This window comes from Flexithrix dorotheae DSM 6795, from assembly GCF_000379765.1.
Lineage (GTDB): Bacteria > Bacteroidota > Bacteroidia > Cytophagales > Flammeovirgaceae > Flexithrix > Flexithrix dorotheae.
On sequence record NZ_KB903441.1, the window covers coordinates 1 to 115,343 of the forward strand.

General features: G+C 35.6%; 81 protein-coding genes and 1 pseudogene (1 of these 82 running past the window's edge). 41 read left to right on the forward strand and 41 right to left on the reverse strand.

Features of this window, described 5'->3' with window-relative positions; genetic code table 11:
* The 4 genes and pseudogenes from A3EM_RS42425 to rpsO all read right to left on the reverse strand — a co-directional run.
* A pseudogene (locus A3EM_RS42425) lies at nt 1-286 on the reverse strand (IS4 family transposase); the annotation flags it as partial.
* A 206-nt stretch (nt 287-492) separates the two neighbouring features.
* Complete coding sequence (locus tag A3EM_RS0114340; protein WP_020528911.1) at nt 493-1,356, reverse strand: sigma-70 family RNA polymerase sigma factor; 864 nt, start codon at nt 1,354-1,356, stop codon at nt 493-495.
* A gap of 323 nt (nt 1,357-1,679) precedes the next feature.
* Nucleotides 1,680-3,830: a polyribonucleotide nucleotidyltransferase gene (pnp, locus tag A3EM_RS0114345; RefSeq protein ID WP_020528912.1), complete on the reverse strand. Its 2,151-nt coding sequence runs from the start codon at nt 3,828-3,830 to the stop codon at nt 1,680-1,682.
* 502 nt (nt 3,831-4,332) lie between these two features.
* The gene (rpsO, locus tag A3EM_RS0114350; RefSeq protein WP_020528913.1) at nt 4,333-4,608 is read right to left on the reverse strand and encodes a 30S ribosomal protein S15; all 276 of its coding nucleotides are present in this window, start codon (nt 4,606-4,608) and stop codon (nt 4,333-4,335) included.
* Between the two features lie 289 nt (nt 4,609-4,897).
* On the opposite strand from rpsO, the gene A3EM_RS0114355 reads away from it, so the two are divergent.
* Nucleotides 4,898-7,552, forward strand: a complete 2,655-nt coding sequence (locus tag A3EM_RS0114355) for a PAS domain-containing sensor histidine kinase (RefSeq protein WP_169513364.1) — start codon at nt 4,898-4,900, stop codon at nt 7,550-7,552.
* Between the two features lie 107 nt (nt 7,553-7,659).
* Complete coding sequence (locus A3EM_RS42430; protein ID WP_020528916.1) at nt 7,660-8,223, forward strand: redoxin domain-containing protein; 564 nt, start codon at nt 7,660-7,662, stop codon at nt 8,221-8,223.
* A gap of 57 nt (nt 8,224-8,280) precedes the next feature.
* On the opposite strand, the gene A3EM_RS0114370 is transcribed toward A3EM_RS42430, so the two are convergent.
* Both A3EM_RS0114370 and A3EM_RS0114375 read right to left on the reverse strand, forming a co-directional pair.
* Complete coding sequence (locus A3EM_RS0114370; RefSeq protein ID WP_020528917.1) at nt 8,281-8,793, reverse strand: DinB family protein; 513 nt, start codon at nt 8,791-8,793, stop codon at nt 8,281-8,283.
* Between the two features lie 10 nt (nt 8,794-8,803).
* Nucleotides 8,804-9,460, reverse strand: coding sequence for a pyridoxamine 5'-phosphate oxidase family protein (locus A3EM_RS0114375; RefSeq protein ID WP_020528918.1), 657 nt, complete (start codon nt 9,458-9,460; stop codon nt 8,804-8,806).
* A gap of 101 nt (nt 9,461-9,561) precedes the next feature.
* Between A3EM_RS0114375 and A3EM_RS0114380 the strand changes: the two genes are divergently transcribed.
* Nucleotides 9,562-11,022: an aminotransferase-like domain-containing protein gene (locus A3EM_RS0114380; protein WP_020528919.1), complete on the forward strand. Its 1,461-nt coding sequence runs from the start codon at nt 9,562-9,564 to the stop codon at nt 11,020-11,022.
* A 155-nt stretch (nt 11,023-11,177) separates the two neighbouring features.
* Nucleotides 11,178-12,389, forward strand: coding sequence for a T9SS type A sorting domain-containing protein (locus A3EM_RS45850; RefSeq protein WP_020528920.1), 1,212 nt, complete (start codon nt 11,178-11,180; stop codon nt 12,387-12,389).
* Between the two features lie 59 nt (nt 12,390-12,448).
* Here the strand turns inward: A3EM_RS45850 and A3EM_RS0114390 are convergent, their stop codons facing one another.
* On the reverse strand, nt 12,449-15,157 hold the full coding sequence (locus A3EM_RS0114390) for a S9 family peptidase (RefSeq protein ID WP_245576509.1): 2,709 nt from the start codon (nt 15,155-15,157) through the stop codon (nt 12,449-12,451).
* 241 nt (nt 15,158-15,398) lie between these two features.
* On the opposite strand from A3EM_RS0114390, the gene A3EM_RS42440 reads away from it, so the two are divergent.
* Nucleotides 15,399-17,708 carry a glycoside hydrolase family 2 protein gene (locus A3EM_RS42440; RefSeq protein WP_020528923.1) on the forward strand — a complete coding sequence of 770 codons (2,310 nt, stop codon included), beginning with the start codon at nt 15,399-15,401 and terminating at the stop codon, nt 17,706-17,708.
* 145 nt (nt 17,709-17,853) lie between these two features.
* Here A3EM_RS42440 and A3EM_RS0114405 read toward each other — a convergent pair whose 3' ends face one another.
* Nucleotides 17,854-18,585, reverse strand: coding sequence for an RDD family protein (locus A3EM_RS0114405; protein ID WP_020528924.1), 732 nt, complete (start codon nt 18,583-18,585; stop codon nt 17,854-17,856).
* Between the two features lie 111 nt (nt 18,586-18,696).
* Here A3EM_RS0114405 and A3EM_RS48450 point away from each other — a divergent pair, with 111 nt between their 5' ends.
* Genes A3EM_RS48450 through A3EM_RS0114430 form a run of 5 tightly spaced genes read left to right on the forward strand, consistent with a single transcriptional unit; the run spans nt 18,697 to nt 25,034 of the window.
* Nucleotides 18,697-20,532 (forward strand): stage II sporulation protein M, encoded by a 1,836-nt coding sequence (locus tag A3EM_RS48450; protein WP_020528925.1) that lies wholly within the window; start codon nt 18,697-18,699, stop codon nt 20,530-20,532.
* Between the two features lie 27 nt (nt 20,533-20,559).
* Entirely contained in the window at nt 20,560-21,330 is a 771-nt protein-coding gene (locus A3EM_RS0114415) for a hypothetical protein (protein WP_157637893.1), read from the forward strand.
* Entirely contained in the window at nt 21,323-22,612 is a 1,290-nt protein-coding gene (locus A3EM_RS0114420; RefSeq protein WP_020528927.1) for a DUF4350 domain-containing protein, read from the forward strand. Before A3EM_RS0114415 ends, A3EM_RS0114420 begins: the two co-directional genes overlap by 8 nt.
* Nucleotides 22,613-22,647: 35 nt before the next feature.
* Nucleotides 22,648-23,703, forward strand: a complete 1,056-nt coding sequence (locus A3EM_RS0114425) for an AAA family ATPase (protein WP_020528928.1) — start codon at nt 22,648-22,650, stop codon at nt 23,701-23,703.
* Entirely contained in the window at nt 23,700-25,034 is a 1,335-nt protein-coding gene (locus tag A3EM_RS0114430; protein ID WP_020528929.1) for a DUF58 domain-containing protein, read from the forward strand. Before A3EM_RS0114425 ends, A3EM_RS0114430 begins: the two co-directional genes overlap by 4 nt.
* 58 nt (nt 25,035-25,092) lie before the next feature.
* On the opposite strand, the gene A3EM_RS0114435 is transcribed toward A3EM_RS0114430, so the two are convergent.
* Both A3EM_RS0114435 and A3EM_RS0114440 read right to left on the reverse strand, forming a co-directional pair.
* Complete coding sequence (locus A3EM_RS0114435) at nt 25,093-26,187, reverse strand: T9SS type A sorting domain-containing protein (protein ID WP_083925236.1); 1,095 nt, start codon at nt 26,185-26,187, stop codon at nt 25,093-25,095.
* Between the two features lie 188 nt (nt 26,188-26,375).
* Nucleotides 26,376-27,248, reverse strand: coding sequence for an aldo/keto reductase (locus tag A3EM_RS0114440; protein ID WP_020528931.1), 873 nt, complete (start codon nt 27,246-27,248; stop codon nt 26,376-26,378).
* A gap of 590 nt (nt 27,249-27,838) precedes the next feature.
* Here A3EM_RS0114440 and A3EM_RS47545 point away from each other — a divergent pair.
* From A3EM_RS47545 to A3EM_RS0114460, 4 genes are all read left to right on the forward strand, one after another.
* Nucleotides 27,839-28,012: a hypothetical protein gene (locus tag A3EM_RS47545; protein WP_020528932.1), complete on the forward strand. Its 174-nt coding sequence runs from the start codon at nt 27,839-27,841 to the stop codon at nt 28,010-28,012.
* Nucleotides 28,013-28,104: 92 nt separating this feature from the next.
* Complete coding sequence (locus A3EM_RS0114450) at nt 28,105-28,698, forward strand: DUF4136 domain-containing protein (RefSeq protein WP_020528933.1); 594 nt, start codon at nt 28,105-28,107, stop codon at nt 28,696-28,698.
* 31 nt (nt 28,699-28,729) lie between these two features.
* The gene (locus A3EM_RS0114455) at nt 28,730-29,443 is read left to right on the forward strand and encodes a superoxide dismutase family protein (RefSeq protein WP_020528934.1); all 714 of its coding nucleotides are present in this window, start codon (nt 28,730-28,732) and stop codon (nt 29,441-29,443) included.
* 118 nt (nt 29,444-29,561) lie between these two features.
* Nucleotides 29,562-30,281, forward strand: a complete 720-nt coding sequence (locus tag A3EM_RS0114460) for a flavodoxin family protein (RefSeq protein ID WP_044238552.1) — start codon at nt 29,562-29,564, stop codon at nt 30,279-30,281.
* An 8-nt stretch (nt 30,282-30,289) separates the two neighbouring features.
* Here the strand turns inward: A3EM_RS0114460 and A3EM_RS0114465 are convergent, their stop codons facing one another.
* Both A3EM_RS0114465 and A3EM_RS0114470 read right to left on the reverse strand, forming a co-directional pair.
* Complete coding sequence (locus tag A3EM_RS0114465) at nt 30,290-30,928, reverse strand: FISUMP domain-containing protein (protein ID WP_020528936.1); 639 nt, start codon at nt 30,926-30,928, stop codon at nt 30,290-30,292.
* 4 nt (nt 30,929-30,932) lie between these two features.
* Entirely contained in the window at nt 30,933-31,853 is a 921-nt protein-coding gene (locus A3EM_RS0114470) for a Ppx/GppA phosphatase family protein (RefSeq protein WP_020528937.1), read from the reverse strand.
* A 157-nt stretch (nt 31,854-32,010) separates the two neighbouring features.
* Here A3EM_RS0114470 and A3EM_RS0114475 point away from each other — a divergent pair, with 157 nt between their 5' ends.
* The 3 genes from A3EM_RS0114475 to lpcA all read left to right on the forward strand — a co-directional run bounded on the left by A3EM_RS0114475 (nt 32,011) and on the right by lpcA (nt 35,842).
* Nucleotides 32,011-32,907: a diacylglycerol/lipid kinase family protein gene (locus tag A3EM_RS0114475; RefSeq protein ID WP_020528938.1), complete on the forward strand. Its 897-nt coding sequence runs from the start codon at nt 32,011-32,013 to the stop codon at nt 32,905-32,907.
* A gap of 530 nt (nt 32,908-33,437) precedes the next feature.
* The gene (locus A3EM_RS0114485; protein ID WP_020528940.1) at nt 33,438-35,144 is read left to right on the forward strand and encodes an amidohydrolase; all 1,707 of its coding nucleotides are present in this window, start codon (nt 33,438-33,440) and stop codon (nt 35,142-35,144) included.
* A 113-nt stretch (nt 35,145-35,257) separates the two neighbouring features.
* Nucleotides 35,258-35,842: a D-sedoheptulose 7-phosphate isomerase gene (lpcA, locus tag A3EM_RS0114490; protein WP_020528941.1), complete on the forward strand. Its 585-nt coding sequence runs from the start codon at nt 35,258-35,260 to the stop codon at nt 35,840-35,842.
* Nucleotides 35,843-36,211: 369 nt separating this feature from the next.
* Here the strand turns inward: lpcA and A3EM_RS0114495 are convergent, their stop codons facing one another.
* The 3 genes from A3EM_RS0114495 to A3EM_RS0114505 all read right to left on the reverse strand — a co-directional run bounded on the left by A3EM_RS0114495 (nt 36,212) and on the right by A3EM_RS0114505 (nt 39,151).
* Nucleotides 36,212-36,991 carry a dienelactone hydrolase family protein gene (locus tag A3EM_RS0114495; RefSeq protein WP_245576510.1) on the reverse strand — a complete coding sequence of 260 codons (780 nt, stop codon included), beginning with the start codon at nt 36,989-36,991 and terminating at the stop codon, nt 36,212-36,214.
* 111 nt (nt 36,992-37,102) lie between these two features.
* Nucleotides 37,103-38,122 carry a zinc-binding alcohol dehydrogenase family protein gene (locus tag A3EM_RS0114500; RefSeq protein ID WP_020528943.1) on the reverse strand — a complete coding sequence of 340 codons (1,020 nt, stop codon included), beginning with the start codon at nt 38,120-38,122 and terminating at the stop codon, nt 37,103-37,105.
* A 12-nt stretch (nt 38,123-38,134) separates the two neighbouring features.
* A complete protein-coding gene (locus tag A3EM_RS0114505) occupies nt 38,135-39,151 on the reverse strand; it encodes an aldo/keto reductase (protein ID WP_020528944.1) in 1,017 nt (338 codons plus the stop codon).
* Nucleotides 39,152-39,296: 145 nt separating this feature from the next.
* Between A3EM_RS0114505 and A3EM_RS0114510 the strand changes: the two genes are divergently transcribed.
* From A3EM_RS0114510 to A3EM_RS0114525, 4 genes are all read left to right on the forward strand, one after another.
* A complete protein-coding gene (locus A3EM_RS0114510; RefSeq protein ID WP_020528945.1) occupies nt 39,297-40,307 on the forward strand; it encodes a bestrophin family protein in 1,011 nt (336 codons plus the stop codon).
* Between the two features lie 495 nt (nt 40,308-40,802).
* The gene (gene ppk1 / locus A3EM_RS0114515; RefSeq protein ID WP_020528946.1) at nt 40,803-42,923 is read left to right on the forward strand and encodes a polyphosphate kinase 1; all 2,121 of its coding nucleotides are present in this window, start codon (nt 40,803-40,805) and stop codon (nt 42,921-42,923) included.
* A gap of 343 nt (nt 42,924-43,266) precedes the next feature.
* Nucleotides 43,267-43,842: a YqgE/AlgH family protein gene (locus A3EM_RS0114520; protein WP_020528947.1), complete on the forward strand. Its 576-nt coding sequence runs from the start codon at nt 43,267-43,269 to the stop codon at nt 43,840-43,842.
* A 43-nt stretch (nt 43,843-43,885) separates the two neighbouring features.
* Nucleotides 43,886-46,054: a DUF349 domain-containing protein gene (locus A3EM_RS0114525; RefSeq protein ID WP_020528948.1), complete on the forward strand. Its 2,169-nt coding sequence runs from the start codon at nt 43,886-43,888 to the stop codon at nt 46,052-46,054.
* 89 nt (nt 46,055-46,143) lie between these two features.
* Here the strand turns inward: A3EM_RS0114525 and A3EM_RS0114530 are convergent, their stop codons facing one another.
* From A3EM_RS0114530 to A3EM_RS42455, 12 genes are all read right to left on the reverse strand, one after another.
* Nucleotides 46,144-50,667 carry a malectin domain-containing carbohydrate-binding protein gene (locus A3EM_RS0114530; protein WP_020528949.1) on the reverse strand — a complete coding sequence of 1,508 codons (4,524 nt, stop codon included), beginning with the start codon at nt 50,665-50,667 and terminating at the stop codon, nt 46,144-46,146.
* A gap of 490 nt (nt 50,668-51,157) precedes the next feature.
* A complete protein-coding gene (locus tag A3EM_RS0114535) occupies nt 51,158-55,123 on the reverse strand; it encodes a choice-of-anchor D domain-containing protein (RefSeq protein WP_020528950.1) in 3,966 nt (1,321 codons plus the stop codon).
* 499 nt (nt 55,124-55,622) lie between these two features.
* On the reverse strand, nt 55,623-56,612 hold the full coding sequence (locus tag A3EM_RS0114545; RefSeq protein WP_020528952.1) for a lysylphosphatidylglycerol synthase transmembrane domain-containing protein: 990 nt from the start codon (nt 56,610-56,612) through the stop codon (nt 55,623-55,625).
* Nucleotides 56,613-56,646: 34 nt separating this feature from the next.
* Nucleotides 56,647-57,594, reverse strand: coding sequence for a glycosyltransferase family 2 protein (locus tag A3EM_RS0114550; RefSeq protein ID WP_020528953.1), 948 nt, complete (start codon nt 57,592-57,594; stop codon nt 56,647-56,649).
* A gap of 21 nt (nt 57,595-57,615) precedes the next feature.
* Nucleotides 57,616-58,968 carry an NAD(P)/FAD-dependent oxidoreductase gene (locus A3EM_RS0114555; RefSeq protein ID WP_020528954.1) on the reverse strand — a complete coding sequence of 451 codons (1,353 nt, stop codon included), beginning with the start codon at nt 58,966-58,968 and terminating at the stop codon, nt 57,616-57,618.
* A 293-nt stretch (nt 58,969-59,261) separates the two neighbouring features.
* A complete protein-coding gene (locus A3EM_RS0114560; protein WP_020528955.1) occupies nt 59,262-60,101 on the reverse strand; it encodes a glycosyltransferase family 2 protein in 840 nt (279 codons plus the stop codon).
* 76 nt (nt 60,102-60,177) lie between these two features.
* Nucleotides 60,178-61,302: a hypothetical protein gene (locus A3EM_RS0114565; RefSeq protein ID WP_020528956.1), complete on the reverse strand. Its 1,125-nt coding sequence runs from the start codon at nt 61,300-61,302 to the stop codon at nt 60,178-60,180.
* Nucleotides 61,303-61,387: 85 nt separating this feature from the next.
* Nucleotides 61,388-62,599: an O-antigen ligase family protein gene (locus A3EM_RS42450; RefSeq protein WP_157637895.1), complete on the reverse strand. Its 1,212-nt coding sequence runs from the start codon at nt 62,597-62,599 to the stop codon at nt 61,388-61,390.
* A gap of 155 nt (nt 62,600-62,754) precedes the next feature.
* Nucleotides 62,755-64,314: a lipopolysaccharide biosynthesis protein gene (locus A3EM_RS0114575; protein WP_020528958.1), complete on the reverse strand. Its 1,560-nt coding sequence runs from the start codon at nt 64,312-64,314 to the stop codon at nt 62,755-62,757.
* A 66-nt stretch (nt 64,315-64,380) separates the two neighbouring features.
* A complete protein-coding gene (locus A3EM_RS0114580; protein WP_020528959.1) occupies nt 64,381-65,511 on the reverse strand; it encodes a glycosyltransferase family 4 protein in 1,131 nt (376 codons plus the stop codon).
* A 194-nt stretch (nt 65,512-65,705) separates the two neighbouring features.
* The gene (locus tag A3EM_RS0114585) at nt 65,706-68,105 is read right to left on the reverse strand and encodes a GumC family protein (protein ID WP_020528960.1); all 2,400 of its coding nucleotides are present in this window, start codon (nt 68,103-68,105) and stop codon (nt 65,706-65,708) included.
* Between the two features lie 121 nt (nt 68,106-68,226).
* Nucleotides 68,227-69,015, reverse strand: coding sequence for a polysaccharide biosynthesis/export family protein (locus A3EM_RS42455; RefSeq protein WP_020528961.1), 789 nt, complete (start codon nt 69,013-69,015; stop codon nt 68,227-68,229).
* Nucleotides 69,016-69,589: 574 nt separating this feature from the next.
* Between A3EM_RS42455 and A3EM_RS0114600 the strand changes: the two genes are divergently transcribed.
* Nucleotides 69,590-71,242 carry an arylsulfatase gene (locus A3EM_RS0114600; protein WP_020528963.1) on the forward strand — a complete coding sequence of 551 codons (1,653 nt, stop codon included), beginning with the start codon at nt 69,590-69,592 and terminating at the stop codon, nt 71,240-71,242.
* A 25-nt stretch (nt 71,243-71,267) separates the two neighbouring features.
* Here the strand turns inward: A3EM_RS0114600 and A3EM_RS42460 are convergent, their stop codons facing one another.
* The 4 genes from A3EM_RS42460 to porW all read right to left on the reverse strand — a co-directional run bounded on the left by A3EM_RS42460 (nt 71,268) and on the right by porW (nt 77,673).
* Nucleotides 71,268-72,224, reverse strand: a complete 957-nt coding sequence (locus tag A3EM_RS42460) for a DUF4178 domain-containing protein (protein ID WP_020528964.1) — start codon at nt 72,222-72,224, stop codon at nt 71,268-71,270.
* A 148-nt stretch (nt 72,225-72,372) separates the two neighbouring features.
* Complete coding sequence (locus A3EM_RS0114610) at nt 72,373-72,702, reverse strand: phage holin family protein (protein WP_020528965.1); 330 nt, start codon at nt 72,700-72,702, stop codon at nt 72,373-72,375.
* 242 nt (nt 72,703-72,944) lie between these two features.
* Nucleotides 72,945-75,314 carry a transglycosylase domain-containing protein gene (locus A3EM_RS0114615; protein ID WP_020528966.1) on the reverse strand — a complete coding sequence of 790 codons (2,370 nt, stop codon included), beginning with the start codon at nt 75,312-75,314 and terminating at the stop codon, nt 72,945-72,947.
* 121 nt (nt 75,315-75,435) lie between these two features.
* Nucleotides 75,436-77,673: a type IX secretion system periplasmic lipoprotein PorW/SprE gene (porW, locus tag A3EM_RS0114620; RefSeq protein WP_020528967.1), complete on the reverse strand. Its 2,238-nt coding sequence runs from the start codon at nt 77,671-77,673 to the stop codon at nt 75,436-75,438.
* Between the two features lie 454 nt (nt 77,674-78,127).
* Between porW and A3EM_RS0114625 the strand changes: the two genes are divergently transcribed.
* From A3EM_RS0114625 to atpG, 10 genes are all read left to right on the forward strand, one after another.
* Nucleotides 78,128-78,988: a M23 family metallopeptidase gene (locus A3EM_RS0114625; protein WP_020528968.1), complete on the forward strand. Its 861-nt coding sequence runs from the start codon at nt 78,128-78,130 to the stop codon at nt 78,986-78,988.
* 114 nt (nt 78,989-79,102) lie between these two features.
* Nucleotides 79,103-79,558, forward strand: coding sequence for a bactofilin family protein (locus A3EM_RS0114630; RefSeq protein WP_020528969.1), 456 nt, complete (start codon nt 79,103-79,105; stop codon nt 79,556-79,558).
* 7 nt (nt 79,559-79,565) lie between these two features.
* Nucleotides 79,566-79,739: an AtpZ/AtpI family protein gene (locus A3EM_RS46915; RefSeq protein ID WP_281169822.1), complete on the forward strand. Its 174-nt coding sequence runs from the start codon at nt 79,566-79,568 to the stop codon at nt 79,737-79,739.
* 86 nt (nt 79,740-79,825) lie between these two features.
* Nucleotides 79,826-80,212: a hypothetical protein gene (locus A3EM_RS0114645; RefSeq protein WP_020528971.1), complete on the forward strand. Its 387-nt coding sequence runs from the start codon at nt 79,826-79,828 to the stop codon at nt 80,210-80,212.
* Between the two features lie 119 nt (nt 80,213-80,331).
* Nucleotides 80,332-81,411 carry a F0F1 ATP synthase subunit A gene (atpB, locus tag A3EM_RS0114650; RefSeq protein ID WP_026210301.1) on the forward strand — a complete coding sequence of 360 codons (1,080 nt, stop codon included), beginning with the start codon at nt 80,332-80,334 and terminating at the stop codon, nt 81,409-81,411.
* A gap of 44 nt (nt 81,412-81,455) precedes the next feature.
* The gene (atpE, locus tag A3EM_RS0114655; RefSeq protein ID WP_020528973.1) at nt 81,456-81,716 is read left to right on the forward strand and encodes an ATP synthase F0 subunit C; all 261 of its coding nucleotides are present in this window, start codon (nt 81,456-81,458) and stop codon (nt 81,714-81,716) included.
* Between the two features lie 136 nt (nt 81,717-81,852).
* Nucleotides 81,853-82,338 (forward strand): F0F1 ATP synthase subunit B, encoded by a 486-nt coding sequence (gene atpF / locus A3EM_RS0114660; RefSeq protein WP_020528974.1) that lies wholly within the window; start codon nt 81,853-81,855, stop codon nt 82,336-82,338.
* Nucleotides 82,339-82,394: 56 nt separating this feature from the next.
* Nucleotides 82,395-82,934 (forward strand): ATP synthase F1 subunit delta, encoded by a 540-nt coding sequence (atpH, locus tag A3EM_RS0114665; protein WP_020528975.1) that lies wholly within the window; start codon nt 82,395-82,397, stop codon nt 82,932-82,934.
* A 34-nt stretch (nt 82,935-82,968) separates the two neighbouring features.
* Nucleotides 82,969-84,549 (forward strand): F0F1 ATP synthase subunit alpha, encoded by a 1,581-nt coding sequence (gene atpA, locus A3EM_RS0114670; protein WP_020528976.1) that lies wholly within the window; start codon nt 82,969-82,971, stop codon nt 84,547-84,549.
* Between the two features lie 65 nt (nt 84,550-84,614).
* Nucleotides 84,615-85,502, forward strand: coding sequence for an ATP synthase F1 subunit gamma (atpG, locus tag A3EM_RS0114675; protein ID WP_020528977.1), 888 nt, complete (start codon nt 84,615-84,617; stop codon nt 85,500-85,502).
* Nucleotides 85,503-85,839: 337 nt separating this feature from the next.
* Here atpG and A3EM_RS0114680 read toward each other — a convergent pair whose 3' ends face one another.
* A complete protein-coding gene (locus A3EM_RS0114680; RefSeq protein ID WP_020528978.1) occupies nt 85,840-86,508 on the reverse strand; it encodes a hypothetical protein in 669 nt (222 codons plus the stop codon).
* Between the two features lie 447 nt (nt 86,509-86,955).
* On the opposite strand from A3EM_RS0114680, the gene A3EM_RS0114685 reads away from it, so the two are divergent.
* The 3 genes from A3EM_RS0114685 to A3EM_RS0114695 all read left to right on the forward strand — a co-directional run bounded on the left by A3EM_RS0114685 (nt 86,956) and on the right by A3EM_RS0114695 (nt 90,720).
* The gene (locus A3EM_RS0114685; RefSeq protein WP_157637896.1) at nt 86,956-87,363 is read left to right on the forward strand and encodes a hypothetical protein; all 408 of its coding nucleotides are present in this window, start codon (nt 86,956-86,958) and stop codon (nt 87,361-87,363) included.
* A gap of 320 nt (nt 87,364-87,683) precedes the next feature.
* The gene (locus A3EM_RS0114690; protein ID WP_020528980.1) at nt 87,684-89,192 is read left to right on the forward strand and encodes a hypothetical protein; all 1,509 of its coding nucleotides are present in this window, start codon (nt 87,684-87,686) and stop codon (nt 89,190-89,192) included.
* Nucleotides 89,185-90,720: a PQQ-binding-like beta-propeller repeat protein gene (locus tag A3EM_RS0114695; RefSeq protein WP_020528981.1), complete on the forward strand. Its 1,536-nt coding sequence runs from the start codon at nt 89,185-89,187 to the stop codon at nt 90,718-90,720. Before A3EM_RS0114690 ends, A3EM_RS0114695 begins: the two co-directional genes overlap by 8 nt.
* Nucleotides 90,721-90,787: 67 nt before the next feature.
* Here the strand turns inward: A3EM_RS0114695 and A3EM_RS0114700 are convergent, their stop codons facing one another.
* From A3EM_RS0114700 to A3EM_RS42470, 4 genes are all read right to left on the reverse strand, one after another.
* The gene (locus A3EM_RS0114700) at nt 90,788-92,377 is read right to left on the reverse strand and encodes a SusD/RagB family nutrient-binding outer membrane lipoprotein (RefSeq protein ID WP_026210302.1); all 1,590 of its coding nucleotides are present in this window, start codon (nt 92,375-92,377) and stop codon (nt 90,788-90,790) included.
* Between the two features lie 18 nt (nt 92,378-92,395).
* A complete protein-coding gene (locus A3EM_RS0114705) occupies nt 92,396-95,920 on the reverse strand; it encodes a SusC/RagA family TonB-linked outer membrane protein (RefSeq protein WP_020528983.1) in 3,525 nt (1,174 codons plus the stop codon).
* A gap of 226 nt (nt 95,921-96,146) precedes the next feature.
* Nucleotides 96,147-97,235 carry a FecR family protein gene (locus tag A3EM_RS45855; RefSeq protein ID WP_020528984.1) on the reverse strand — a complete coding sequence of 363 codons (1,089 nt, stop codon included), beginning with the start codon at nt 97,233-97,235 and terminating at the stop codon, nt 96,147-96,149.
* A gap of 172 nt (nt 97,236-97,407) precedes the next feature.
* Nucleotides 97,408-97,995 (reverse strand): RNA polymerase sigma factor, encoded by a 588-nt coding sequence (locus A3EM_RS42470; protein WP_020528985.1) that lies wholly within the window; start codon nt 97,993-97,995, stop codon nt 97,408-97,410.
* A gap of 373 nt (nt 97,996-98,368) precedes the next feature.
* Between A3EM_RS42470 and A3EM_RS0114720 the strand changes: the two genes are divergently transcribed.
* The 3 genes from A3EM_RS0114720 to A3EM_RS0114730 are packed head-to-tail and all read left to right on the forward strand — an operon-like array spanning nt 98,369 to nt 104,111.
* Nucleotides 98,369-101,719 (forward strand): VCBS repeat-containing protein, encoded by a 3,351-nt coding sequence (locus A3EM_RS0114720; protein WP_020528986.1) that lies wholly within the window; start codon nt 98,369-98,371, stop codon nt 101,717-101,719.
* A 51-nt stretch (nt 101,720-101,770) separates the two neighbouring features.
* Complete coding sequence (locus A3EM_RS0114725) at nt 101,771-102,856, forward strand: family 20 glycosylhydrolase (protein WP_020528987.1); 1,086 nt, start codon at nt 101,771-101,773, stop codon at nt 102,854-102,856.
* A 40-nt stretch (nt 102,857-102,896) separates the two neighbouring features.
* A complete protein-coding gene (locus A3EM_RS0114730; RefSeq protein WP_044238532.1) occupies nt 102,897-104,111 on the forward strand; it encodes a heparan-alpha-glucosaminide N-acetyltransferase domain-containing protein in 1,215 nt (404 codons plus the stop codon).
* A 160-nt stretch (nt 104,112-104,271) separates the two neighbouring features.
* On the opposite strand, the gene A3EM_RS0114740 is transcribed toward A3EM_RS0114730, so the two are convergent.
* From A3EM_RS0114740 to folB, 3 genes are read right to left on the reverse strand one after another with little or no spacing between them, the layout of a single operon-like run.
* Nucleotides 104,272-104,664: a hypothetical protein gene (locus A3EM_RS0114740; protein WP_020528991.1), complete on the reverse strand. Its 393-nt coding sequence runs from the start codon at nt 104,662-104,664 to the stop codon at nt 104,272-104,274.
* A 6-nt stretch (nt 104,665-104,670) separates the two neighbouring features.
* The gene (gene nspC / locus A3EM_RS0114745) at nt 104,671-105,813 is read right to left on the reverse strand and encodes a carboxynorspermidine decarboxylase (protein WP_020528992.1); all 1,143 of its coding nucleotides are present in this window, start codon (nt 105,811-105,813) and stop codon (nt 104,671-104,673) included.
* A gap of 50 nt (nt 105,814-105,863) precedes the next feature.
* Nucleotides 105,864-106,229, reverse strand: coding sequence for a dihydroneopterin aldolase (gene folB, locus A3EM_RS0114750; RefSeq protein ID WP_020528993.1), 366 nt, complete (start codon nt 106,227-106,229; stop codon nt 105,864-105,866).
* A 709-nt stretch (nt 106,230-106,938) separates the two neighbouring features.
* On the opposite strand from folB, the gene A3EM_RS0114755 reads away from it, so the two are divergent.
* Nucleotides 106,939-107,718, forward strand: coding sequence for a hypothetical protein (locus tag A3EM_RS0114755; protein WP_020528994.1), 780 nt, complete (start codon nt 106,939-106,941; stop codon nt 107,716-107,718).
* A gap of 359 nt (nt 107,719-108,077) precedes the next feature.
* Here the strand turns inward: A3EM_RS0114755 and A3EM_RS0114760 are convergent, their stop codons facing one another.
* Nucleotides 108,078-109,463, reverse strand: a complete 1,386-nt coding sequence (locus A3EM_RS0114760; RefSeq protein WP_020528995.1) for a sodium-dependent transporter — start codon at nt 109,461-109,463, stop codon at nt 108,078-108,080.
* A gap of 894 nt (nt 109,464-110,357) precedes the next feature.
* Between A3EM_RS0114760 and A3EM_RS0114765 the strand changes: the two genes are divergently transcribed.
* Complete coding sequence (locus tag A3EM_RS0114765; protein ID WP_020528996.1) at nt 110,358-111,878, forward strand: OmpA family protein; 1,521 nt, start codon at nt 110,358-110,360, stop codon at nt 111,876-111,878.
* 190 nt (nt 111,879-112,068) lie between these two features.
* Here A3EM_RS0114765 and A3EM_RS0114770 read toward each other — a convergent pair whose 3' ends face one another.
* A complete protein-coding gene (locus A3EM_RS0114770; RefSeq protein ID WP_020528997.1) occupies nt 112,069-113,409 on the reverse strand; it encodes a hypothetical protein in 1,341 nt (446 codons plus the stop codon).
* A 206-nt stretch (nt 113,410-113,615) separates the two neighbouring features.
* Between A3EM_RS0114770 and A3EM_RS0114775 the strand changes: the two genes are divergently transcribed.
* Nucleotides 113,616-115,343 carry the 5' portion of a sialate O-acetylesterase gene (locus A3EM_RS0114775; protein WP_020528998.1) on the forward strand. The gene runs 150 nt beyond the window's last position, so 1,728 of the gene's 1,878 nt are visible here — the first part of the coding sequence; it begins with the start codon at nt 113,616-113,618; its stop codon lies beyond the right edge, outside the window.

The window sequence follows — 115,343 nt, forward strand, 5'->3', positions numbered from 1 at the left end:
TCTTGGAAAGCCGCTCGGAAATCGAACTTCTTCTTACCGATTCGGATTCATCTAAATCGAAAAGAGTTTTAAAAACAGAATCGTTAAAGGTATCTTCTAAGGTTCTTTGACTAAGTTTTTCATTTTCCAGGATGGCATAAAGCAAAAGATAAAACACTTTTCTCCCATGTAGGACTTTTGAATAATAATCAACTTTGGTGGTAGTGGAAAGATGAGTAAGCAGTGCTTCGGGAATAAAGTCTAATAATTGGTCAGCCGATATTGTGTGGTCTTTAAAAACTGTCATAGTATTTTATTTATCCCAATTTAAAATACTAATAAAACAACCGTTTCTACAATTTAGTTAGACCAATCATCAATTAGTATACAGATTTTTATCTCCCCCTTTTTAAGAAAAATGACTCCTTGAAAATAAAAAAAGTCGGAAGAAAAATCTTCCGACCTTGACTGGAATAAATTCCGGCTTTCTTTCATTTTAATGTAAAGTTTTTATCATCCAAGATATGGTTTTAATGCTTTGCTTCGGGAAGTATGGCGAAGCCTTCTAATTGCTTTTTCTTTAATTTGTCTTACTCTTTCTCTTGTCAGATTAAACTTCTCCCCTATTTCCTCCAATGTCATGGAATGTTCTCCATTGAGCCCAAAATAGAGCGTAATTACATCTGCTTCTCTTTTAGTAAGGGAAGACAACGCCCTGTAAACTTCTCTTCGAAGAGAATCATTCATCAGTTCGGTATCAGGATTTACTTCATCACCATTCTGAAGTACATCATATAAGTTATTTTCTTCACCCTGACTAAAAGGAGCATCCATAGAAACATGCCGGCCGGAAATTTTCATGGTATCAACCACTTCATTGGTGGTTACTTCAAGCACTTCAGCCAGCTCATCTGGAGAAGGTTCCCGCTCAAATCGTTGTTCCAGATCGGAAAAAGTTTTGGAAATCTTATTTAAAGACCCTACTCTGTTTAAGGGAAGTCTTACAATTCTGGATTGTTCTGCAAGTGCTTGTAAAATAGATTGGCGAATCCACCAAACTGCATAAGAAATGAATTTGAAACCTCTTGTTTCATCAAACCTTTGAGCGGCTTTTATTAGTCCCAGATTACCCTCATTGATTAAATCTCCAAGGGAAAGTCCCTGGTTTTGATATTGCTTAGCCACTGATACCACAAACCTTAAGTTGGCTTTGGTTAATTTTTCAAGGGCCAGCGGATCGCCATCTCGTATTCTTTTAGCTAATTCAACTTCCTCTTCTGGGGATAAAAGGTCAACCTTACCAATTTCCTGTAAATATTTATCAAGAGACTGGCTTTCACGGTTTGTGATTTGCTTACTAATTTTAAGTTGCCTCATTTGTTACGACCTTTAAGTTTATTTAATATTTAAACATAGGCAGCCTGGCAATAGTTCAGGACACCAAGCTTCAAACAGGCAGAGTATTAACAGAAATACGAAATTTAATTTTGCTTATAAAATAGTAGTAGTTTATTAATTTTAAAAAAATACTGTAAGCTTATATAACTAAAATATAAGCTTACTTTATTTAGAGTAATGATTTTTATTAATACTCAATCTGTTTATTCATTTTCATACTTACTTTTTAGATCGCTTATTGAGAGCAATTCTCGTTAGTAAGTCTATAAATTTATTATCATTTCTCCAGATTACCTTACTTTTTACCGATTTTTTCTTGGCTTTTCAACAAAACCCTCCGGCTTGGGTAATAAAACCTTTCTCGATAATCTGAATTTTCCTGATCGTTTGTCAATCTCTGTTAACTTCACTTTCACTTCCTCTCCTACTTCCATTACGCCATCCATAGATTCCAGTCTTTCCCAGGTAATTTCAGAAATATGAAGCAAACCTTCCTTGCCTTTCATAAATTCGATAAATGCACCGAATTGGGTAATTGATTTCACTATACCAGTGTAAACCTCTCCTACTTCAGGAATAGCAATTATGGCTTTTATTCTTCCTAAAGCATCATTCATGGCATCAGCATCAGTAGCAAACACGTTCACTAATCCACATTTTTCTACTTCTTCAATTACTATAGTAGTTCCTGTTTCCTTCTGTATTTCCTGAACGATTTTACCACCTGGCCCGATCACCGCACCAATCATATCTTTCTCTATTTCCAAAGTAACCGATCTTGGGGCATGAGGTTTATAATCTGCATTAGGTTCTGAAATGGTTTTATTCATTTCTCCCAGGATATGTAACCTTCCTTTTTTCGCCTGCTCTAAAGCTTCTTCCAATACATCATAGGAAAGTCCATCAATTTTGATATCCATCTGACAAGCGGTGATACCATCTTTTGTACCGGTCACTTTAAAATCCATGTCACCAAGATGATCTTCATCACCCAAAATATCAGAAAGAATAGCATATTTCTTAGTTTCCGGGTCAGAGATCATACCCATAGCTATTCCAGAAACCGGGCTTTTTATTTTTATACCAGCATCCATAAGTGCCAGCGAACCCGCACAAACAGTGGCCATTGATGAAGAACCATTTGATTCCAGAATATCGGAAACTACCCTGATGGTGTAAGGATTCACAGTTACATCAGTAGGAATTACTTTTGATAATGCTCTGAAAGCCAGGTTACCATGTCCAACTTCCCTTCTTCCGGGTCCTCTGTTTGGTCTTACTTCTCCAGTTGAAAAGGCAGGGAAATTATAATGTAGAATAAATTTGTTTGTACCATTAAACATGGCTCTGTCAATCATTTGTTCATCCAACTTTGTTCCTAAAGTTACTGAAGTTAATGATTGGGTTTCTCCCCTTGTAAACACCGCTGAACCATGAGCGGAAGGCAAATAATCTACCTCTGACCAAATCGGTCTGATCTCATCCAACTGCCTGCCATCTAATCTCACTTTTGTATCTAAAACCAGGTTTCTGGCAGCTTTTTTCTCTGCAGCTTTCAGATATCTGGCAATCTGATCAGTATCTAACTCATGCTCTTCTGGCAATGAGTCTAAATATTCCTCTTTTACTGCCTTAAATGCTTCAGATCTATCAGTTTTATTATTATGGGAAGCTTTAGCTACATTTAAGAACTTCTCATAAACGGCTTCGAAAATTGAAGCTTTTAATTCTTCATCTTCTTCCGGACCTACAAACTCTCTCTTTTCAACAGAACCAACTTCTTCCATTAATTCCATTTGTACCTGACATTGTACCTTGATGGCCTCATGCGCTACTTTAATTGCTTCAAGCATTTCAGCTTCTGAACACTCATCCATTTCGCCTTCCACCATCATGATATTATCAGCTGTTCCTGCTACAATAAGGTCAAGTGAAGCTTCCTCAAGTACAGCAGGAGTTGGGTTTACTACGTAGTCTTCACCATGTTTTACAACCCTTACCTCAGAGATTGGACCTCCAAAAGGGATTTTGGAAACAGCCAGAGCGGCTGAAGCAGCCAGTGCAGCTAAACAATCGGGTAAAGCTTCAGGGTCAGCCGAAATTAAGAATATATTGACCTGAGTTTCATTATGGTAATTATCAGGAAAAAGAGGCCTTAAAGCCCTGTCTACTAACCTACTGATTAATATTTCATGGTCGCTTAATCGTCCTTCTCTTTTAAGAAAGCCCCCCGGTATTCTTCCGGCCGCTGCAAATTTCTCCTGATAATCTACCGAAAGAGGTAAAAAATCAGCACCTTCTCTTGGCTCTTCATATCCTACTACAGTTGCCAATAGCATTGTATCACCAAGCCTAACCACTACAGATCCATCGGCTTGTTTGGCTAATTTCCCAGTTTCTATGGAAATAACTCTGCCATCAGGCAGATTAATTTTCTTGTTTACTATTTTCATTATTATTATTTATTGCTGTATTTCTTCTCCTGTTGGAAAAGTTTCTAATTTATCAATTTCAAATTGAATAATAGCATTTCCCAATATTTTTTTTGGCAGCCTGTTTTATCTGGCATTTTGACTTCCCTACAGAAGTTTAGCGATAAAGAACAAGATAATAATTCTTATTTAACTGCCTAAAATTTAATGGTTTGTACTATCAGGGCATTCAAAGAAGTGACGAAGCACAAATGACATTTCATCAATCTAATTTATTTCTTTTTTCCGCTTTTAACTCTATGATGAAGTTTGTACTGAACCCTTTAAGAAACATGCTGAACTTTTAACATGCTTCTGTTTTTATTGTAAACAGGAAAAAATCAGTCTGTTTACAAATTGAATTAATAGGAATACAAATAGGGAATCCCGGTAAGAATTCCCTATCAATTAATTTCTACGAATTGAAATTTCTGAAAAACGAAGCTTTGGAAGGATATTCATATTTCAATAGCTTATCCTTAAATTATTTTCTTATTCCAAGCTCCTTAATAATAGCTCTATATCTTAGAATATCTTTATCCTGAAGGTAATGTAATAACTTCCTTCTCTTACCTACCAGTTTTAATAACCCTAATCTTGTTGAATTATCTTTTTTATTCGACTTTAGATGTTCTGTAAGGTGGTTGATTCTATGTGTAAATAAAGCAATCTGAGACTCTGCTGAACCAGAATCATTAGCAGCTTTATTGAAACCATGCTTTTCAAAAATCTCCGCTTTCTTTTCTTTTTCGAGATACATATTAGTCCAATACTAATTAATAAAATATTATTTCTTTGCTTTCTAAAATTAAATACCCGCAAAGGTATCATTTCTATTATTATTATCAAAGCAATTATCAAATATAAAGGATAGAATATAGTAAGAAACATGAGAATGTTTTTTTATCCTTTAATTCCATTTTAAAATATCCCCCTGTTTTTACCCATAAATCTTTTTTGAAACCTTGAAATATAAATTTAAATTGTTGGTTTTCAACTAGGTTTAACCCATAAACCGACTTATTTTTTGGGCCTAAAGTACTTTGTTTGTGAGTCTTACAGAATTTAACTACATCATCGGGAAGTCTAACACTATTTTTATACTATTAAATAAAAATGGTCAGCTTTTAAATACTGATCGAAAGTGGGAAGAGAAGTTTGGTTTTTCCAACAATTATGCTGAAGGGAAACCATTGACAGAATTTGTTAAGGAAAAAGAATTACTCAAGTCTTTTTTTAAAACCTTCGATTTTTCTGCCAACTCCTCCTATAGATTTACACTCACCTTCATTAAAAAAAATACAGCGCAAATAAACCTGGAATTAACTTTAAACCCTGACCCGGAAGAATGTCAGTTTATTGGCCTGATAAATCCTGTCCCTGAAACATATGGAGCAGAACCGAAACAAGAATCTTTTGAAAAAAAATTGGAGCAAAAAACTACCGAGCTCATCCAAACAAAAGAACTTCTTGAAAAGGAAAGATTCCTGTTATGGTCTGGTATAAATAAAATGGAAGATCCCATTATGTTTAAAAATACCAAAAGTGAAATTACAGGTTGCAACCAGGCCTTTGCCCGTTTATTGGGCAGGGAAATGGAAGAAATCATTGGAAAAACAGACTTTGACCTTTTCCCAAAAGAAATTGCTACCCTTTACCAGAACGGGGATCAAAAAACATTAACGTCCGGAAAATCTCAAAGGCAGGAAGAATGGCAGAAAAACAAGGATGGAGAAATGGTGTTGTTTGATGTCGTGAAAACCCCTTTACTTGATAACGAAGGGAATACAATAGGCATTGTGGGAATTGGCAGAGATATTACCAAACGAAAGACTGCTGAAAAAGAGCTAAAAAGTGCAAAAGAGATACTCCAGAATGTGTTGAACACCATTCCTGTTGGGGTATTCTGGAAAGACAGAAATTCTGTTTACTTGGGAGGAAACCTGACCTGTGCCAATTATGCCGGCCTAAAAAGTCCTGAAGAAATTCCAGGTAAAACAGATTATGATTTCCCCTGGGTGAAAAGTGAAGCCCCCTTATATCAGGAAGGAGACAAGTGGGTGATGGAAAATGATGTCGCTAAGTTAAATTTTGAAGAGGGAATGACTTTGGAAAATGGAGAAAAGCTGTGGTTACGCACAAGTAAAATTCCTTTAAAAAATGAGCATAACGAGGTATACGGAGTGCTTGGGGTTTTTGAGGATATAACCAGCTGGAAAATTACATCTGAATCTTTACAACTTTCTGAGGATAAGTTCAGGATGTTGGCAGACAACGTGCCTGGTGTAATTTATTTGCGCAAATATGACAAGGACAGGACGCTAACCTATCTTAATTCCAGAGTAGAGGAACTCACAGGCTATCCAAAAGAACACTTTTTGGAAAGTAAGATCAGCTTTTCAACATTGTACCACCCAGAAGATAAAGAAGGCATTGTAGAAACAGTGGAAAAACAGTTATCCTCCACCGGAAAATTTCAGCTTGAGTACAGATTAAAACACAAGAATGGTCATTGGGTTTGGGTTGAAGAAATAGGGGCATCGATCAAAAAAGATGGCAAAATTTTGTATCTGGAAGGCTTTATTTCCGATATTTCTTTTCGAAAACAAGCGGAAAGGGAACTGAGCAAGCTGGCATTAATCGCTTCAGAAACGAATAATGGTATTATTATCAGTGATCAGGATGAAAAAATTGAATGGGTAAATGAAGGGTTCGTCAGATTAACAGAATATTCCTTAAAGGAGGTAATTGGAAAGAAACCCGAAGAAATATTACAAGGTCCCGATTCAGATAAAAAAGCTGTTGAAAAAATCAAGACGGCTATTCAAAAACAAGAAGCCGTTAAAGTGGAGCTAGTGAACTATTCCAAATCTGGAAAAAAATACTGGTTTGAGATTTCAATACAGCCCATATTTGATCAAAATCAAAACCTCATACAATTATTTGCCATACTGAATGACATTACAATCAGAAAAAATCAGGAAGAATCCATAAAAAGACACATTGAAGGCCTGAAGAAAACAAATCAGGAATTGGACAATTTTGTGTACAGGGTTTCCCATGATTTAAGAGCTCCAATAGCCTCTTCCTTAGGATTAATTACCCTTGCCAGGGATGAAAAAAGTATCGACCAGATTCAGGTTTATCTGGATTTGCAGGAAAAAAGTCTGGTCCGGCTGGATGAATTTATACGTGATATTTTAAATTATTCGAGAAATTCACGAATAGAGCTCCATGAAGAGGAAATTGATTTTAATGCGCTTATTGAGGAAACCTTTCAAAACTTCCACTATCTGGAAGAGGCAAAAGAAATAGAAAAGATATTGGAAATTCAACAGCCTGATGTCTTTTACTCTGACAAGAGACGATTAACTGTAATTCTTAACAACCTCATTTCCAACGCAATTCGGTTTTCAAACCACTATTATAAAAACTCATGGATAAAAGTTTCTATAAGTACCGATGCCCAAAATGCCAAAATAGAAATTTCAGACAATGGCATTGGGATTAAAGCCGAACATCTCAGCAAAATATTTGAGATGTTTTACAGAGCCACAGAAGTGAAAAATGGTTCTGGATTAGGGCTTTATATTGTAAAAGAATCGGTGGAAAAGCTTTCTGGGGAAATTACCGTTCAATCGGATGGAAATAATGGAACTAAGTTCACCATTACAATTCCCAATATCAAAACCAAACAAATGTGAAGAATGGAATTTTTTGATTTAAATTCTTCTTTTGGTTTTACTGTTTTGAAAATTACATACTTGAAGAAAATCAAAAACCTTTATTTCAACCAAAAAAATAATTAGCTATGAAATTAGTATCCGGTCAACAAGCAATCGATTTTGAAGCCAAAGATATCCATGGAAACCACATTAATTTAAATAATCTTAAGGGAGAAAAAATATTACTTTCCTTTTTCAGAAGCACGGCCTGTCCTTTTTGTAATTTAAGGATTTATCAACTGAAAAGTCTTTATCCGAAAGTGAAGGACAACCTTAAAATGGTTTTCATTTTTGAATCCAAGAAAGATGCACTTTTGAGAAGTCCGTTACATGGTGAACTTCCAATGCCTTTGATAAGTGATTTTGAAAAAGATTTACACAAAAGTTATGGAATAGAGTTTTCACTGATCAAAACCTTAACCAGCTCATTTAATCCTAAATTCAAAGAGCATATGAAAGTGGCAAAAGAACTAGGGATGGATTTTAAAACCAAAGAAAAGGGTACTTCAAACACCTTAATGCCGGCTGACTTTCTAATTGATGAGCACTTCAACATTGTACATGCTCACTATGGGAAAGCAGTTAACGAGCATATTGATATGGAAATCATCAAAGATTTTGCCGGACAAAATAATTCGCTGGCAGCTTAATAGAAGTATAAAAACGAATAAAAAGGTTTGGGAAAATAAGAGCTTCCCAAACCTTTTTTATTGGATAATCGGCAGATATCTTTCCTTTACCACATTAAAATGATGTTTTTGATGACCGGCCATGGTAAGACCCAAAGCCTTTACCGTAATTTCAATTCCATTACAAACCCCACTCCTTTCTAAAACCTGCTCATTAAAATTTCTGAATAAAATAATATTGGATTTTCTATTCAACACAAATTCCTGATGTAAATCTTCAAAAGTCATTTTCTCTCCATCGGCATTTTCATTGAAGAAATTTTCATCGAAACCGGGAATTTCTGTTTTGTCATTTCGGGCAAATCTCAATGCACGATAAGCCATAATTCTTTCCGTATCAATGATATGCCTCAAAACTTCCTTAATGGTCCATTTTCCCGGTGCATATCTTTTCCCATCCAGTTGTTTAAAAGTAACTTCCTCAAAATTTTCAAACGCTTCCAAAGACTTTTCAAGGGCAACTACCACATTAGTTTCAGCAACCTGTTTGATATACCGGTCAAAAAATTTGGGCATTGGGCTTAATTCCATTGTATTTCTTTTAGATGTTTAATAATGTCTTTACTGAAGATGGAACTTCCACAATTCCGGGAAGTTCAGGGTCACTTAGTGGCCGTTTATAATTGTTGTAAGTTGGTACCACTCCGGCCCAGTATGGTAATTCATAATCTTCTTTATCGTCAACTGGAGGCCCCATTCTTACTTTTGCCGAAGCTGTTTCTATTTTTATTGCCAGTACTTTAGTTACCTGCAATTCCTTTTCATTTGGCTGGCGGATTTCTTCCCATCTCCCCGGAAGCATTTGTTCCATCACCTTAAACAAAGCCTCATTCTTTTCATCAAAATTGGTAATTTCCCTGGCTTTTCCAAATACTACCACCGATCTGTAATTTACCGAATGGTGCATGGCCGATCTGGCCAAAACCAACCCGTCCAGATGAGTGACACAAACACAAGCCTCACCACCTTTTTCCAATACCTCCAGCATCCTGCTTTTATTCGACCCATGTATAATTATTTCATCTCCCATTCTGGCATAAGCAGTGGGAATAATAAAGGGTTGTTCGTTCATAACAAAACTGATATGACATAGAAATCCACTATCAAGAATTTCAAAAACTTTATCCTTTTCATAAACTGCTCGCTTAGCTCCCCTCACAACTTTATTTTTGCTGTTTTTCTCAAATATCTGTTCCATAAAGCAACTTTTTATTTATTCATATCAAAAATTTCTGTACAAATAAATACATTTACCGGACTATATATTTCATCCACTTTTTAAATCTCTGGTAGTCCGGTATGCTTCCATTCAAATCTCTGATTGAAATTGATAAAAACAATTCAAAACCTATCTATCTTCAAATTGTAAATCAGTTTATAGATTTAATCAGGCAGGGTATTTTAAAACCAGGGACAAAATTGCCCGGTTCCAGGAAATTATCGGATATCCTGGGTATACACCGGAAAACCGTAATTGCAGCCTTCGATGAATTGTATGCTCAAAGCTGGCTGGAGGTCATTCCCCACAGGGGTACTTTTGTCAACCAACATTTACCTGAAACCAAAACAACTTCCCTGATAAAAGGGAAAAAACCTTTTCAAATTCCTGAAAAACCGGGTTACCCATTTGATTTAAATACAATTCTTACCACACCATTTACCCCAAAAAATAACCTTTTGGAAATAAATGAAGGTTACCCGGATGTAAGAATTGCCCCATTAAAAGAACTGGCAGCAAATTACAGAGCTGCACTTCATCGTAAGCCGCTTAACAAACACTTATATTATCTGGATTGCAGGGGAAATGAGGAATTAAGAATTATTTTGAGCGATTACCTCAATAACACCAGAGGTTTAAGCACTACTTCCGACAATATTCTGCTTACAAATGGAAGTATCATGGCTATTTATTTAGCTATACAATCACTTGTGAAAAACGGAGATAAGGTCATCGTAGGAGAAACGAACTACCGCTCGGCAAACATTGCCTTCCAACTGGCCGGAGCAATCATACAGAAAGTTAAAGTGGATGAAGAGGGTATTGTAGTGGAGGAAATTGAAAAAATTTGCCAAAAACATCCCATCAGGATGATTTATGTAACCCCGCATCACCATCATCCTACCACTGTAACTTTAAAAGCTGAAAGAAGAATGAAACTGCTGCAGTTAGCAGAAAAATATGGTTTCATCATTTTAGAAGATGATTATGATTATGATTTTCACTATGACCATAATCCCTTGCTACCTCTGGCTAGTGCAGATAAGTACGGAATGGTAATTTATACCGGGTCACTATGCAAAACTATTGCGCCGGCCATTCGGGTAGGATATATGGTGGGTCCGAAAGTCATAATTGATGAGATTGCCATGTTCCGAAGATTTATCGACAGGCAAGGTGACCACATGTTGGAACTGGCCATTGCCCAGCTATTTAAAGAAGGAATTATTCAAAGGCATTTAAAAAAAGCATTGAAACTATTTCACCAAAGAAGAGATAATTTTGCTAAACTTTTAGTGGAAAAGATGGGAGATAAAGTCCAATTTAAATTACCAGAAGGTGGTATGGCCATTTGGACTATTTTTGATAAAGCTTATCCCTTAAATCTTCTCATTGAAAAAGCTTATCACAAAGGGCTTTATATTCCTCCATATCGACATTTTTCTCCAGATGAAAAAGATTTAAATGCCACCAGATTAGGATTTGCTTCTTTAAACCAGGAAGAAATGGAGCAGATTTTTGAGATTTTGAGCAGCATATAGATATGTATGTTTTGGCTAAAAATTCACCTTGAATTGGATTTTTATTATAATAATTTTGCTTATTCCAATACCTAATCACCTCAACCAGAAGAGGAAATTATCCTCCAACTTCTAACGATTATCATTTATGATAAACTAAAAACACAAATACAGCTATGAAAAATTATTTACTCATCATTCTTCAGACATTTCTTCTGTGCCATAACACCACTTTTAATTCAATATTTGCACAATGTACTGCAACAAGTTCGGGTAACTGGTCCAGCCCTTCCACCTGGACAAGCTGTGGTGGAGGCATTCCAACCTCTTCGGATGATGTAATAATTGATGGGTATACGGTATCAATTGGTTCTGGAATTACTGCGGAGGCAAATTCTATAAGTATTCAAAATGCAAGTTCCACTTTAAATTCAGCAGCAACAAGCGTTCTCAATGTTCAAAATTCATTTGATCTGAAAAATGGCCCTCAAACAGTAAACATTCTTGGAGATATAAATGCTAATACAATGACCTTCACAGGAGGTAACCATCAGTTTACAGTATCAAACGGAGGAAGTGTGGATATCACCAACGATTTTGATTTAGGAAGTGCCACAGTAAATGTGAACCCTGGTGGGGTAATGAATATTGGGGGGGATTTTAACCTTTCCGGTTCACCAAATGTTACTATTGATGGCGGTATGTATGTATCTAATACAATTGATTTTCCTTATGAAATATACATTAATGGATCAGGAAATGTAGGAGCTGGCGCGCTTTCTTGTCCTGGGTATTTGGGGGATTGCACCTCTTTGGTAAATGCTAACCTCACCTTGCCTGTAGAATTATATTACTTCAAAGGAGAAAATCTGGGAAATAGAAATATTATCCAATGGGCCACTATTCAGGAGAAAAACAATGATTATTTTCTACTTGAAAAATCCACCGATGGGTATTCATTTAAGGAAATTGCAAAAATATCAGGTCAGGGAACAAGTTACCAAATCAATAAATATGAATTTACTGATGTAAATCCTTCGGAAGGTCAAAATTATTACAGATTAAAACAGGTTGACCTGGATAAATACTTTAGTTATTCAGAAGTAATCAATATTACCCAGAGACCAACATTAGGATTTAAAACCACAATTTACCCAAATCCAGTAAATCAGGATGAAAATCTTATGATCAATTATTTTGGAAATGCCCCGGGAACCGTTGCCGTTCAAATACTTGATTTGAGTGGTAAAGCCGTTTACTTTAAACAAAATTTAATTGAAAAAGGTAATAATATTTTAGAGGTTGATCTTTCCAAACTTGCCCTCAGGAAAGGGATGTATATCATAAACACAAATGGGATTTCTCATCAGAAAGTTTTGATTGATTAGTCATTTAGCTAAAAAAAGGCAGAACCCTATCATTATGTGGTCCTGCCTTTTTTCCATAATTAATCCAGGACAACCCGAAAACCTACGTTTTTGGGTTCGGGGTTTACCTCATCATCTGCAGGGTCCACATAGTCATAGGCGCTATAACCATAAGTACCTCCCTCTCCTGAAAGTTCAGCAACATTCCCCCCGATATCAAAAAGCTCTGCTTCTCCAATTTCCACAGGTTTAAAACTTCCCACTTCTTTCACCAAAAGGCTTTTCGTTTCCTCAACCTTCTTTTTAAATTCAGGGACTTCAGCTTTGGTAATTTTGTAGCCAGCCCAAAAATTTAGAGAATTTTCTGAGTCCCCTGTTTTCAGTGCTTGCTGATGCAAAGCCTTAGCCTCTTTTTTATTGGGTAAGCGATAAGTATTTCCTGTTTTTCCACTTAGCCATGTCACATAGGCATTGGCTTTCCCCAGGCTTATCCCTTTCACAGGATAATTTTCCTGACCATCAGGAAAGCTAAAATCTGCCTCAAATGCAGCATATTGCGCATTGGTAATTTCAAACTTCCCTATTGAAATAGAATCTTTTTTTATGGCTACCACCTCAGGGATTAATACTCCATTTTCCAATTTTCCCACCCTGCCTTCATTAATTGCAGCTTTTTCCTTTTTTAACAAAAGAGCCAAAGGACTATCCTCTTTTAAGGTCTTGTTTTCCTCCTCAAATGATTTAAAAAGGTATTGATCGAACCATGCAATTTCTTCCTTCATTTTCCGCAACTGATGGGTTATTTTTTGCAAGCCATGTGGTTGGTCGGGAAACCAAAGAAATCTCACTGGAGCATTTTTACTTTGTTGCAAAGCCCTGTAATATTCCCACCCCTGATCTCTGGGCACTGCTCTATCTTCGCTACCATGAAAAATAATGGTGGGTGTTTTTACCTTTTCCAACTCAAACAAAGGCGATTTTTCAATATAAACTTCATTATAGAACTTCCCATTTACATCATCCCAGGGAGTTCCTCCAAAATAACTCTGATCGAAGGAAACCCCAAACTGACAAGTGCCAAAATCAGAAGTCCAATTGACATCCCCTGCCCCTGGTGCAGCCACTTTAAACATATCAGGATACCGTACTGTAAGCATCGTAGTTAAAATCGCCCCATTCGACCAGCCCATTACACCCATTTGAGATTTATCAATCATTCCTTTCTTGTCTAGTGCCTCTATTCCTTTTAGAATATCTTCCAGTTCCAAATCGTAGTAATGTCCTTTAATGGATTCCACGAATTTCAAACCGTGGTTGGAAGAGCCATGGTAATTTGGCTTTAGCACAAATGCTCCTTTTTGAGAAAAAATCTGAGGATATGTAGACCACCTTTCACTCCACATGTCTAAATCCACTCCGGATGGCCCCCCATGAATAGAAAGTACCAGAGGATACTTTTTCCCTTTCTCGTAATTTTCCGGATAAATTAACAGGCCATTTACCGCTTCATTATTATATCCTTTCCATTCAAGGATTTCATATTGGGCAATTGGTTTCTCTTTTAATTTTTTGTTGAGAGAAGTAAACTCTTTTTGGTTTTCGAACTGAAGTTTACTTCCATTTTTCACTATATCAATCACCAGGTATTCGGGAAGTTTTCCTGCTGTAGAATGATAAATGATGGCTTTTTTGGCATCTTCCGAAACACTCATAATGGCAGTGTGCTCATCCATTTCCCCTTCAAGTAAAATATTAGATTTTGTCCAGCTTTTTCCACCAGATTTGCTATAAAACACCAGTTTATTGGTAGCGCCATTTGCCATAGAACCAATAAAGTCATTCCCCACCAGATCAAAACCTCTACCTAAACCATTTTCCCAATCCAGGTTAATTTTAGAAAAAAGTCTTTTTTCTAAATCAAAATAATACATTTCGGATATGCCTGCTCCATTCCATTGCGGATCTGATGATTTCTCTGCGGAAAAGTAAAAGCCCAGGTTGTCAGGAGAAAACTCAAAGCTATTTGGAGTTTGCAGGCCCTTTAAAATTTCAGTTATTTCTCCGGTAGAAACATTCTGCAAATAACATTTCCTGGCAGGATGCGCATCTGCACCATAATGCTTACTCAAAGTGGTATTAAAGACCAGCCATTTACCATCCTTGGAAACGGCATAACTGCTTACCGGCCGGTCATTTTCTGTAACCCTTCTGATAGTTTCCTCTTTAATATCAAAAGCATACAGTTTGGAAATAGTCCAGTTCACAGAATCTTCAACTACCACTGTGTTGTCCTTTTGCTCCTTAATCTTTTGATCGACCAGAGTTTTCCCATCATTTGAAGAAAAAATCAAAGTACTGTCATTTAACCATTCCGGGCTGGATATTCCATTTTTAAATTCATGAACTTCTTTAGGTTCTCCACCATAAATACTCATTTTCCAGAGTTTTTTTCCCTCTTCTCTGGAAGATAAAAAATAGATATCTTCTCCATCTTTCGAGAAAAAGGGGGCATAATCATTTTCTTTTCCATTAGTTAGCTGAAAGGTTCGAAATTTATCATCCTTCACAAGATCGAGTCGGGTGAGGTAAATATCTGACACAAACTTGTCCTTTTCCTTCACACCTTTCCTTTTCGTCCAAACAACCATAGAATGATCTGGTGAAAAACTGACACTACTGACATATTCCGTATTAATAATGTCTTCCGGAGTCCATTTTTTCGGATCCTTTTTTTCCTGAGCAGATAGCCCGGCAAGGGTAATGATTAACATTAGGGGAATCAATCCCATTTTAAAAAATGTATTCATTGTTTATATATGTGTAAATTGTTGTGGTTTTTCCACCCTAATTTTAAAGAATAAAATTCAATCTGCAGATATCATCCTTTCAATTTACCGAAGAAAATTTCGAAAAACAGTTATAGCAAGTGTTTTCTGCCACAGGTTTTCCATAAGGTTGAGCTTAATTGAAAAAAATTTCAATTCTTATAAAATTTCTATAAATTAAATACAAATTGAAACCTCAAATGAAATGAAATTACCAAAACCCTCTCATAAGGCACAATATCTGGTTGCTGTATTCATTCTAATTTTCGCCAATTTTATTTTTGCCCAACCAGGCTCAGTCATCCCTATCAATCAAAACTGGAATTTCCAGGGCCAGTCTGTTTCAGGTTTGTTAATTGATAAAACGGTAGATATTCCCCACACCTGGAATGCCAATGACGCTCAGGAAGGAATTGCCTATTATCGGGGAGATGGGGTGTATTTTAAAAATTTCATAGCAGAGGAAAACTGGCAGGGTATGCGAATTTTCCTCCGCTTTGAAGGTGTAAATATCATTTCCAAAACCTACCTGAATGAGCAGGAAATTGGGGTTCATAAGGGTGGATATGCAGCTTTCTGCTATGAATTGACTGATTTTCTAAAATATGGGGAAGAAAATACCCTAAAGGTAGAAGTGAATAATGAACAAAATCTTGAAGTCATTCCACTTGTGGGCGATTTCAATAATTATGGTGGAATTTACCGACCTGTGAGCCTGATTATTACCAATCCCATTTGTATAAGCTTGCTTGATTATGCTTCCCCGGGAGTGTATCTCCAACAAAAGAAAGTAAGTACTGAAATGGCTGAAATTGAAGTATTAACCAAAATTTCAAGCAAGCTTCAAGAGGCAAAGCAAATTACCCTTGATGTAAATATTTTGGATGCAGAAGGCCAGATAATTTCGAACAAAAAGGAGGAAAAGGAAATTTCTGAAGGTGAATCGAATATTACCATTCCCTTTACCATTACCAACCCACATTTATGGCATGGAAAAAAAGATCCTTACATGTATAAAGTGCAGGTGGATTTATTAGAAAATGGCCAAGTTTTAGATTCAAGAACCGAACCACTGGGTCTCAGGTTTTTTAATATTGACGCCAACCAAGGTTTTTTCCTGAATGGAGAACACATTTCCCTTAGAGGAGTTAGCCGTCATCAGGACAGGATAAATATGGGCTCCGCCATTACCGACAAAGAACATCAGGAAGATATGGACATTATGTTGGAGATGGGTATAAATGCACTCAGGCTTGCCCACTACCAACATGCCGAAAAGGTATATGATTTGGCAGATTCAGCAGGATTAATTGTTTGGGCAGAATTACCCTGGGTAGGTTCACCCGGAGGATTTTTCCCGGGTTCAAATGGGTATGAAGACACTGAAGCATTTAAATCCAATGCAAAGCAACAACTTCATGAATTAATCAGGCAAAACTTCAATCATCCATCCATTGTGATGTGGAGTATATTTAATGAAATTCAGAATCCTGAGGAGGCACAACCTACTGAGTTTATAAAAACACTGAATGCAATCGTCAAGGAGGAGGACCCTTCACGCCTTTCGGTGGGAGCTAGTATGTTGAACCCGGAAAAGAATCCGAATATCCATGAACATACAGATGCCATTGCCTGGAACAAATACTTTGGCTGGTATTACAATGAACCGCAAGCCATGGCAGAATTTCTGGATAATACCCATGCCAAGTTCCCTGATTACAAAATTGGCGTAAGTGAATACGGTGCAGGAGGAAGTATTTATCAGCATACGGACGAATTGAAAAGACCAAACCCAATGGGTTCTCCCCACCCGGAGGAATGGCAGTCCTATTATCATGAAGAACATTTGAAAATCTTTGACGAAAGGTCATATATCTGGGGTACTTTTCTTTGGAATATGTTCGATTTCGGATCTCACTTTCGAAGGGAAGGCGACCATTTTGGAATAAATGACAAAGGCATGGTCACCTACGACAGGAAAGTAAAAAAAGATGCTTTTTACCTCTATAAAGCCAATTTATCAGAAGAGCCGGTTTTGCATATTACGTCTTCAAGGTACATTTTTCGAAAGGATGAAAATACTTCAGTTAAAGTTTACACCAATCTTCCCAATGTTTCTGTGAGTGTAAATGGGGAGTTTCTTCCCAAGAAATCGCCAGAAAAAGGAATTATTATATGGGAAAACATCAAACTACAGCCAGGGAATAACGGCATAATTGCCAAAGCGGAGAAAGATGGAAAAGTTTATCTGGATGATTGTGTCTGGTTATTGGAATCTCCATACAAAGGAATGAACCTGTTTATAAAAATCATGGACCTGATGAATTATGCTTTACAAATTGCCATGGTTGGTCTTTTCCTGGCTGTATTTATATGGTTTTTTGGCATCAGGAAATTGAACAAGTCCCAGAAATTCTCAAGATTTATTTTATGGACATTTGTAATTCTGATTTTCCTATGCTCTGTTTTAGTTTTAGGCTTTCAGATTTTAATGTCTCAGGTGATGGGTTCTTAAATCAAAAAAAATTAAGTGGTTGGCCAGAAATAACTATTTTATAAATTGCGTCCACTAATTGATTCTGAGATGTGGTTACTCCACATGAAAAAAATACCCGGAGCGGAACTCAGGTACTTAGATTAATGGGAATTTTTTCATTTCCTTATCTTGTCAAAACCACATAGTCACTAATAAGCGTCTTGAAAAACTGCACCTTGGCCTTATCTGATTTGAGCTGTTCATTCAGATTAAGACTGGATTCTACTTTCCTGTAGAGTAAATCCAGCGATTCTCTTTGCGCTTTATTTGGAAATTTATGGACTCTATCCAGGGTGTTTTTTATCAGTAACATTTGCTCATCATTAAACTTTTTCACTTCCGGATAGGTAGGTTCATAATCCTCTTTAGACTGGATTTTCAAAACATCTTTCAGAGATAATTTCAGATTGGGTTTCAACTTTACTATCGCAGTTCCGGCTATAATATCACCAAGGCGCTGCTTATTATCCGAGGAGCTGATGAGCAAAGAAGCCAGCGTTCCGGCTGAAAAATAAATATCAATCATTCTAAAAACCCATCTTACTATAAAGTCTCCCATCCTGGGTTCATCTCCATTTATTTTGATGATTTTGATGTCTAAGGCTTTTTTCCCAATCGATTGTCCATTGGTAATATTTTCACTTACAAGGGTATAAAAAAAGAAAATTGGAGCCCCAACAAAATAAAACACCAAATCAGAAGATTCTATAAATAATGAAAAGAAAGCGCTAAGAATTAGCCAGCTAATTATTATTATTACGAAATCAATTAAAAATGCGAATATGCGGTCCGATAAAATGGCCAGTTCATATTGAATGATCACATTCTGAGTGGTATTGATTTCTATTTTTTGCATATTTCTTTAAAAAATAAATTTGATTATCATTTTTTTAAACTGCATTGTTCAGCGCAAATTATAACATTGTGATGTTTTGGCAATGGTAAAAAAACAGGTTTTGCCTATTAAATGAAAGAAACAGATTTCATAAATCAAAATAAAGATAAATGGAAGGATTTTGAAAAGGTACTCAATGCCGAAATAAAAAATCCTGAAAAACTCAGTGAGGTATTTGTACAAATTACCGATGACCTCTCCTATGCAAGAACGTTCTATCCCAACCGATCAGTTAGGTTTTACCTGAATAACCTTGCCCAAAAGGTATTCTATAATATTTACAAGAATAAAAAAGAGAAAAGGAGTAAATTAATTTCATTTTGGGTAGATGAGCTCCCCAGTATTGTTTTCCATTGTAAAAGAGAGCTTTTAATTTCTCTCATTGTTTTTACGCTGGCTGTAGCCATAGGTGTTTTATCCTCAGCACACGATCCCGAGTTTTGCCGGTCAATTCTTGGAGATGGCTATGTAGAGATGACAATCGCCAATATCGAAAAAGGAGACCCCATGGCTGTCTACAAGCAAAGAAATGAACTGGATATGTTTTTGGGTATCACACTTAATAACATTTTAGTGGCATTTCGCACCTTTGTTTCGGGGCTAGTTTTTGCCATTGGTTCTATTGGTATTCTCCTTTTTAATGGCATAATGGTAGGGAGTTTCCAATATTTTTTTATTGAAAAGGGATTATTTCTGGAATCTTTTCTCACCATATGGCTACACGGAACGCTGGAAATATCGAGTATTGTCATTGCCGGAGGAGGGGGAATAGTGATGGGTTCCGGTTTGGTTTTTCCCGGTACTTATTCCCGGATGCAGGCCTTTCAGATTACAGCAAAAAAAGGCTTAAAAATATTAATTGGCATTGCTCCAATTCTGGCTCTGGCAGGCTTTATTGAAGGCTTTTTCACCAGATACACAGAAGCTCCCGATATACTCAGGCTAGCGGTGATATTGGTTTCTTTTGCATTTATCGTAGGTTATTTTATTTATTATCCCTTTTTCCTTTACCAAAAAGGAAGAATAATTCCTGAAAAAGTAGAAGAAGAAGTATCCCAAAACTCCTACACTTTGTCAAGCCTGCAAAATGAAATCAGAGCCAACAGCGGAATTTTAACAGATGTGCTTTTACTATTTAAAAGAAATATCAGAGCCATTTTAAAATGGAGTTTCATTGTGGCTTTCAGTTATACCTTTTGCTTTGAACTATTAAATAAAATTACGGACATAGACTATTTTGCCGATAACGATCTGTTTGTGGCCATGGTCGAAATTTTTGATTACGATTTATTGCGGTTTGGGGTATTTCCAAAACTAATTTTAAATATACTGATGGTTGCCACTGGCTTAGCGCTTGTTTTCAGTATCATGAATAAGAAAATTATCCACCCTGATTCAAAGGTCAGTTTAGGCTCATTTTTAATTAAACACAGCTACAAATTCCTGATTGCCGGAGGATTGATAAACCTGTTTTTATTTATGGGAATGGGACTCTTTATTTTGGTTTATGTATTTGTAATTCCCATTCTGTATATATGGATTTTTATTGGGATAAAGGAAAATAACGGCTTGATAAAAGATCAGTCCAAAACCGCTGCCATCATTAAGGGGAATTATAGCCGGTTATTAGGCTTATCCATTGTCATTACTTTCATTTCCGGATTATTTTTAATGCTTATTGGTTCTCCATTTTTAATTTCCAATTTTGAAATTGTAAACTGGAATTTCCTGAATGAAGGAGATGCTTCCTCTATTCCCAAATACATCAACATGACCCTTGCCGTTTTTGCCACCAATATTGTCATTACATTTGGGGCATTTGGTAATAGCCTGGTCTATTTCACCTTTTTGGAAATCAATCAGGCAACGGGATTGCATGATAAAATCAACAGATTATTCCCAACTTAAAATCAATAAGTGAAAAAACCAGTGCCAATGAGAATTAGAAATTTCAATATTTACTTCATTTTCGGATTACTTTACTTACTCAACCTTCCCGCTTTTGGGCAGGTAATAGAAGATGAAGCATACCTGAAAAAGGATATTGAAATTAAAAAAGTAGATGAAAAAACCTGGCAGGAAGTTGTATCAGGGATGGATTTTGAGGGAAATTCCAGCAAAAAAGATATGATTGAATCTTCTGATAAAGAGGGACAAAGAAAGGAAAATGCAAAGGAAGTTTCAGATAGTGAATATTCAGGGCAACTAGAAGTCCCTATTCCAACGGCAATATTGGAAATTTTCAAATTCATTTTTATTGGACTGGCCGTGGTAATTATTGTTTTTCTACTTTTTCAAATTGTGAAAGGTTCGTCTGGTATTTCCTTAAATACAAAAATTAAAAATGAAGAAGAAGTGGGCATTGAAGAATTAAGCCATGAAATGCCCCGATCTGAATTAGAAATCGCACTGGATGAAGCCCTTAAGCAAAAAGATTTCAGGAAAATAATCAGAATATATTATTTAATCAGTATCAAAGAATTATCTGAAAGAAACCTGATTAAATGGAAAAAAGATAAAACCAATTATAATTATATTGATGAAATAAGAGGAAAAAGTGGTCTGGAGCCATTTGAGCCACTAACTATTTTATTCGAGTGGGCGTGGTATGGCGATCAAAAACCAGAGGAATCCAAATTCCAAAAAGCAGAAAACCTCTATCAATCTTTATTAGAAAATTTAAAACAATATCCTTCAGGTGAATAAAAACCAGAGATTATATCTTATCATCGGGGTAGTTTTGGTGGCTATTGGGGCATTCTTTTTTCTCAACTATAGTAATGAAAAAAGATATTCCTGGAAAGAAACCTACAAAAAAGATGAGGTTCAGCCATACGGTTCATTTGCTGCTGCAGAATTGCTTAAAACCCTATATCCCGATTCTGCTTTTATGGAAATAAAAAGATCGGTAAGTAAAGAACTGTTGATGGATGAGACAGGCCTGAGTAATTATATCTTTATTGGAGCTAATTATTATTTGTCTTCTGCTGATATTGACTCTTTACTTAGGTTTATGGATGAAGGAAATAATGTGTTTATCTCCTGCAAAGTAACCCCTTCAGACTTATTGGATACCATATTCAGTTACCAATATTGTTATGATAGCTATAGCGCATTTGACCTTTGGGAAGATACAATAGATTATCTACCGGAAGAATTAAATTTAATTACAGATTCTGTTATCACCACCAACTTTTATCACGATGAATTAAAAAGGGAGGAGCCTTATAAGTTTAAATTAAAGCATCCAAACAAATATTCCATGTATGCTACCGCTCCTTATTTCCTGGATTCGGCAGATTGTTTTACTCCTATCAGTAAGCTGGGATACATAAATGACCATAGCCTTAATTTTATCAAAATAGAATTTGGAAAGGGAAATCTTTATTACCACACTCAACCGGTATTTTTCACCAATTATTTTTTGAGAGAAAAGGAAGGTCTGGAATATTTCGAGAAATCAGTTTCTCACCTTACCAAAGGGAAATTATATTGGGATGAAGCGAGCAAAATTCCTTTACAATACGATGATTTCAATAAAGCAAGAAGTCCATTATCATTTATTTTAAGTCAAAAAAGTCTGCGGTGGACCTGGTACCTGTTAATCGTTTTGGTGGTCATTTATTTGTTGGTGTTTTCCAAAAGAAAACAGAAAATCATCCCTTATGTACCCGCTCCGGCAAACTCATCCATCAGTTATGCAGAGACTATTGGTAGGTTGTATCTTGGACCAGGCGGACACCGTAAAATCATTGCTCTCAAAATGAAAATGTTTCTGGATCATTTGAGAACAAGATATAATATCCATTTGCATGAGTATAATGAGGAGGAAATTAAACTTATTAGCAGGAAATCCGGAATTGGACAAAATGAGGTTCAGTACATATTTGATAAATTCGATGAATCAAAAAAAATAGAAAAGGTGACTGACGAATACCTCATTAAGTTTTACAAAGCCATAGAGGATTTCTACAAGAATTGGAAATAAAAATTAAAGAAACACTTATTTAAGAAATATATAAAATGGAGGACATAACAGACAATAATCCAGAGGAAAACAATAATGATCCTATTGAAAATACACCAGAAGTAAATCCTATTCAGCAGCCTATGATTAATCAGTTAGACGCTGATATTCTGGCCTTTAATCAATTCATTCGAAAGATTAAGGGAGAATTGAAAAAAGTAATTGTGGGCCAGGATAAAATGATCAACCTGCTCATGGTAGGATTATTCGCTGATGGCCATATTATTTTGGAAGGAGTTCCGGGAATTGCCAAAACACTTACGGCAAAACTTTTTTCCAAAACCATTTCGGTGGATTTTTCCAGAATCCAGTTTACGCCTGATTTAATGCCTGCAGATGTAATTGGCACTATGGTTTTCAATGCCAAAACCACAGAATTCGACTTTAAAAAAGGTCCTATTTTCTCCAATATAGTATTGATTGATGAGATCAACAGGGCTCCGGCAAAAACCCAATCCGCACTATTCGAAGTAATGGAAGAAAGGCAAATTTCTGTAGATGGCACTACTTATAAAATGGAAGAGCCCTATATGGTTTTAGCCACCCAAAACCCAATTGAACAGGAAGGAACTTACAAATTGCCCGAAGCTCAACTGGACAGATTTGTATTTAGAATCAGGCTAAATTACCCTTCTTTAGAAGAAGAGCAGTATTTACTCAGAAAGTTTAATACGCCTACAAAACGAAATGATTTATTAAATATCAGTACGGTAATTAATGCAGATGAAATCAAAAAGTTTCGGGGATTGATCAACCAGGTACATATCAGCGATCAGCTTACGGATTATATCGCTCAGATCATTCATAATACCAGAAACAATGGAGATTTGTTTTTGGGTGCTTCTCCCAGGGCTTCATTGGCCATTATGCAAACTTCCAAAGCTTTTGCAGCCATTCATGGAAGAAGTTTTGTAACTCCGGATGATATACAGCAAATGTGCTATCCGGTACTGAACCATAGGGTGATTCTTAACTCAGAAAAGGAAATTGAAGGCACAGAACCTGAAGAAATTATAAAGGAAATTATCACTAAAATTGAAGTACCCCGATGAAGGGAATCTATAGAAATTTTTATTTATCCCCACTGTTTTTCAAGATTTTTGGCGGCATAACAGCCTTGTTTGCTATTAGTTTTGTGATGCCAGTGCTTTTCCCCATCGCCCAAACCTTATTGGTACTTGGAATGGCCCTTGTAATTGTAGATTTCCTCCTAGTTTTTAATAAGGGTATAAAATTCAGTGCAGAAAGGATAATTCCAAAAGTTTTGTCTCTGGGATATGAACATCAGATCAGTATTAACCTTACCAATGAAGGAAATTCATTCCTGGAAATTAATACAATAGATGAACTACCTTATCAGCTCCAGAAAAGAGACTTTTCTTTTAAAACCCAACTAAAACCCAAACAGGGTAAACAGGCTCAGTACCATATAAGGCCATTGGTGAGAGGAGCCTACCAGTTTGGAGATATTATTCTTTTTCTAAATTCCAGGATAAACCTGGTTGTTAGAAGATATCCTATTTCACAAGAAGCTACGGTTCCGGTATACCCATCGATTGTGGACATGAAAAAACTGGAATTAATCACACTGTCAAAGATTGCCTTAAATGAAGGGATTAAAAGAATAAGGAGAATTGGGCACAGTCATGAATTTGAGCAAATTAAAAATTATACGGCCGGAGATGATTATCAGAAAATTAACTGGAAAGCATCGAGTAAGGGAATGGGGCTAATGGTAAACCATTATGAAGATGAAAAATCTCAACAGATTTACTCGGTAATTGATAAAAGCCGGTCCATGAAAATGCCTTTCAATGGACTAAGTCTTTTGGATTATTCCATTAATTCAAGTCTGGTCATTTCCAATACTGCATTGAAAAAAATGGACAGGGCCGGGCTGTTTACCTTTTCCGAAAAAGTGGATACCGTGATTAAGGCACAAAGAAACCAGACACAATTGAAGCGAATTATTGATGCCTTATACAATGAAAAAGAAGGGGTGGCCGAAGCCAATTATGAATTGATGTACAGATATCTGAGAAAATCTATTTCCGGTAGAAGTCTGCTTTTTTTATATACCAACTTTGAGAGCAAATATGCCCTGCAAAGGGTTTTGCCAATTATTCGACAATTAAATAAATTACACTTATTGGTAGTAGTGATTTTTCAAAATACCGAACTGATTAATTACTCAAAGGAAAAGGCTAACAATGTAGAAGAAATTTATTTTAACACCATTGCCGATAAATTGATCTACGACAAAAAAGAAATTGTGCAGGAGATCACCCAGTTTGGCATTCAAACCATTTTAACCCATCCGGAAAACCTTTCTATAAATGTGATCAATAAATACCTGGAATTAAAATCCAGAGGATTGATATAAAAAAAGCATCCGGTTAATTCCAGATGCTTTTGGTTGTTTAATTTCGAAACCTTTTTTGCTAATTTTTCATCAGCTTTATTCTTTCCATTTCTTTCCCCACGATAATATTAGCAAAATAATACCCGGCAGGAAGGTTCATAAACTGATCACCCATATTTTTCACAAAACTTCCAGCCTTTTCTTCTTCTTTTAATGACAACACATGATTACCCATCTGGTCGTAAACCATGATTTCTACAGGATCTTCAGTGTCCTTGGAAATAGCCAGATTCAATTCTTCTGTAAAAGGATTAGGATAAGCTAAAACTTCAAGTGGTTTGGTTTTTATGGCTTTTACAGAAATCACATTACTCAAGGCAAATTTCCCATTATAATCAACTTGTTTCAATTGGTAATAGGCTGTTCCCATAATATTATGATCAATATAAGTATATGTATTTAACTTATCCGAGCTTCCTGTCCCTTCAATAAATGTCAATGGTTCAAAATCTTTTCCATTCCAGCTCCTTTGCAACTCAAAACCACTATTATTTAATTCAGAGGCAGTTTTCCACGTTAGGTTTGCATTTCCATCTAAAAATTCTCCTATGAAACTTACCAATTCGATTGGAAGAGTAACAATAAATCCACTGGGAATTCCAAATGTACCACTTGTATTTCCATTATATTCAGTATTTGGTAAACCTAGGCCGTTCAAAATTCCGTTTGCAATATTTACACAAGTACTGTTAGAACATGCATTCCAAACAACTATATTATCAATTGAAATAAATCCTAAACCCTCACCTAATGCCCCAATCCCCTCACTTATTTCACCTCCATCCAGATAAATTCCTGAATTTGATCCACCTAAGTTTAAAGAAGGTAGGTTTATTCCGCTATTATCCATAAATAACTCTCCTTTAATCACCATCTGCACATTGTCAAGTGTAATATCATCCCCTGATATTTCTACTACATGACCAGATTCAATCAAAATAATATCATCATCTGCCGGAAGTCTGGCTGGAGTCCAAGTACTAGTACTTCTCCAATCTCCACTTCCAACTGAGGTAATAGTTTCCTGAGCTTGTAATTTTCCTGACATGGAAATGAAACTTATCAGCGAAATAGTAAATATTTGGTATAGATATGGTGTATAATTCAATTTCATAAGTTTATTAATTAGTAGTTAGGTTTTTTGGTAAATGGTAAACGGATAAATCTTCTTCACCATGTTAAACCAACGAAAAAACTACTAAAAGAATAAAAATAACCATATCATTTGTTAGAATATTACAATAAAAAAATGATTCTGCGCGAACAAAGCAGAATCATTCCGTTATTTAAAACCCTAAAAAATTATCCCCTTACACTAGCCGCAGGGATTCTTTTTACCAAATCTGTCATTTGGGCCTGACTTTCCTGGCCTATGGTAAAACAATCTACAAATTCCTGTCCCAGGGCATATTGCAAACATTCGTCAGGTTTTCCGGTTAATTGTCCTCCACCAAATATCTTCATCCCTATAATTCCTTTGCCCTGCGCCTTCATTTTTTTCAACACTTTTACTACTGTAGGCACATCTGCATCCATCCTGGCACCATCAGGATTTATCCTGGCCAAATCGACCTGCACCCAGTCTGAATCCGCTGCAGCTTTTAAAGCCCCCAATGTATGGCAGGACACACCGTGAGCCTTAATCAAGCCATCTTCTCTTGCCCTTGACAACACATCCATTGCCCCCTGTTTTTGGGTTGGCCAGTTGGAATCCATCATGCAATGTAATAACATAATATCCATATAATCTGTCCCAATTTCCTGCCTAAACCTGTCCAAATCAGCCTTCATTTCCTTTTCTGTGGTTGCATGGGTTTTGGTCAGAATAACAACCTTTTCTCTGGGAATTCTCTTCAAGGCTTCCTTCAAATGTGGATGTGTTCCATACTGATCAGCCGAATCCCAGAAAAATACGCCATTATCTAAGGCAGCTTCCATTAAATCAGCCACTCCTTTTACACCCAGCTTCCTGGTCTGGTTAGAACTTTTGTTCACCCCATGAGTACCAGTACCCATGGCCAGTCGGGAAACTTCTATTCCTGTATTGCCCAACATAATTTTATCATGAGCATATTTCTTGGTTGTTCCGGCAAACAAGTGATAGGGAAATGGATTAAGTGTAGCCATACCGGCTGCTACTCCTGCAGAATTTCTAATAAAATGTCTTCTTTTCATGGATTGATCAGTTGAAAAAGTATGGGTAGATTTTACTTAATTAATGCTTTACAACAAAGTGGCACATTTTTAAAAAAATAGCCTTCGATTTATTGCTTAAAAATTACTTCTCTTAAGTTAATAAGAATACTGATGAAAGTAAAGCTATATGGGCCAGATTGGTTATTTTTTAGGTTGAACGGGTTTCTTTAATTACCAATACCAAATATTTCATATTCTGCTATCTTAATTCTTAATCCTAATTTCAAGAAAATCCCTTTGTTTACGCTTAAGCCCATTTTTAGTGGAATAAAGTTCACGAAATCGTTGAAGAATTTACACACTTTTATTTAAATCCCTTTTTCATAAATTAAATAACACGCTGATATACAGCAACTTCCACAAAAGCCTATCCTCTGGCACTATCTTTCAATTATAATTGGCAAATAAGTTTAGGCAAGCATTGTAAACTACTGGAAACAAATGGTTTACAATACTTGATTTTGTGAAGAATGAAATTTTTTGAGCAACATGAGTCCAAAAGTTTGGCTAGCTCACAGGATAAAATCACATGCTTAAACCAATAAATTAACTTAAAACCAATAACAACTATGTTTAATAAATTATTAGAAGGATCGATAATAAGACCTTACAGAGCCAGAAGAGGAGGTTCTGATACGGGTCAATTGATAAAACCAGCATTTTCAAGAAAATATGAGGCAGTAATCGCCGCAGCTATTATTGTGGTATTAAGTTCAATTACCGCAATTGCACTTATTTTCTAATCCAATCATCAAAGCATTGAACCCATTTCAGGGTAATTCCTGAAATGGATTTTAAGAATCAATTTAATTAACCACAAAACTTATAATTAACCATGAAAACACTAATTGCCCTATTATTTTCTTCACTAATGACGATCTCTCCATTGTTTGCCCAGGAGGATTATTTTGTTGCTGCAGACAAATTACCAGAAACAGATTTCAGCCAGTATAAAACCTACGACTGGAGTTCTTTCAATAAATTCAAATATTATACTTTCTACAGTTTGAATGATATTTCTCTAAAAAGTGATATTATCAATGCTATAGAATCCGAATTAACCGGGTTAGGTTTTGAAACTGCCTCTAACCCCGATGTAATGGTAAATTTTATGGTCTTTGAAAAACCTACAAAATTTAAAGGTTATAAGGAGAATAACGATCCAGCCAATGACTATTTACATGACTATTTTCTTTCAATGGAGCCCAAAGGAGACCTGATCACTAAAGAATATGAATTTCAGGAAGGAACACTTCTTATTCAGATGGTGGAAGTAGAAAGCGGTAACATGATCTGGCAGGGATACGCTTCAGGAATTATGGACAACAATATTTTCAATAGGAAAAAAGACAATATTGAAGAAGCTGTAGAATTAATTTTTGAAAAATATCCGGCAAGAGCCGATCAGTTTGAAAGTACTGGAAGATAATAAATAGTACCCTGAATTTTATTTAAAAGAAATGAGAAAAACATCCGTCAAACAATCTTCAGATCAGGTGACGGATGTTTTCTGGATTGAACCCAAAAAACATAAAAAAATGAGATATTTCAATATAATTTTATCCATATGCATGTTGCTCTCAGTAATGACATCATGTAATCAAAAACAAAATTCGGAAACCAGAGCTGATGAAATAATTTCCCTTGAACCCTCTCCGGGAAATAGTAAACAATTCACCATAGTTAAACATGAAAAAGACACTCCTGAAATAGGAGAAAAAGCCATTGCAAAACTTTCCGGTGCAAGTGGAAGCGATCTGGTTGGAGAGGCTATCTTTACTCAGATAGATGAAAACACAGTCAATATTAATGTTCATATTATGGGAGTTACGCCAGGTGAACATGCCATTCATTTACATCAAAATGGTGATTGCTCTGCACCCGATGCCACTTCAGCAGGAGGCCACTGGAATCCTACTGGTGATGACCATGGAAAAAGAACAGAATCCTCAGATTTCCACAAAGGAGATATTAGCAATATACCAGTTGGGGAAAATGGGAAAGGAATGCTTTCCATGGACGTAAAAGGCTGGACGATTGGTGGAGACGATAAATCAAATATTTTAAATAAAGCGGTAATTATTCATGCCAGCGCAGATGATTTCACTTCCCAGCCGTCAGGGGCAGCAGGGAAAAGGATAGGATGTGGGGTTATAGAATTGGCCGTACAATAATAAATTGCAAAATAGAAAAGGGTTTGGATCGGGTTATTGGACCGATTTGAACCCTTTTGTTTTTAAAACCATTTACCTAAATGCATTCCTGTATTTTTTTAAATTAAAACCTTCTCTTATGTCCTCTGAAAAAAAACCTGATTTTTCTGGCTTAAAAGCTATTTTTCTCAATTGTACGCTAAAAAAATCTCCCCAAAAATCTCACACGGATGGCCTGATAAAACTATCCATGGATTTAATGCAAAAAAATGGAGTGGAAACGGAGCTGCTCAGGCCGGCTGATTACACCTTACCACCCGGGGTGTATCCCGACATGACTGAATATGGCTATGAAAAAGATGACTGGGTGGAGATGAGCAAAAAGGTTTTGGCTGCAGATATTTTAGTTTTAGGCACTCCAATCTGGCTGGGGGAAAAATCTTCCATCTGTACCAAAATTATTGAGCGATTATATGCCCTTTCAGGTGAAACAAACGACAAAGGTCAGTACATTTACTATGGAAAAACCGGAGGATGTTTAATCACTGGAAATGAAGATGGTGTAAAACATTGCTCTATGAGCATTTTATATGCACTCCAGCATATTGGGTATACTATTCCTCCTCAGGCAGATGCCGGCTGGATCGGAGAAGTAGGCCCAGGCCCCTCCTATTTGGACGATGGTTCTGGTGGACCTGAAAATGATTTCACCAACAGAAACCTCACTTTCATGACTTACAACCTGATGCACACTGCCAAAATGCTAAAAGAAAATAATGGCATAACTGCTTACGGAAATCAAAGAAACAAATGGGCTGATGGGGAAAGATTTGGATTTGACAATGCTGTTTTGAAGTGAAAAATAACTTAATTTTCCTTAGCATCACAAACACATCTTACTGAAAAACGCCTTTGTTTTTTGGGTTTACCCTCCACATTGTGATGATGGGCATGTTTCACCATACCATCTTCTCTGATATGCACATGTGGCTGAGGTAAATCCTGAATATCTTCTTCTATCCACATGGTAGTCTGGGTTTGTTCCACCCTTTTTTTACCCTGTATCCAGCCAGTAGATAACATATTGAAATAAATAGAGTCGTGAAGAAAGGTGATTCCTAAAACGCCTTCCGAACTTATCGGGATCTTGTTACTTATAATCTCCTGTTTTATAAATTTTACAGAATCCTGAGGGATATTTAGCGTATCCATTAAATAATGTAGGGCTGATGTATATTCCGCCCATGTGGGGACTCTCCATCCATTAGGACAGGCTTTCGGAAGATCTTCAGGATAATAATAATTCCCAATTGCACACATGGAATCTTTCGGATTTTGAAAGCACCAGCTCGCCTTGGTTTGATATTTCAAATTAGACCGAAACCACCAATGGCTTCCAACTTTCACAAGTTCGTAAATATTTCCATCTCTGGGATCTTCAAAATAGTCCTGTGCTTTTAGGATGGGTGAGGCCATGAGCAAAACAAATAAAATCAGTAATTTCATTTATTTATTGGTTTAAAACCTTAAAAAGCAGACCATTCTTTAATGCTGCTTTGGTGATGGTAAGTTGAGCAAAACAAGCATTTTGAAGTAGATAATCCACCAGGCAGGAAGCCACTACAATCATGTCAGCTCGTTCGGCCAACATTCCGGGAATTTCCAGTCTTTCACTTTTCGATTTTACAATTAATTCCTTGTGCAAATCCTTATACTCCTGAATGGAAACTTGCATTTCCATCAGTGGAACTAATTCAGGCTTATTTATTTTTTCAGCATAAATCGCTTTGAAAGTACTAAAGGCTCCCGCACAACCTATCAAAACAGCAGGTTTATGCATCAATATTTGTGCATTGACTTCCTTCAGACTTTCAGAAAGAAATTGATTCAGCTTTAAGATTGCCCCAGAAGAAATAGGATCAGTTTGATGGAATTGGTCGAAAAGGCGCTGCGCCCCTATTTCAATGCTTTTCTTCCATAAAAGCTGATTTTTATTACAAAAAATAAATTCCACACTTCCTCCTCCAATGTCCAGGATTAATGCATTTTCATCCCCTAAAGTAATATTCGATTTCACTCCCAGGTAAATCAATTCAGCTTCTTCATCTCCGGAAATTGTTTGAGGTTCAATCCCAGTTTTCATCTTTATTTCAGCCAGCACTTCTGCACCATTTTTAGCACTTCTTAAGGCACTTGTGCCCATGGTTTCAATTATATCCACCTGAAAACTATCAATTATTTTTCTATAATGGCTTAAGGTATCAATAGCCCTTTTTGCTGCTTCAGGGGTAATTTTCCCATTACTTATCCCCCCTTTTCCCAGCATTACAAAAATTCTTTCTTCATGCAAAACTTCAATACTTCCCTTCTTCTTTTCTCCAATTAATAAGTTAAAAGTATTAGTCCCTAAATCTAAAACTGCCGCTTTCATTTTTTTTCGGTTGAAATGATGCCAATTGTACTGTGCTCCATATTTTCCTTTCCCCCATAATGAGAGGTTTAAACTTATCCTTTTTCGAAAAGATTAAAAAATTAAATTGCTTTATCCGAATATTTATTAATTTTCTGCCAGTTAACTTCCAATGAGCATGAAAGCATTATTCGTAGTAAATCCCATATCCGGAGGGCTGGACAAAACCCCATTTCTCAACCATGCAGAGCTGGTTTGCAGGAAATATGCTATTGAATATGAGATTTTCAAAACCACAGGAGAAAACGATAATTTCAAATTACAAAAGGTTTTAAAAAAGTTTAAACCAGATCGTGTGGCAGCAATTGGCGGGGATGGCACTACCCTATTCTGTGGAACTAATTTGATCAAATCAAAAATTCCCCTGGGAATCATTCCATTTGGCTCGGCAAACGGTATGGCCACCGAACTCAATGTGAATCAGGAACCAGACCTGGCTTTATACGATTTTTTACTTTCTCAATACATTGCCGACCTTGATTTAATCCTGGTAAATAATAAGCATTATTGCCTCCATATTGGTGATGTTGGGCTAAATGCAGCTGTTGTAGAAGGTTTTACCAATGATGAAAACAGGGGAATGCTTACCTATGCCAAGCATTTTATAAGTGAGGTCAGAAAAGCAACTCCTTTTGAGGTAGAAATTGAAACTGACGAAAAAAGCATTGTTAAAAAAACCTTTATGGTGGCTTTGGCCAATTCCAGGAAATATGGCACCGGAGTGGTACTAAATCATAAGGGCAATCCTTTTGACGGGAAATTTGAAGTCGGATTGGTTAGAAATATTGATATCGATTCCCTTGTAAAAGCAGGCCTGACAAAATATTTCGAAGATTTAGCAGAAGACTACTCCGGGATATCCATTAGTTGTACAAAAGCAAAAATTAAACTGGAAAAACCGATGATGCTACAATTGGATGGAGAATTAATAGGCAAGGTTTCGGAAATAAAAGCCGAAGTTGTCCCCAGAGCTGTAAAATTTATCACACATTCCGAAAATCCATTTTTGAGTTAGGGGAAAGTTATAATTCCTTACAATAATTTCAATAGTGGGGAAATAAATTCCGTAACCTTCAGGCTAGTTCCAGAGGGATGAAACATTAATAACCTCGCATGCAATGCAGGGAAGGATATGATCAGAAATCAACTCCAGATGGGGTTGAATATGGAATCGATTTTTGAACCCCATCAGGGGCTCTGAAACTTTCTTATATTTTTACCCTGTATGAAATCCAGGGCTATTTATATTAAAATCCTTGTCAGGGTTTACTTATCTGGTTAGACAAAATATTCATGAGAATGTTCGAGAAGGGGGATTGTATCCCCAATGAGTCCGAAAGTCACAAACTTTCTTTTATTTGAAGGCTCATGTAAATGCTTCGTCTGATACTTAAGCCAGCTAATTTTTTTATCAAAAACCTCTTGAAAATCAGCTATTTTCCCTTCCATAATTTAACTTTAACCACCATTACCAACTGGCAATTGAAAAAAATTGTCCCACCTTTTTACTAACTTAAAACACAACAACAATTTAAAACTACAAACATGTCAAAATTTAGTACTTACCTATTTCTATTAATTTTCATTATTTCCTGTCAGTCTGAAGAAGAAGCTGATATGGTGATCAAAAATGGTGTGATTTACACCATGAATGAAGCACAACCACAAGTGGAAGCAGTGGCAATTACTGATGGAAAAATTATTTTTGCCGGGCCTTTAACCAAAGTCGAAAAATTTATTGGAGAAAAAACGGAGGTCCTGGACCTTGAAGGAAAAGCCATGACTCCGGGTTTAATTGAGTCACATGCGCACTTTCTTGGTGTGGGCTACAACAAATTAAATCTGGACCTGCTACATACCACCAGTTATGAAGAAATTGTGGATATGGTAGCTGAAGCAGCCAAAAATGCAGAGCCTGGAGAATGGATTCAGGGCAGAGGCTGGCACCAAAGCAAATGGGATAGTTTACCAGAAAAAATGGTAATGGGATTCCAAACCCATGATTTGCTCAGTGCTGTTTCCCCCGATAATCCGGTTTATCTGAAACACGCCAGCGGCCATGCAGGATTTGCCAATGCCAAAGCCATGGAAATTGCAGGAATTAAAAACATTGACCCAGAGTTTTCAGGAACAAAGGAAGTGGAGGGAGGAGAAATCATTAGAGATGAATTGGGAAACCCTACCGGAATTTTCAATGAAACTGCCATGAGACTGATTACAAAACACATCCCAAAAAATTCAGTAGAATCTCATAAAAAGGCAATTGCTTTGGCTTCTCAGGAATGTTTAGAAAATGGCATCACCAGTTTTCACGATGCTGGTGCAGACAGCCTGGATATTGCAGCCTTTAAAGCAGTAGTGGAAGAGGGGAATCTGAAAACCAGACTTTATGTAATGCTCAGCAGTGGTGATACGGCTCAACTTAAAAGATGGTACCAGACCGGCCCCCTGGTTGGGCATGGGGACCATTTCCTTACCATTCGATCCATTAAACTTTATGTAGATGGTGCACTGGGTTCCAGAGGCGCCTGGTTATTGCAGGAATATGAGGACAGGCCAAATCATTTTGGGCATGAAACTACACCTATGAATTTTGTGGAAATGGTAGTGAATGAAGGGTTAGCCAACGGTTTTCAGGTTTGCTCGCATGCCATAGGAGACAGAGCCAACCGGGAAGTTTTAGATACGTATGAGGCTGCATTTAAAGCTAACCCTGAAAAAGCCGGTAATCACAGATTCAGGATAGAGCACGCCCAGCACCTTACAGAAGAAGATATTCCACGATTTGGCCAGTTGGGAGTAATTCCAGCGATGCAGGCTATCCATATGAGTTCGGATCGTCCCTGGGCCATCCATCGATTGGGACTGGCAAGAATTCAGGAAGGCGCATACGTCTGGAAAAAGCTTTTGGAATCGGGAGCTGTGGTGATTAACGGAACGGATGCTCCCGTTGAACCCATTAGTCCGATTGCCTCATTCTATGCTTCAGTTTCCAGAAAAACATTAAAGAAAGAACCAGAAGGAGGTTACGAACCTTCACAGAGGATGTCCAGAGAAGAAGCATTGCGATCTTATACACTTGATGCCGCTTATGGTGCATTCGAAGAAGATATTAAGGGATCGATTGAAGTGGGAAAACTTGCAGATTTTACAGTTTTTTCGAAAGATATCATGACAGTGCCAGAAGGTGAAATTCTGGATACTGAAATCCTTTATACGATATTGAACGGGAAGGTTGCTTACCAAAAATAATCTTCTTTGAGACAAAAAAAGGCTATTGAATTTTAAATTCGATAGCCTTTTTTCTTTGCTAATGCTTTAAATTTCCGAGATTTGGACCTGAAAAAAAATAAAGGAGCATAGCAATGGAATTGAAGGAAATTATCAGTCAGGAATTAGATGCGGCTAAAACAGTATTAGATAAATTTTTAGCAGATAAAAATAATATTGCCACAATTGAAACGGCTGCAAAAGCCATGGTTGAGGCCATGAAAAATGGGAATAAAGTAATTTCTTGTGGAAACGGAGGTTCACATTGCGATGCCATGCATTTTGCAGAAGAACTGACTGGCAGATACAGAGAAAACAGGCCTGCACTCCCAGCCATGGCCATTTCCGATGTCAGTCATATTTCGTGTGTGGGAAATGACTATGGATACGATCAGATTTTTTCGAGATTTATTGAAGGGATGGGAAAAGAAGGAGATGTGTTACTTGGGATAAGTACCAGTGGAAACTCAGGGAATATAGTAAAGGCTTTTGAAATGGCTAAAACCAAAGGCATCACCAATATTTTATTAACCGGAAATGATGGCGGGAAACTAGCTCCCTTAGCAGATATAGAAATCAGAGTGCCACATTTTGGCTTTGCCGACAGGATTCAGGAAATCCACATCAAGGTTATTCATATTTTGATTCTATTGACAGAGAAATTGATGTTTGGGGAGTGATGGAAGAAAAAAACTCAAAAATTAACCGATGGTGCATGCGCCAGGCTATGGAACGGCTACTGGACTTTATGTAAATTCACTTAATAGTTAAGCCTGGCAATCTCCTTTAGCTAATTGACAATATTTTTCACTATTGTCGGAATCCACTTTTTCAATTTAAGATTTAACCCAATTGAAAGAACACCTAAACAGACCGACATAATTCCTATAAACATTATGGAATTATCAGTAAAGAAATAAAATAATATACTACTTGAAATAGATGTCATCAAAAACACAGTCACATTTTTCATAGCAATGATGGATTAATTGGAAAAAGTTGAAGATCGGGTGTAACCTGTGATCAAAAGGATTCAAATCACCAATACTTTACATTCCTTCCAAAAGCTTTTTCAATCTTTCATAGGCTTCATCTCTGGCTTTTTTGTTAGCTTCGGTGGCATCTGGTTCTTGACCTGCTCTCATAAATCCATGCCCTGCGCCCTGGTAGATGATAGGTTCGTAAACTTTATCTGCCTTTTCCATCATTTTTTCCGAATCGGGAATAGTGGCATTTACCCTGTTATCATTTCCCCCATAAAAGCCATAAACCGGAGCCTTTATCTTTTCAATTTCTTCCTGATTTTTTGGCCCTGTTCCGTAAAATACAAATGAAGCTTCTGCCTTCTCATTATTAGTGGCAAATCTGAAACACTGTGAGCCTCCCCAGCAAAATCCCATGACAGCAACTTTGCCATTTGCTGCAGGAAGTTTTCCCACATAATCAAATACTTCATCCAAATCATTAGTCACCTGTTCAGGATCAAGGGCATAAATAGCAGTTCTGGCAGCATCCGAATTTTCAAAAGAGGAAGTGTTCCCGCCATCAGGTCCGGCACCGGATAATAAATCAGGGGCAATGGCAATGTAACCCGCTGCAGCTATTTGATCGGCCATACTCCTGGCCCAGTCATTCAAACCTCTGTTTTCGTGTATCACTACCACCGCAGTGGCTTTTTCCGAAACTTCTGGATATACTAAAAAACAATCAACCTCCCTTTCTCCATATTTTACTTTTACCCATTCATGATGCCTGGGAGAATCTTCAAGACTCTTTATGATATAATCCTGGGCATAAGCCAGCTGAGCCATAAATAATAATGTTGGCAAAAGGAGAGGTTTCAAGAATTCAATTTTTTTCATTAGGAAATAGAAGATTAATTAGCGCATTAAATTTAATTAACCTTCTTTACATTCCCTAATCCATATAGCTTCCCCTCCTTATAGAGAAACTACAGCTTTAATCACCCCTGAGGCAGGATCGAGCCATTTATCAAAATTTGCGATCATCTCTTCAAATTTAGCCCGGTGGGTAATCCAAGGGTTGGTATCAATCTGGCCTTCTTCTATCATTCTGATAATCTGTTTAAAATCTCCTGGAAGAGCATTTCTACTAGCCATTAAGGTCAACTCTTTTTTGTGGAAGTAAGGATCATGGAAAGCAAAATCACCTTGAAATAATCCAATAAACACAATTCTACCTGCTGATGCTGAATACTCCAGAGCCTTGGCCATAGAATGTTTATTTCCCGTAGCATCCAATACCACGGTAGGTAAATCTCCACCAAACTGAGCCCTTAAATCCGCTTCAGTCTGATCGGTTCCTGCCACAACTGTTCCATCAATATCAATGGCTTCGCTGCTAAAATCAAGTCTGTTTTTATTGATATCCATTACTACCGTTTTGGCTCCGGCAGCTTTGGCAAAAACCGCTGCTGCAAGTCCAATTGGGCCAGCTCCCACTACCAAAACATAGTCTTCTGAGGTGACTTTTGCCCTGTTCACCGCATGGCAGCCAATCCCTAAAGGTTCTACCAAGGCCAACTGATCGTAGGATAGTTTTTGAGAGGCATGTAAATATTTGGCAGGCATTTTTATCAGCTCTCTCATTCCCCCATCCTGATGTACACCGAATACTGAAATATTTTCCCCGCAGTTGGTAAACCCTCTTCTCACAGCCTGATCCATTGTCTTATTCTGATAAGGCTCTACCGAACATTTATCCCCAACTTTTACATTTGTAACTTCTGCACCTACTTCCAAAACCTCTACTCCAAGTTCGTGTCCAAGTATTCTTGGGTAATTAAAAAAAGGCTGATTACCAGAATAAGCATGGTAATCTGTTCCACAAATACCTATCCTGTGTACTTTCAATAAAGCTTCATCTGGAGCAAGAGACAAATCAAATTCTTTATCTAAAAATTCAAATTCACCTGGCTGATTTAATATTACTGTTTTCATTTTGTGATTTTTTTAAATATTTCTCGTAGAAATAATAGTTTCGGTAATTTGGTTAAATAAGGCTTCTGATAAACCTCCGGCATTCCAGTCTTTTACTGTTGAAGCAATTTGCTGCGGGATTCGGGCTCCCATTACAATTCTATCCGCTTCATTTATTGAAAAAAGATAGCGTTGAGCAAGCGAAGATATTGATAAGCCTGCTTCATCAGCTATTTTTTTAACTGCTTTTGCGGTTGCAATGTCCATATGGGTTACCCATTCGGTATTTGGCGGATTAGCCACATGCTTTTCAAATCTATTTCCAAGCAAACCCATATGGAGGGCTGAAGCTGCGTAATATTTAATGCCCTCTTTTTTAAATTTTGGAATATCTTTTTCGAACCCGGAAAGATTACAGGCATCCATTTTTAGAAATCCTGAAACAACCTCAAAGTTTTCATGGGTAATGAATGGTCGAAATTCATCAGTTGGGTTGCCCCCTACTCCAATACTTTTGGTAAAACCATTCGCCTTAAAGGATTGTAAAGTTTCCAGAATAGCCTCTATTTGATCCAACGGAACCAAATGGGGCTCATGTAAAAAAAGTAGGTCCACCTGATCTACCCCCAGCCTTTCAAGACTGGTCATCAGGCTTCTTTTCATGCTTTCCGCAGAATAATCTACATAACACTCATCTGCTTTAATAGCCGGAAGCCTGCCTACTTTGGTGGAAATAAAAGGCACTCCCCCTTTCCATTGTTTTAAGGCTTTGCCTACAAATTCTTCCGATCGGTTATACGATGGAGAAGTATCAATGGAAGAAATTCCATTTTCAAAAGCATACAGCAAACAATCAATGGACTCAGTTTCATTTACCTCTCCCCAAACGCCACCAATTCCTGATGCTCCATATACCAATCGGCTTCCTTTCTCAAAGCCTTCACATTTATAAATTTCTTTTCTATAGGTCGGTTTTAACTCATTCATTTCCAAAAGCTTTAACTTTTTTTGGGTGGTATTCCCAAAATCCTGATTTACAGTTACAAACATATTACATTACCCCTCCTGAATCCAGTTAAAGGTTTTCCTTGCATTTTGAAGCCTTGTGCAATTGATTTTCGGATGATATTTTATAAACATCCTTCAATTTTTTATACATTTAAAAAAACTCTAAACCTGACTCCTCAGATTAATCATGTATACAAGAAGAGATATTCGCTTTAAGGTAATTGTCCGGTTTGCCTGGAAAAACATTATCATATTCCTTTTCTGGAGTACCCTGGTCACCTTTTTATTTATCTATTTTCTTTCGAAAGGGACCAATATTGGAATTCCTTTTTTGCCACTCACTACCATTGGCATAGCGGTGGCATTTTATTTAGGATTTAAAAACAGCCAGTCATACGACAGGTTTTGGGAAGGGAGAAAAATTTGGGGAGGAATAGTGAATTACAGCCGAACATGGGGAAATCAGGTGCTCTCCTTTATCCAGAATCATCCCGACTCAAAAATGACGGATGAAGAACTGATAAATATTAAAGAAGCAATGGTAAGAAGGCAACTGGCCTGGATAAATTCACTCAGAATACAACTGAGAAATACCACTATTTTCGATAGAAAAAACATTTCTTATACACCTGATTTTGGGTTGAAAAATGACCGGGAATGTAAAGATTGCATTGCCTTTTTCCTTCCTGAAGGAGAATACGAACAGGTGAATGACAAAGCCAACACCGCGGTTCATATTATCAGAAAGCAGGGCGATATTTTAGATGAATTAAATAAAAAAGGACTGGTTAACCATTTCAGGCATATTGATATGATGAAATCTCTGGAAGAATTTTATAACCTTCAGGGCAAATGCGAACGGATAAAAAACACCCCTTTTCCAAGACAATATGCTTATTTCAGTTCAATATTTGTCTGGATATTTATTTTCCTGCTGCCTTTTGGTCTTGTAGAACAATTTAATGAAATAAAAGGTCAGGCCAGTGTCTGGCTTACCATCCCTTTTACCGTACTCATTGCCTGGGTATTTTCCACCATGGAAGCGGTGGGAGATAATAGCGAGGATCCATTTGAAAACTATGTAAATGATGTACCCATATCTGCCATTTGCCGGACAATTGAAATTGATTTGCTACAAATGATTGGGGCCAAAAACATTCCCCCAAAGTTACAGCCTATTGATGATGTCCTCCTTTAATGGAAAGAAAACCACTTAATTTTCAAGCTTAATCATGCATAAATTGATGGTTTTTTAATCGAAATTGAATGATTTCAGGGAAAATCGCTCAACAAAAACTTAACTATAAATAGTGAGCCAATGATAAAATTACCCTGAAGGTAATACTAATTCCTCTTTATTTTTCTACTTTTGTAGTCCCATTCACTTGGGGTGAATTATCTTAATTGATTTTTCATTTTCAATTTAGTAGAAAGATTTTGGATGTGGCTCTTTAGCCACATCTAATCTTATTGGCTTACCCTCCTTTACTCAAAATCACTCCTTTCTTTTCAGAACCCTGCTTAAAATTAAGTTCCTGTTAAATTGATTTTTATCCTTCAATTTAATTAGGAATCTTTTCAGCTTTAATTAACTTTAACCATTGGTTTGGAACCAGGATAAATGCCCCAATTTTATCAATAAAAACAGGGTGTTTCCATAAAGAGATTGAGAAGCTAGAACCACCAGATTAATATGACAACAAATTATTCCATATTCAGGCAAAAAGTTGAATCCCTCATACAACAAAGTAATTATATAAGTCGTGACCTGAGCTGGTTACAATTCAATTACCGGGTGCTCGACCAGGTAAAAAAACCCGAAAGAGGTGTGTTGGAAAGACTAAAGTTTCTGGCTATTACTGCTTCAAATCTGGATGAGTTTTTCATGATCAGGGTGGGTAGTTTATACAATTATATTGACTACGAAAAGCAAAGACTTGATTACTCAGGGCTTAGAGAAGAGCCCTTCAGAGCTACATTACTTGAGGGATTACATGAATTTGTTGCCGAACAAAATAACATCTTTTCAAAGGAACTCACGCCTCTTTTTTCCAATGAAAACTTTAGCATTGCTAATATAAAAGACTTATCAGACTCTGAAAAAAGCGAGGTTTCAACCTATTTTAAAAAGACGGTTTTCCCCATGCTCACTCCAATGGTTTCCGATAACTACCGGACATTTCCATTGCTCATGAACAAGGTGTTGTTTTTCGGGATTGTGACTATGGATGAGTTTGAAGGGAAAGAACAAAAGAAGATTTCATTTGTTCAGATTCCTCAAAACCTACCCAGATTTTACGAGATTTTCAGGGAAAACGAGATCATTTTTGTCCCAATAGAGGAAATCATAAGGGAATATATTCATAAATTATTCCGAAATGTGGAAATAATTGCCACCAACCTGATGAGAATTACCAGAAACGGTGATTTTACACTGGAAGAAAGTGAGGATATTGAAACGGATTTCATTGAAGAATTAAAAAGGAAACTTAAAACCCGGAAAACCGGCCGGGTAGTCAGGCTGGAAATCGAGCCCAATGCATCCAAATGGATGATCAGGAGGCTGATGGATATTTGGGAAATTGATACTTTTAATATTTTTGAGAATAATAAGATTCTTGACCTGACCGGTTTGTGGCAGATTATTAACCACAGCGCATTTAAGTATAATTTGCCCCCATCAAAAAAATTGGTAGAGCCGCTTTCCATGCGGGATTTGCAAAACGAAAACATCTTCCAGACTTTCAAAAAAAGAGATGTTTTGCTTCATCATCCATTCAACTCCATTGAGCCACTTTTAAAATTAATAGAAACTGCAGCCGAAGACCCTAATGTACTGGCCATAAAAATTACCATTTACCGATTGGCAAAAGACTCCAGAATTACAGCTGCCCTTTTGAAGGCGGTAGAAAATGGGAAACACGTATCGGCCTTATTCGAAATAAAAGCCAGGTTCGATGAGGAAAACAACATGGGAGAAGCCAAAAAATTACAAAATGCTGGCTGTTTTGTAATACATGGCATTGGTACTTTAAAAACCCATACCAAAATGCTTTTAATCGTGCGGAAAGAAGGGGAAAAAGTAACCCGGTATGTGCATATGGGTAGTGGTAATTACAATGAAGACACTTCAAAACTGTATACCGATATTGGCTTTATCACTACAAAAGAATATTACGCCAACGATGTATCTGAATTTTTCAATGCCATCACTGGTCATTCCCATCCAAGAAAATATGATTACCTGCTTACTGCCCCTACAGACATGAGAGAGCAGCTCTTAACCCTCATTGAAAAAGAAGCCAAAAACGCAAGTGCCGGTCTTCCAAGTGGAATAATCATGAAAATGAATTCACTTCAGGATGACAAAATAATTGATGCATTGTACAAGGCTTCGGGAGCAGGAGTACCCATCAAATTAATTGTGAGAGGAATTTGTTGTATCAGGCCCGGGAGGAAAAACCTTAGTGAAAACATTACGGTTATTTCTATTGTGGGAAATTTCCTTGAGCATTCCAGAATTTTCTATTTCCATAATAATGATGATCCTACTGTTTATTGTGGTAGTGCAGATGCCATGGTAAGAAGTTTTGACAGGAGAATTGAGTCACTATTCCTATTTGTAGACAAAAGATGCAAAAAAGAGGCAATGACTATTTTGGATTTTAATTTGAAAGATAATGTAAATTCTTATCTTATGCAGGAAGACGGAAGTTATGTAAAAGTTGAGATGGAAGGTAAAAAAGCATTTGATTCTCACAAAGAATTTTACAATATTACAGATGAAGCAGTAGAAAAAACCAAGTTATTTTGATTTTAGGCCAGTAATCATAATATTGCAAAAGGGGACTTTGCTGCTTTTTTATTATTCAATATTAAAGGGACTTATTTAGATCTATTCCTTTTACCAGGATTAATACCACAATAGAGAATAGTAGGCATTTTTTCTTTTATTAAGGACTCCATTTCTGAGTGTTTAATGTCGTGGCATGCTCATCCTTTTAATGGTTGTAAAACCATTGATTAACCTTATACTTAATCAAAAGTGATAGTAATAGCTGCTATCCGGTGAGGGAAAAAACTTTGTCTATTTTTATTAGTTCGATTAATAGTGGGAATTATCATATTTCAATTCAAAAAGACTTAATAATTCGATTATGGAGCTATTTGGTACCAAATTAAATGCAAATCAGGACTTAAATAAAGGGGATGTACTTATTGCAGAGCCTTTTTTAAATGACCCTAACTTTTCCAGATCAGTAGTATTACTTTGTGAACATCAGGAAGAAGGGTCATTTGGTTTGGTGGTTAATAAGCCTGCATTATTAAGTATTGAGGAATTATCTGAACATCTTCATGGCAATAACGAAGTATTTATAGGAGGCCCGGTAGAGCAAAACACATTGCATTTTATCCATAAGTTTAAAGATTTGGAAGATGCCATTCCCTTAAGGGATGGAATTTACTGGGGTGGAAATTTTGAGCAATTGAAATCGCTTAATTTAGCAGGTCAGGTGGATAGTACCAACTGCCGCTTTTTTATTGGCTATAGCGGGTGGAGCCAGCAGCAATTAAAGGATGAACTGGTCCAGAATTCGTGGGTAATTTCGAGAATAGCCCTAAATTTCCTTTTTGATATTGCACCTGAAGATTTATGGCAAAAAACATTACGACAAATGGGTGAAAAATATAAGATGTTATCAAATTATCCAACCGACCCAAGGTTAAATTAAATTCATTTTGTTAGTTTTGTTTTCTAATACAACCAGGAAGAGTATGATTGAAGATAAAGAACCGAAACCTGAACAACAGCCAACCAAGGCTGAAAATGACAGTAAGGTTGAAGAAAACCTAATGAATCAAGAAACTAATAAGGCCTCCGAGCAGGTTAATAAAGAAACTATGGAAAAAAACGATGGATTGGAGGACGATAAAACTTCAAATCAGGAAAGTGAAGAGGGAGCTGCTGGTGAAGAAATAAAGAAACAAACTGTAAGCGAAGAACTTAATAAAAAGGCGGAAGAAGATACTGAAGAAAATGTTGCAGCAGAATCTACTGAAGCAACTATAGAGAATAAAGAGGAAGAGACACCTGCCCCAATAGCCGGGAAAAATCCAGCCAAGGATCAAGACCAGAATGTGGTATCAGAAGAAAAACCTGGTGATGTAACGGAAGAAAAAGAAGAAGAAATTGAGGAGGATGAAGAAGATGAACTTGATCAGTTGGTGGAAGAAGACTTTTCTCAATATTCCATGCAGGAATTCGTGCAATTGAGTAAAAATTTGCTGAAAGAGGAGGACTTAAGAAAAGCTGATCAGATATTTAAAAAGGCCAGAGTGGAGGTTGAACAACTGCAAGATACTGAAGAAGCGGAGGCCCGCGCCAAATACAAGGAGGCCAATAATGGTGAGGAAGAAGGATTTGAATTTAAGGGAGACCCTTTGGCAAAAGAATTCTTTGACAATCATAAAGCCTTACTTCAAAAGAAAAAATCCTATTACGCCAATCTCAATAAAGAAAGAGAAAATAACCTGAAGGCCAAACAGGATCTGATAACTGAATTAAAAACTTTAGTGGAAGCTACTGATCAGGCAGGTAGTATGGCTAAAATTAAAAATATTCAGAAAACCTGGAAAGAAATCGGTTCTGTTCCGCAAATTGAAGCAGAAAATCTATATAAAACTTACAGCGCCCTTTTGGATATGTTCTATGACCAGAAAAGTATAGAATATGACCTAAAAGAACTGGACAGAAAGAAAAACCTGGAGACCAAAATTGAACTTTGCGAAAAGGCTGAGGCACTTTCGGAAGTTGAAAATATAAATTCTGCCATTCAGCAGCTCAATCAGTTGCATGATGAATACAAGCACACCGGTCCTGTTCCAAAAGAAAAGCAGGAAGAGGTTTGGGAAAGATTTAAAGCTGCGTCTGACAAACTCTACGACAAGAAAAGGGAGTTTGCAGAAGAATACAAAAAAGTGCTTCAGGAGAATATGAAGCTAAAGCAGGAACTTTGTTTAAAATTAGAACCGTTCCTGGCTTTTGATTCAGACAGAATTAAAGAGTGGAATGAAAAAACGAAAGAACTACTGGCCATTCAGGAAGAATGGGAAGCCATAGGACCACTACCAAGGGAAGTAGCCAAAGATATTAACAAACAGTTTTGGGGTAATTTCAAGGCCTTTTTTGCCAATAAAAACAAATTCTTCGAAAAACTGGAAGAAACCCGAAAAGAAAACCTTAAAATAAAAGAGGGTTTGTGTGAACAGGCTGAAGCGCTTAAAGACAGTACTGACTGGAATAATGCAGCAGATAAGCTTAAGAAATTGCAGCAGGACTGGAGAAAAGTAGGCCCAATTCCTGAAGCTCACCGGGATAGCATTTACGCCAGATTTAAGGCTGCCTGTGACCACTTTTTCGAAAGAAAAAGAAACAAGAGATCGGAACAGGAGAAAGAGTTTGTAGAGAATTTTGAGAAGAAATTGGCTATTTGCAAGCAAATAGAAGAACTGGCCAATCAAAACTCTGAGGATTTTGACAAACTAAATTCCCTAAAAGAAGCGTATATGGCCATTGGTTATGTACCCAGAAAAGAAATTAATAATATCCTTGAATCTTTTATTTCAGCAATAGATCTTTTCTATCAGAACCTGCCCGGACTTGATGATGATAAGAAGGAGGAATTGAAATTAAAAGCACATGTGGATATTTATAAGGAATCGCCAAACCTTCTGGCCAAGCTGAGGAAACAGGAGCAGGGAATCAGGAAGAAGATATCACATCTTGAAAATGATATCGCATTGTGGGAAAACAATCTTCAATTTTTTGCCAATTCGAAAACGGCTGATAAATTAAAGAAAGAATTTAGCGAGAAAATTGATGTGGCGAATAAAAAATTAATCGATTTAAAAGCTCAATTAAAACTCATACGAAAGATTAACTAGATTAATCCGAAATCCGATGAGGGACAAAAAAAGGGGCATGTAAACAATACATGCCCCTTTTTTTATGGCTTTTGCTAAAGGATTTCTTATTAATGTTTTACAATCCTTTTTACCAGGTTAAGCGTCTGATCCTCCGAGAAAATTTTAAGAATATACATCCCTGGATTTAAAATTTCTTCTGGAAGATATAAATCTATTCCACCCTGAGCATCGTCAAAATTAGTGGTACTTGCATATTGCGTTCGGCCACTGGTATCATAAATTAACACTTTAATTTCCCCTTTATATGCCTTGTCAAAATCTACGAACAACTGATCCTCGAATGGATTTGGGTATACCACTAAGTTAAACTCAATATCCTCTTCTACTATGGTAAAATTAAGATTATGACTGATTCCCCCTACTTTACTGATTATTCCTTCAGGGGTAACTTTAAGAGAATATGGCGTGGCACTTAAAGCATAAGTGCCAGGATTGGGCTCCCAAAGCGATTGCTCATCATTTTCAGCTTCACTTAGTAAAAATGGAGCCGATTTGGTTAAAAAGTTTTCATTATCAAATACAAAACTCACTTCTGAGACAGATTCTGAAGTTACATCGGCTCTTAAACTTATTTTCCTTGTGCCTATTTCCTTAATATTAATAGTATCACCTTCGGCAACTTCCTTAATGTCCTCTCCAGTTTCCGTATTGATTAAGGTCAAACTTTTCACAGCCATTTCCAAAGGAAGATCTTCCACCTCCAAAGATAGAGCCATACGGGTACTCCCCCCCTGATCATCATTAGCCAAAACATTAAATTCATAAGTACCAGAAGAATTATAACCTGGACTTAATACTAACTTGGCACTTCCATTTTTAAAATCGGAAAGTGTTCCGAATGTGGGCATATCTTCCATTTTAAAAGATATTGGATCACCATCAGGATCAGATGCCTCCATTAAAATTTCCACTTTTTCACCTTCCTTTAATTGATAAGATGTTTCGAAATCAGCAAATACAGGATTATTATTATTTACATTGGACAGCCTTAATGCCTCTTCGCCCTGTGGTAGAATTTCAACTGCAGATATCTGATTATACCCTAAAAGGCTTTTTATTTCAAGGCTAATTTCTTCTCCGGTAACCGAAACATTAAAGCTTTTTACCATAGCTTTTCCAACACCAGCTTCCTTTACCACATCAAAATTTTGTAAAATTAATTTATTTTGAATTTTCACATTAGCCATCTTAGTTCCTTCATCCGAAGAATACAAATCAGCAAAATGCAAATGCATGGTATATTTCCCGTTTTCTACAGGAAACTTAAATAATATCGTAGTATCCTGCTCACACCAGATTTCTGACTTATAAAGTTCATCGAATTGGGTATTATCAATATCCTCCACCCAATATGCATAAGAATTATAGCCTGTTCCAGACTTGAGCATCGGCATTAAAGGATCAAACACTTTTCCTTCAAATTCACTTTGTCCTGAGATTAAGCCAGCATCAAATCTATAACTGGACGTAGGCACATTTAAATTTTCAACAAGTACATTGAAACTAATCGTAGAAGATCCACCATTGGGTTCTTTTACGGTAATGGTAATATTTGATACCCCTTTTGCCCCCTGTTCAGGAACAATGGTAAGCATATATTTACCATCAACCAACTCAATTTTGATATCTTCTTCCTTTATTACCGCCTGATTTTCAGAGAAAATGTCAAAGGAAAGTTTCGAGAAATTATCTCCATAATCAAGGTCTAGCTCTTCTGGACCAAACTGAGCATTTTGTGCCAAAATCTGGTCACCAATAGGCTTAAGAGCAACTTTATTGGTGATACTAAATGTTTGAATAACTTCATCAGCGGGAAGGTAATTTTCATTACCCGGAGCAGAGGCTTTAATGGTCACCTCTCCTAATCCGTTAAGGGTAAGCGTATTTCCGTTAAGCGTAGCCGGCCCCGAAACAACAGTCAGTGTTACTGGTAACCCAGCACTTGATTTAACATTAAGCTTCACGGTCCCTTCCTCCAGTGACCTTGTACCAATTGAGGCAAAGGTAATCACCTGGTTTTTAGCATCAGGGCTCTCTACAGAAAGAGCCTGAGTGCCTTGTGGCACAATTTCTATTCCTGAGATTTGAGGATAACCATTACCTTTGTCAATCATCAACTCCATATTTTCATCCAGCACAAGCACATCAAAAGACTTTACCAAAGCAGCATTTCTACCAACTTCTTTAATAATATCAAAATCATCTAACTTTTTTTCTCCTTCCAGGTAAAGGTCAAAAACTCGATCCCCTTCATTTTCATAATGCCAATCCACAAAATGCAAATGCACGGTGTAGGCCCCATTTAAAACAGGAAATAAAAATTTTGTTTCTTGCCTCCTACACCACGTTTCAGTTTGATATAACTCGTCAAAAGTAGTATTAGCGATAGATATAAAATTGTCAGAATCGAGGGCCTCACCAGATGAAAGATAAGGCAGTAGTGGGACAAATAATTTGTTATCATATTCTACACTATCCGATTTCAATCCTGCGTCCAGTCTTAAGTAGGAAGTTTCTGCATCACCTACAAAAACATTAAAATTAACAGGGTCGGAAGTATCGGTTCCATCTGAAGCTACAATTGTAAGGGTAATATTACCAGTTTGATCAGTTTCAGGAGTAATTTTTAAAGTCTGTTTCACTCCATTCCCGGAAATTAAAATTTTCTCATCAGAAATTACACTTTGATCTTTGCTGGTTACCTGGAGGGTTAAACTTCCGCTGTTACTCCCCAGGTACTCAACCTCTACCTCAAGATTTTCAAGTGATCCATTTGTTTTAATGAACTGATTTTTTACTGGTTTAACGGTTATTTTTTTTTTCACATAAAAGGTCTGTTCTATGTAAGTTGGAGCAAAATTCTTATCTCCATCTTGATTTGCCTTAATAACTACTTTACCAGGTTCAGTAATTGTAAAAGTATTTCCTGAAAGAGTTCCAGGCCCTGAAACAATAGAAAAAGTAACTGGAAGACCTGAAGAAGAAACAGCATTTAATTTAACCGTTCCCCCATTAGCCAACTGTGTTGGAATTGGATCAAAAGTAATTTCTTGTGAAAATTTCCCCTCCTTAAAAGGCCAGACTTTTCCTTCCATTTGACCGTACATGAATAATTTACTTGGAATAGTTGCCGCAACTCCACTCCAAGGCTGAAAAGAACCAGTATTAGTCGGATTAGAAGGATATTTTCTGGTTTTTTCTTTAGCCCTAGTATAAATGGCCTGAACATTTAAATCTTTATAATAGACATTTGCTGTGGATACCCAAACATCCTCAACAAAGTTTCGCCCCCCATTTTTAGTTGTAAACCCATCAATATTTTCATCTCCCCTCCTCCTTGAGTCTCCATAAGTTCCATCTATAAAAAAAACAAATGCATCAATAGCCTTTTTTAATCCTTTACCCTTCACTGCTAAATCCTTATACCAGCCCTTTGATTTATTTGCATCTGGGAAAAACAATTTAATATCCTCATCTCCAATAGTATAATCGTAAAGGCTATTATCAAATTTCCTTGCATATGCATCAGCCATGGAAATAGCATGATCTACACAAGCTGAAGTATAAGTCCAACCTATCTCAGGCCATGATGATTTACCGCGGTACAAATCCGAGTGGGAGCCATCTCCAAAGGTTCCAAATGCGACCCATTCTTTGAATGCTCTTTTCCCATGGTCAATCAGGGTAAGATCATTTAAAAATATACCCGCAAGAAAAGAAAATCTAAAATGTGCACTTCTTCGGTTATTATAAACTAACGATAAATTCCAAGCTTCCGGTCCACCATCCCATAATTGATCACCACTTTTTCTATCCTGATAAGCATTTATCTTAGTGTAATCATTATTTTCTCTCCCAGGAAAGGCAGAATTTAAATTAGCCCTATAAACTTCATCAAAGAATATAGCAGCATTCAAAAGCCACTTTTCAATTGTATCTTTATCTCCTTGAGAAAAGGAAGGAGAATCTTTAGTATAATCATAGGCTAAAAGCATTTTTGTACACCACTCAGCAATAAAAAAACCTGGATTTAAATCGTTAAAACTTTTTTGTCCAGTACACCAAATATTTCTATTTGAAAAATCTAATTGCTTGTTAGTTGCATACCACATTAATTCAGTCCGTACAGGATCACTATATTTTCTATCCTTTGTTAATAAATAGACAAATCCCGCATCCATAACACTATTAGCTCCGTGGTTTCCTTTAGTTTGAGGACGTGGTTCCATATTATCAATTATGGTACGGTCTGAATAGGTGTGCAAATTGGGGACACAGGAAGCTTCTTTCCAGTAATTTGTATATCTATCATTTGCAGAATTTTGCACACATCTATTTGCACTAGCAATTATTTTTTCCCACTCCCCGGGAGTATTTATTCCTGCGTCACCAGGAGAATTATATAAAGTTTGTCCTGGATCTAAACCTGCTCTTTCTCTCCAAATTTTTATTTCTTCCTGAGAATAGGTCAAACCATTTTGACCAAATAAATTATTTGAAAAGGTAAGAAATATAAAAACTATTTGAAACTTAAAATAAGTCCATCCAAAGAAATCTACAAAAAATCGCATCAAACTATTATTAGTTCTAAAAAAATCCTTATCTAAAAACCAAAAATTGTCTCGTAAAAAATAGAGGATATCTGGTGAAGTTGGTAATAATTGTTAACAATAATAAAGCAGTATTAACAATCATTAAATATTTTTATGCTTACTCACAATAAACATGCTAAATCATCATTGTTAAAAACCATACCAATTAGAAAAACTAAAAAAATATTTTATGTGAATTTTAATAGTTTATATTCAAATAGTAATATTCGCAAAAATAAGTAAACTATTTTCTATTCTTCAATTATTAGATTTTCTTTTTAATTTTTCAGGTTTATAAGGCTTTTAAACAGTTTAAAATTAATTGTTTACAATTTATACTAACTTGGTTAACAAATTTCCATGGATTATTTGAATTTTTTAATCAAAAGGGGTCAAAATAAAAAGCCACCAACTATAATAGTCAGTGACTTTCCAAAAGTTAATATTAAATGTTTAACCCTATTATTTATTATTCTAAAATAAATCTCTTGACTGTTTTTGTATTTTTAGAAATAAAAACTGAAAAATAAAGTCCTGGACCATACTCCTTCATATTTACACTAATTGAAAAAGTACCTTCTGAAAGCTCTTTTGAATATACTTGTTCACCACTTGCGTTTAGAATTTTCCAGCTTGCACCTTCACTATTTAGAATTTCCACATCGAAATTAACAAAATCCACAGCAGGGTTTGGGAATACCGTTGCATTAATTGTCTCTTCTAAACTTTCTGCATAAATGCTAGAACTATCTCCAAAGCTATTTGCTCCCCTTTTTGCAACAGAATTGACATCAATTACCTCAATATAATCTACCAAGGCCCAGTTCAATTTTGACTTGATATTTAATTGGTGTTTTCCACCACTTAAGCTTAAAGCTTCTGATTCCATAGTACCCCAATAACTTTTTCCAAAATTATTATCCAATTCTGAAACTGAAGATTGGTCACCCACGAAAAGTTTGGTTTCTCCATTAACTTTAAATTCATATCCTTTCTGAAAATATATCATACTATTACTTATATCTCCAGATCTTAATCTAACCCTAATTAAGTATTGGCCATCCTTGGGAATTTCAAATGGAATTTTTAATTCATCTTCAACATCATAAAGTTGAACAGCCTTTGATTTGCTAAGAAATGAAGACTCTTCCGAGGTTTCTTTTACCTCCCCCTTAGTACCACTATTTGTTACCAACTCAAAAGCATCTTCTGCTTCTATGTATAAGTACAAGTCCTCTTGTGGTGTTCCAATTCCCAATAATTTTATAGTGGCATTTCCTTCCGTTTTATTTGATAATACCTGCAGTTCAGCTTCTAACTTTCCTTCGCTTTGGGGAATAAACAACACCTCGACCTCTTTAGTCTGTCCAGGTAAAATTTCTCCAGACCAATTTCCAGAAAATGCAGGGTTTGAAAATAATAACTTTTCAATTTTCAATGTAGCATTTCCATTATTCTCAATTGTCAACAACTGTTTTACAGACTTTTCTATTTCAGTTTCTCCAAAATCTAATTTATCCTGCATAACGATACTTACCTTTTCTTTTCCTTTCCCAACAATCTCAACATAATCCACTAATTGCCAGTAATCTAAGGATTGAAGCTCAATATAGTTATTCCCTTTCTTTAGAGAAACCCAATCTGTACTCATAGTTCCCCAATAAGCAATTCCAAAATTATTATCTTCATTGGAAATAGATTCTAAATCACCTATAAATTTTGTAGAGTTACCATTTAGGGTGATGTTATACCCAATTGGCCAATATGAAGTTTTATCTACTCTATTCCCAGACCTTACTCTCACTTTTACTTGGTACTCACCATCTTCTGGAATATTAAAATTAATTCTCACTTTATCTCCCTTATCAAAAACCTGCACCGCTTTTCCCCCTCCAAGCAAACTAGAAGTATCATCACTTATCTTGATATCCCCTTTGCTACCCACATCAGTAGAAATCATATAATTATCTTCCGCTTCAAAAACCATTGAATAATAATGCTCTTCTTCTGGTTTAAGTCCTTTCCCTGAAATTACCATTTCGTTTTCTCCCGAAGTTTTATCTGATTTTACAATAATTTTCCCAGAATATTCTATTTCCTCTTCAGGTATAAACTCTACCTCTATTGAAGTACTTTCTTGAGGATGAATTGAACCACTCCAATTCTGAAATTTAATCCCTTTTAATTCTGAAAAAATATCAGTAACCTTTAAAGAATGAGTACCAGTATTTTCAATAGTGAAGGTCTTTCTCACAGATTTACCTATTTCAATTTCACCGAAATTTAAGTCCCCACTTAAACTTATTATCTTTTCGATTTTTTCACTTTCCTTTCCAAAAACCTCCAAGTAGTCAACCAATCCCCAGGCAAACAATGCTTCTACCTCCAAAGAATTGTTTCCTTCCTCTAGTTTCAATTCTTCAGAATTCATTGTTCCCCAATAGGCAACTCCGAATTTATTATCTTGATTAGAAAGAGAGGACAAATCTCCCTCAAAATCAACCGGAACCCCATTTAATAAAAACTTATACCCATTATAAAAATAGCTTGATGGGTTTAATTTGCTTCCAGATCTTAATCTCACTTTGATTTGATAAGTATCCGTTTTATCTATTTGAAAATTAATTTTCACCTTATCTCCTTTGTCAAAAATTTGAACCGCTTTTTGTCCACTTAACAATCCTGATAAATCATCACTTATTTTTACCTCACCATTTGCTCCAATATTGGTTACCACAGAAAAATCACTTTCCGCCTCAAACCTGCCTTTCACTTCTACTAAAGGAGGTATAGGGTCTTCAGTCTCGGGAGTTTCAGGAGTTTCTTCTACTGGAGGCTGAGGTGTACCATCATTATATGGCCATACTTTTCCTTCCATTTGTCCAAAAAGGAATAATTTAGATGGGTAGGCATATGCACAACCTCCCCATCCATTAAATGATCCATTTGTTGGGTTTGACGGATATGCTATTGTTCCTGATTTTTGTCTTGTATAAATTGACTTAACATTTTTTGCCCATTCAGGATCTTTTCCATAATAGTAGATATTAGCCTGGCTCACCCAAGTATCATATGCCTTGCTGCTAGTAGAAATTTTTACACCTCCCCAAGTTCTGGAATTACCATAACTTTGGTCGAAATACCTTACAAAGCTGTTTATTACATTTTTCAGACTCTTTCCATTTACAGCCAGGTTTTTATACCAAGGTTTACCTTTTTGTGAGTCAGGGAAAAACTTTTGTAATTCTGTTTCATTTGTTTCATAATCATACAAACTGTTATCATACTTTCTTGCATAAGCATCTGCCATTGAAATTGCGTGATCAACACAAGCTGAAGTATAATTTATTCCTGTGTTAACCCTGCTACCCCCACCCCCTCTGTACATATCAGCATGGCTACCATCCTTAAAGGTCCCAAATACAATCCATTCTTTAAATACCTTCACTCCGTTGTCTATTAGGTACTTTTCATTCAAAAACAAACCTACTAGGAATGAAAACCTAAACTGAGCACTTCTTCTATTGTTATAGTTGGTTGAAAAGTAATAAATAGGCTCACCATTATCATAAGTGTGATTAGCATATTTATGAAGATTAGAGTTCGATACCGATCCATAGTTATTATATTTTCTTCCTCCATCAAAAGCCTCGTCAAGATTAGTATTATAAACTGCATCAAAAAATATGGCTGCATTTTTTATCCAGTTTTCAATTTTTGCTTTTTCTGCACTACTGTATACTTCAGAATATTTAGTGTAGTCATATGCAAAAAGCATCTTTGAGCACCACTCAGCAATAAAAAAACCTGGATTTCTATCAGCAAACCCCTTTGGTCCTACCACCCATCTCGATCTATTTGAAAAATCTAAATACTTATCAGATGAATAGTGAAGAAGTTCTTTCCGTACTGCATTGGCAAAATCTTTTCCTGTATAAGACTTACCTCCAACGGTTAATGTCCCCTTGTCACCAAGTAACAAGTGAGTAAAACCTGCATGCATTACACTGTTTGCACTATGATCACCATTCGTATGTGGCCTAGGCTCCTTGTCATCTACAACGTCTTTCCTGCTATCTCCATAAATTGGTCTCCCAGAATTTGATGGTCCACAGCACTTAGAATTCCAAAGCTCAGCAATTGGAGAATGAGTATCGTAATTATTAAACCTATCATTGCCCGGAGATGTGATTGCAGTTACAGCATCAGATAAGATTCTATCCCAATCTCCTGGGCTATTCTGACTTACATCACCCTTAGTTTTATAAAGGGTTTTCCCTGGGCTAATTCCAGCCCTTTCTCTCCAAATTGAGATTTCTTCTTCAGTATAAAAAAGTCCCTTCCTCTGCTGGCTAAATGCAGATATTGTAAAGGAAAATAAAAAAATAATTAGCCAGAAAATGGTGATTGAATTCTTCAGTGTTTTGTTATCCATGCTGGTTGAATTTAAAATTGACTTCTTTAATTATGATAGTATTGAATTGACTTAATTTTTGGACTCATCCAATTTTTTATCTTCAAAAGGCCCTAATACTTAATTTTATTGAAGGGTCTCAGTTTCAGTTTTAAATTCTATTTTAATATTTGTTAATAAGAATTTTTAAATTCTAATTTTTATTAACACTTATTTAATAAACCTTTGTTCTAATACATTTAAATAAGCTTTTCAACCTTCTTGTAAAATCATGCCATTAAAATTTCAGTGAAAATTAGAAATATTCCTTTCCTTACCATTTTATAAAGAAAAAATTGAAAAAAAGGGAATAAACTACTCATCTAATTTTTAAAAATTAGATAGAAAAGAGTATGAAATCTGGTAATTAAGAGATGACAATTAAAAATGGATGGGAAATATTTACTAGGGCTCCTATTTTCTTACATAACGGAGGCCGTGTGGGAATTTCTTAAATAGTCAAGTTAAAAGGGAAGTTAATTTATTTCTGGTGAGAATGTAAATTAACAAATACAGTAGATTTTAACAAAATTATTATTCCCCAAATTGTTATAGGGATATATTGGGCTGCATGAATTAAAACACCTAAAGAGAGTGCGCTTTCATTTGAAACGCCAAACATTGACAGTCCAAGAATAGTCATTGCCTGAAACACCCCTATGAATCCAGGAGAGGAAGGCACTAATAAACCAAAATTTACAATTGATAATATAATTAATCCAACAGGAAAAAAATCTACTTCAACGCCTAAAAAATATAAGCCTATCATAAACATACTCCCTTCTAACAACCAAATAATTAATCCAATTTGCATTATTAGAAATGTATTGAAATTGATTTCAAAGAAATCAAGTCCTTCGGTTATTTTCTGGAATCCATTTCCAACAAGTCTAAGGTATTTACTTCTGTGAGTTTTAAAAAATAGTCCAATTCTGGCTCTAAAAATTTTAGAAATAAAAATTAAGCCTATAAAACTGCTAAAAATAATATTAATTGAAATGAATAACTTTCTAAGCCATAAAACTTCCAGCAAATTTTCCTTTGCTAAGTAAATTCCAAGTAGCATAAATAAGATTAGACTGACTCCATCCAATATTTTTTCTCCAAAAACCGAAGAAATAGTGGTAACCCTATTTATTCCTGTTTTTTTACTAAAAAATTCCATACGGAGTAATTCCCCACCCCTTGCAGGAATGACATTATTCCCTGCAAACCCTATCACAATTCCTTCTAAACATAGACTATAGTTAACATTTGAATTATTCAACATTAATTTCCACCTGAAGGCTCTCAAAAAAAAAGTCATTAAATAAATACCCGAAAGAAATATAAAATAGAATACATTAAGCTTTGAGAGTTCTTCAATTGTTACCTTAACTTCTATTTTTAGTAAAATAAGAAAAATTACAAAAATGGAACACAACACCCCAATTAACCCAACCCATTTCTTCGATTTTAGTGTTTTTCTCATATATTGCTATATGGGTATGTTTATCAAAAATAAGTTAATCTTCCTTATTTACTATTTCATCAATAATATATAAAGGTCTCCTTTTCACTTCGATATAAATTCTCCCCAAATACTCTCCTATTATTCCCAATATACACAAAATCACTCCCCCAATAAAAAATGTTCCTACACCAATAGTAGCGTAACCTGGAGTGTCTGTTGGAGAATACCCCATCACCTCAAAGTCAAATATTCTTTGGAAAACAAGCAAAATCCCAATAATAAAAGATGGCAAAGAGATAAAAAAACCCAGATATGTTGCTAACCTGAGTGGGAAAGTTGAAAAATCAAAAATCCCATCAAAAGCCAGTTTTATTAATTTTTTGAAAGTATATTTTACTTCCCCAGCATTCCTTTCTGCCCTGTCATAAGCAACACCTATTTGTTTAAAACCTACATAAGCTCTTAGACCTCTAATAAACCTGATGTTTTCGGGTAATTCAAAATTTAATGCGTGAACAACTTTTTTATCCATGACACAAAAATCACCACTATCAATCGGAATCTTGATATTACTAATAGCTCCCAGAAACCTATAGAAAAAATAATAACTAGTTTTTTTGATGATTCCTTCTTTACGATTTTTCCGTATCGCATACACCACATGATAACCTTCTCTCCATTTATCTAAAAACCTACCTAGTTCTTCAGGAGGGTCTTGAAGATCTCCATCCATTACCACAATAGCGTCCCCACTTGCATGTTTAAGGCCTGAAGATATGGCCGCTTGGTGTCCAAAGTTTCTTGATAACTTAATTAATTTGAATCTTTGATCTTTAAAAGCTATTTTTTTTAACAACTTAAATGAATCATCCCAAGAACCATCATCCACAAGAATTATCTCAAATTTATCATTCCAAAGACTACTGGCATCAATTAATCTTTTGTGTAGACTCGGGATGTTTTCTTCTTCATTAAAAATAGGGATTACAATTGAAATCATGCCCAAATTTATATTTCTACATTAAGAATTAAAACCTAACTTCCCCGCTAGTGATACATTTTTCGGAATGGAGGAGGTATCTATTCCCAATACTTTACAGGATTCTGCAGCAACTCTAATCGAATTATTGACACTTCTCTCATCTGGATATACATGACACATATTTGCTAGGTAGAGGTTGAAAATCGGGGTTTTACAATCTGGCACTTTTTGGGAAAAATTAAGATCACACACAGTAGCAGCAGTGTATGTTTTAAAAATATGGGCTTTTTTAATTTTTTCAACGTTAAAGTCAGGGTAAACTTTCATTAAGTTACCAATCATCAATTCTTCAATTTGAACATCATTAAGTTCTGCAAATTCTTCATCATGAGAAAAATACCTTGATAGATAAGCAATATGACGCCCACCATAGAATTTTTCAGAAATTAGATTGGTATGTTCAATTACTCCTCCAAATGGGAATCCCGGATCTGCAATATTGAGCCAATAAATCTCACTTAATTTTTCGGTTAATTCTAAAACCACACAAACAGCACCAAAATATTTTATCTTAGAAAGAGATTCTTGAAAGAGTTGATTATGAGCGTCTAATAATTTACTTAAATATACCGTAGGAATTGTAAACAAAAATTCTCCACCAAAAAATTTCCCTTTGTCAGTTTCAAAACCAAGCAAAGTGTTTTTTTCAATAATTAGACTTTTAACTTCACAATTCTGAATTAATTCTACTCCTAAACGTCCCAATTCTTTCAATAACTCATCTAATAATTTTTGTAGGCTTCCTGTTAAATAACCTAGTTTTTCATCTCCATTATTACGTGAGCTCATCCTTTGTCTTAACCGTCCAACCATCCAGGCCAAAGGTACGCTTTTAGCAAAGGGTCCAAATTTAATATCAAGAAGTGGCTTCCATAAAGCATTGGTAACATTCTCTCCAGCCCACCTATAAAACCAATCTAATGAAGAAACATTTTCATAATTCTCCCACCTAGCAATTTTTCCCAAAAAAAGACTAGTAATACCAAATTTTAACTTGCCCCAAAAACTTAAAGGTGTGAATTTTAATAAATCAATAGGGGTATTAAAGTCATAAATTTTACCATTTTTAAAAACTCCCATTCTAGTATCGTAAAATTGCAACCATTCCTCCAGACCCAATTCAGATAACAACCACTTCAACTCAACGTCATGGGTAAAAAAATGATGGTAATAATATTCTAGTCTGGTATTTCCTATGGGAAAGGTTTTAAGTAATCCTCCAAAGTCAGCCCCTTTTTCAATTATTTTTACTTTTTTACCAGACTTTGCAGCTATATAACCTGCTACTAATCCAGTGATTCCACCTCCTACAATAGTTAACTTTTCGCTCAAACTAAGATTAAATTATTATTAAATAATATCAAGTATAAATGGTCCCTTATTTGAAAATTGGGAAAAAGCTTCAAATTACACCTATAATTTCTAATATTTTACTTAAATAAAGGGGTAGGTATATCTCAATTCACTATTGGAAATGATTAACAATCCAACATTTGACCTTTATATGTTTATAATAAAACTATTCCAGGCTGATTATTCCTTAAATATTTAATATTTTCAGATAATTTACATTAATTAATTCAAGGTCATACAATTTTTTTAAAAGATTAACCGATAAAATAGCTTCACTTCAAAAAATACCCAAAGACTCTTTTTGCAAGCCCAATTGAAAGAAATGAAGGAATAAACAATGGGGGACAATTTCTAAAAGTATAAACAATAAAATTTCTAATATTTCCTCCTCCCCTTATATCAAAAAGATGGTTATAATATTTTTGCAGTGATTTCTTTTTACGATTTTGATGATCGCCACTGGCTTCTGGATAGGTATAAAGTTTGGCATCAAAATTACAATATATTTCAAAATTATTCCGCAAAGCTTTGTGCGTAAAATCATGATCAGCCATATAATGGGGTAATGCTTTTTCTGCATACAATCCGATTTTATTAAAAACTTGAGAAGGAATTAATAGTCCACGACCAGGAAAGTGAGTCACCTTATGGAGACCCTTTTGTTCTTCCTGAGGAAGTTGATCAAGTAAATATTTATAGGTATGATTGGCCCAATTAATAATTTCTCCTCCGTATGTAGGTTTATCAGTACCCTTTTCTAAGGCTAAGGAACCCAATAATGCATTTGGATATTTTTCTGACCAATAGATCATTTTTTCTATATAATCAGGTAGGGCGATAACATCATTATTTAAGGTTAAAATATGACTAGCATCTTTTTCCAAAGCATACTTTATCCCCAAATTTGTTGCTGCTGTCCAGAATAAATTCCCATCACCAAATAAAATATCAACCTCAGAAAAATCTGCTCTCAACATATCAGAAGTACCATCAGTAGAACCATCGTCCACTACAACAATTTTGAAATTTTTATTGGTTTGTTCCCTTAATGAAAGTAAACAATCTTTGGTAAAATGTTTTCTATTAAAAACTGGGATTATTATATAGATCATTTCAATCTAACCTATTTGGCTATATTATTCAAAAGTTCTTTAATTTAATTACTTTATAAGCTTCGACCAATTAATTTCAATCGAATATTTTGGAGGTTAAACTTGACCAACAATCAATAATTTTTTTACTTCTTTCAATATTCCACTCCTTCATTTTTTCGGATATTTCTTGTGAATTAACCTCATTTAACACATCATGTATTTCATCGCTTGAATTAAAATAAGTGATATACTTCATATTCTCCTCATCATAATAATCAGCTCTTTCAACCCAAAAGTTCACCCATTTATCATGATTCAGTGCTATATCTAGGTTTTCAGGATGAGAGTCTGGATCATAACTACTTTGAAAATGAATAGCATTGGAATTAATCAACTCTTTTAAATAATTCTTACTAGGTAAAAATAATGGAACATTTGCAGCATAATGTTCAAGGATTGACATTGTGCTGATTTCATACGGAATATGCACCATTCCTAAAGTCTTATAGAGATCTTTCCAGGTATAACTTTCTGTTCTAACCCCTAACACTTTTTCATTAAATTTTTTAACCACTTTATGAATGATTCCCTTTTTAATAAGAAAATCATCCACATATTGTAATTTTTCAGAAGTAGTGATTTCGATATTATTTTTACGAAAAATATAGAATATACCTTCCTGTTGGTTTTCTTCACCCGTATATTTACAAAGACTTGGAATCCAGGCTGATTCAATACCTGTACCAAGCCTAAGATATTCCTGGTCTCCTTTATTATTGGAAATAGCTACCAATAAATCCTTTTTCTGTAGCCTTCTCAAACAATCATTCAATTCTTCCCACATTTCCAAATTAGGAGATTTTAAACTGTAAACATCTGTAAAGGGAAGATTATATCTACATGAATTAATAATAATTATCGGTTTATCATACTTTTCAAATAACAAAGTCAAACCTATTATGTGTGTTACAATAAACCCATCAAACTGACTTAAATAAGCATCATACTTTTGATGGAATTCCCTTATTTTTTCCTTTGTCATAAAAGGAAAAATATCTACATCAAGCTTTTTCCTTTCCTTATTAAATATAAAATAATGTGCTGAAGTACACCAATCTTCAAATTCTACATTTTCCTGATAAATATGTTTTAAAATATTTCTTGCGTCCTCTGCAATTGTTGCGTGATAATCAATACTAAAGAATTTCTTTTTTTGCATAAGATAATATCAAAATTAACCTGATATTCAAAGGTTAAAAATTACTTTGGTTTGAATTTATATTTTGTACCGAATTTCAATTAAATTAAATAGCCGTAACTTTTCTTAGTTCTTGTTCCGAATCCTTCAACTTATCACCTATTTCTTCTTCATTTTCTTTATTATGGAATTTAGAATCAAGGAAAAACAAGGTTAACCCCAAAGTTCCATAATAATGTGTTTCCCATAGGTATGATATGCCAAAAACAAGACCTGCTATAGCAAATGAGGTTAGTGCTAATTGATCTCTGCTAAGATTTTTAATTCTAAATAAATTTGAAAAAATATAAATAAATGAGGGTAAGATAAAAAATACAGTTCCCACTATACCAAAATAAAATAATTTGTCAAGGTAATTACTATGAAAATGGTGACCTGTACCATCTTCAAATGCTAAAACATCCCTATCAAAAAATTGAACAGGCAATTCAAAACCTTCGAACCTCATGCCAATAATTGGATTTTCTAAAACAAAGGGCCAATATGATTGAAACTGCACATATCTCCAGTTCCCAGTACCTTGTGATGTAGGATTCATAAGATCGTCAATATTCTCCACAATTTTTTTCATTATTGTTTCATTAGAAAAAATAAAAAAAGATGCAATTGACCCGATAATAACTCCTACAATGGCTATAGGTATGAGGGCATCGAATGTGATTTTTATTTTGGATTTAAAAAGAAAAAGTAAATTTGCTAAAAGTCCAAAAGCCGCAGTTACCCAAACAGTCCTATATTGCAGAAATCCGATTAAACCAATTACAATTAAGAATTTAAATAGATAACTTACTTTTTTCTCATAAAAGTAGCTGTTAAAATAAAATAGGCAGGGGATTAACAATAGTTGGGTTGATGAAGCAGAAAGCCCCCTATCATGTGCAGCAAATGCAGAAAGACTAAAAGCATCTCTATTTACAATGGCAACATTTAATACAAAGAAAATAAGTATAAGATTTACAACTTGTTTTAGTTGAATTTTTTCTTCAAATTTTTTGTAGAATCCATAAACGAAGAAAACACCGAAAAGCATAAAAAGTTTGGAAAAAACCCTTGGATACACAAAAAAAGTCCCATAATTATTATATGACTCCAACATTAAAATAAACACAAAAGCATAAGCCAATAAGCAATATACCCTTAAATATGATGACATCTCTCTAATAAAAAGGATAGAACCAACAAATGCTAATGCCCAAATAGCTCTTGTAACATTAAATGAAATTGGACTTTCCTTTCCAAAGATTAAATCTAAAAACAAACCATCGGTTAGGTATATAAAAAGGATTCCAAACAAATACAAAAAGCGGATATTAATTCTCATTTGATTTGTGTTTAGTTACTTATTTTAAAAAGTAACTTAGGTTAGAATTAAACCATAATTTTAATTACCATAATATTTTTTTGTAAAAAGACCTAATCATTATCCTGTAAAAAAATATTATTCCTTTTTACTAAATAATGTTTATAATTTTTAAAAGATTTTGTGTAAAAATTTTCCTCGGAGTTGGCATCAAGATTAATTTTATTGATCAATGTTAATAATTGACCTGAAATTAAAGGAGGGTGAACAAATAAAATTAATAATAAAATGAGAGGAAATCCTAAAGCTCCTTTAATGAAAAAGGAAACTATATATTCATATTCAAATTGAAAGCTTCCCAAAATAAAATCTATAAATAGCAAAGTTAATCCAACAACTATTGCATTAATAATCCCAAAAGAATAAGACTTTAATGTCTTAATTAATTCTAGTTTTAAGATTTTGTTCATTAAAAACATATAGGCAATAGTATAGAAAAAATCGCTTACAACCACAGCCCAAGCAAAACCAATTAAACCAAGATCCATTAAAATATAAAACATTACACAAATAAATAATATCCTCATTATAATAAGAACCATCTTTATATTTAAATGTGCAGTTGCATCACAAACTATTCCAGCAAACATATTTATCATACTTAATGGTATCGCAATTGCAAGTATCCTAAGGACCGTTATCGAAGGCTCCCATCCCTCTCCCAAAACTACAAGTACAATCTCTTCGGCAGAAAAAATCAAATAAGAACTAAAGGGAAACAAAACAATAATAACTAAGGAGATAATTTTCAGGTATACCTTCGAAAGTTCTTTAATATTATCTTGCAGACGGCTAAAAGAAGGCATCATTACTTTGGCCACACTAGTAGTAATATAGTATAAAGGTAAATAGACCAACTGAGATGCCCTATCATAGAATCCAAGCAATCTTGTTCCTAAGAATTTTTCTATTAATATTTTATCGATACTAATATTAATAAATTCAAAAAAGCTATTTATGGAAACTCTACCACCATATGACAAAAATGGTTTAAACCTTTTCCATATAAATAAGGGTTTTATAGGATGTTTAATTACAATAAAAGAAAGGAAACCATTTATTAAAATTTGACTAATTGAAGCACAAATTAAACTATATACACCAAAGCCAAAAAACGCCATAGTAATACCAATAAAAACATATCCTAAAACAAATGAAACTATTTCATTTATGGCAATATTCTTAAAACGTAAATCCCTGGAAAGTAAGCTAATAGAGGTAGTAAACAGTCCTTGAAAAATAAAGGTAATTGAGGCGAAACGCACAATTTCAGGCAAGGAAGGATTTTCTGATATTAAATAGGAAAGTGATGAAAAACTCCAAACTATTAAAGCAGAAACCAACCCTAAAACCGTAGATACTGTAAACGCAATTCTTATATCTTGTCTTTCTAGTTCAAGTTTCTGAATTATCGCCTGCCCCATCCCCATTTTAGCAAAATAATCTACGAATCTAAGGACCACATGCATTAAAGCATATAACCCAAAGGTTTCAGCATCTAACAAATGACCCATTATGGAGGTATAACCGATTTGAATTACTGCTCTAACAATGGTAGAAACACTACTCCATTTAACTCCATTTGCCGTTTTTGAAGCCAGATTTTTATTCAAAACTATTAAAATTACTTAAGTACTATTCTTTTAAATAAAGGGGATAACCAATTTCAATCCTCTTTTTTATAAGGCATCACGGTAAACCGAAATAAGTTTACTAATTGATTTTTCAATATCAAATTGTTCATTTGCTAAGCTGATAGCATTTTCTCCCATCTTTTTTTGAAGGCTTTCGTCCTTGCTTAGTTTTATAATTGCATTTTTAAAGTTCTCCCTGGGCTCTTCTACAACAAAACCATTAAAATCATTAATTACAAGGTCCTTTACTCCATAATTATTATAAATAATAGAAGGCAACCCACAAAATAATGCCTCTAATAAGGAAATAGGTAATCCCTCATATTTTGAAGGCATTACAAAAATATCACTTGCCACGACCAATTCTCGAACATCATTTCTCTTTCCTAAAAAAGAAACATAGTTTTCAATATTCAGATCTTTGGTTCGCATAATTAATTTTTCTTGTTCTGGTCCATCTCCAACATGAATATAAAATAAGTTAGGGACCTCCTTTATGATCTCTGGAATAGATTCAATGATATCTGTATGGTTTTTTTCGATAGTTGTTCTTCCCACTGAGATAATAACTAAACTATTCTCCTTGATTCCTAAACTCTTTCTCTTTTTTAACTTTTCTTCAGCAGTTCCTGGTGTAAAAGCTTTATTCTCAGTCCAGTTTGGAATTACAGTAGTCTCTAAACCATAAACTTCCTTTTCTACTTCACTAACAGATGCACCAATTGTTAAGAATTTTACTTTAAAAAAGTTCTTAACAAAATGCCTTTCTATTTTTTTCCTGAGTCTTAAATTGCCTTGAAAAACAAGAAATACATTATGGACTGTTCTAAAAACACCCGGTACACCTGCCATTCTTGCTACTATAGCGAACAATGAGAATGCACTTTCTCTATGAATATGGACAATATCATATTTCCCATTTTTAAGAAAATAATAAAAATTCTTTAATAATTGAAGAGAATCCTTTACTGTACTTTTTAAACCAGGTCTTTGAAATTCAATGAAATGAACTTTGTAACCATTTTTTTCTAATACAGCGGCATACTCTCCAATTTCTTCCCCAACGCCCACAACATGTAATTCTAGTTCGTCTTTAAGAAAATAGGGAGCAGCAGTATTAAGCATTATTTCTGCACCACTATATCTTATTTCGTTTAATACATGCAATACTTTCATAAAAAATTATTATAGGAACTCTATTTTTAGACTATAGACCTTTTTTACACCAAATAATAGAGAAAGGGTTAAATCCACCTTTCTGAAAAGATCAATTATCAAAATTTGATTGAAAAATAACAGAAAAGAAAATTCATTTTCTAGCAAAAATATTTTGCAATTTCACCTGAAAATGAATTCATGAAAATGTTTAATTAACTATAACTATAACCATTTTTTCCATCGCTATAGCCATACATTGAGGAGGATAATTTCACATCGTTAAGTACAACACTTATTTCTGTGATTTTCCTTGAATCATACAAATCATTTATTTCTCCTAATAACTTTTTATTTGTATAATTAGACCTGACAATATAAATACTTGAGTCAATATACTTTCTTAATATAAAATATTCAGAAACAAATCCAATTGGAGGTGTATCAATAAGAATTTGATCAAAGTTGGCTTTTAACTTTTCAATTAACTGATCCATCCTAACGCTATCTAAAATAATAGTTGGATTTGGGTTATTTGGGGAGAAACCAGCATCAATTACCATTAAGTTGTCAATTTTCGTAGGCTGCAATATTTCCTCTATTTCGCTATCTCCCACTAGGTAATCAGCTAACCCTTTTTTAGCATTTAAATTAAAATACTCGATGAATTTTGGTTTACGCAGATCCCCACAAATTAATACAGTTTTCTTTCCTGATTGGGCAAAAGCAGAGCTTAAATTTACTGAACAATAAGTCTTCCCCTCTCCGCTTACAGAGGATGTTAAGCCAATAACTTTTGTCGTATGTTTTCCATTAGAACTCATTCCATTTCTGGAAAGATTGGCATTTCGCATATGTTCAATATTGACTCTTAAAGATCTGAAGGATTCTGCAACTGCTGATTTCGATTTACCTTCAAAAACCAAAGAAGTAGACTTCTCACCTTTAAGGATCATACCCAAATATGGAATCTTGGTGGAGCTTATTAAATCCTCTTTAGTTTTCACATTATCGTCAAGATAATCTTTCATAGTAATGAACACATAAGGAATTAATAACCCTACGACAATTGCAATTAAATAAGAAAGCATCGGGCGTGGGGAAATGGGGGTACTTCCCTTCATTCTGGCAGCGTCAATTATTTTAACATCAGAAGTAGTAGTAGTCAATAATATTTCGGCCTCAGTCTTTTTTTGTTGAAGGTTTTGGAAAGTAGCTTTATTAAATTCTGAAGACCTTTCCAATTCATCAATTTGTCTTGCTTTAGTAGGGATTAAACTAATTTGGGACTCATCTCTTATTATTCTGTTATCCAAATCTCTTTTACTAATCACCTTTGCCTGAATTGAGCTGGAAATGTGGCCTTTTAGCTGCTCTTTTGTGGCATTTATTTGTACATCCAGAGTTTTTACCTGAGGGCTTCTTTCTCCTAAAGATTGAACAGCCACTAAACGCTGTTGTCCAAGCGTTGCTAAATCATTAATTAATGAAATGACCACTGGATCATTTATACCGAAAGTAGAAGTAGCACTAGAAACCGTAGTGGAACTATTTAAATAATCATTAAGCTGTTGATATAACCTTAATTCACCTTCTAGTTCATCTCTTTCTTTTCGAAGGGTTGCAAGACTTCCCGTCAATTGTGCAGTCAAAAATTCAGTATTCGGCATACTGGTACTAGCCTTATAATTGGATTCCTTCGTCTCCGAAACATATAAATTATATTTTGCAGTGTATAATTGCTCTTCAATATAATCTAAGGCCTCTTTACTTTGTTTTCTTTTCTCTTCCAGATCTTTATCTGCATAAACTTCCATCAATGTATTCATGATGGCTATTTCTTTTTTAGGGTTTGCACCTTTTGATTCTATATCTAAAATATATGAATCCCTGTCTCTTTCTGAAACTTCTAATTTTCCAACATATCTGTCAGCTAAATCATCAAAGTTATTGAACATGAAATGCAGCGGTTGTTCCGCCACTAGTTCTCCCTTAAACTCATTGTCAGGTATTAAACGGAAGGTAAGGTGATCACTTTTGTAGGCTTCCCCAAAATTCAATTCCTCACTTATCACAAGTGAGGGTAACCTGGTCACAATTTCGTTAGTTTCATAATTGTAAATGGCAACATTTTCTGCGTTCACATCAATTTTATAGGTCTCGGCAGAAATAATGGTAATAAAAATTGGGGTATTCAAAGGTTGAGGATCCAAAGAATCCAATAATACTGTAAAAGGAAAACTTCCAGGCCCGTATTGTTCATTTTTCCCTGGTTTTTCATCCATATAGTAGGATACTTTCATATCCAGCTTTTCAAATGTAGTCCTGAGCATGGAAAATGAAGTAAGCTTGCCCATTTCATCTTTTAAGTTAGGGCCTTTATTAGTATTATTGGCACCCATGGCAGTTAATATCTGACCAACGCTTCTATTTACGGCTTGTCCCTGGCCAATTAACATACTTGCCTTAAAACTGTAAATTTTTTCAGCAGTTTTATTATATACAAATGCTAATAAACCGGCAATTACTAAGGTCCCTACAAAGTAGTACCATTTGGATAGTATCCTAAAGAAAATCTTTTTTACATCGATGAATACGGTATCTTGATTATCCATTTTCTTTAAAATTTGGTTATTGGATTTTATATTTTTAATTAATCTACATTAAGTCCTTTTTTAGGAGCCTGAACCCCTATACAATTTACTAAGAATAGTTCATTAATGCAGGTTAATTGTTTTAATTATTTTGATTTTGAAAGCTAATAATGACATTTGCCACCAGGGCCAGTGCAGTAATTCCTGCAAAAACAGCAGTATATACAGGCAGGTTAGACCTTTTTGTTACTGTTTCAAGTGGCTGAACATAGATTACATCATTGGGTTGTAAATAATAATAATCTGATCTAAGTGTATTTGTATCTGTTAAATCCAGTAATACTACTTCCACACCCTTAGTTGTTTGCCTTACTAATTTAAGATTTTTCCTATCACCACTTGTTGTAAGGTCTCCTGCATTACCAATTACTTCAAATAAGGTAGATTGGTTATTATAAACATTATAATTACCTGGAGCATTTACTTCCCCTAAAACGGTAACCTGAAAACTCACCATTTTCACCACTACATTCGCATTTACCAGATAATCTTTTATAGAAAGTTGAACTCTAGTGGTAATTTCGTCTATCGTTAATCCTTCAACTTTAAGTTTTCCTATAAGGGGTAGTGAAATACTTCCTTCATTATCTACCGAATATCCTTTAAGGAACAAGGTGGCCTCTGCATCATTTCCTGTCTGGAATCTATTGGCGTCTCTATTGAAAATTAAAGCAGATGCTGGATCATTTGGGCTTGTAATATCTACTGTAATTACATCATTTACCTGAACTTTATAATCTGATCTGGAATTGGTAAACTGCTCAGGTCTTTGTTTATTAATTGTTGTACTTTGTAAATAAACTAACTCAGAATTAGACGTGCAAGAAATTGCAAATGATGCAACGATTAGAAAAGAGATTAACTTATACATAAAAATTTGACAAGAAGTTTAAGTGTTTAGATTTTCAGTTAGTGATTTTATCCAAATGCCACAATATTTTGTAAATATAGTTAGGTGTACGTGAAAAAATAATTTGTAACGATAACATTAAGGTTTGTTAACCTAACCCAAATTTCAGCAACTATGAATATGGTTGAAGATGTAATTCCCTAAAAATTTACCCCACAATCTTGGTAGGATAAGTAGACAAAATTAGAAAAAAAATGATTTTTTTATCAAAATACATCTTTTTTCTTACATCGAGTACAAGGAATAACCTTTCATTTTTTAATAAGAGGTAAGCTCCTTTAATTACCACACATTTAATACCCTGATAAAAAGGATGTTATAATTAACCAGGAATAAGATTTTGTTTTCATTCCTTCTCAAATCAATTCATTGTCTGGTATACTGGTTTTATCAATATTTTTATTTAATCTGGCTAAAACTAATCAGTCTATCTAGAAAATCATTTAAAAATCCATTTTTATTTACCAAACTCACATTAGTTATTACAAATTAATGATATTAACTTTAGCCAAGTTATTTCACTCATTTTTTCACCATGGTACTTTCCCCAATCAGACTTTTTCTCATTTCTCTTATTTTCATTTGTTTCGGTTGTTTAAAGAAAAAGGATACCATCTCTTCAATTAATAAAAAAACCAATATTTTACTCATCATGGCTGATGATATGGGCTATTCTGATATTGGTTGTTATGGCGGGGAGATAAATACTCCCAATATTGATCGTTTGGCCAAAAATGGTTTAAAATTCACACAATTTTATAATACAGCGAGATGCTGCCCTACAAGAGCCAGCCTTTTATCTGGTCTTTACCCTCACCAGGCAGGGATCGGCCACATGATGGCAGACAAAGGTCAGATTGGGTATAAAGGAGACCTAAGCCAAAATTGTATTACCATTGCCGAGGCCCTTAAACCAGTGGGATATAAAACATTTATAAGTGGAAAATGGCATATCACTAACCACGTTGGGGAGTGGTCTGGAGTGGATTCTCTAAAAAGTAAACATAACTGGCCTCTACAGAGGGGTTTTGATAAGTTTTTTGGAACAATTCATGGTGCGGGTAGTTTCTACGATCCGGTTTCCCTAACCAGAGGAAATGATCCTATAGAGCCTGAAACCGAAGATTTTTACTACACTGATGCTATTTCTCAAAATGCAGTTTCCTTTATGGAAAATCATTTCCAAAATCAACCTGAAGATCCTTTTTTCTGTTATGTAGCCTATACTGCACCACATTGGCCGCTTCATGCATTGGAGGAGGACATTCAACGATATAAAGGACGATATAATCTAGGATGGGATGCCATTCGAATGGAAAGATTTCAGAAAATGAAAAGACTGGGCCTCTTAGAAAAGGATTGGGAAATAAGTGAAAGAGATTCCCGTGTACCTGAATGGGATACTTTGGAACACACCAACTGGCAGGAAAGGCGAATGGAGGTATACGCTGCCCAGGTGGACCGTATGGATCAGGGAATTGGGAAAATCATTCAAACACTAAAGGAAAATGATCAATTTGAGAACACCCTGATTATTTTTCTGGCAGATAATGGTGGTTGTGCAGAAGAATTAAGTTCAAAATGGAAAGGTCTTCATATTCCTCAAAAGCAAAGAAATGGTGATCCGGTAGTAGTGGGTAATGAAAATACGGATTATATGCCGGGACCTGAGGAAACCTACCAGAGCTACGGAATTCCCTGGGCTAATGTCTCTAATACTCCTTTTCGAATGTACAAGCACTGGGTACATGAAGGAGGTATTTCCTCTCCTTTGGTGATCAGCTGGCCTGAGGGAATCGAATCCAGTGGAGAACTCAGAAAGCAACCCAGTCATCTGATTGATATTATGGCTACCTGTTTAGATGTGAGTGATAGTGAATATCCCTTAAATTATAAAGGAAATACCATTATTCCATACGAGGGCAAAAGCCTTGTACCTGCTTTTAATAATTTACCCATTGATCGGGAAGCCATCTATTGGGAGCATGAAGGGAACAAAGCTGTAAGGGTAGATAATTGGAAATTAGTCGCCAAAGGAAAAAATGGAGCTTGGGAATTGTATGACTTGGAAAAAGACAGGACTGAAGTCAATAATCTGGCCTCACTTTATTCTGAAAAAGTAGACCGAATGAGTAAAATGTGGGAAGTCTGGGCTACAAGGACAAATGTTCTGCCCTTTCCCAATTAAAAAGAATCTTTTAGTCTTTGTTTTACTAACTATAAATCACCCTGGGAAGGATTTCACTAAATTCAAAGGGAGAAATATTTTTACCCTTAAAAGTTCTAATCTCCTTTGCTCCTGTTTTTTCTATTCTGATTATTTCATTTCGGTCAGCATTCAGAAACTCCCAGACCTTAACCCTGGTCCCGATATTTTTTTCTGATAAGTTGAAATAGATGCCATTTAGGGTATTTTCTCTATAAAATTGTTCCCCCTGAAATTCAAAAATATTTCTGGGTTTATCTCTAAAATGGATTTCTATTTCCAGCGCATTACTTATGGCATAAAAATTTATTCGTTCGAAGTGAGTGATTTTAAATTGCTGATCATCAGGCTTTACATTTATCAATACGGTATCCAGTCCCGATTTAATTTTAAAGTTTTTTTCTGTAGAGCCATCTTCCCAATCATATTGGAATTCCCCGGTCACATCCCAAGTTTTAAACTGGTAATCTAGCATAAATCCGGTTTTCAAATTTTCAACTTTTATTTGAGTAGGGTCATATGGTGGAGCGAAAACTCTTGGCTTTTTTTGAGCCTGATTTTCGATTTTTTTATTGACTCTTTTCTTAATAAAATCAAGAGAATCTTTTGGTTTCTGTCGGGGCCTTATTTTATATTTTCTATTGAGCATAAAAATAATTTTCTGGGCTTTTCCATAATTTAATCTGGAAATCACACCAGGCATACGAAACAGATTAATAACCCATCCCACAGCAAAGCCAAACCCAGTAAGCCAAAATAGTAATTGCTTAAAAATTTTCCCCTGGTACAAATAAGATGTGCCCAAAATAAAATGAAAAAGGTAAGCCAGGCCAAGGTTTTTTATATTTTGGCTATAGAGAACAAGGAATTCTTCTTTTCCGGCATCCGGTAGTTTTTCAAGCTGACTACTAAGTCTTAGTGGAAAGTTCCTGTGAATTTTTTTGCTTAAGTTATTATTTCCCATTTTTAAATCAGCACATCTTTAATCAGGAGAAAGTTCCTATAAAGTTATATACTTTTTAAATATTGAAAGGGTTCAGGTTTTTATAAATAGTTTCGAATGAATTATATGGACTGGTAAATTTTTTATTTAAATGGTGAAAATTTCAACATTACAAAAACCAATTGAGCATCCAGTTAATTATTGAAAACACGATACTGAAACCAATTGCCCAGCCAAAATTTTTCACTTTAAATCCTTCCAAAACGGCATCTACAATCAGAATTATTACAGCATTGATTACCCAAAGGAAAAGCCCGAAAGTAATTATAGTTATGGGAAAAGATAGAAATGTAAGTACGGGTTTGATAAAAAAATTGGCCAGTCCTATAACAATAGCTGTTAATATAGCATGCCAAAAGTTTTTCACTTCTACCCCCTCCAACAATTTGGCAGTAATGAAAACAGCCAATGCACTAACTAAGGTTTGAATTATAAACATTGAATTATGGTAAATTTAGTAGTTATGTAATAATGATACGTTTTAGAAAAAACCAAAACGTTTTTTTAAACATACGGGAAATTGGCACAAAAAAAAAGAGCAATTATATAAACTGCTCTTTGGTTATTTTGAATGGAATAAATACAAGTGCAACTGCCAAAAATCTACTCCAACAATATTAAGTGAGGTATTCCATTTGATTACAAAAATCAGGAAAATACACCTTTATAATATCTTTGGAATTAAAAGAAATCATCATCGGAACTAATTACTCCTTTTCTATTAGTCGAATCAGTTTTGTTTACTAATTGCGCCTGCTCATATTTCCAGCAATCGAATTCCGGCATTGGCTTGTTTGGTTTAATAAACTCCCCGTTTTCATCTTTTTCCAAATAATAAGGCAGCTCATCATCTGCATATACTTTTTCCATATATTTAGCAAAAGCTGGCATTGCCTGTCTACCTCCCTGTCCATATTTCAGGCTTCTAAAGTGAATGCTTGTCTCCTCACCGCCAGACCAAATTCCAGTTACAAGATTTTTAGTTATGCCAATAAACCATGCATCTGAATAATTGGAGGTTGTGCCGGTTTTACCACCAACCTCTCTTCCTCTAATAAAATCGTAGCCCTGTCGGTCCTCATAAATCGCCCTGGTTCTTAACCCTATTGAGGTACCTCCGGTTTCTTCATTCGATCCTCTCAGCATATAAGTCATGGTATAAGCTTCTTCCTCTTTCAAAGCCTCAATAGTATGTGGCACAAATGTTTCCAAAACTTTTCCTTCTTTATCCTCAATTTTGGTAATATAAATAGGTTCAGTCCATACACCCTGATTAGGGAAAACGGTATAAGCAGCAACCATTTCAAATACGGAAACATCACTGGTTCCTAGACATAAAGAAGGCACCCTTTCAATTCTCTCCTTCTTTCCGTATTTATCTCTCAGGAATTTTATACCAAAATTTTCCTCTGCATATTTTCCCACAATGTCAGGTCCAAGTTCCCTCATTAAATAAACAGCAGCCGTATTTTTTGACATTGCCATAGCCTGCCTTAAGGTAAAAGTATTATAAGAATATTCAGAACTATTGGCCGGTGTCCAGGTCTCTCCGTCTGGCAAATCAATACTCATTGGAGCGTCTAATACAGGGAAACAGGGATGCATACTTCTTTCTGCTACGGCTGCAGAATAAATAATTGGTTTAAATGTAGAACCAGGTTGTCTGAAACCCTGCTTCACATGATCGTACTGAAAATATTTAAAATTAATTCCACCAACCCAGGCCTTTATATATCCAGTGTGGGGATCCATGGACATCATTCCTGAATGTAAAAAATGTTTGTAATACTTCAGAGAATCCATTGGGCTAAGGGTGGTATCTTTTTCGAAAGTAGGACTATCCCAGGTAAATACTTTCATCTTTCGAGGTGTATTTAAGACCCTGTCAATTGAATCCTTGTTGCCACCGTATTTTAGTTTTAAAACCCTATATCTTTCTGTCCACTTGATTCTGGTTTGAAGAAATCCTTTTATTTCTCCATTTTCCTCTGTAATCCATGGATTTCTCCCTTTCCAATGCTCAAAAAACAATTCCTGTTGATTTCTCATATTTTCCAACACCGCTTCTTCTGCATATTTTTGCATTCTGGAGTCGATGGTGGTATAAATTTTTAAACCATCAGTATAAAGGTTATAATTTTCTCCGTTGGGCTTTGTATGAGTTTTACACCATTTTTTTAATTCTTTAGCAAGTTCAGCCCTGAAATAAGTGGCCGAACCCGTATAATGGCTTTCCACCTTATAATCAGCAATATCAACAGGTTTTTCTTTTAGGGTATCATAGGCTGCTTTATCCAGAAAACCATACTTCACCATCTGGCTCATCACGGTATTTCTTCTTCTCAGTGCATGATCTGGAAATCTTTTTGGATTATAATATGATGGGTTTTTAAGCAAACCAACCAAAATGGCAGCCTGCTCTACTTTCAGGCTATCCGGAGTTGTACCAAAAAATGTTTTGGATGCCACTTTTATTCCAAAAGCATTACTGCCAAACTCAAATTGATTGAGATACATGGACATGATTTCCTCCTTGGTATAGGATTTTTCAATTTCAATGGCAAGCATCCATTCTTTTGTTTTGGCAATTAATTTCCCTAAAACAGGAATGTCATTCAATTTCCCGGTTTCCAGATTTCCTCTGGTATTAAATTGAATTTTGGCAAACTGTTGCGAAATTGTACTTCCTCCTCCTTTGGGATTAAAAGTTAAAACACCAAAAACGGCTCTTCCAATACTCCTTAAATCAATCCCACTGTGTTTTTCGAAACGAATATCTTCTGTAGCCTTCAGTGCATTTACCAAATTAGGGGAAATTCCATCATATTCCACGGGGTTTCTATTTTCCATAAAATACTTTCCTAAAACTTCCCCATCGGCTGTATAAACAATGGAAGCTAATTGGCTTTGAGGGTTTTCCAAAGCCGATAAGTCTGGAAATCCACCTGCCAGATTAAACCAGTTATCTCTCACGGCCATGGTATAGCAAACAAAAAAAACCACCCCTGTTATAAAAAGTCCCCAAAGAATTTTGGAAATTCTACTATACATATATCTTAATTTTTATCAGTCCAAAAATGCTGAATAATTTCTCAGTTTGTCAAAAAAATGATTCTAAACTACAAAGTTAATAAAGGTCAATATTTGCCCTAAATTTTAAATTTATTTAACGTTATTCTTTCTTCTTATTCTCTTCTTCTGATCCATTTTCTTCACCCTCCCCAATATCAAGGTGAGCCGTTGGTAATCCGCTTTTCAGGTTTTTAGCATAATCCACCAAATCACTTTCGCCAAATTCATTTATAAAATCATTGAGTGCAAAGTAATAGTATTTCAAGTCATCGGTAGTTTTTCCCACAATCATGGCCTTCAGTAAATGAAGTTTATCCATATAAATATTTTCTGGATAATTATTAATCGCCATACTCAATAGTGAATCTGCTTGCTCGTATTTGGTTTCCTTAAAAAGTGCAAAGCTTTGATTATACAAAGCCTCTGCTTCTTCATTTTTAATATTGCTTTCTTCTACATAGTTTGGATTAATTAATATCTTGGCATAGAAAGATTCCGGATATTTGGAAATAATGGTTTGCTTATAATTATCATGACTACAGGAATCGATTTCTTTGCAAATCAGATACATGATGTAGATTCCTTCCGGTGTATTCTCACCTTGTGGGAATTCAGATGCTAGCCTTCCCAAAGTACTGAAAACATTATCTGGTTCCTTTAATCTGTAGGCATAAACCTTTCCCAATCCGAACAACCCTTCATCCAGCTTGGCCCTTACCGCAGTCATTTTATCTGGAGTTGTAGGCACCTCTTCCTGCCTGACTTCCAGTGGTTTTATACTGGCAAATATATCTTCCTGAACTTCCTGTTCCTGAGCCTTTGGGTTATTCCCCGAAACTCCTGCCAATTGTTCTTCCGGCAATGAATTGAGTTCTTTTTTCGATCTCCTCCAATTATCTTCTAGAGGCCGGCTACCCCATTTTCTAATAAAATTCGTCTTCCCAAAAACCTTGGCTGTTGAATTTGAAAAATACCATCCTGCATTCTCCTTTTCCTCCAAATCTGCAGACGTTGCTGAAGCCACCTTTTTTCTTTTCTCGTCTCTCAAATCTTCATTGCGTTTTTGGAGAAGCACCGCTTCTTTTTCCTTTTCAATCTCATCCTCAAGAAAATTTAGCCTTTCCTCCTCTGAAAGTTTAGAAAGCATAATCAAACGGTCTTGCTCTTTGACCATGCTATAGTATTTGGAAAACTCCACCAGAATATCGGCCAATTCCTTCGTGGGTTCATATTCCTTTATTTTAGGAGGCATTACCTGAACAGTACTGTCATAATATAATGCAGCCTTTTCAAAATCTTTTAAATGATAATAATAAATTTCACCTGCCTTTAGGTAAGAGTAAGACTTCTGAATTACATTCGAAGTACTCATTTGAATAGACTCATTCAAATAGTTTAGTGCGGTAGGATAATCTCCCTGTTTCATGGCAAATTTTGCCATTTCATAATATATTTTGTCTCTGAATTCACTATTTTTCTCATCTGAAAGCAACTTCCTGTAATATTTGGAAGCATTTGCCATATCCTCCTCACTTTCAATCTTTTGCACACCAGACCTATTCAAACTTGAATGAAATTCCATTTCATAAGTCGGACTTTTCTTTAAGGCGATATCGTAGTTTTTATAAGCCTCTTCATCAAATCCCTGCATTTGGTAAATCTGCCCTAAAATGTAATGGTATCTGGTAAGATCCGCCCTTTTCTTTACAAAAGGTAAGGCCTTTTCCAGATGAAGAGCAACTTTGGTATAATCTTCAAGATTCCGGTTATATTGGGCCATAACCAGGTGATAATTCTTAGTATTTTCTTCACTAAATGGCACTTTCTCTTTTCGGATATAATCCAGAACGGATGGAACAGTACTCATCTGGTCAGACTCGATTAAAGTTCTGATTAACAAAATAAGGGAAGCATGCCTTGCTTCAGAATCTTCAGAATTCGTATTTACATACCTGAAGGTTAAAACAGCATTCATAAAATCCCCCTGATACAATCGGGATTTCCCAATCACAATATAGCAATCATCCACCCATTTGCTGGATTCATGCCATTGTATTGGCAATGATGCTTTTTCAATGACATATTCAAAACCAGCCTTCTGACCTGCCGAGGCATTCGTATCGATAGCGGGTAATACCTGAAGAATATCGTTGTAATTATTTTGAGGTTTGCCAAAAAGATTATCTTCAATCTCCAGCATTTTTTCCTTTGCCAAAAAATAGGCATTAAATCGTGCAGTAGTGTCGTGGTACTGCTGACAGGAAGATAATAGAGAAATAAACAGGACTATTAAAATCCCCGGAGTTTCAATTCTAATGTTAAAAAAAAATTTCAGCATAAAATGTGATTCTTCACTGTGCTTACCTTAAGCAGAAAGTTATTACTGAGTGAAAAACTAATCTTCAAAGTAAAATCTTTTAATGGAATCTGCTTAGATTAAAAAGTATCCTGAATAAAAATGGAAAAAGTATTTTTTTATTAGACAATTATTAAAATAAAATTTACAAACCTCTATTTTAATATAAATTTCAAAGGCTTTCCTTTATGAATTTTAGTTTTAAGACAATTCGATTTTTGATTACAACAAATAAATTATGACTTTTTTTTCGAATTTCTAAAACCAGCCAAAAAATATAATTACGCTATAACTGTGCCTCAGTGGTTTTAAAATCATTATTTTGACATTATTTAAATTTACTTAAATTTTGCTGCCAAACATTCCCAAAGAGGACTTTTATAATATTAGAACAAATATATTTAAATTTGCAGTCATTAACCTTTAAAATTAAGTTTTGAAGCAAAAGAAAACTATTTCAAGTTGGCTTACATCCAGATTCCTGTTAATCATAAGGGACGAAGAAAATTTTGCAGAAAAAGCCACCATTAAGTTTACTTATGCAAAGCTATTTCTTGGAGTTAGCCTTATTTTCATATTCTTTCTATCCCTTAGCTGGCTAAGTGTCACCACATTCCTAAACAAATGGTTTGATCCCCGAACAGATTATCTGAGGGTAGACAAAACCCTGATTGAAATGGAGGAAAAAGTGGACTCGATCATTATTGAGGTAGAGAAAAAAGATCAGTATATAGCCAATTTAAGGAACGTGCTGAGTGGGGAAGTAGACTTTGCTGTTTTTGAAAATCTCTCCGATTTTGATTCAATTAGCTCTACAAACATTAATTTAACCCAAATAAGCCCCATAGACTCACAATTCAGGGCAGAATTTGAAGAAGCTGATTACGAACAATTATTATATTTGAATTCAGCGAAAAACTCCCTTCAGGATTTCTTTTTCTTTTCGCCAATTGATGGTGTAATTTCCAAACCATATAATGTAAAAGAGGGCCATTTTGGTCTTGACATTGTAGCCAAAAAGAATGAGCCTGTTAAAAGTATAGCGGATGGCACAGTAGTAATATCTTCCTGGACTCAGGATTCAGGTCATGTATTAGCCATTCAACACAAGCATGAACTAATTTCATTTTATAAACATAATTCGGCCAGACTAAAAAATGTTGGGGAAACAGTGAAAGCTGGTGATATAATTGCTATAATTGGGAATTCAGGGGAATTAACCGATGGTCCGCATTTGCATTTCGAATTATGGCACAATCGAAACCCTGTTAACCCTGAAGATTTTATATCTTTTTAAATTATTTTTTGAAATTCTATTAACTTTTATTAATAAATAGTCATTCCTCCCGTTAACAGTTAAATTTTTTTAACCTGTTTCAAGGAATATCCTTCAAACAAAATTTTTCAGATAATGAGTTTATTTAACAACAAAATAGAAAAAAAAGAAGAAGCTCAATTGGTGAATTCAAGTAACACAATTGGTAAAGGCACAGTAATTAAAGGAGATTTGGAGACCTATGGCAACATCAGGATTGAAGGAAAAGTCTATGGAAATGTTAAATCCAAATCTAAAATATCTTTAGGAGAAGGATCCTTTGTTGAAGGTAATATCATTTCACAAAACGCTGTAGTGGAAGGAGAAGTAAAAGGAAAAGTAGAAATTTCGGATAACCTTATTCTAAAGCCCACTGCCAAAATTTATGGTGATATCTATACTGGCAAACTGATCATTGAAACAGGAGCTGTATTTAACGGTAGCTGTAAAATGGGTGATGTGAAGCAAATGAATACTAATAATTCATCAAATGGTAAACCTTCACTAAACGGATCAGAAAATCAAAAAGCAAAAGCCACAGCAACCGCCTAGTGATTTTATAAAATACACCGGAATTGCTACGAAAATGGCAATTACCATATTAATTGGTGTATTCACCGGAATAAAACTGGATGAGTGGATTTCCTGGGAAATACCAGTTTTCACATTAGTGCTTACAATCCTCTCATCTGCTTTTTCCATTTACATAATTATAAAGGGAATTACAAAGTGATAATTAATGGGAAGCAAAGGGCTTTCTTATCTCCGGTACTTCGGAAATTATGACCATATTCCCCAGCTTAAGTTTTTACTGAAACTTTGAAGAAATATTTACTATCCCAGCTTTGGCTTACATTAATTTTAATTATCCCAAGCTACTGTTTTGCTACCTACATTTTTCCAATTGAAAATAAAATTGGTGCATTTGCCCAATTTCCTTTTTTCTATTTGCTTACTGCCTTTCTGCACTATAGGTTAATTAAGGCTAAAGAAAAAAATCCCAGACAATTTGTAACCAGCTTTATGGGGACCATGGGCTTAAAAATGTTTATATCTCTTCTTGCAGCAGTAGGTTTCGGACTTTTATTCAGAGACGAAGTAGCCTTTATGCTCATCCATATTTTAGTCTTGTATTTTGTTTATTCAACTTTTGAAATTGTACTGATTTTGAAGGAATTAAAGAACAAAAAAAGCCCCATTTCTTAAATTGTAAAAAAAGAATGCAATTTGTTTTAAAGATTTGATTTATTACCTAGTTTTGCGCTGTTTTTCACAGATTGAATAATTAAAAACAGGTGATGGAGCAAAACAAGCGCACAGTCAAATTGAACTTCAAATTAGTAATTTCATATCTATTTGCACTTTCCTTTATTTTAAATATAAGTTCTGTTAAGGCAGAAAGCGGAGGCGAAGAATTTAATGCTGGTGACATGATTATGCACCACGTAATGGATGCTCATGAAATTCATTATATGACACTGGCCAAGGGTACGCCAGAAGAAACTCACTTATCAATCCCTCTTCCAATCATACTCTATACTCCTGATAACGGAATTGAAATTTTTTCTTCGTCAAAATTTCACAATGATGAGCATAAATACGGAAGGTATATTATGCATCACGAAAAAATTTATATTGCCAATGAAGCAGGTGAACTTGATTTAGATGCAGAAGGTCATGCTTCAAATGCAAAGCCTCTGGATTTGTCTATTACAAAAACAGTAGCCGGTATTTTCATTTGTGTAATACTTATGTTCCTTGTTTTTGGTTCTGTGGCTAAAGCCTACAAGAAAAGACCCGGTCAGGCACCCAAAGGACTTCAATCATTTATGGAACCACTTATCCTATTTATAAGAGATGAAGTAGCCAAACCTTCCATCGGACCAAAATACGAAAAATTCATGCCTTACCTGCTTACTGTATTTTTCTTTATTTGGTTTAGCAATGTATTAGGTTTGATTCCTTTTGTAGGAGGATTTAACGTTACAGGAAACATTGCAATTACAATTGTATTGGCTCTGTTTACTTTCTTCATTACGATTATTAAAGGAAATAAACATTATTGGGCACATATCTTTGCCACACCTGGTGTACCGGGATGGTTGCTTCCATTAATGATTCCTATCGAAATATTATCGATGTTTTCTAAGCCTTTGGTACTTAACCTTCGATTATTTGCCAACATTCTGGCGGGACACATTGTAATCCTTTCATTTATGAGCCTGATTTTCTTATTTAAAGGGATGTACGGTCCTGGAGCTGGTTTTGGAGTATCGATAGTATCTATGGCTTTTGCTATGTTTATCAACTTGCTTGAAATTCTTGTAGCATTTTTACAAGCCTACGTATTTACATTGCTTTCTGCGCTTTATTTCGGAGATGCAGTTCAGGAAGCACATCATTAGAATTTAAGTTTAATTAATTATATAACCTTAATTTAAATCCAAAAATGGAGTTATTGTTTATTTTATTGCAAGAAGTAGCTGGAAATGCAATTGGTTACATGGGAGCTGGAATTGGAGCTGGTATTGCTGTAATCGGAGCTGGTATTGGTATTGGAAATATCGGTAAATCAGCTTTAGAATCAATGGCAAGACAACCAGAAATTTCTGGTGACTTAAGAGCTAACATGATTGTTGCTGCTGCTCTTGTTGAAGGTGCTGCCTTCTTTGGAATCATTGTTTGTTTATTGGTTATCCTTTTGAGATAATTATTAAACAATCATTTTATTAGTTTGCTAGAAACTGATAAAATAAAGAACCAAAAATCTCTGGTGCAATAACGATTGGTTCTGCACCAGGATTTTCTTAATTGAATTAATTCATCACTTATAAAATAATACAGAAATGGGATTAGTGGAACCTGGTATTGGGTTGATTATTTGGATGACCCTTGCCTTTTTGGTAGTGTGGGTTGGACTTTATAAAATGGCCTGGCCTTCTATCTTACAGTCCATAAAAGAAAGAGAGGATTCTATCCAAAAAGCATTAAATTCTTCTTCTGAGGCTAAAGCTGAGGTTGAAAACCTAAAAAGTGAGATTGATGAAATGAGAAAAGAGGCAAGGGCAGAGAGAGAAACAATTATCACTGAAGCAAGAGACTCGGCCAATAAAATTGTTGCTGAATCCAAAGAAGCTGCCAAAGCAGAATATGACAGGATAGTAAAAGCAGCACAAGAAGATATTAGAAATGAGAAAAATGCTGCACTTGCAGAGGTTAAAAACCAAGTGGCTAAATTCTCAATCGAAATTGCCGAAAAAGTTTTAAATAAAGAGTTAGCTGATAAGAAAGCCCAGGAGAGTTTGGTTGAGGATTTATTAAAGAGCATTTAATTGTCCCGGTAAATTTTTCAAGGTTATATTTTAAGCTAATAACAAGTTAATAAATTATGTCAGCTGATACTAGAGTTGCTACCAGATACGCAAGATCATTAATCCTTTTATCAGAGGAGAAAAATGAATTAGAAAAGGTGATGGCGGATATGTCACTGGTGGATGCCACTTGTGATGAAAGCAGGGAATTAAGAGTTTTGCTCAAGAATCCTATCATTAAAGGGGATAAAAAGTACAGGATACTAAAACAGATTTTTGAAAAAGGAATTTCAAGAACCTCTTTAGTATTTTTAAAAATAGTGGCCAGAAAAAACAGGTTAAATGCACTTCATGAAATTGCATCTGAGGTTGTCCGGCAGTATAATGAGCGAAAAGGCATCCAGCAGGCTATAGTAAAAACAGCAATTCCTTTAAATGACAAACTAAAAGCGGAATTTTCCAGAATTGTAAAAGAAGTATCTGGAAAAGAACCAATGCTTATTGAAAAAGTAGATAAAAATTTGGTGGGTGGATTTGTGCTTACAGTAGGCGACAAACAAATAGACGATTCAATCGCAACAAAATTAAAGACGCTGAAATTTAAATTTTCAGCTTAGAGATAGATAATTTAATCATTAAAATTTAAAAATAATGGCGCAGCAGGTTAGACCTGATGAGGTTTCAGCAATCTTAAGGGAGCAACTATCTGATTTTAAATCAGAAGCCGAACTGGAAGAAGTCGGTACCGTTTTGCAAGTTGGTGACGGTGTTGCCAGAATCTATGGATTATCAAATGCACAATCCGGTGAGCTTATAGAATTCCAAAATGGATTAGTAGGTTTAGTGCTTAACTTGGAAGAAGATAACGTAGGTGCGGTAATTCTTGGAGACGATACAGATATTAAAGAAGGGGATTCTGTAAAAAGAACAAGAAAAATTGCTTCTGTAAAAGTAGGGGAAGGACTTTGTGGTAGAGTAATTGACACGCTTGGAAATCCTATTGACGGAAAAGGGCCTATAGAAGGTGAACTTTTCGACATGCCGATGGAAAGAAAAGCTCCAGGGGTAATCTTTAGAAGTCCGGTAAATGAACCACTTCAAACAGGTATCAAGGCTATCGACTCTATGATTCCAATTGGCAGAGGCCAAAGGGAGTTAATCATTGGAGACAGACAAACCGGTAAAACTGCTGTTGCGATTGATACTATTATCAATCAGAAAGAATTTTATGATAAAGGTGAGCCTGTATACTGTATATATGTTGCTGTAGGGCAAAAAGCTTCTACTGTTGCAGGCGTGGTTTCAGCCTTAGAAAGAGGTGGTGCAATGGCCTATACAACTGTAGTAGCTGCCAATGCTTCTGACCCTGCTCCTATGCAATTCTTTGCCCCTTATACTGGTGCTTCTATTGGAGAATACTTCAGAGATACTGGTAGACCAGCGCTTGTGGTTTATGATGACCTTTCAAAACAAGCTGTTGCTTATAGGGAAGTTTCTCTTCTTTTAAGAAGACCTCCAGGACGTGAAGCTTACCCTGGTGATGTATTTTACCTTCACTCAAGATTATTAGAAAGAGCCGCTAAGGTTACTCCATCAGATGAGATTGCAGCTCAGATGAATGACCTTCCTGAATCTTTGAAGGACAAAGTAAAAGGAGGAGGATCTCTAACAGCTCTTCCAATCATTGAAACTCAGGCTGGTGACGTTTCTGCCTATATTCCAACTAACGTAATTTCGATTACTGATGGTCAGATTTTCCTTGAAACTAACTTGTTTAACTCAGGTATCAGACCTGCGATTAACGTTGGTATCTCAGTATCAAGGGTAGGAGGTTCTGCACAGGTTAAAAGTATGAGAAAAGTAGCAGGTACCTTAAAACTAGACCAGGCTCAATTTAGAGAACTTGAAGCTTTTGCGAAATTTGGATCTGACCTTGATGCCGCTACCAAACTTACTATCGAACGTGGTAGAAAAAACCAGGAAATATTAAAGCAGGGCCAATACTCTCCAGTTCCAGTGGAAGAGCAAGTAGCTATCATTTACGCTTCTGTTAATGGTTTTATTGATAATGTAGCAGTTGATAAAGTAAAAGCATTCGAAATTGAATTTATCGAAGTGATGAGGAAAAAAGGAGCTGATGCTTTAAAAGCTTTTAAAGCTGGAAAACTTGATGAATCTGCTATTGAAACTTTAAAGACAATTGCGTCAGAAGTTTCAGAAAATTATAAATAATTGATAATTGTTTTTCACAAGGCTTTTGAGGATTTCAAAAGCCTTGTTTAAATAAATAATAAAAGATGCCTAGTCTAAAAGAGGTAAAGAATAGGATTAGTTCAGTTACATCAACTCAGCAAATTACAAAAGCCATGAAAATGGTTGCTGCTGCTAAGTTGAGAAAAGCACAAGACAGAATTATTCAAATAAGACCTTATTCCCAAAAACTATCTGCATTATTGTCGAATGTTTCTGGTACAATTACCGGAGATATTGAAAATAAATATGCGGAAGAAAGAGAGGTGAATAATGTACTTATCATGGTAGTTACTTCTGATAGAGGTTTGTGTGGTGCTTTTAATGCAAATGTTTGCAAGGCCGTAGTTGCTCTTATTAAAAATAAATATGCGGAGTTGGAAAAGCAGGGAAAGGTTAAGTTGCTCTGTGTAGGTAAAAAAGGCTACGATTTCTTTAAAAGAAGGGACTATAATTTATTAAATGATTACGTAGAATTATTTGCCGACTTAAACTTTGAAAGTGCAAGGGAAGCTGCTGAGTTTGCCATGAATGGATTCGAAGAAGGAACTTTCGATGTGGTAGATTTAGTATATAATGAATTTAAAAATGTAGCTACCCAGATTGTAAGAACTGAGCAATTCCTTCCTATCGCCAAAGTTGAAAATGAAGAAGAAGATGAAAGCTTAAATCTTGACTACATTTTCGAACCTACAAAGGAAGAAATTATCAGGGACCTCATCCCCTATTCTTTGAGAATTGGTTTTTATAAATCACTCCTGGAGTCTAATGCTGCAGAACATGGAGCCAGAATGACAGCCATGAGCCAGGCCACAGACAATGCACAGGAACTATTGAAGCAATTGAAATTAACATATAACCGTTCCAGACAAGCAGCAATTACCAAAGAAATTTTGGAAATTGTGGGTGGTGCAGAAGCACTTGCAAACGGATAAGGATTATAGATATATTTTATAAAAAGCCCTTTATGAATAACAATTTCATAAAGGGCTTTTTTATAGCTACAAAAAAAAGAACTCAATCCGAAACGAATTGAGCTCTTAGCTTTAACAATTAAACCAAATAATCCTTAAAATATCCTACTTGAACTTATCATTTAGATAAGTTACTAATGTAAAAGTAAGGCAGGAAAATTCAAGAATTGGCTTATTTCGATTAAGCTAAGATTTGTTTCGATTAATGAATATGCATTACAGATAAGAAAAGTTTAAGTATTTCTAAAACCTGCTAAGACTTTACCTCATACTTATATTTAGAAGAGCCGAACCAGACTCAGAATCCTTTTTCCAAGGCCAACCATAACCCATTCCAATTATAGTATTCTACCCCAGCAAACCTTTTTTTATAATCGTAAAAAGAAGGAACCTGATAGCAATATCCATGATAATAATATTTTTTCTTATGGGTAATGGAAAATTCCAATTCCACCAGCATGGTATAAATGCCAAGACTGTATTTGTTGTAGGATAGATCATACATTCCGTAAATACTTGAAATGGATTGGGCTCCTATATCAAAAAAACTGGCTGCGATTAGTTTGTCACTGTCATAAACACTTACTTCCAGTCCCTCACAGGGAACCACTGCCGGCTCTTCTGATAAAAAATCATAAATTGAATTTGGAACACTTTGTTTGAACTTGGTTTTATGTTGCTCAAATAGTTCTTCTTTTTCCTCATCGATAATTGTCGGCCGAACTATCGTTTTAAAGCCTTTTGCCCTTGAAACAATTTTTCTGTGCTTTTTGGAAAATTGAAATTGGTCAAGATCAATTCTGAGGGGAAGAACCTGGCAAATTTGATTCTCATGGATATTCATATTGTACCTGAAGAAATATTTCCCAAAATGCCTCCAACCATTTGCAAACCTTTCATCTAAATTCACTGGTGAAATGGTTTCTATCTTTTTTTCTTCAAATATCAGATTTGCCAGCCTTGCCATAAATTTTCTTAGTATTGCTTAAGTGATACTGTCTATTTAAATAATCCGGTAAAATAAAAAATTGAACCCATCCAGATTCAGAGTTCTACTCCAAATTTAAGTGTTTTATTAATGGATATGCCTACAACGAATTTCAAACTGTTATCGTTTTTTTGTGAAAAAAATTTGTTTTCTTTAAAAAACCTTACATCGAAGGGTTTTATTCCAATAAAACAGGATCCACTTTAAAAACCCTCCTTAAAAGCAAAATAACAACTATTTTTAGTATTTTTATTTGATGATTCCATGTAATAAAAAGTGTCAATATTATTTAATTTGTTTGTTCTGATTAAAAAAACCTTTTACTTTTAACATTACAATAAAGATAATTCTTCAATCCAATCCTACAACACACTTCCTAATATCTAAACTAACAAAAAGATAAATTGAAAATTAACATCTGAAACTATGCTATTACTAAAATTAAATTTACTAATTGCTTCTTTGCTATTGATGGCATTTAATACAAACCCATCTCAGAAGCAACCGAGAAAAGCAGAATTTGCGGTAAACCAAATCCAAAGTTTATCTACTATTGACTTACAGGGAACCGTTTGGAAATATGAAGATGAAGATATGGTTTACGATATTGTATTTGGTGAAAATGGAACTTTAGTTTCTTCTCATCCTCATGATATCACTCCTGAAAATGACGCCTGGTCCCAGGATGGAGAAACAAATACAATCTCCTTTAGCTATAATAATAACTTTTCTGTATATGAGGGTACCCTTGTAAACGAGAGCCTGATTGTAGGAAAAGCGCATAACAGAAGTTTTTCATGGGAATGGAAAGCTTATAGAGTTGGATTTATGTAATTCAGCATTTTAAAATATTAGGTGAGATATTTTTTCTCTTTCCATTATTTGCCGTTTTTAATTCCATTTTTTCGCATCTCACCTTCCCCATTTTTTCCCTTCAAGGCTTTTTATTCACTCCCAAATAGCCTAAACCATTTTTTCCCATCCGATACGATATATATTTTTATTTCTTAGGCTACTACTTCCTGAAATTGAGTTTAGAAATTACCATTTTTTCCCATCCATTGTGTAATTTTAGTGGTACTTCTTCGACCTGTGTTCTAACCATTTACTCAGGTATTTTTTTATTTCGGAATCAACAAAAAACTAATTAACCAATGGCCAACCCAGAAAAGGAAATTATAAAAAGTATTCAAAATAACCAGACGAAACTAACTGTGGCAGATGCCTCCTCCATTACCGGCCTTGGAATTGAGGAATCAAAATCTGTTTTAGAGACACTTTTTGAAAAATACCGATGCAACCTGAAAGTCACAGAAAATGGCGACCTGATTTATGATTTTGGCAATAAACTATTCCTCCGAACTGAAAAGACATTTAAAGAAAAATGGGCAGAGATAAAAGCCTACATTGGTGGGCTTTTAATGATTATTTTTAAGATTTTAATCACCGTAGTTCTCCTGGTTTATTTCGTCATATTCACTGTTATTTTAATACTGATCATCATTGCGGCAAGTAGTAAAAATGATTCTGATACTGGAAGTTCTTCTAAAAAATCTGGAGGAGGCTCCTTTGGAAATTTCATGATTACACAAATATTTTTTAGCGAGTTAAGATCTATTTTTTATTGGCATACAATTACGGGAAACACCGTTTACTCCAAAGACAGGTATGGATACAGACACAAAGTCTATCAGCCAAGATCTGGGGCCATTAATAAAAATAAAAAAAGTAAAGTAGCCGCAGTGTATGATTTTGTTTTTGGTCCACCAAGAGTGGAAATTCATCCCCTTGAAAATGAGAAAGAAGCCGTTTCCTATATCAACCAAAATAAAGGAATTATTACTACAAATGAATTAATGGGTTTGGCAAGCTGGCGGAAACCTGAAGCCGAAAATTTCTTCTCAAAATTGTTGTTAAACTTTGATGGAGAAGGTAAAATAAGTGATAATGGTACGTTGTTCGGAGATTTTTATACGCTCATTAGAAAAGCAGGAAGCCAGAAAAATTTTCCCATTACCTGGTACTGGGATGAATACGAACCAGAATATGAAATCACTGGTAATTCTGTTGGTACTAATGCCGCAATAATTTTCTTTGCTCTGTTCAATCTCATTGGAGGCATCCTTTTTCTATCCACGGTTTTAAGCCCGGAAGCGGCTTCCGGTATACTTTATACGGTAAACAATTCAGATAACCTCCTGGTGCAAAGTATTTTAGGAACACTTTTCTCAAACCCTGCTCAATTCTCCTTTGTACTTGGCTGGTTTCCAACATTTTTCTTTTCAGCTTTTTTAGCCTATCCTCTGTATAGAAGTTTTATTATCAAAAAGAAAAATCATAATATTCATTTAGAAAATATCCGCAAAAGGCTGTTGAAGGAAATTTATTTGAGTAATCAGGACAAATTAAACATCGATGAGTTAACAAGTCTTACCAATTCCCGAAACAATAATGAAGAAAAGCTGGAAAAAGAAGCCATTAAAATGATGATGGATGACTTAATCTATGATCTTGAAGGAGAAATGATCGTAGATGATCAGGCACAAATTTTATATGATTTTTCCAGGTTCAAGACCGATTTAAAAGAAATTGAAAGTTTAAGGGCACAAAGGAAATTAGACAATTCTTTGGGAGATATAATGATTGAGTCAAATAATGAATAAAAAAACGAGGATGGCCCTCCCATCAGTTAATAGGTGTATTTTTTTTGGTTTTAAGATATATGCCCTATTGCTGTTGTTTGGATGTACAAATAAAAAGACAGAATTAGTCTGGGATAAATCATTTTACAAAATAGGTTCTCAATCCTCTATTCGAACTACTGATATGAATCAGGATGGTATTCTTGATCTTATAATTGGGGCAGGCAGAAATGAAGAACAATTCAGTGAATCAGGGATACTGGCTATAAATGGCCAGAATGGAGAATTAATCTGGCAACAGGAAACCCAGGACCAGGTTTTTGGAGCAGCTACTTTTTTGGATATTGATAATGATAAAATAGAAGATATTATTATTGGAGGAAGAGGGCCTCAATTGAAAGCGCTAAATGGAAAAACTGGTGATGTTATTTGGCAATTTAACCCTGAACAATATCAAAGTGATTCCCTATTAAAATATGCCCGTTATAATTTTTACAATACTGTATTAATCCCGGACCAAAATGAGGATGGACTTGCGGATATTTTGACTGTTAATGGAGGAAATGCCAGGGCTGAGGTCAACTCCTATAAAGACCGCTATCCTGGTGTTTTGCTTATCCTTGACGCCAAAAATGGCAATATCATTAAAGGAGATACTATGCCAGATGGCAGAGAATCATACATGTCCCCCATTTGTTTTTCCCAACCAGATAATGCCGATTATACCCTAATTTTTGGCTCCGGTGGCGAAACTATTTCGGGTAATTTATATCAGATTTCCCTTTCCGAGTTTGTTGCAAATGGCTTAAAAAATGCGGAGAATATTGCTTCTGAAAAAGACCATGGTTTTATTGCCCCGCCAACCGCGGTCGATATTTCTAAGGATGGTATTTTGGATATTGTAGCCATTTCACATGCCAGTACAGTTTTCGCCATTAATGGGAAAGACCTGAGTCAGATGTGGAAAAAGAAAATTGAAAACACTGAGTGTAGTAACAGTATGGCTGTTGGTTATTTTAATGATGATGATATACCTGACTTGTTCACTTTTGTGAGTAAAGGAGTTTGGCCGGAGAATAATGGCTCCTTACAAATTATGTTGGATGGAAAAAATGGAGAGATTGCCTACCAAAACACAATGGGCTGTACCGGGTTTTCCTCTCCAGTGGTTTACGACCTGGATAATGATGGCATAGATGAAGCCATAATTAGTATAAATGAATTCGACTGTAACACCAGTTTTGCAAACAAAATAACAGGAGGTATTCAAAATAAACTTCTAGCTATAAACTTCAAATCCAACACCATACAACCCATAGATCAGCAACCTGATTTTAAAAATATTTTCACTACTCCCTGGATAGGAGACCTCGATAATGACGGCTATCTGGATATTTTATATGGCCAATATTATAGCCCAAATATTGATATTCTCTCCTTTTTAGGCATGAGAGTAAAAAGAATTTCTACGTCTATTCCCATGAGGGAAGAGGTAAAGTGGGGAGCATATATGGGCTCTAATGGGGATGGGATATATCCAATTCCTTAACTCAAAAAAGCCATATGCGAGTAATTCGCAAATGGCTTTTGATTTTAAAGTTTAAAAATTTATCCAATTAGTTCACATCCCACCAGACTTTGCCTAAGTGCGTGTCTGGAGAAGTACCTCCACTAGCAATATTATCACTATTTGTAGCAATTTCATGAGAAGGATACCTTAACCTTCTTGGAATTTGTCCATTGGTGATATTTCCAGGATAATCTATTGGAGTTAAATTTGGGTATCCGGTTCTTCTATAATCACTCCATGCTTCCCACCAGTTTAAGAATTTACTCAACCACATTTGAGTACCTATCATTTCCAAAGCGTTTGCACCTCCGTTTGTGTAAGGATAAGCTGCAAGGTAAGCATCTACAGCAGCATCGGATACGGCAAATGAGGCATCAAATGGTTCATACATTTGCATTGCGGCTCTAACACCTGCATCATAGTGCTCTTTTGCACTACCACTAACAGTCCCAATGCCTCTCTCTATGGCTTCAGCCTGAAGGAACTCTACTTCTGCATAGCTCATCAACATATAAGGATCATCCACATCAATAAATGCCACATTCAATCTGGAAAACAACTCATTAGGATTAGTTCCTGTAATCCCGGTGTATTCATCAAGTGTCCCTGCATCAAGACCATTTGGCATTCCCTCCTGAGCAAGAGGATCGGTATCCCCATTTACACCATCAGAGAAAATCATTAACCTGGGATCATCATCAGCTACGCTGTTTGGATCGTCTCCTTTCAATACATCAATGAGGGTTTTACTCATTATACGGGATTGCCCACCATCACCAGGGATAAAAGCCCGCGAAATTCCATTTTGATTAGTCCATTGACTTGGAGTTTCTGACATAGGCACCCAGGGAATGTCGTCATTGCTATTAAAGACTCCAGCACCCGAAAGGGCCTTGGTCACCATAGTTCCTGCTGTAGCAGCATCCACATTCGACATTCTCATGGCCATTCTCAACATAATTGAATTGGCCCATCTTTTCCATTTATCCACATCCCCCTGAAAAATCATATCTGCAGCGGCAAAACCATCATCTGGATTAGAGGCACTTATGGCTGCACCAGCTTGTTCTAACTCACTTAAAACAGCAGTGTAAATAGCCTGTTGATTATCGTATTCTGGGAAGAATTCACCTTCTATACCTTGTAGGGCAGAAGAATAAGGGATATTTCCGTAATAATCGGTCAGTCTTTGAAAAAGAAAAGCCCTAAGAATTCTTGCTGCTTCCCTGGTATTTTTTCTTCTTCCTTCTTCAAATCCACCTTCACCTGTTTGCTTCAATACTTCATTCAGGTTTTTTAACTGGCCACCATAAATAAATTCCCATGGTGCATTGTCAGATTCTACATTTTCAAAATACTTATCACCAGATGACAATCCGCCACCTCCGGAATTCGCCAGATGCTGTACCCAGTAAGAGCAATAACCAATGTTGGTTCTCCAGTCAATATACCTGTTATCTCCTTCAGATCCTCCGGAAGCAGCTCCTAGCTGAGCAGCGGAAAAAAGGAAGTTCATATTTACCTCATTCAAAGCCTGAGGGTTAATATTTAAATTGTGGAGTTTTTCTGTATCGCAACCTGCTAGCGGGACAAGCAAAGCCAACCCACTAATTAATAATTTATATATATATCTCATTTTCATTTCAGTTTTGATTTAAAATCCTACTCTTAAATTGAAACCATAACTACGTGTGGCGGGTAGGGCAAAATATTCCAGCCCCTGTGCACCGGCATTATTTGAATATCCGGATTCAGGATCCACATTATCAATGTTTTTACTAATTACCCACAAATTTCGACCAACTAAGGATAGGGTTAAGTTTTGAATAGGTGTATTGGCTAACATACTTCTTGGGAAGGAATACCCTAGCGTCATCTGTCTTAGTTTAACAAATGAGGCGTCATAAATAAACATGCTTGAAATTGCAGTACTTTCACCGCCTACTCTATTCCAATAAATATTTGCTTCTTCTACAGTAAGATCTCTATCCACAGGAGTATAAACAGGGGCTTCCGGGGTACCGGTATTCACCACACCATTTATATGCAATGGAGCTTCTCCGGCCCTTCCAATTAGGGATTGCTGATGTAACCCCCACTGAGTTAACCTGTTATTTGTTCCTGAGAAAATATCACCACCTGATTTAAAGTCAATTAAAAAATCAAGCGTAAATCCTTTATAACTCAAGGTGTTGTTTAAACCTCCGGTGAAATCCGGAACTCCGTTTCCTATTGGAACATAATCTGTAGAAGCCAATGGAGTGCCATCTTCATTAAATATTGGGGTGCCATCCTCAGTAGTTTGTTGAACCCGTCCGGTGATTGTACCAAAAGGCTGCCCTACAATATGCTTTATTCTAACATTTCTGGTTCTTGGTTCCTCAGCGGATAATTCATCACTTCCTTCAATCAATGATACCACCTCATTATTATTCTTAGCAAAGTTCAAGGCCACATCCCATGTAAAGTCTCCTTGTATTGGAGTACCAGTCAGCAATACTTCTATACCTTTATTGGTAATTTCACCAATATTTACAAAGGTAGAACCAAAACCTGATGCTCTCGAAATTGTCGCATTAAGAATATCATCAGTGGTTTTCTGATCATAATAGGTAAAATCTACTCCAAATCTATTTTCAAAGAACCTCAAGTCTACACCAAATTCCATTTCAGTTGAAGTGGCTGGTTGTAATTGAGGGTTTGGAATACTTCCATTATTTCCACCGGCAGAAGAGAAAGTAGCCATATTATACCCTAAATGAGTATTACCATTTAACGAGTAAGTCAAATTTGCATCATAGGGATTAATATTAGCAATTCCTACCTGTGCCCAGGAAGCTCTTACTTTTCCAAAACTTAACCAGGAAGGAAGAGATTCTAAATGATCTGAGAAAATATAACTTGCTCCTACAGAAGGATACAGAATACTGTTATATTCAGGATTTAAGACAGAGAACCAGTCATTTCTGGCAGTAGCAGTTAAAAATAAGTAACCATCGTAACTAATTTCGGCAGAACCATAGACTGAATTTATTCCGCTTTCACTAAAACCATAACCGAAGTTCCTGGTAGCAGCGTTGTTTATGGCATCAAAAAACTGCACACTAAATCCATTTCCATTGGCAGAAATCCTTTCACTCACTCTATGCATTTTGTTTCCTCCGGCAAATGCATTTACATTAATTTTTCCAAAGCTCTTGTCAAAACCCAACATCCAGTCCATATTTATTTCTCTTACACGATCTTCTCCTTCTGTTCTGGCCCCTCCCAAATTATATCCAGTTCCTTCTGGAGTTAACTGGGTATCTCTTCTGGTAAACCAGTCCATTCCTATCCTACCAGACATATACAACCAGTCAGTAATATCATATCGAAGTGAACCACTGGCGATAAACCTATCTCTAATATCCGTATTCTGTTCGACCTGAGTTACCCAATATGGGTTTTGCCCCCAGTTATTAGCTGCTGGCAACAATTCCTGGCCAGGGAACTTAGGATCACCTCCCTGCCCGTAAATGGTTAAAAGTTCATCACTGGTTCCTGCCGGGATGGCTCCTGGTTTATTAGGGTCACCTTTATAAGTTTCTACGTTCACACTCGGAGGAGTTCTCCAGACAGATTGCACAGAGTTACTAGGTGAATCTGATAATCGTGGTCTGTTTTTAGCCTCTTCATGAGAATATAAAACCTTAGCATTTAAGGTCAGTTTCTTGGCAAATTTAGAATTGATATTTAGGGTTAAATTGGTTTTATCAAAACCTGAATTGGGTACAATAGACTCACTTCGTAGGTCAGAAATTGAAAATCGGAAAGTCTGATTATCTCCACCACCGCTAAATGCAATCGTATTGGTCCAGGCCTGACCTGTTTCAAAAAATCGGTCAAAATTGTCTCCTGCAGAAGAATAAGGCCTTTCTACCCCATCAAACTGAATCACCTGGCTGCCATCCATGGCAGTACCCCAAGACTGGTTGCCCCATTGGAAAGCCTGCTGGGCAGTGGTAGGCCTTGTGGCTACACCATTCACATAATTTCCAGCTCCATATTTATTTTGCAAATCACTTTGGTCATACAATTTATCCACTACATAATTGGAATTAAATTCCACACCTATCCCCTTTCTCTTTGTTCCCTGTTTGGTGGTGATGTTAATCACACCATTACCACCTCTGGAACCATAAAGTGCCGCAGCATTTGCTCCTTTTAAAACTGTGATCGATTCAATATCATCTGGGTTTATACTGGTTAGTCCGTCACCTTCATCACTACCACCCCAAAGACCTGCCTGACCAAATCCAGAGTTATCTATCGGAACTCCATCTACCACATAAAGTGGTTGGTTTTGTCCACCAAGGGTTTTGTTACCCCGGATGATGATACGGGAAGAACCCGCTGGTCCTGAGGAAGGTTTCGAAACATTTACCCCTGCTACACGTCCTACTAAGGCATTTCCAAGGTTATTTTCTCTTGCTTCTGTAAACTTATCACCTCCTACTTCAGTCACAGAGTATTGCAGTGCTTTGGTTTCCCTTTCCACCCCAAGTGCAGTCACCACCACTTCCTGTAATTGTTTTATATCTGCTTCCAGTTTTACATCAATCACTGATTGATTTCCAACAGCAATAGTCTGTGCCAGAAAACCAATATAAGAAAATTGCAAAGAACCTCCTTCCGGAACTTCAATCGTATATTTACCATCTATATCTGTTACAGTTCCCTGTGAGGATCCTTCCACAATTACACTGACACCAGGAAGAGGCTCCGCATCTTCTGCAGTTGTTACAGTTCCGGTAACGCTTTGTTGCTGAATAATATCCTCCTCTACATCTACCGACCTAAAAAGACTTTTCTCTCTTTTCACTACATGAATTACTTCATCTATCCGCTTGAATTTCAATTTTTTATTCTTTGAAATATCCCGCAAAACATTCCCAAGAGATTCGTTCTCCACCTTTACACTGATCTTGGTATTTTTATTTATCCTGGAATCATTAAATGCAAAGTCGAAATCTGTCTTAGTACTGATTACCTCAAAAACTTCCTTTAAGGTAAGGTTTTCCAGTTCTAAGGAAAGATAAACTTCATCGATGCTGGCTTTCTGGGCGTTTCCGTTATTGGCTAACAATACAGAACCGACCAGACATTGGACAAAAATCCCATAAAAAAAGAGTTTAGACATAATAAAAATTTGTCGTATTAATTTCCATTTCATACTTTTAAGTGGTTTTGAGTAAATAAAAAACACTCACAGGCCGAATTTATCCTGTAAATGCCGACTCTCCGTCCAAAAATTGTCGGCATTTGCTTTTTATTGACCTCTGTTTTAAAAAATTAAACTGTAAAAATTTGAATCTTAAAAAGATATTTTAAATCATAGGCATTGAGCATTAGGGTTTTCCAATATGTTAGTGTTTTCCAATTATAGTTAAGTTTTTATTTTCAATTGTATAGGTAAATTTTGAAGTGTAACTAATTCCCTCCATTACCACATCCAGGCTTTTATTACTATAGGTTCCTTCAAATTTCCCAGTAATTAATTCCTTATCAACAACATGCACTGAAACATCATACCACCTTTCCAATGCAGAAATGACTTCGTCAATATTTGCTCCTTTAAAAACCAAAACCCCGTCTTTCCAGCCAAAATACTTTTCAGAATCAAATGCACTTAATTCAATTTTATCATTCGCACATCTGGCCATCTCATTAGAACTTAAAAAAACAGACTCCAGTTCAGTTTTTGTATTTTCCACTTTCACCTTCCCAGAGCTTACTGCAACTTGTACTTTGTTATGATTATATGCTCTTACATTAAATGAAGTACCAAGTACAGTAGTTTTGATTTCTCCAGTATGGATTACAAAAGGATTACTTTCATTTCGGGCAACTTCAAAATAAGCTTCCCCTTCAAGGAAAACTTCCCGCTTATTCGTAGAAAAAGTTTTAGGAAACTGGATCTTACTCTCCGAATTTAGCTTCACTACAGAGCCATCACTTAAGGTAAGTGTTAGTTTTTGCCCCCTGGGCACTAACTTTTCAATCATTACAAGCTCCTCCTTTGTAACGGCATCCCGGCTAACTTCAATTGCATAAAAAATTCCAGTAAAAGCCAAAACCAAAAAGGCAGCAACAGCCGCCACCTTATTCAATCCAAAAATATTTTTTTGAATACTCCTCACCTTTCCTTTTTTCTCTTCAAGGTGACCGAAATTTTTGTTCCTTTTTACAGTATGGAGGTTATTTGTTTTTTTATCAAGAATTCGATTGATTTTATCATTAATATCTAGCAGATGGTCTTCAGGAAGCCTTGTTCTTTTACCTACCTGAAGCTCCAGCAAAACTTTTCTGGCTTCCTCTACTTCATAAATTTTGTGTGGATTTCTTTCTACCCAATCATTCCAAAAATCAAAATGATCCTTGTCCGAATGAAACACATATTGCTGAAATGTTTCATCACAAATAAAATCATCGATTGTGTATCTTCCAAAATCCATATAAAACCAGCTTGAGCTGTTAAAAAATCTAGTTTAGTCGTCTTTTATCTACTTTTAGAGAAACTCTTGTTACCTATTAATATAGATACTACCTTCTGGATTTCTTACTGTAAATTACTGAAAAAAAAATCAAAAACTAGAATAACTCACTGATTATCAGGAAGAAAAAATTTTATTTCAACTTTTCAACAGACAAATGGCGATCCAGGCAAAAAAAGTTTTTTCTTAACGATTTAATGGCCTCCTGCAACAAATTGTGAACGGATTGTTTTTTTAAAGACATCACTTCAGCTATTTCATCATAATTCAACCCCTGATAGAACTTTAGATAAACAATTTCCTTTTGTCTGTTAGAGAGCTTAGAGAGGATGGAGATTAATTTTTGTTTATTTTCTTGGGTTTGCTGCTTCCCAATTATTTTATCCTCCACAGAGAATAAAAATTCCGGCAATATATTTTTCAGGTTTTCCTGATGCGCCTCTTCTCTTTTTTCTGCCGCCAAAACCCGAACAACCCTTCTTTTTAAAGATTTAAACAGGTAAGACTTGAGGTTATAAATTATTTGGAGAGCATTTCGTTTTTCCCACAAGGTAATCAACATATCCTGGATACAATCTTCACTAATCTCTGGATTTTTGGAAAGTTTAATGCCATAATAGTAAAGATCACTGTAATATTTATTGATAATATATTCCAGTGCCTCTCTTTCTCCATTTTTAAGGTCTATCCAAACCTTATAATCACCTTCATTACTATGCATATTAGTATATGTGTTAATTCATTTCATATTTAGGTATCTCCTAGTATTGTAATTGTGGTAATCACTTCCATTTTTCGATCAATTTAAGTAAAACTTAAAATCTTGCAAAGATTATTGAAAGTATTTTTTTGTTCTAATTGTTATAATTACTGGAAATAATTACATAAAGTCAACCATTTTTTGCGGAAATTTGCAGGAAATACTCATCATTACCTTAAATTTATTCCTTATTCTGGCACCATTTCCTTGTATTTTTGAAGGTTTTAATATTTTTTAGAATAAACAAATCGCATAGCTAAAGTCAATAATAATTTATTGGCGGAAATATAAACCCAAAATTTTGATCGATTAAAAGTCATCAAACCAATGCACTATGAAAGCAACTTTACCATTATTTTTAATTTGCATATTTTTATTTTCATTCACCGGGATTAATGATCCGGATCCCAGGGAGGGAAAATTATTTAAATTGGTTTCTCCAAAGCACTCTGGTATTTCCTTTAGCAATGATATTATTGATACCAGAGCACACAGCATCCTTATTTACTCGAACTATTATGGAGGAGCGGGTGTAGGAATAGGCGATATCAACAATGATGGCCTTCCAGACCTTTATTTAGCAGGAAATCTGGTTCCGGATAAGCTTTACCTTAATAAAGGAAATTTACAGTTTGAGGATATTACCGAAAAAGCAGGTATAATGGATAATGGAGGCTGGTCCTCAGGTGTACTTTTTGGGGATGTGAATCAGGATGGCTTTACTGATATTTATGTTACAAGGGAACTGTATGACGATAATCCTGAACTTAGAAAAAATAAATTATACATCAATAACGGGGACAATACTTTCACAGAAAGTGCGGAAGAATATAAAGTTGATGATAACCAGAGAACCCGTCATGCAACCTTCCTGGATTATGATAAAGATGGTGATCTGGATCTTTTTCTACTCAACCAACCTCCCAACCCTGGAGACTACTCTCCTTACTTCGGCAAGGAATTGTTAATTGATGAATATGCCTGTAAGTTACTTGAAAATCAAGGGAACAGTTTTAAGGATGTTACCAAAAAGGCCGGGCTTTTTAAAACTGGTTTTCCAAATAGTGTAACCGCAAGTGATCTGAATAATGATGGCTGGACTGACTTATACGTAAGCAATGATTTTTGGGCAGGTGACTGGCTTTATTTTAATAATGGCGATGGCACTTTTACCAATAAAATTGATGAATCAGTGAAACACATTTCCTTCAGCAGCATGGGAGTAGATGCAGGAGATATTAATAATGATGGTAAACTTGACCTCATGGTAGTAGATATGGTGGCCGAAGACAATTATCGGCTCAAGGCAAATATGGGGGGAATGAATCCAAAAGCTTTTTGGAAGGTAGTAAATGATGGCGGTCATTATCAATATATGTTCAACACATTTCAGCTAAATCTGGGAGAGGAAAAATTCAGTGAAATTGCCCAGTTGGCCGGAGTAGCTTCTACCGACTGGAGCTGGTCTAACCTTTTTGCTGACTTGGATAACGATGGCTGGAAAGATATTTTCGTAACTAACGGGCTTTTAAGAGATATTAGAAATACAGACTCGAATAAGAAGTTCAAGGAATATGTAGAGGGTTCTATCAAAGAATATCTGGCTAAAAACCCAAATCCTGATGAAAATGTGGGTGTTTGGGATATTGCCGATATGCAAAAAGCCATTGCATTTTCTCCTTCCGAAAAATTGCAAAACTACGCTTTCAGGAATAAAGGAGATTTAACCTTCCAAAAAGTAAATTCCGATTGGGGATTTGAAGAAAAATTATTTTCAAATGGCTCTGCCTATGCCGACCTGGATAACGATGGCGACCTGGATTTGGTAATTAATAATGTAAATGATCTGGCTTCAATTTATGAAAATAAAGCCACTGAAATTTCGGGTCACAATTACCTTAGAATAATTCCTAAATCAGAAGAAAAATCAGTGGCAAGGATAGGCACGAAAGTATGGCTTGAAGCAAGTGGTGAACAGCAATATTTCGAAATCACAGGTGTGCGGGGGATGTATTCTACCAGTGAGGAAATTGTTCATTTTGGGTTGGGCAAACATAAAAAGGCTGATAAAATTATTATTCAATGGCCTGATGGAAATCAACAGGAATTGAAAAACGTAAAAGCCAATCAGGTAATAGAGGTTAATTATCATGATGCCAAACCTGTTTCCAACCCTGAAAAGCCTTTATCGCAAACCCTTTTCAGTAATATCACAACAAGCGCTAATTTGTCTTTCAAACATGTTGAAAATGAATTTGATGATTACACCATGCAAGTACTTCTCCCACATAAAATGTCTGGATTAGGACCTTGCCTGGCAAAAGGAGATGTCAACAATGATGGTTTGGAGGATTTCTATGCTGGAGGTTCTACGGGGAATGAAAGAGCGCTGTTTATTCAAAAACCTGATGGCACATTTATCAAACAAGCCTCTCCGGCACTTTCTGGAGATAAATTCTACGAAGATTTAGGCGCCACTTTCTTTGATGCTGATGGAGATAAAGATCTGGACTTATATGTGGTAAGTGGCGGAAATGAATTCGAACCCCAGTCAGAAATGTATCAGGACAGGCTATATCTTAATGATGGCAAAGGAAATTTTGAAACTAGCAAAGACCTGATTCCAGAAATGAGGACGAGTGGCTCTAAAGTGAGGGCGGCAGATTTTGATAAAGATGGCGATTTAGACTTGTTCGTAGCCGGACGCCATATTCCCTGGGCCTATCCCGAACCGGCAAGTAGTACTTTATTGCTCAATGAAAATGGCAAATTTGTGGATGTAACCCAGCAAATGGCCAAAGACTTAATCAATATTGGAATGGTGAACGATGGGAAATGGATGGATTTTAATGGAGATGGATTATTGGATTTGGTTTTGGCAGGGGAATGGATGCCTATAACTTTTCTTGAAAATAAGGGAAGTGAATTTGTGGATGTGACGGCCACTTTAGGATTACAGGACAAAACCGGTTGGTGGTTTGGTCTGGAGGCAGCAGATATAGATAATGATGGGGATATGGATCTTGTTGCAGGAAACCTGGGCTTAAACTACAAATATAAAGCCTCAGATCAGGAGCCTTTTGAAGTGTATTACAATGATTTTGACAAAAATGGCAAAAAAGATATCGTATTGGCTTATTACAATTTTGGAACACTTTATCCATTGAGGGGAAAATCATGTTCTTCTGAACAAGTTCCCATGCTTAATACCAAATTCAAAACTTACGATATGTTTGCCTCCTCCGAATTATCTGACATTTACGGTAATAAAAATCTGGATAAATCTCTTCACTATGAAGCCAATACTTTTGCCTCTGCTTATATCGAAAACTTAGGTGATGGAAAGTTTGAGTTTCATGCCTTGCCTGTAGAAGCCCAATTCTCTGTTGGAAACGATATAATTATTGAGGATTTCGACCATGATAAAAAGCTGGATATTCTCATTGCCGGTAACCTCTATGATGCAGAAGTCGAAACCGCACGAAATGATGCCGGATATGGGGTTTTCTTAAAGGGAAATGGCAAAGGAGACTTTAAAAGTATTCATCCTGAAAAGAGTGGCTTTTTTACTCCTTATGATGTGAAAAGTCTGGAAGTTATTGAAAGCAATAGCGGAAAAATAATAATAGTGGGTAGTAATAATGATTACCTCCAAGCCTTCAGGGTCAGCAAGAGTGATCAGTAATACAACCCTTGATCAGTATAATTTCCTAACTTCAATGAAAAGGCCTAAATAATGAAATTGAAATATATCACCTCAATAATATTAATCACTCTTACTTTTCACCTTAAAGCTCAGGAAGCGTCTTTTGAGGTAAAAGGATTTTGTATAGCGGCACCAAAATCGAAAGGATTGCCTGCATTTCTGAAGTTTATACAACAGGACCTTGTACCCAGAAAAGTAAACACCCTCCTACTCAGGGTAGATTTTAACTACCAGTACAAAAGCAGACCAGAATTGAGAGATGAGGATGCCCTATCGGAGGAGGAAGTAAAGCAACTGGTAAATGTTTGTAAGGAAAATGGTATTAATCTTATTCCCCAGATTAACCTTTTAGGCCATCAATCGTGGGCGGAAACAACTTATAATTTGCTGGTAAAATATCCGGAATTTGATGAAACACCACATGTAAAAATGCCAGAAAAGTACGAATGGCCGAATGAAGATGGACTTTACTGCAAAAGCTATTGCCCGCTTCATCCCGAAGTTCATGGAGTAGTTTTTGATTTGGTGGATGAAATCATGGATGTGTTTGAAGCTAAAGATTTCCATGCGGGAATGGATGAAGTTTTTTATATTGGTGATGACAAATGCCCAAGGTGCTCTGGATTGGATAAGGCAGAATTATTTGCCGGTGAAGTTACAAAAATAAGGAATCACCTTACCCTAAAAGACAGGAAATTATGGATTTGGGGTGACAGGCTACTGGATGGAAAAACTACCGGGCTCGGTATGTGGGAAGCCAGTATGAACAACACCCACCGGGCCATAGATTTAATTCCCAAAGATGTGGTGATATGCGACTGGCATTATGAAAGACCGGAACCTACAGCAGCCTATTTTGCCATGAAAGGATTTCAGGTAATCACCTGCCCCTGGAATAAACCAGAAGTTGCAAAAAAGCAGGTTACAGATCTTAAAATCCTGAAGGCACATTCAAATCAAACCCTATCTGGAAAATACCTGGGAATGATGCAAACGGTTTGGTCAGGACCAGAAAGTTTTATGGAGGTTTATTATGAAGAGGTTGAAGCCAATGAAAGGAGAAAAGGTCCTTCAGAATGTTTTAAAACACTTTTTGAAGAATTAAATCGTAAGTAAACCTTCTTCAAAAAAGCAATCGAATTCAATTAAAACAAAAATGGAAGTACATTCCCAACTAGAAAGAAGAACAAAAACCAGGATTCTTTCCATAGATATTTTTCGGGCGATTACCATGCTCTTAATGATATTCGTAAATGACCTTTGGACTTTATCAAATATTCCGGAATGGCTGGATCACAAGCCAGCCGATGTGGATGGACTAGGGCTGGCAGATATTGTCTTTCCTGCTTTTTTAGTAATTGTTGGCCTTTCCATTCCCTTTGCAATCAGGAATAGAAAAAGCAAAGGAGATGATACCAAAAATATTCTGATTCATATTGCCGAGCGTGTTTTTGCCCTCTTATTGATGGGGGTTTACATGGTCAATTTTGAAAATATTAATCAGGAAGCACTTGGTTTCAACAAATACTGGTGGGAAATTTTAATGGCCTTTGCCTTTGTACTCATCTGGAATGTATATCCTGAAAATGATGGCAAACATAAATTATACAATGGTTTAAAATTTTTCGGTTACGCTATCCTGGTTTTTCTTGCTTGGATTTACGAAGGAGGCACAGCTGACAATCCTATTTGGATGCAAACTCATTGGTGGGGTATCCTTGGTTTAATTGGCTGGTCTTATCTGCTGTGTTCACTGGCTTACCTTATCGGTGGAAATAACTTAATTACAATAACTGCAATTTGGGTATTCTTCAACCTCTTTAATGTAGGAGTTTTTGCCGGATGGCTGGATTTTATGCAGCTGATTAAACCTTATGTGTGGATTGTAGGAGATGGTTCTATGCCCGCTCTAACTATGGCAGGTGTATTGGCATCTGTTATTTATATCAATTTCTCAGAATCGAATAAACCTTATATTTTTATCCTGATTATAGCTGGCATGGGATTACTTTCCCTGGCCTATGGGTTTGGGACTAGGCCTTTTTGGGGGATTTCCAAAATACAAGCCACCCCGGCATGGGTGGGAATTTGCACTGGCATTAGTTTGTTAATTTATCCGGTTCTATTTCTTATTGTGGATATTTTCGGCAAAAAAAATTGGGCAAAAATCATAAAACCTGCCGGAACTGCTACCCTCACCTGTTATCTTATTCCCTATTTTTATTATCCCGTTATCGCCTTAATTGGAATTTATTTGCCCATGTCACTGCGAACCGGAGTAATAGGATTAATTAAATCTTTCCTTTTTGCTTTATTCATTATTCTGATTACCGGAGTTTTAAACAGGGTTGGGATTAAGTTGAAGATTTAAACCCCTTCGCCTTCTTATAGCAGCACTGATGGGTCAATATTTTGGGAAAAAACTTTTCAAATCGAAAAATCCTGAAGCAATTGAAAAATATCCCATCAGGGTCTTTCTCGGGAGAAGACCCTGAAATAAATTAAAAGTAAATTACCCAATGCTTCTCTTTCTACCTATCTCCTTTAGCTTTGATAGACTGAATAATTACCGTTCCATTCTTGGAAGATGTTCCATAAATGGCCCTCATTTTTAAATCATCCTTTTTATAAATGTGAATATATTCTATTTTTCGAAGTTTATACCTGTTTAATTCTTCCATATTAATTTTCTTACCATCTAGAATTATTAATGGAAAAGGGTTAGCAGGAAATGTACTAAAATTTGGAATTAAAATTATTGTTGAGTCCCATTCGTAACTTGGAAGTTGGTCAGTTGTAGAGTCAGGTATATATTTTAGTTCAATTTGGATTAAAGAATCAATATGATTATATAAATCACTATTTTCCTGCGCTAAACAATTTACAGCATTTATTAGGACAAGGATGAACACTATATTTTTCACGAATCTCTAAGACAACCTCTCTTTATAGTCTTCATACCCAAAAGATTTTACCAATTTAAATTCTCCTTCCTCAGTTAATATTCCAATAGATGGCAGATTTACACCATTAAAAGTATGGTTTTTTACCATGGTATAATGGATCATATCATCAAATATGATTTTATCCCCAATCACCAATGGTTCTTGGAAGGAATAATCACCCATTACATCTCCGGCAAGGCAGGTTAATCCGCCCATTTTGTAAACGTGATTTCCATTGGCATTTTTCTCTGCACCTATGATATTCGGCTGGTAAGGCATTTCCAGGCAATCGGGCATATGGGCAGCGAATGAGGTATCCAGCATGGCCGCTTTAGTTCCTTGATTTTCAACAATATCCAAAACTGAAGAAAGTAAAAAACCTGTTTCCCAGCCAACAGCACTCCCCGGCTCCAGTATGATATCCAGGTTATAATTCAGTTTTAAGTTCTTGATCAAATCAATCAGCAAATTCACATCATAGCCTTTTCTGGTAATCGCATGTCCACCTCCCATATTCAGCCATTTGGCTTCATGCAGCAAATGGCCAAATTTTTCTTCTACAGCCTCAAGCGTCTTCTCCAATGATTCAGCACTACTTTCGCATAGCGTATGGAAATGTAACCCTTCAATTCCTTCTGGCAGACGATCACCAAGTTTATCAGAAGTTACGCCCAGCCTCGATCCGGGAATACATGGATTATATAAATCAGTAGTAACCTCGGAATATTCCGGATTTATTCTGATGGCGCAGGAAATTTTTTTTGAAGCATTTTGCACCAACGGTTTATATTTTTCCCACTGGCTTAGAGAATTGAAAGTAATATGCTCACAAAGCTCCATAATTTTTGGAAATTCCTGTTCCAGATAAGCCGGGCAATAGGCATGAACTTCCCCTCCAAACTCTTCCGCTCCTAGTCTGGCTTCGTGCAGAGAACTTGCAGTAGTTCCTGGCAAAAACTGTTTGACCAGGCTAAAAGCACTATGCATGGCAAACCCTTTTAAAGCACAGATAATTTTGGCTCCGGAGGCCTGTTGCACAAGGTCCAAAATCATTAAATTATCCCTGAGTTTTTTTTCTTCCAAAACATAACAGGGCGAAGGAATTTTACTAAAATTTATTGCTGACATTGATTTAAATCTAAAATGAAATGATGGGTCCTCACAAACTGCCCTTTACTTTAAATTGCCTCTCGAGACCGGGAAAGGGTAACCCCGGCACTATGGCAGATTCCTCCAATGGGAGGGTTATATTTTTTGATGGTAATGGTGACTTCAATAACATTGGGAAATAAATCCAGAATCTTTTTGCAAATATTATTGGCGAGATATTCCAATAAATGGACAGGATTTTCCATTTCCGATTTTATGGTTTTATACAAATCTTCATAATTGATGGTTTCTTCCAGCGAATCTTCTTCCGCGGCTTTGGTAAAATCTGTAGCCACTTCAAGGTCTACTCCAAACTTTCTCCCAACTTGTCTTTCTGACTTATAAAACCCATGGTAGGCAAAAAATTCAATTCCTTCTAATTTAATTCTTCCCATTTCATCTGTAGTATTAATAACATGAAAATTTGTTAAAGCTTCAGGTTCTTACACCTTCTACCAAGCTTGCAAAATCCTTAGTAGCGCAAATATAGGTTGGTATCTTAAGATGAAGGTAAAAAATATGACAATAAAAGACTTTCCAATCATTTCTACATTTGAAATCAGGCGAAAATAGCAGACGGGACAAGCAGTGAACAATTCTTATTGATGGGTTCATTAAGTTTTATCATTAATCTGACAATTACTTATTGGCTGGAATAATAAATGAGGCTTTTTCCGGATTAATTAAATACCCTATTTTCCTTATTGTGCTTATTAACAATTCTTTGGAATTAGGTTTAAAACATTAAAATAAAAATTCGATTTTACTTAATAAACCCAAACAAACACTTAGAGACTCAGGATTAAACTCATCCATCTTTAAATATTAAGACGCTAAAAATCAGTATTTTACACCTCTTTTTTTATAAAGAGTAAGTCTTAAAATAATATAATTATTCTAATATAAGCCCTCTTAAAAATAATATTTTGAGTTAATAAAAATTCACCTTAATGTTAACTAAATATTACTTTAAATTGATTAGTTTTACATTAATGTTAACTTAAAGTTAACAAAACAACTCTTAAATTGATTGAAACTCTAACATTATCAAAAAAGAGGCGTTCTAAAAAATAAAAACTTAATATTCACTTAACACTGAAAGCCATGAGATTTTTTTGGATTTCTTTTATCGCGAGTTTTTTAATTCAAATTGCCAATGGTCAAAATCAAACTAACAATACCTTTACCCAGGATTTTGCCAGCATATTTGCAGAAGGAAAAGTACAGGACACGATTGGGTTCATGTTGGCCCCTGAGGAAAACCTAAATATTAAATTAAAACAAGAGATAAAATCGGAGCTTGGTCACCTGATTGCTGAGCTAAAGGAGAAAAAAAAGAAATATAAGTCAGATATGTATTACCTGAATAAGGTAAGTAAAACCCTTTTTTCTAAATATTTCAAAACCTATGAACCACTTTCTACTTTTGGAGAAACTATGACTTCGGGTAAATACGATTGCCTGACTGGCACCCTTTTATTTGCCTATGTTCTGGAGCATCTGGGTTATGATTATAATATTCATGAAACCAACTACCACATTTATCTGACTATTCCCACAGACAAAAGACTCATTTTAATCGAATCTACAGACCCTTATTATGGTTTTATAGTAAACAAGGGCACTGTGAAAACAAGAATGGCTCAGTACCAAAAAGACAATCAACAACTTGATAATCAGGAAGATGTTTATCAACCTAAATACAAGATAAATAATACCATTGCCATTGAAAAATTGATGGCATTACAGTATTACAATAAAGCTATAAAATTCTATAATGAGCGGAATTTTGAAAAAGCAGCCACCAATGTTCAAAAAAGTATGGTGGTGTACGATTGCGAAAGAAATAAGGAGCTCTTGAGTATGATTGTTCAAAACCGGTAACTGGATCATCCATCAATCTACTTCATAAAAAAAAGGTAGACATAGTGCAATACACCAAACCTACCCCAATTATGAAAGTGATTATTCTATTCTTACTGAATAAAATAAAGCTCAAATTTCCGCAAGATTTCATTATTCCTCTACAAGATTTTTAGCAAATACTATAAGAAATGTAGCATTTTGCCTCCTTTAACATATTTTAAGGCAAAAAAAAGCATGGTTTTACTCATAACCATGCTTTTTTTATTTCAAGGATTAAAGGAAATTTCAATCACTACAAATCCCTTTCATAAGCAAACCGAATTTCCTTTCCATGTTATGTTTTTTATTATTTTAGTTCTGCTTTTAAAAGGTCATGATTATCCGGCTATAATTACAATACCAAAGAAACGGTCCAGAACGGTAAGAATAAATAATAGTCCTAAAATTGTAGGGCATAAAAATCTCACGCCAAATCCTAAATATTTACTCCAAATGGAATTTTCAAATTCAGGATATCCTTTAGAAATCTCTCCGTAAAAGCTCGGTTTTTTCCAAATATATGCTGCAAAAATAGAGATTAGGAACCCTCCTAAAGGCAAGAAACTATCATTGGCCACATGACCTACAAAATCCATAAAGTTTGTGGCATTTTCATCTCCAATATAAGTAATGAAATTGGTAAACATTGCCGAATATCCATTACCAATTAATGAAGGAAGGCCAACCACAAAAATTACGAGAGCAACTAACCAGACAGCTTTTGTTCTTCTTACATCCAGTTCATCCACCACATAGGAAACCGGAACTTCCAGTAAGGAAACCGTAGAAGTGAGTGCGGCAAAAGAAAGTAGCAAAAAGAAAAGAGATCCAATAAAAACACCTAGTCCACCACCGAGTGATCCGAAAACTCCAGGAAGAGTAACGAAAATCAGTCCCGGACCACCATTTGGAGGTAGTCCCTGAGAAAATACAAGGGGAAACATCATAAGTCCGGCTATGAATGCTATACCCACATCGGCCAGTGTAATAAGGACTGCCGATGAAATAATATTTTCGTTTTTTCCAACATAACTTCCATAAGTAATAAGTGCTCCCATACCAAGTGAAAGTGAGAAAAAGGCCTGCCCAAGGGCTTTATATATCACTTCCAGTTTCACTTCTGATATATCTGGCACCAGGTAGAATTTTATTCCATCCCAGGCATTGTCTAAGGTTAGGGCATAAACCACAAGGCTTAATATAATAATGACTAAGGTAGGCATTAACAATTTGGCGGCTTTTTCAATCCCTCCGGCAATTCCTTTTGAAACAATGAATGCAGTAGTTCCCATAAAAACTATCCCGTAGGCCCCAACTTTTACCACATCTTTAATGTAGTCTCCAAATTGCTCACCAATTGAAAAATTTCCCATTACCATTTCAATGAAATACCCAAATGCCCAACCTGCCACAACATTGTAATAAGACAAAATCAATACTCCACTGATCAGTCCAAGTTTTCCTATAATACTCCATTTTGGAAATCCCAAAACCTTAAAGGCCCCCACTGGATTCCTTTGGGTTTTTCTACCTATGGCAATTTCGGCCACCATCACTGGAAAGCATAATAAAAAACAAAATGATAAATACATGATGAGAAAAATACCACCACCCCCTGCGCCAACTTCAAAGGGAAACTTCCAAATATTTCCCAGCCCTACTGCGGATCCTGCAGCTGCTGCTACAAATCCTAATCTACTTGAAAAACCTGATCTTACCGCCATTTTTTAAGTCTAGTTTAAATAATTAATACTCCCTTGGGTTTCATACCTGTACTCCATTTTTTGAAGGATAATACCAATAGCAAAATGAGAATATCTGCTGGTAAACCGTATCACGAAATCGCGAAAGCCTACTTTTTGTACAGAAAAAATGAAGTGCAAATTTAAAGAAAGGTGATTAACCCGAAGGAAATACGTGCATTGTATTGATTGCCAACAAATTAGTTTAATAATAATTTTAGAAGTAAATCTATATATTAACTTTTATAACTACAATGGAAGAATTGGAAAATAGAAAATTTTGAAATTAATTCTCCGAAGGATGGACAATTTCCATTAAGGTAAGGTTTATTTTTTTGACTGATATTACTTTTCAGAAAAATTAAGATAATCGATTAATAAAACCATTCTATGGCAATTTTAAAGGTAAGACACTAATTTTTGTAAGTTTCCGGGAATAATTTGGGGAAATTATTCCCGGAAACTTACCTGATTGGATCAAACAAGTGGAAAATTTCAATTTACTTCACCAAAATCTCCCAATTTAATACATCTTCCAATTGGATAATTCCCACGACCAAATATAGTATTTATCGCATTCCTGAGTTAATAACCTATTAACATTCATTTAGGATTAAGCCTAACTAAAGTATATCTAAATGAATGCAGCATTTTACTACCCAATTAATTTCTACACGACAACCTAATCAGTCTAAAACAGGACGCTTCTGGTAACCAAAAAACCTACAGAAAACTAAAATAATTTGTTTGGGTCAGTTTAAACTAATTTAAACAAGTCAAAACAATTTTAAAGATTTTTAAAATTAAGCTGTTTTGAAATACAAGTTTTTAACTATCTATCGTCTAGAGCATGACCTAAACTAAAAAACGAATAAAATGAAAAACAAGGTTTACCTCTTCTGCCTTTACTTTTTAGGAAATATTTCCTGCCTGATAGGTCAGGAACAAATTATTCTGGATAATGTAGGGGAAAAAGTAAATTCAAAATTAAGAGAATTAGCACCAATTGTTTCCCCTGATGGGCAATCGCTTTATTATATGGTATATGGTCATGACGAAAATAAAGGGAAAGCTGATATTTGGGTTTCCAACCTGGAGGATAAAGACGGCAACTGGTCAGGCAAAACCCGTCTCCCATTTCCATTTAATCAGATTGCATATAATCAGGTGATGAGTGTTACTCCTGATGGAAATACCCTAATGGTGAGGGGAATTTTAGAAAACGGTGAGGTTTTCCCTAAAGGGTATTCTTTAATCCGAAAAACTAAAGATGGCTGGAGTGCTCCCAAAAAGATGGAGATAGCGCAATATGATGAAATGAACCATGGTGTTATGTATTCCGCATGTCTGTCTAACAATGGAAAAATTCTCATTTTAAGTTTTAGAGAAGAAAAACTTTCTAACGACCTTTATGTCAGCTTTTTAGAGAAAAGTGGCACCTGGACTAAACCAGAATCACTTGGTGTTGATATCAATACCTTTTCAATTGAATTTTCTCCATTTTTGGCATCCGATAATAAAACACTTTACTTCACCAGTGATAGAAAAGGAGGAAAAGGAGGATATGATATTTATGTTTCCAAAAGGAAAGGTGAGGACTGGACAAGCTGGACGGAGCCTCAAAATATTGGCCATCCTGTAAATACCGAAGGTAATGAAATGTATTATAGTCTTTCAGCTTCAGGTGATTATGCTTTTATAGCTTCTACTCAAAACCAGGAAATGGATTATGATATATTTAAAGTAAAAATAAAAGAAGAACAAAAGCCTGATCCCGTAGTGATCGTTTATGGAAAAGTGCTGAATGGGAAAACTGGAGAAAGTCTGGAGGCGTCCATTCACTTTGAAACATTACCTGAGGGTAAAGAGGCTGGAATTGCCCACACCAATCCTAAAACCGGAGAATACAAAATAGTACTTCCATATGGAAAAGAATACGGATTCAATGCAAAGGCATCAAACTTTGTTGCTATTTCAGACAATCTTGATTTATCAAAAACTGCTGATTACCAGGAAATAAGAAGAGATTTAAAATTACTTCCTTTGGAAATTGGCACCACCGTAAGACTTAATAACATTTTCTTTGAAACAGGGAAATCTGCCCTAAAAGAAGCCTCTTTTAGCGAATTAAAAAAAGTCGTTAAACTTTTAGAGGATAACCCTAAAATGAAAATTGAAATTTCAGGGCATACAGATAATGTGGGATCCGAAGCAAGTAATTTGAAGCTTTCAAAAGAGAGGTCTGAAGCAGTCACATCCTATCTTCAATCCCATAATATAAAAACAGATAGGATTATAAGCAAAGGCTATGGAGAAACTAAACCTTTAGCTGACAATAATACTGAAGAAGGTAAGCAACTAAACAGAAGGGTGGATTTTACTATTTTAGAAAATTAATCATGGGTTGAAAATTTATTTTATCACATTAATTCACCTGTTTTAATAGCCAACTAAGTCCATATTCAAATTTTATTTGAGCTTTTAGCTATTTAAAATTGAAAAAATATGGAACAAATAGCCAAATTAGCAATAGATGAAAGATGCCCGGAACTAAGTTCCGGGCTTTCTTTTTATACAAAGATTTTTCTTAGGGCCTTTTTTTCAATTCCACAGTACCTCCAATCCAGCAATCTATCTGTATAATATCTCTTTCTTTTCTGCCTTCGGAAAATATATCATTGATATGGGGAAATTGCTGGGAGGCCTCATCCATTTTTGTAGAATTCCCTGCCAGGGCATACATTTCATATGCTTTAATATAACATAACCTGGATTGTACTTTACTTGAATTATCATAGCACTCCTCTCCACTACCCATGTATAAATCACCAATAAAACTGTAAATATTTTTTCTTAAAGCTGAAGAGCCTGACTGTTCCGAAATTTTTAAAGCCTCTAGGGATAATTCCCTTGCCTTATATTTATCCCCCTCTTGGTTATGAATCTTTGCCTGATCAAAAAGCAATTCTAATTTTTTGGAGTCACTTAAATCTTCCGCCATCATTGCTTTTTGTTTCCATACCAAGGCATTTTTATAATTTTTTTCTTTCAGATATTCCCTGGAAATCAACTCCGCCCATTTTAGCTTTTGCTCGGATAAAAATAGATTTTCTAATGCATTTAAATACAAGGAATTATCATCACAATTCCCTTTATTCAGCAGTAAAACCGCCATCTTAGATATATTTAATCTTTCTGGTTGTGCTTCAATAATTTCCTTCCAATGCTCATTTACAAACCTGCATTTGTCCTCTACTACATGAAGCAATAAACTGGTAATTTCTTCTTCCAGTTCTTCCCATTTTTCTTTTGATGTTTCGGAGCTTTCTGCTAAACCTGATTCTATTACCTCTGTAATTTCCCCGTATTCCTTGAATACTTCATCCTGCGATATTTCTCCCTTTTTAAAATTATTTACAGATGCCTGCATCAGAATTTTCATTTGATATCGCGGAGTATTGGCTTTATTCAGCGTTAAAATTCTCGAATAGAGCTTATAAATTTTATCCCATTTTTCAGGATCATCCCTTTTTACCCAAAAATTATAGGCTACTCGTCCCATTCTCCTTAAAACATCCGCCTCCTCCTTGTAATATTTAATTCTGGTTTCATAAAGGTCCAGTATTTTGTTCTGATAATGCTCCTTTAAAAGTTTATCAGTTTCTTTTTTTTCCAATTGAGTGTAAATAGTCACTCCTTCTATATAAATGGCTTTATTTAATTCAGGATTATTTTCTAATAACCAATTAAGGGGATCTACAGCTGCCTTATAATCTTCCATGATCATGGCATCTTTATAAAGCTGGTATTTTTCCCTGGCTAAACCTGGGTTTTCCTCCATCCACAAAAACTCGGGGCCTACCTGGGCCAAAACACTATTGAAAATAAATAGACAAAAAATAAAAAATGAGGCAGTTTTCATAATCATAGATTCATTAGTGAGGGGGTAGTAAAGAGGGCTTTCCTCATTATTTTAAATGCTATGCATCTACGCAATGGTTGCCTGAAGGTAAAAACTGATTCAATTGACAACTTTATATTAGAAAAAAAGGAAGTTTAAAGGCACACTTTTATCTTTAGCCTTATTTTATAAGTAACTACGGTCATACATTACAATTTCTCAATACTAAATTTATGAAACTATTCCTTGCCCTTTTACTTTTCATAATTTCTGCTTCTTTATTGCAGGCACAACTCAGAGTAGCAAAAATTTTTGGAGATAACATGGTTCTCCAAAGAGATGTTGAAACTCCAATTTGGGGATGGGGAGAAGCCGGAAATAAAGTAGAAGTTAAACTTCTAAGTTCTACCAAATCTGCCATTATTGATAAAGAAGGCAAATGGGAAGTCATTCTCCCTAAACAAAAAGCAGGAGGTCCATTTGAAATTAAGATCAAATCTAAAAACACAGAAATTTCACTCAAAAACATCCTAATTGGTGAAGTCTGGATAGCTTCAGGTCAATCAAATATGGAATGGAAAGTGGCTAATTCGAACAATGCAGAAAAAGAATTAGAAAATGCTGATTATCCACAAATCAGGCATTTTTTAGTGGAGAGGGATGTGGCATTTCATGAACAGGAAAATTTAAAATCGGGAGAGTGGAAGGTTTCCGGCCCTGAAAACACTGGACAATTTACTGCTGTGGGTTATTTTTTTGCAAGAGATTTATACAAACACTCAAAAATACCCATTGGTATTATCAACACCAGTTGGGGAGGGACCAAAATTGAATCCTGGATAAGCCCTGGATCCATGGCAAAACTGGACTCATTTCAGGTGATTTTGAAAACTATGCAACAGAAAAATGAAACAGAACTAGCCTCCTGGGCGGCACAAAAACTCATAAAAAAATATGGTACTTATTCTTCAGAAGATTCCTCCAGTCTTTGGCAGTCAATAACTGTTCCTGCTACATGGGAATGGGCAGGATTGTATGGCTGGGACGGTGAGGTCTGGTACCAAACCAGTTTTGAAATCCCTTCAGAAAAGCCTGTTGAAAATGCCAGTTTACACTTAGGTAAAATTGCCCAGTCGGATGAAACCTGGGTAAATGGGATAAAAGTTGGGGAAACCGTTCACAATCAGGAGATCCAAAGAGTTTATCAGCTAAATAAGGATTTGTTGATGGTTGGCAAAAATGAAATTTTAGTAAAAGTTACCGAATCAGAAAGTTCCCAGGGCGGATTTTCAGGTCCAACAGATGAACTTTATTTTGAAATGGGTGATTATAAAACCGATCTTTCCGGTGACTGGAAAGTTAAACTTGGGAAGGGAAAAATTAATTTTAAAACTAGTCCCTCTACCCTTCCTTCTCTTCTTTATAATGCCATGGTAAAACCCATTATTCCATTTCCTGCCAAAGGCGTTATCTGGTATCAGGGCGAATCAAATGCGGATTACCCTGAATTGTATAATCAGTTATTTCCAACAATGATTAATGATTGGAGGACCAAATGGAACGATCCCAAAATGCCATTTTTGTTTGTCCAGTTGGCCAACTGGAAACAAAGGCAAGACAAACCAGGGGAAAGTAATTGGGCAGAATTAAGGGAAGCCCAAACTAACGCTTTGGAACTTTCAAATACAGGAATGGCTGTAATTATAGATATTGGAGAAGCTAATGATATTCATCCAAGGAATAAGCAGGATGTTGGGAAGAGGCTGGCATTGGCAGCAAGAAAAGTGGCTTATCAGGAGGACTTAGTCTTTTCAGGACCGACTTATCAATCTATGAAAATAAGGGGTAATAAAATTCATCTCAAATTTCAAAATACGGGAAGCGGCCTCGTTACTAAAGATAATCAAACGATTAGAGGTTTTGCTATCTCCGGTGAGGATAAAAATTTTGTTTGGGCTGAA

Bases quoted from the DNA above. Each gene is read 5' to 3' on its own strand.
- A3EM_RS0114545 (WP_020528952.1), bottom strand. From the start codon at position 56,612: ATGAGAAAAACACTAAAATCGAAGAAATGGGTTGGGTTAATTGGGGTG.
- rpsO (WP_020528913.1), bottom strand. From the start codon at position 4,608: ATGTATCTCGAAAAAGAAAAGAAAGCGGAGATTTTTGAAAAGCATGGT.
- atpF (WP_020528974.1), top strand. From the start codon at position 81,853: ATGGGATTAGTGGAACCTGGTATTGGGTTGATTATTTGGATGACCCTT.
- A3EM_RS42470 (WP_020528985.1), bottom strand. From the start codon at position 97,995: ATGCATAGTAATGAAGGTGATTATAAGGTTTGGATAGACCTTAAAAAT.
- A3EM_RS0114405 (WP_020528924.1), bottom strand. From the start codon at position 18,585: ATGCAAAAAATAGAAATCAATACCACTCAGAATGTGATCATTCAATAT.
- A3EM_RS0114485 (WP_020528940.1), top strand. From the start codon at position 33,438: ATGTCAAAATTTAGTACTTACCTATTTCTATTAATTTTCATTATTTCC.
- A3EM_RS0114760 (WP_020528995.1), bottom strand. From the start codon at position 109,463: ATGGCGGTAAGATCAGGTTTTTCAAGTAGATTAGGATTTGTAGCAGCA.
- A3EM_RS0114455 (WP_020528934.1), top strand. From the start codon at position 28,730: ATGAGAAAAACATCCGTCAAACAATCTTCAGATCAGGTGACGGATGTT.
- A3EM_RS42430 (WP_020528916.1), top strand. From the start codon at position 7,660: ATGAAATTAGTATCCGGTCAACAAGCAATCGATTTTGAAGCCAAAGAT.
- A3EM_RS0114500 (WP_020528943.1), bottom strand. From the start codon at position 38,122: ATGAAAACAGTAATATTAAATCAGCCAGGTGAATTTGAATTTTTAGAT.
- A3EM_RS0114465 (WP_020528936.1), bottom strand. From the start codon at position 30,928: ATGAAATTACTGATTTTATTTGTTTTGCTCATGGCCTCACCCATCCTA.
- A3EM_RS0114730 (WP_044238532.1), top strand. From the start codon at position 102,897: ATGGAAGTACATTCCCAACTAGAAAGAAGAACAAAAACCAGGATTCTT.
- atpH (WP_020528975.1), top strand. From the start codon at position 82,395: ATGTCAGCTGATACTAGAGTTGCTACCAGATACGCAAGATCATTAATC.
- A3EM_RS0114370 (WP_020528917.1), bottom strand. From the start codon at position 8,793: ATGGAATTAAGCCCAATGCCCAAATTTTTTGACCGGTATATCAAACAG.
- A3EM_RS42455 (WP_020528961.1), bottom strand. From the start codon at position 69,015: ATGTATAAGTTAATCTCTTTTCTAATCGTTGCATCATTTGCAATTTCT.
- A3EM_RS0114695 (WP_020528981.1), top strand. From the start codon at position 89,185: ATGAATAAAAAAACGAGGATGGCCCTCCCATCAGTTAATAGGTGTATT.
- A3EM_RS0114755 (WP_020528994.1), top strand. From the start codon at position 106,939: ATGAGATTTTTTTGGATTTCTTTTATCGCGAGTTTTTTAATTCAAATT.
- atpE (WP_020528973.1), top strand. From the start codon at position 81,456: ATGGAGTTATTGTTTATTTTATTGCAAGAAGTAGCTGGAAATGCAATT.
- A3EM_RS0114460 (WP_044238552.1), top strand. From the start codon at position 29,562: ATGTCCTCTGAAAAAAAACCTGATTTTTCTGGCTTAAAAGCTATTTTT.
- A3EM_RS0114720 (WP_020528986.1), top strand. From the start codon at position 98,369: ATGAAAGCAACTTTACCATTATTTTTAATTTGCATATTTTTATTTTCA.
- A3EM_RS0114535 (WP_020528950.1), bottom strand. From the start codon at position 55,123: ATGGATAACAAAACACTGAAGAATTCAATCACCATTTTCTGGCTAATT.
- A3EM_RS0114725 (WP_020528987.1), top strand. From the start codon at position 101,771: ATGAAATTGAAATATATCACCTCAATAATATTAATCACTCTTACTTTT.
- atpA (WP_020528976.1), top strand. From the start codon at position 82,969: ATGGCGCAGCAGGTTAGACCTGATGAGGTTTCAGCAATCTTAAGGGAG.
- A3EM_RS0114770 (WP_020528997.1), bottom strand. From the start codon at position 113,409: ATGATTATGAAAACTGCCTCATTTTTTATTTTTTGTCTATTTATTTTC.
- A3EM_RS0114525 (WP_020528948.1), top strand. From the start codon at position 43,886: ATGATTGAAGATAAAGAACCGAAACCTGAACAACAGCCAACCAAGGCT.
- pnp (WP_020528912.1), bottom strand. From the start codon at position 3,830: ATGAAAATAGTAAACAAGAAAATTAATCTGCCTGATGGCAGAGTTATT.
- A3EM_RS0114415 (WP_157637893.1), top strand. From the start codon at position 20,560: ATGAGAATTAGAAATTTCAATATTTACTTCATTTTCGGATTACTTTAC.
- A3EM_RS0114560 (WP_020528955.1), bottom strand. From the start codon at position 60,101: ATGATCTATATAATAATCCCAGTTTTTAATAGAAAACATTTTACCAAA.
- lpcA (WP_020528941.1), top strand. From the start codon at position 35,258: ATGGAATTGAAGGAAATTATCAGTCAGGAATTAGATGCGGCTAAAACA.
- A3EM_RS0114340 (WP_020528911.1), bottom strand. From the start codon at position 1,356: ATGAGGCAACTTAAAATTAGTAAGCAAATCACAAACCGTGAAAGCCAG.
- A3EM_RS47545 (WP_020528932.1), top strand. From the start codon at position 27,839: ATGTTTAATAAATTATTAGAAGGATCGATAATAAGACCTTACAGAGCC.
- A3EM_RS0114615 (WP_020528966.1), bottom strand. From the start codon at position 75,314: ATGTATAGTAGAATTTCCAAAATTCTTTGGGGACTTTTTATAACAGGG.
- A3EM_RS42440 (WP_020528923.1), top strand. From the start codon at position 15,399: ATGAAATTACCAAAACCCTCTCATAAGGCACAATATCTGGTTGCTGTA.
- A3EM_RS0114580 (WP_020528959.1), bottom strand. From the start codon at position 65,511: ATGAAAGTATTGCATGTATTAAACGAAATAAGATATAGTGGTGCAGAA.
- A3EM_RS0114425 (WP_020528928.1), top strand. From the start codon at position 22,648: ATGGAGGACATAACAGACAATAATCCAGAGGAAAACAATAATGATCCT.
- A3EM_RS0114505 (WP_020528944.1), bottom strand. From the start codon at position 39,151: ATGTTTGTAACTGTAAATCAGGATTTTGGGAATACCACCCAAAAAAAG.
- A3EM_RS0114705 (WP_020528983.1), bottom strand. From the start codon at position 95,920: ATGTCTAAACTCTTTTTTTATGGGATTTTTGTCCAATGTCTGGTCGGT.
- A3EM_RS0114700 (WP_026210302.1), bottom strand. From the start codon at position 92,377: ATGAGATATATATATAAATTATTAATTAGTGGGTTGGCTTTGCTTGTC.
- ppk1 (WP_020528946.1), top strand. From the start codon at position 40,803: ATGACAACAAATTATTCCATATTCAGGCAAAAAGTTGAATCCCTCATA.
- atpG (WP_020528977.1), top strand. From the start codon at position 84,615: ATGCCTAGTCTAAAAGAGGTAAAGAATAGGATTAGTTCAGTTACATCA.
- A3EM_RS0114375 (WP_020528918.1), bottom strand. From the start codon at position 9,460: ATGGAACAGATATTTGAGAAAAACAGCAAAAATAAAGTTGTGAGGGGA.
- A3EM_RS0114765 (WP_020528996.1), top strand. From the start codon at position 110,358: ATGAAAAACAAGGTTTACCTCTTCTGCCTTTACTTTTTAGGAAATATT.
- A3EM_RS0114690 (WP_020528980.1), top strand. From the start codon at position 87,684: ATGGCCAACCCAGAAAAGGAAATTATAAAAAGTATTCAAAATAACCAG.
- A3EM_RS0114565 (WP_020528956.1), bottom strand. From the start codon at position 61,302: ATGCAAAAAAAGAAATTCTTTAGTATTGATTATCACGCAACAATTGCA.
- A3EM_RS0114430 (WP_020528929.1), top strand. From the start codon at position 23,700: ATGAAGGGAATCTATAGAAATTTTTATTTATCCCCACTGTTTTTCAAG.
- A3EM_RS0114440 (WP_020528931.1), bottom strand. From the start codon at position 27,248: ATGAAAAGAAGACATTTTATTAGAAATTCTGCAGGAGTAGCAGCCGGT.
- A3EM_RS0114530 (WP_020528949.1), bottom strand. From the start codon at position 50,667: ATGCGATTTTTTGTAGATTTCTTTGGATGGACTTATTTTAAGTTTCAA.
- A3EM_RS0114550 (WP_020528953.1), bottom strand. From the start codon at position 57,594: ATGATTTCAATTGTAATCCCTATTTTTAATGAAGAAGAAAACATCCCG.
- folB (WP_020528993.1), bottom strand. From the start codon at position 106,229: ATGGGAAGAATTAAATTAGAAGGAATTGAATTTTTTGCCTACCATGGG.
- A3EM_RS0114435 (WP_083925236.1), bottom strand. From the start codon at position 26,187: ATGAAATTGAATTATACACCATATCTATACCAAATATTTACTATTTCG.
- A3EM_RS0114470 (WP_020528937.1), bottom strand. From the start codon at position 31,853: ATGAAAGCGGCAGTTTTAGATTTAGGGACTAATACTTTTAACTTATTA.
- A3EM_RS0114520 (WP_020528947.1), top strand. From the start codon at position 43,267: ATGGAGCTATTTGGTACCAAATTAAATGCAAATCAGGACTTAAATAAA.
- A3EM_RS0114600 (WP_020528963.1), top strand. From the start codon at position 69,590: ATGGTACTTTCCCCAATCAGACTTTTTCTCATTTCTCTTATTTTCATT.
- A3EM_RS0114685 (WP_157637896.1), top strand. From the start codon at position 86,956: ATGCTATTACTAAAATTAAATTTACTAATTGCTTCTTTGCTATTGATG.
- A3EM_RS0114450 (WP_020528933.1), top strand. From the start codon at position 28,105: ATGAAAACACTAATTGCCCTATTATTTTCTTCACTAATGACGATCTCT.
- porW (WP_020528967.1), bottom strand. From the start codon at position 77,673: ATGCTGAAATTTTTTTTTAACATTAGAATTGAAACTCCGGGGATTTTA.
- A3EM_RS0114585 (WP_020528960.1), bottom strand. From the start codon at position 68,105: ATGGATAATCAAGATACCGTATTCATCGATGTAAAAAAGATTTTCTTT.
- A3EM_RS0114610 (WP_020528965.1), bottom strand. From the start codon at position 72,702: ATGTTTATAATTCAAACCTTAGTTAGTGCATTGGCTGTTTTCATTACT.
- A3EM_RS0114510 (WP_020528945.1), top strand. From the start codon at position 39,297: ATGTATACAAGAAGAGATATTCGCTTTAAGGTAATTGTCCGGTTTGCC.
- A3EM_RS48450 (WP_020528925.1), top strand. From the start codon at position 18,697: ATGAAAGAAACAGATTTCATAAATCAAAATAAAGATAAATGGAAGGAT.
- A3EM_RS0114475 (WP_020528938.1), top strand. From the start codon at position 32,011: ATGAAAGCATTATTCGTAGTAAATCCCATATCCGGAGGGCTGGACAAA.
- A3EM_RS45855 (WP_020528984.1), bottom strand. From the start codon at position 97,235: ATGGATTTTGGAAGATACACAATCGATGATTTTATTTGTGATGAAACA.
- A3EM_RS45850 (WP_020528920.1), top strand. From the start codon at position 11,178: ATGAAAAATTATTTACTCATCATTCTTCAGACATTTCTTCTGTGCCAT.
- A3EM_RS0114630 (WP_020528969.1), top strand. From the start codon at position 79,103: ATGAGTTTATTTAACAACAAAATAGAAAAAAAAGAAGAAGCTCAATTG.
- A3EM_RS0114390 (WP_245576509.1), bottom strand. From the start codon at position 15,157: ATGGGATTGATTCCCCTAATGTTAATCATTACCCTTGCCGGGCTATCT.
- nspC (WP_020528992.1), bottom strand. From the start codon at position 105,813: ATGTCAGCAATAAATTTTAGTAAAATTCCTTCGCCCTGTTATGTTTTG.
- A3EM_RS42460 (WP_020528964.1), bottom strand. From the start codon at position 72,224: ATGGGAAATAATAACTTAAGCAAAAAAATTCACAGGAACTTTCCACTA.
- A3EM_RS0114680 (WP_020528978.1), bottom strand. From the start codon at position 86,508: ATGGCAAGGCTGGCAAATCTGATATTTGAAGAAAAAAAGATAGAAACC.
- A3EM_RS0114380 (WP_020528919.1), top strand. From the start codon at position 9,562: ATGCTTCCATTCAAATCTCTGATTGAAATTGATAAAAACAATTCAAAA.